Annotated in this window: 81 protein-coding genes, 1 rRNA gene, 1 pseudogene and 2 riboswitches; of the genes and pseudogenes, 44 read left to right on the forward strand and 39 right to left on the reverse strand. The window is 65.0% G+C overall.

Translation table 11 applies throughout. The features are described from left to right. The 4 genes from H582_RS0106745 to H582_RS0106760 all read right to left on the reverse strand — a co-directional run. Window positions 1–308, reverse strand: a 16S ribosomal RNA gene (locus tag H582_RS0106745); the annotation flags it as partial. A gap of 329 nt (window positions 309–637) precedes the next feature. After that, window positions 638–2,644, reverse strand: a complete 2,007-nt coding sequence (gene ligA, locus H582_RS0106750) for an NAD-dependent DNA ligase LigA (protein WP_043111040.1) — start codon at window positions 2,642–2,644, stop codon at window positions 638–640. A 248-nt stretch (window positions 2,645–2,892) separates the two neighbouring features. Continuing rightward, window positions 2,893–5,244, reverse strand: a complete 2,352-nt coding sequence (pcrA, locus tag H582_RS0106755) for a DNA helicase PcrA (RefSeq protein WP_028597930.1) — start codon at window positions 5,242–5,244, stop codon at window positions 2,893–2,895. A gap of 71 nt (window positions 5,245–5,315) precedes the next feature. Further along, on the reverse strand, window positions 5,316–6,020 hold the full coding sequence (locus tag H582_RS0106760; RefSeq protein ID WP_028597931.1) for a geranylgeranylglyceryl/heptaprenylglyceryl phosphate synthase: 705 nt from the start codon (window positions 6,018–6,020) through the stop codon (window positions 5,316–5,318). A 201-nt stretch (window positions 6,021–6,221) separates the two neighbouring features. On the opposite strand from H582_RS0106760, the gene H582_RS0106765 reads away from it, so the two are divergent. Continuing rightward, on the forward strand, window positions 6,222–6,869 hold the full coding sequence (locus H582_RS0106765; RefSeq protein ID WP_028597932.1) for a hypothetical protein: 648 nt from the start codon (window positions 6,222–6,224) through the stop codon (window positions 6,867–6,869). 94 nt (window positions 6,870–6,963) lie between these two features. Here H582_RS0106765 and H582_RS0106770 read toward each other — a convergent pair whose 3' ends face one another. The 3 genes from H582_RS0106770 to H582_RS0106780 all read right to left on the reverse strand — a co-directional run bounded on the left by H582_RS0106770 (window position 6,964) and on the right by H582_RS0106780 (window position 11,990). Continuing rightward, window positions 6,964–8,139 carry a stalk domain-containing protein gene (locus H582_RS0106770; protein ID WP_028597933.1) on the reverse strand — a complete coding sequence of 392 codons (1,176 nt, stop codon included), beginning with the start codon at window positions 8,137–8,139 and terminating at the stop codon, window positions 6,964–6,966. Window positions 8,140–8,211: 72 nt separating this feature from the next. After that, on the reverse strand, window positions 8,212–9,225 hold the full coding sequence (locus tag H582_RS0106775) for a nucleoside hydrolase (protein WP_228551244.1): 1,014 nt from the start codon (window positions 9,223–9,225) through the stop codon (window positions 8,212–8,214). 197 nt (window positions 9,226–9,422) lie between these two features. Beyond that, entirely contained in the window at window positions 9,423–11,990 is a 2,568-nt protein-coding gene (locus tag H582_RS0106780; RefSeq protein WP_052333033.1) for a U32 family peptidase, read from the reverse strand. A 249-nt stretch (window positions 11,991–12,239) separates the two neighbouring features. On the opposite strand from H582_RS0106780, the gene H582_RS0106785 reads away from it, so the two are divergent. The 3 genes from H582_RS0106785 to H582_RS0106795 all read left to right on the forward strand — a co-directional run bounded on the left by H582_RS0106785 (window position 12,240) and on the right by H582_RS0106795 (window position 15,130). Further along, window positions 12,240–12,929 carry a GntR family transcriptional regulator gene (locus H582_RS0106785; protein WP_028597936.1) on the forward strand — a complete coding sequence of 230 codons (690 nt, stop codon included), beginning with the start codon at window positions 12,240–12,242 and terminating at the stop codon, window positions 12,927–12,929. Between the two features lie 129 nt (window positions 12,930–13,058). After that, complete coding sequence (uxuA, locus tag H582_RS26350; RefSeq protein WP_084136761.1) at window positions 13,059–14,270, forward strand: mannonate dehydratase; 1,212 nt, start codon at window positions 13,059–13,061, stop codon at window positions 14,268–14,270. After that, the gene (locus H582_RS0106795; RefSeq protein ID WP_043111030.1) at window positions 14,267–15,130 is read left to right on the forward strand and encodes an SDR family oxidoreductase; all 864 of its coding nucleotides are present in this window, start codon (window positions 14,267–14,269) and stop codon (window positions 15,128–15,130) included. Before uxuA ends, H582_RS0106795 begins: the two co-directional genes overlap by 4 nt. Window positions 15,131–15,233: 103 nt before the next feature. On the opposite strand, the gene serS is transcribed toward H582_RS0106795, so the two are convergent. Then, the gene (gene serS / locus H582_RS0106800; RefSeq protein WP_028597938.1) at window positions 15,234–16,523 is read right to left on the reverse strand and encodes a serine--tRNA ligase; all 1,290 of its coding nucleotides are present in this window, start codon (window positions 16,521–16,523) and stop codon (window positions 15,234–15,236) included. Between the two features lie 556 nt (window positions 16,524–17,079). Here serS and H582_RS0106805 point away from each other — a divergent pair. Genes H582_RS0106805 through H582_RS33105 form a run of 3 tightly spaced genes read left to right on the forward strand, consistent with a single transcriptional unit; the run spans window position 17,080 to window position 18,410 of the window. Next, a complete protein-coding gene (locus H582_RS0106805; RefSeq protein ID WP_028597939.1) occupies window positions 17,080–17,745 on the forward strand; it encodes a hypothetical protein in 666 nt (221 codons plus the stop codon). A 15-nt stretch (window positions 17,746–17,760) separates the two neighbouring features. Then, complete coding sequence (locus H582_RS0106810; protein WP_028597940.1) at window positions 17,761–18,291, forward strand: accessory gene regulator B family protein; 531 nt, start codon at window positions 17,761–17,763, stop codon at window positions 18,289–18,291. Then, complete coding sequence (locus H582_RS33105) at window positions 18,288–18,410, forward strand: hypothetical protein (protein WP_255309788.1); 123 nt, start codon at window positions 18,288–18,290, stop codon at window positions 18,408–18,410. The genes H582_RS0106810 and H582_RS33105 overlap by 4 nt, the downstream gene beginning before the upstream one ends. A 42-nt stretch (window positions 18,411–18,452) precedes the next feature. Here H582_RS33105 and H582_RS26355 read toward each other — a convergent pair whose 3' ends face one another. Beyond that, entirely contained in the window at window positions 18,453–19,124 is a 672-nt protein-coding gene (locus tag H582_RS26355) for a PIG-L family deacetylase (protein ID WP_127464573.1), read from the reverse strand. Between the two features lie 147 nt (window positions 19,125–19,271). On the opposite strand from H582_RS26355, the gene H582_RS0106825 reads away from it, so the two are divergent. Beyond that, entirely contained in the window at window positions 19,272–20,240 is a 969-nt protein-coding gene (locus H582_RS0106825) for a sugar phosphate isomerase/epimerase family protein (protein WP_028597941.1), read from the forward strand. A 122-nt stretch (window positions 20,241–20,362) separates the two neighbouring features. Here the strand turns inward: H582_RS0106825 and H582_RS0106830 are convergent, their stop codons facing one another. Further along, complete coding sequence (locus H582_RS0106830) at window positions 20,363–20,578, reverse strand: hypothetical protein (RefSeq protein WP_028597942.1); 216 nt, start codon at window positions 20,576–20,578, stop codon at window positions 20,363–20,365. A 394-nt stretch (window positions 20,579–20,972) separates the two neighbouring features. Between H582_RS0106830 and H582_RS0106835 the strand changes: the two genes are divergently transcribed. Further along, window positions 20,973–22,592 carry a nitrite/sulfite reductase gene (locus H582_RS0106835; protein WP_028597943.1) on the forward strand — a complete coding sequence of 540 codons (1,620 nt, stop codon included), beginning with the start codon at window positions 20,973–20,975 and terminating at the stop codon, window positions 22,590–22,592. Between the two features lie 1,272 nt (window positions 22,593–23,864). Here H582_RS0106835 and uvrA read toward each other — a convergent pair. Further along, window positions 23,865–26,702, reverse strand: a pseudogene (gene uvrA / locus H582_RS26360) (excinuclease ABC subunit UvrA); the annotation flags it as partial. 103 nt (window positions 26,703–26,805) lie between these two features. Continuing rightward, complete coding sequence (gene uvrB / locus H582_RS0106845) at window positions 26,806–28,809, reverse strand: excinuclease ABC subunit UvrB (protein ID WP_028597944.1); 2,004 nt, start codon at window positions 28,807–28,809, stop codon at window positions 26,806–26,808. A gap of 323 nt (window positions 28,810–29,132) precedes the next feature. Here uvrB and H582_RS26365 point away from each other — a divergent pair, with 323 nt between their 5' ends. Together H582_RS26365 and H582_RS0106855 are read left to right on the forward strand one after the other, a co-directional pair. Next, the gene (locus H582_RS26365; protein ID WP_052333034.1) at window positions 29,133–29,954 is read left to right on the forward strand and encodes a flagellar motor protein; all 822 of its coding nucleotides are present in this window, start codon (window positions 29,133–29,135) and stop codon (window positions 29,952–29,954) included. Beyond that, window positions 29,938–30,735, forward strand: a complete 798-nt coding sequence (locus H582_RS0106855) for a flagellar motor protein MotB (protein ID WP_028597945.1) — start codon at window positions 29,938–29,940, stop codon at window positions 30,733–30,735. The genes H582_RS26365 and H582_RS0106855 overlap by 17 nt, the downstream gene beginning before the upstream one ends. 96 nt (window positions 30,736–30,831) lie before the next feature. Here the strand turns inward: H582_RS0106855 and H582_RS0106860 are convergent, their stop codons facing one another. The 4 genes from H582_RS0106860 to H582_RS0106875 all read right to left on the reverse strand — a co-directional run bounded on the left by H582_RS0106860 (window position 30,832) and on the right by H582_RS0106875 (window position 34,183). Beyond that, window positions 30,832–31,515: an ABC transporter permease gene (locus H582_RS0106860; RefSeq protein ID WP_028597946.1), complete on the reverse strand. Its 684-nt coding sequence runs from the start codon at window positions 31,513–31,515 to the stop codon at window positions 30,832–30,834. Further along, window positions 31,508–32,431: an ATP-binding cassette domain-containing protein gene (locus tag H582_RS0106865; protein ID WP_028597947.1), complete on the reverse strand. Its 924-nt coding sequence runs from the start codon at window positions 32,429–32,431 to the stop codon at window positions 31,508–31,510. The genes H582_RS0106860 and H582_RS0106865 overlap by 8 nt, the downstream gene beginning before the upstream one ends. A 103-nt stretch (window positions 32,432–32,534) precedes the next feature. Beyond that, the gene (locus H582_RS0106870; protein WP_043111032.1) at window positions 32,535–33,476 is read right to left on the reverse strand and encodes a sensor histidine kinase; all 942 of its coding nucleotides are present in this window, start codon (window positions 33,474–33,476) and stop codon (window positions 32,535–32,537) included. Next, window positions 33,473–34,183: a response regulator transcription factor gene (locus H582_RS0106875; protein WP_028597949.1), complete on the reverse strand. Its 711-nt coding sequence runs from the start codon at window positions 34,181–34,183 to the stop codon at window positions 33,473–33,475. The genes H582_RS0106870 and H582_RS0106875 overlap by 4 nt, the downstream gene beginning before the upstream one ends. Window positions 34,184–34,316: 133 nt before the next feature. Here H582_RS0106875 and H582_RS0106880 point away from each other — a divergent pair, with 133 nt between their 5' ends. Next, window positions 34,317–35,798, forward strand: a complete 1,482-nt coding sequence (locus H582_RS0106880; protein WP_028597950.1) for a carboxylesterase/lipase family protein — start codon at window positions 34,317–34,319, stop codon at window positions 35,796–35,798. A 129-nt stretch (window positions 35,799–35,927) separates the two neighbouring features. Here H582_RS0106880 and H582_RS0106885 read toward each other — a convergent pair whose 3' ends face one another. Next, window positions 35,928–37,181, reverse strand: coding sequence for an FAD-binding protein (locus H582_RS0106885; protein ID WP_028597951.1), 1,254 nt, complete (start codon window positions 37,179–37,181; stop codon window positions 35,928–35,930). Window positions 37,182–37,457: 276 nt separating this feature from the next. Here H582_RS0106885 and H582_RS0106890 point away from each other — a divergent pair, with 276 nt between their 5' ends. After that, window positions 37,458–39,689 (forward strand): AraC family transcriptional regulator, encoded by a 2,232-nt coding sequence (locus H582_RS0106890; RefSeq protein ID WP_164820172.1) that lies wholly within the window; start codon window positions 37,458–37,460, stop codon window positions 39,687–39,689. Between the two features lie 86 nt (window positions 39,690–39,775). On the opposite strand, the gene H582_RS0106895 is transcribed toward H582_RS0106890, so the two are convergent. The 5 genes from H582_RS0106895 to H582_RS0106910 form a co-directional block, all read right to left on the reverse strand. Beyond that, complete coding sequence (locus H582_RS0106895) at window positions 39,776–41,386, reverse strand: extracellular solute-binding protein (protein ID WP_373864128.1); 1,611 nt, start codon at window positions 41,384–41,386, stop codon at window positions 39,776–39,778. A 47-nt stretch (window positions 41,387–41,433) separates the two neighbouring features. Beyond that, the gene (locus H582_RS0106900) at window positions 41,434–42,327 is read right to left on the reverse strand and encodes a carbohydrate ABC transporter permease (protein ID WP_028597954.1); all 894 of its coding nucleotides are present in this window, start codon (window positions 42,325–42,327) and stop codon (window positions 41,434–41,436) included. A 15-nt stretch (window positions 42,328–42,342) separates the two neighbouring features. After that, window positions 42,343–43,266: an ABC transporter permease gene (locus H582_RS0106905; RefSeq protein WP_043111033.1), complete on the reverse strand. Its 924-nt coding sequence runs from the start codon at window positions 43,264–43,266 to the stop codon at window positions 42,343–42,345. Window positions 43,267–43,328: 62 nt separating this feature from the next. Next, window positions 43,329–43,532 carry a hypothetical protein gene (locus H582_RS31635; protein WP_127464550.1) on the reverse strand — a complete coding sequence of 68 codons (204 nt, stop codon included), beginning with the start codon at window positions 43,530–43,532 and terminating at the stop codon, window positions 43,329–43,331. Continuing rightward, complete coding sequence (locus tag H582_RS0106910; protein WP_028597956.1) at window positions 43,529–45,100, reverse strand: extracellular solute-binding protein; 1,572 nt, start codon at window positions 45,098–45,100, stop codon at window positions 43,529–43,531. The genes H582_RS31635 and H582_RS0106910 overlap by 4 nt, the downstream gene beginning before the upstream one ends. Window positions 45,101–45,674: 574 nt before the next feature. Between H582_RS0106910 and argS the strand changes: the two genes are divergently transcribed. From argS to H582_RS33110, 5 genes are all read left to right on the forward strand, one after another. Continuing rightward, window positions 45,675–47,459, forward strand: a complete 1,785-nt coding sequence (argS, locus tag H582_RS0106915; protein WP_228551242.1) for an arginine--tRNA ligase — start codon at window positions 45,675–45,677, stop codon at window positions 47,457–47,459. A gap of 98 nt (window positions 47,460–47,557) precedes the next feature. After that, complete coding sequence (locus H582_RS31640) at window positions 47,558–47,695, forward strand: hypothetical protein (RefSeq protein ID WP_153782726.1); 138 nt, start codon at window positions 47,558–47,560, stop codon at window positions 47,693–47,695. Beyond that, on the forward strand, window positions 47,692–48,147 hold the full coding sequence (locus H582_RS26370) for a type II toxin-antitoxin system death-on-curing family toxin (RefSeq protein WP_043111034.1): 456 nt from the start codon (window positions 47,692–47,694) through the stop codon (window positions 48,145–48,147). The genes H582_RS31640 and H582_RS26370 overlap by 4 nt, the downstream gene beginning before the upstream one ends. 8 nt (window positions 48,148–48,155) lie before the next feature. After that, window positions 48,156–48,353, forward strand: a riboswitch (cobalamin riboswitch). Window positions 48,354–48,627: 274 nt separating this feature from the next. Beyond that, window positions 48,628–50,721: an S-layer homology domain-containing protein gene (locus tag H582_RS29875; protein ID WP_127464551.1), complete on the forward strand. Its 2,094-nt coding sequence runs from the start codon at window positions 48,628–48,630 to the stop codon at window positions 50,719–50,721. 288 nt (window positions 50,722–51,009) lie between these two features. Continuing rightward, the gene (locus tag H582_RS33110; protein ID WP_052333037.1) at window positions 51,010–53,301 is read left to right on the forward strand and encodes an LTA synthase family protein; all 2,292 of its coding nucleotides are present in this window, start codon (window positions 51,010–51,012) and stop codon (window positions 53,299–53,301) included. 1,100 nt (window positions 53,302–54,401) lie between these two features. On the opposite strand, the gene H582_RS0106950 is transcribed toward H582_RS33110, so the two are convergent. The 5 genes from H582_RS0106950 to H582_RS26390 all read right to left on the reverse strand — a co-directional run bounded on the left by H582_RS0106950 (window position 54,402) and on the right by H582_RS26390 (window position 58,816). Then, a complete protein-coding gene (locus H582_RS0106950; RefSeq protein ID WP_028597958.1) occupies window positions 54,402–54,974 on the reverse strand; it encodes a hypothetical protein in 573 nt (190 codons plus the stop codon). A 173-nt stretch (window positions 54,975–55,147) separates the two neighbouring features. Then, window positions 55,148–56,053: an ABC transporter permease gene (locus H582_RS0106955; RefSeq protein ID WP_028597959.1), complete on the reverse strand. Its 906-nt coding sequence runs from the start codon at window positions 56,051–56,053 to the stop codon at window positions 55,148–55,150. After that, window positions 56,050–57,000, reverse strand: coding sequence for an ABC transporter ATP-binding protein (locus H582_RS0106960; RefSeq protein WP_028597960.1), 951 nt, complete (start codon window positions 56,998–57,000; stop codon window positions 56,050–56,052). The genes H582_RS0106955 and H582_RS0106960 overlap by 4 nt, the downstream gene beginning before the upstream one ends. Beyond that, window positions 56,997–58,214, reverse strand: a complete 1,218-nt coding sequence (locus tag H582_RS0106965; protein ID WP_028597961.1) for a hypothetical protein — start codon at window positions 58,212–58,214, stop codon at window positions 56,997–56,999. The genes H582_RS0106960 and H582_RS0106965 overlap by 4 nt, the downstream gene beginning before the upstream one ends. Before the next feature lie 29 nt (window positions 58,215–58,243). Then, a complete protein-coding gene (locus H582_RS26390) occupies window positions 58,244–58,816 on the reverse strand; it encodes a sigma-70 family RNA polymerase sigma factor (protein WP_052333038.1) in 573 nt (190 codons plus the stop codon). Between the two features lie 279 nt (window positions 58,817–59,095). Between H582_RS26390 and H582_RS26395 the strand changes: the two genes are divergently transcribed. Continuing rightward, the gene (locus H582_RS26395; RefSeq protein ID WP_043111036.1) at window positions 59,096–61,009 is read left to right on the forward strand and encodes an LTA synthase family protein; all 1,914 of its coding nucleotides are present in this window, start codon (window positions 59,096–59,098) and stop codon (window positions 61,007–61,009) included. Between the two features lie 156 nt (window positions 61,010–61,165). Then, window positions 61,166–62,041 carry a glycine-rich domain-containing protein gene (locus H582_RS0106980; RefSeq protein ID WP_028597962.1) on the forward strand — a complete coding sequence of 292 codons (876 nt, stop codon included), beginning with the start codon at window positions 61,166–61,168 and terminating at the stop codon, window positions 62,039–62,041. A 67-nt stretch (window positions 62,042–62,108) separates the two neighbouring features. Here the strand turns inward: H582_RS0106980 and H582_RS0106985 are convergent, their stop codons facing one another. Next, window positions 62,109–62,858 (reverse strand): GTP pyrophosphokinase, encoded by a 750-nt coding sequence (locus tag H582_RS0106985; RefSeq protein ID WP_028597963.1) that lies wholly within the window; start codon window positions 62,856–62,858, stop codon window positions 62,109–62,111. A gap of 148 nt (window positions 62,859–63,006) precedes the next feature. Here H582_RS0106985 and H582_RS0106990 point away from each other — a divergent pair, with 148 nt between their 5' ends. From H582_RS0106990 to H582_RS0107010, 5 genes are all read left to right on the forward strand, one after another. Continuing rightward, window positions 63,007–63,843: a PPK2 family polyphosphate kinase gene (locus H582_RS0106990; RefSeq protein WP_028597964.1), complete on the forward strand. Its 837-nt coding sequence runs from the start codon at window positions 63,007–63,009 to the stop codon at window positions 63,841–63,843. A gap of 147 nt (window positions 63,844–63,990) precedes the next feature. Further along, complete coding sequence (locus H582_RS0106995) at window positions 63,991–65,598, forward strand: methyl-accepting chemotaxis protein (protein ID WP_028597965.1); 1,608 nt, start codon at window positions 63,991–63,993, stop codon at window positions 65,596–65,598. Between the two features lie 78 nt (window positions 65,599–65,676). Continuing rightward, window positions 65,677–66,237 (forward strand): hypothetical protein, encoded by a 561-nt coding sequence (locus H582_RS0107000; RefSeq protein ID WP_127464512.1) that lies wholly within the window; start codon window positions 65,677–65,679, stop codon window positions 66,235–66,237. Window positions 66,238–66,373: 136 nt separating this feature from the next. Beyond that, a complete protein-coding gene (locus H582_RS0107005; RefSeq protein ID WP_028597967.1) occupies window positions 66,374–67,534 on the forward strand; it encodes a glycerate kinase family protein in 1,161 nt (386 codons plus the stop codon). Window positions 67,535–67,623: 89 nt separating this feature from the next. Beyond that, entirely contained in the window at window positions 67,624–68,145 is a 522-nt protein-coding gene (locus H582_RS0107010; protein WP_240478961.1) for a GNAT family N-acetyltransferase, read from the forward strand. 72 nt (window positions 68,146–68,217) lie between these two features. On the opposite strand, the gene H582_RS0107015 is transcribed toward H582_RS0107010, so the two are convergent. Further along, a complete protein-coding gene (locus H582_RS0107015) occupies window positions 68,218–69,228 on the reverse strand; it encodes an oxidoreductase (protein WP_043111037.1) in 1,011 nt (336 codons plus the stop codon). 111 nt (window positions 69,229–69,339) lie between these two features. On the opposite strand from H582_RS0107015, the gene H582_RS0107020 reads away from it, so the two are divergent. From H582_RS0107020 to H582_RS0107030, 3 genes are read left to right on the forward strand one after another with little or no spacing between them, the layout of a single operon-like run. Next, the gene (locus H582_RS0107020) at window positions 69,340–69,780 is read left to right on the forward strand and encodes a HEPN domain-containing protein (RefSeq protein WP_028597970.1); all 441 of its coding nucleotides are present in this window, start codon (window positions 69,340–69,342) and stop codon (window positions 69,778–69,780) included. After that, a complete protein-coding gene (locus tag H582_RS0107025) occupies window positions 69,777–71,132 on the forward strand; it encodes a KGGVGR-motif variant AAA ATPase (RefSeq protein WP_028597971.1) in 1,356 nt (451 codons plus the stop codon). The genes H582_RS0107020 and H582_RS0107025 overlap by 4 nt, the downstream gene beginning before the upstream one ends. After that, window positions 71,122–72,609 carry a P-loop ATPase, Sll1717 family gene (locus H582_RS0107030; RefSeq protein WP_028597972.1) on the forward strand — a complete coding sequence of 496 codons (1,488 nt, stop codon included), beginning with the start codon at window positions 71,122–71,124 and terminating at the stop codon, window positions 72,607–72,609. The genes H582_RS0107025 and H582_RS0107030 overlap by 11 nt, the downstream gene beginning before the upstream one ends. Before the next feature lie 47 nt (window positions 72,610–72,656). Here the strand turns inward: H582_RS0107030 and H582_RS0107035 are convergent, their stop codons facing one another. Continuing rightward, on the reverse strand, window positions 72,657–74,225 hold the full coding sequence (locus H582_RS0107035; RefSeq protein ID WP_028597973.1) for a histidine kinase N-terminal 7TM domain-containing diguanylate cyclase: 1,569 nt from the start codon (window positions 74,223–74,225) through the stop codon (window positions 72,657–72,659). A 238-nt stretch (window positions 74,226–74,463) separates the two neighbouring features. On the opposite strand from H582_RS0107035, the gene H582_RS0107040 reads away from it, so the two are divergent. Genes H582_RS0107040 through H582_RS0107050 form a run of 3 tightly spaced genes read left to right on the forward strand, consistent with a single transcriptional unit; the run spans window position 74,464 to window position 77,734 of the window. Further along, window positions 74,464–75,639: a Gfo/Idh/MocA family protein gene (locus tag H582_RS0107040; protein WP_028597974.1), complete on the forward strand. Its 1,176-nt coding sequence runs from the start codon at window positions 74,464–74,466 to the stop codon at window positions 75,637–75,639. A gap of 56 nt (window positions 75,640–75,695) precedes the next feature. Continuing rightward, window positions 75,696–76,868 (forward strand): Gfo/Idh/MocA family protein, encoded by a 1,173-nt coding sequence (locus H582_RS26400; protein WP_084136775.1) that lies wholly within the window; start codon window positions 75,696–75,698, stop codon window positions 76,866–76,868. Window positions 76,869–76,870: 2 nt separating this feature from the next. Continuing rightward, window positions 76,871–77,734: a sugar phosphate isomerase/epimerase family protein gene (locus H582_RS0107050; protein WP_028597975.1), complete on the forward strand. Its 864-nt coding sequence runs from the start codon at window positions 76,871–76,873 to the stop codon at window positions 77,732–77,734. 251 nt (window positions 77,735–77,985) lie between these two features. On the opposite strand, the gene H582_RS0107055 is transcribed toward H582_RS0107050, so the two are convergent. The 3 genes from H582_RS0107055 to H582_RS26410 all read right to left on the reverse strand — a co-directional run bounded on the left by H582_RS0107055 (window position 77,986) and on the right by H582_RS26410 (window position 81,685). Then, complete coding sequence (locus tag H582_RS0107055) at window positions 77,986–78,489, reverse strand: DinB family protein (protein ID WP_028597976.1); 504 nt, start codon at window positions 78,487–78,489, stop codon at window positions 77,986–77,988. Window positions 78,490–78,551: 62 nt separating this feature from the next. Further along, window positions 78,552–79,580, reverse strand: coding sequence for a helix-turn-helix transcriptional regulator (locus tag H582_RS26405; RefSeq protein ID WP_240478963.1), 1,029 nt, complete (start codon window positions 79,578–79,580; stop codon window positions 78,552–78,554). An 80-nt stretch (window positions 79,581–79,660) separates the two neighbouring features. Further along, entirely contained in the window at window positions 79,661–81,685 is a 2,025-nt protein-coding gene (locus H582_RS26410) for a peptidase G2 autoproteolytic cleavage domain-containing protein (RefSeq protein WP_052333039.1), read from the reverse strand. A gap of 168 nt (window positions 81,686–81,853) precedes the next feature. On the opposite strand from H582_RS26410, the gene H582_RS0107070 reads away from it, so the two are divergent. The 4 genes from H582_RS0107070 to H582_RS0107085 all read left to right on the forward strand — a co-directional run bounded on the left by H582_RS0107070 (window position 81,854) and on the right by H582_RS0107085 (window position 93,473). Then, entirely contained in the window at window positions 81,854–82,723 is an 870-nt protein-coding gene (locus H582_RS0107070; protein ID WP_028597978.1) for an AraC family transcriptional regulator, read from the forward strand. Window positions 82,724–83,065: 342 nt separating this feature from the next. Continuing rightward, on the forward strand, window positions 83,066–87,178 hold the full coding sequence (locus H582_RS33115) for a S8 family serine peptidase (RefSeq protein ID WP_028597979.1): 4,113 nt from the start codon (window positions 83,066–83,068) through the stop codon (window positions 87,176–87,178). A 246-nt stretch (window positions 87,179–87,424) separates the two neighbouring features. Beyond that, a complete protein-coding gene (locus tag H582_RS26415; RefSeq protein WP_052333040.1) occupies window positions 87,425–91,714 on the forward strand; it encodes a S8 family serine peptidase in 4,290 nt (1,429 codons plus the stop codon). 352 nt (window positions 91,715–92,066) lie between these two features. Beyond that, the gene (locus H582_RS0107085; RefSeq protein ID WP_084136781.1) at window positions 92,067–93,473 is read left to right on the forward strand and encodes an amino acid permease; all 1,407 of its coding nucleotides are present in this window, start codon (window positions 92,067–92,069) and stop codon (window positions 93,471–93,473) included. 538 nt (window positions 93,474–94,011) lie between these two features. Here the strand turns inward: H582_RS0107085 and queF are convergent. Continuing rightward, window positions 94,012–94,521: a preQ(1) synthase gene (gene queF / locus H582_RS0107090; RefSeq protein WP_043111038.1), complete on the reverse strand. Its 510-nt coding sequence runs from the start codon at window positions 94,519–94,521 to the stop codon at window positions 94,012–94,014. A 175-nt stretch (window positions 94,522–94,696) separates the two neighbouring features. Here queF and H582_RS0107095 point away from each other — a divergent pair, with 175 nt between their 5' ends. Continuing rightward, on the forward strand, window positions 94,697–96,187 hold the full coding sequence (locus H582_RS0107095; protein ID WP_028597982.1) for a hypothetical protein: 1,491 nt from the start codon (window positions 94,697–94,699) through the stop codon (window positions 96,185–96,187). 682 nt (window positions 96,188–96,869) lie between these two features. Here H582_RS0107095 and queE read toward each other — a convergent pair. From queE to H582_RS31645, 4 genes are all read right to left on the reverse strand, one after another. Beyond that, window positions 96,870–97,706, reverse strand: coding sequence for a 7-carboxy-7-deazaguanine synthase QueE (gene queE / locus H582_RS0107105; protein ID WP_028597984.1), 837 nt, complete (start codon window positions 97,704–97,706; stop codon window positions 96,870–96,872). After that, entirely contained in the window at window positions 97,699–98,358 is a 660-nt protein-coding gene (locus H582_RS29880; protein WP_028597985.1) for a 6-carboxytetrahydropterin synthase, read from the reverse strand. The genes queE and H582_RS29880 overlap by 8 nt, the downstream gene beginning before the upstream one ends. Beyond that, window positions 98,355–99,065: a 7-cyano-7-deazaguanine synthase QueC gene (gene queC / locus H582_RS0107115; RefSeq protein ID WP_052333041.1), complete on the reverse strand. Its 711-nt coding sequence runs from the start codon at window positions 99,063–99,065 to the stop codon at window positions 98,355–98,357. Before queC ends, H582_RS29880 begins: the two co-directional genes overlap by 4 nt. Before the next feature lie 168 nt (window positions 99,066–99,233). Continuing rightward, window positions 99,234–99,277: riboswitch (PreQ1 riboswitch) on the reverse strand. A 79-nt stretch (window positions 99,278–99,356) separates the two neighbouring features. Continuing rightward, window positions 99,357–99,512, reverse strand: a complete 156-nt coding sequence (locus H582_RS31645; RefSeq protein WP_156876690.1) for a hypothetical protein — start codon at window positions 99,510–99,512, stop codon at window positions 99,357–99,359. A gap of 198 nt (window positions 99,513–99,710) precedes the next feature. Here H582_RS31645 and H582_RS26430 point away from each other — a divergent pair, with 198 nt between their 5' ends. The 7 genes from H582_RS26430 (at window position 99,711) to H582_RS0107150 (ending at window position 112,248) form a co-directional block, all read left to right on the forward strand. Next, window positions 99,711–101,576, forward strand: coding sequence for a sensor histidine kinase (locus H582_RS26430; protein ID WP_052333042.1), 1,866 nt, complete (start codon window positions 99,711–99,713; stop codon window positions 101,574–101,576). A 121-nt stretch (window positions 101,577–101,697) separates the two neighbouring features. After that, complete coding sequence (locus H582_RS0107125) at window positions 101,698–103,290, forward strand: response regulator transcription factor (protein ID WP_028597987.1); 1,593 nt, start codon at window positions 101,698–101,700, stop codon at window positions 103,288–103,290. Window positions 103,291–103,451: 161 nt separating this feature from the next. Beyond that, window positions 103,452–104,921 (forward strand): ABC transporter substrate-binding protein, encoded by a 1,470-nt coding sequence (locus tag H582_RS0107130; protein WP_028597988.1) that lies wholly within the window; start codon window positions 103,452–103,454, stop codon window positions 104,919–104,921. 95 nt (window positions 104,922–105,016) lie between these two features. Beyond that, complete coding sequence (locus H582_RS0107135; protein WP_028597989.1) at window positions 105,017–105,955, forward strand: ABC transporter permease; 939 nt, start codon at window positions 105,017–105,019, stop codon at window positions 105,953–105,955. Between the two features lie 894 nt (window positions 105,956–106,849). Continuing rightward, window positions 106,850–107,782, forward strand: a complete 933-nt coding sequence (locus tag H582_RS0107140) for a carbohydrate ABC transporter permease (protein WP_043111039.1) — start codon at window positions 106,850–106,852, stop codon at window positions 107,780–107,782. A 169-nt stretch (window positions 107,783–107,951) separates the two neighbouring features. Further along, on the forward strand, window positions 107,952–109,280 hold the full coding sequence (locus tag H582_RS0107145) for a glycoside hydrolase family 125 protein (protein ID WP_028597991.1): 1,329 nt from the start codon (window positions 107,952–107,954) through the stop codon (window positions 109,278–109,280). Between the two features lie 226 nt (window positions 109,281–109,506). Next, entirely contained in the window at window positions 109,507–112,248 is a 2,742-nt protein-coding gene (locus H582_RS0107150) for an alpha-mannosidase (RefSeq protein ID WP_028597992.1), read from the forward strand. Window positions 112,249–112,447: 199 nt separating this feature from the next. On the opposite strand, the gene H582_RS0107155 is transcribed toward H582_RS0107150, so the two are convergent. Continuing rightward, the gene (locus H582_RS0107155; protein ID WP_028597993.1) at window positions 112,448–113,815 is read right to left on the reverse strand and encodes an MATE family efflux transporter; all 1,368 of its coding nucleotides are present in this window, start codon (window positions 113,813–113,815) and stop codon (window positions 112,448–112,450) included. Between the two features lie 267 nt (window positions 113,816–114,082). On the opposite strand from H582_RS0107155, the gene H582_RS0107160 reads away from it, so the two are divergent. Then, window positions 114,083–115,009 carry a helix-turn-helix domain-containing protein gene (locus tag H582_RS0107160; protein WP_307719997.1) on the forward strand — a complete coding sequence of 309 codons (927 nt, stop codon included), beginning with the start codon at window positions 114,083–114,085 and terminating at the stop codon, window positions 115,007–115,009. Window positions 115,010–115,343 lie beyond the last annotated feature (334 nt).

Genomic DNA, 115,343 nt, shown 5'->3' on the forward strand with positions numbered 1-115,343 from the left:
TCACCCTCTCAGGTCGGCTACGCATCGTCGCCTTGGTGAGCCGTTACCTCACCAACTAGCTAATGCGCCGCAGGCCCATCCCCGAGTAACAGATTGCTCCGTCTTTCCCGATCTCCCCAGGTGGGAAGACCGTATATCTGGTATTAGCATCCGTTTCCGGAGGTTATCCCAGTCTCGAGGGCAGGTTGCCTACGTGTTACTCACCCGTCCGCCGCTAACCTCACCCCGAAGGACAAAATCCGCTCGACTTGCATGTATTAGGCACGCCGCCAGCGTTCGTCCTGAGCCAGGATCAAACTCTCCATAAAGGTAGTTCGATGACTCATGGTTAAAACGTTGTCGAATGTATAGCTTGTTCATTTGTTCAGTTTTCAAAGAACTTGTCGGTCACAAGGTGATACTTTATCATGCGAAGCATCTCTTGTCAACAGCTTGTCTTTCTTTTCGATTCGTTTCGCTGTTTTTCAACCGCGCCGCCGAAGCGACAAGAAGTAATATACCACATACGCCAAAATGAATGCAAGGGTTTTTTCAAAAAAACTTTGGATGCTTGAAAAGGGCAGGACGAAAGCCGAAAAAGGCCGGCAGCTCCAGGCTGCCGGCCCTTCCTTTCCGACCCGATCCAACCAGCCGCCGCCTAGTCCTCGAATCCGAGCAGCCGCCGCAGCTCCTGCTCGTCCTCGATGATCTCGATGCCGAGATCCCGTGCCTTGGCGAGCTTGCTGCCCGCGCTTTCGCCGGCGATGACGAAGTCCGTCTTCTTGGAGACGCTGCCCGACAGCTTGGCGCCAAGCTGCTCCAGCCGCTTGCCGGCCTCGTCCCGCGTCATCGTGGACAGCGTGCCGGTCAAGACGACCGTCTTGCCGCTGAAGGGACTTGCGGCCGCCTCGGCCGCGAGAGCGGGACGGTCGGCCTCCGCCCGCACGCCCTTCTCCCGCATCCGCCGGATGCTCTCCTGGATGATCGGCTCCTGGAAAAACGCCGTGATGCTCTCGGCGACGATGCCGCCGACATCCGGCAGCTCTGTCAGCTCCTCGGCCGGAGCCGCCATGATCGCGTCCAGGCTGCCGTAATGGTCGGCGAGCATGCGCGTCGTCGCCTTGCCCGTATTCGGAATGCCGAGTCCGTTCAGGAACGAGGCGAGATCGCGCCCTTTGGACTTCTCGAGCGCGTCCAGCAGGTTGCGCGCCTTTTTGTCCCCGAAGCGCTCCAGCCCGATCAGATCGTCGTAGCCGAGGTCGTACAGGTCGGCCGGATCGCTCACGCGTCCGCTCTCGTAGAGCTGATCGGCCGTCATGACGCTGAACGTCTCGATGTCCATCGCGTCGCGCGAGGCGAAATGCGTGATGCGCGCGATGATCTGCGGCTTGCAGCCGAGCCGGTTGTCGCAGAACAGATGCGCTCCGCGCTGCACGAGCGGCGTGCCGCAGGCCGGGCAGCGGTCCGGATAGACGATCTCCTCGCCCTGCTCGTCTTCGTCGGCCTTGCCGAGAATCTCGGGAATGACGTCGTTGGAGCGGCGGATGAACACGCGCGTGCCGAGCGCGTGCTTCAGTCCCTTGCGCTCGATGTCGCCGGTATTGTTGAGCGTGCAGTTCTGCACCGTGACGCCGGCGAGCTCCACCGGCTCGACACGCGCGAGCGGCGTCACCTTGCCGGTGCGGCCGACGTTCCAGGAGACAGACTCCAGCACGGTCGTGCTCTCCTCCGCTTCGAACTTGAAGGCGACCGCCCAGCGCGGAAACTTGTCCGTATAGCCGATCGCCGCGCGCGTGCGCATGTCGGTGACCTTGACGACCGCGCCGTCGATCAGGTAATCGAACTCGGGCCGCTTGACGGCGATATGATGCAGCTCCGCGATCACGTCCTCGATGTCGCTGAAGTAGGCGAGGTACGGATTGACCTTGAAGCGGCTGTCGCGGAGAAAGGCGATCATCTCTTCATGGGTAGCGAATTCCAGCTCGTCGGCATAGCCGATATTATAGAAGAACGCGTCCAGCCGCCGCTCCGCGGTCACCTTGGGATTAAGGTTGCGCAGCGCTCCGGCCGCGCCGTTGCGGGCGTTTTTGAGCGGCTCGGGCGCCGTCCTGTTGTACGCCTCCAGCACGGACAGGAACATCATCCCCTCGCCCTGCACCTCGATCAGCCCGTCCCGGTACGGAATCGTCAGCGGAATCGAACGGATCGTCTTGACCTGCGCCAGGATGCTCTCGCCGACCGTGCCGTTGCCGCGCGTCGCCGCCTGCACCAGCTGTCCGCCTTCGTAGGTCAGGTTGAGCGTCAGGCCGTCGAACTTCAGCTCGACGACGTAGGCCGGATCCGGCAGCGGCTCCTCGTCGGGATGCTTGGCGTTGTAGTCGCCGATCGCCCGCAGCAGCCGCTGATTCCAGGCTCGGACGCCCTCTTCGTCCTTGGCTTTGTCGAGACTCCAGAGGCGCGCGCGGTGGCGATGCGGCTCGAAGCCCTTGAGCACGTCCCCGCCGACGCGCAGCGAGGGCGACTCCGGCAGCACGACGCCGCTCTCCTGCTCCAGCCGGAGCAGCTCGTCGTAGAGCCGGTCGTACTCCGCGTCGCTGATGATCGGCTTGTCGAGCGTATAGTAGTTGTAGTTATGTACGGCAAGCTCTCCGGCGAGCTCGCGCATGCGCTCGATGGCCGCAGGGTCTGCTCCTGCCTTGAGCTCCTCCTGCTGCTCCGTGCGGTTGTCCACTCGTCATCCCGTCCTTCGTCGAAAAAATAAATCATGATATCGGCTGTGAAGCAGGCTTCCTTACCAGTCTATACCAACGGCTGCGGATGCAACCGTGCCCGGGCGCTGAACCGTTCAGAACCCGGGCACGGATACGATGCCGTATGAATATGGACAGGCCTAGCTAGGGGATGAGTGCAGGATCAGCCGTCGACCTTCTCGACCGGCGCGAAGCTGGCGAGCAGCTTCTTGAGGCCGGTCGGCGCCGGAAAGGCGATCTGGATCTCCGTGTCGTTGCCGGTCCCCTTGACCGACACGATCGTTCCGACTCCCCATTTCTTGTGGGAGACCTTGTCGCCGGCGACGAAGCTGCGGGCTGCGTCGCCGATGCCCGCCGCAGGAGCGCCCGGCGTGCTGACCCGCACGCTGCTGCCGCCTGCGGCGGAGCCGGCCGCGGGGGACCCGGCCGGGCGTCCGTAGCGCGAAGCGCCGGAGCCGTAGGCCGGCGCGGAGGCGCCTGCGGAGCTGCCGCCGCGGTAGCCGAAGCCTCCGGCTCCGCCGGCAGCGCCGCCGTACCGCCCGCCGCCGCCGATCGTGCGGCCGGGCGAGGCGATCTCTTTGACTTCGTCCGGGATCTCCTTGAGGAAGCGGGACGGAGGGTTGCTGCTCGTGCGGCCGAACAGCGTGCGCATGCGGGCGCAGGTCAGGAACAGCCGCTGCTCGGCGCGCGTGATGCCGACGTAGGCGAGGCGCCTTTCCTCCTCGAGCTCCTCGTTGTCGGTGAAGGCTCGGCTATGCGGGAAGACGCCCTCCTCGCAGCCGATGATGAAGACGACCGGGAACTCCAGTCCCTTGGCGCTGTGCATCGTCATGAGGATGACCGCGTCCGCCGGAGCGTCGTCCTTGTCGACCGAATCGATGTCGGCGATGAGCGCGAGGTCGGTCAGGAACGAGACGAGCGACTTGTCGTCGTTGCGCTGCTCGAACTCCTGCGTGACGGACAGGAACTCCTCGATGTTCTCGATGCGGGCCTTGGACTCGAGCGTGTTCTCCCGGTGCAGCTCCATCGTGTACTCCGACAGCTCCAGCACCTTCTCGGTCAGCTCGGTGACGGACAGGTAGTCGCGCATCGCCTCGAGGCTGGAGATCATCGAGCGGAACGACTCCAGCAAGGAGCGGGTGCGCCCGTTGATCTCGACGCCGTTCAGGTCGCCGAGCACCTGGTAGATGGACGTCCCGCGCCGGCCCGCCTCCTCGGCGAGCTTGGCGACGGTCGTGTCGCCGATGCCGCGCTTGGGCACGTTGATGATGCGCTCCAGGCTGATGTCGTCGTCCGGGTTGGAGACGAGCCGCAGGTAGCCGAGCAGGTCCTTGATCTCCTTGCGGTCGTAGAACTTGATGCCGCCGACGATCTGGTACGGGATGTCCGACTTGATGAGGATCTCCTCGATGACGCGCGACTGGGCGTTCGTCCGGTACAGGATCGCGTGGTCGGAATAGTTGCGCCCGCCGTTCCGGCCCGAGCGGATCTCGCCCGTGACGAAGTAGCCCTCGTCATGCTCGGACTCGGCCTGGTACAGCGTGATGCTGTCGCCGGCGCCGCGCTCGGTCCAGAGCCGCTTGTCCTTGCGCCCGGTGTTCTGGCCGATGACCGCGTTCGCCGCGTTCAGGATGTTGGAGGTGGAGCGGTAGTTCTGCTCCAGCAGGATCGTGCGCGCCTCCGGGTAGTCCTCCTCAAAGTTGAGGATGTTGGTGATGTCCGCTCCGCGCCAGCGGTAGATCGACTGGTCGCTGTCGCCGACGACGCAGATGTTGTGATGCTTGTCGGCCAGCATGCGGCAAAGCATGTACTGGGCGCGGTTCGTATCCTGGTACTCGTCGACATGCAGGTAGCGGAACTTGTTTTGGTAGAAGTCGAGCACCTCGGGCACGTCCTGGAACAGCTGGATCGTGCTCATGATGAGGTCATCGAAGTCGAGCGAGTTGTTGCTGCGCAGCCGCTTCTGGTACATCTTGTAGACGTCGGAGACGACTTTGTTGAAGTAGTCGGCGCCGGCCTTCTGCTCGAAGCGCGCCGGATCGATCAGCTCGTTCTTGGCGCTGCTGATGACGGACTGCACCGCCTTGGGCTCGAACTTCTTGGTGTCGAGGTTGAGGTCCTTCATGCAGCCGCGGATGACCGACAGCTGGTCGCCGGAGTCGAGGATCGAGAAGTTGGAGGTGAAGCCGATCCGGTCGATGTCCTTGCGCAGGATGCGCACGCACATGGAGTGGAACGTCGACACCCAGATGTCGCTGCCGGAAGGTCCGACGAGCTTGGACACGCGGTCGCGCATCTCGCGGGCGGCCTTGTTGGTGAACGTGATCGCCAGGATGCTCCACGGCGCCACGCGCCGCTTCTCGATCAGCCAGGCGATGCGGTGCGTCAGGACGCGCGTCTTGCCCGAGCCGGCGCCGGCCATGATCAGGAGCGGCCCGTCGGTCGCCTGCACCGCCTCGCGCTGCGGCGGGTTGAGCTTGGCCACCGCCTCTTCGATGCCTATCGGATTCATCATCATAGGTAAGTTGATCTCCTTGTTCGCCTTGTGTTCGCTTCTTTCAGTCTAGGGCAACGAGGCCAGCCGTGTCAATCGGCTGGAACGGTTTCCCGCACCGCCGCCACCGTCGCCAAAGCGGCCTCCGGATCGGCGTACAGCACGTTGCCGACGACGACGGTCGACGCGATCCGCGCGGCCTCGGCCGCGCGCTCCGGCCCGTCGATGCCGCCGCCGTAGACGAGCCGGGCGCCGGACAGCGCCCGCTTGACCCGCCGCAGCAGCGCCATGTCGCCGAAGCGGCCGCTGTACTCCACATACAGCAGCGGCAGCCGCAGCAGCCGGTCGGCAAGCCGCGCATAGGCGGCCGCCTGCAGCTCCGTGAGCGAGGCGTCCGCCCCGCTCACCTTGGCCGCCTCGCAATCCGGGTTGAGGATGAGGTAGCCTTCCGCCCATGTTTTGTCCCAAGGAATGAGGCCGCCCCACTCCTCCAGCGCCTGCGCCTGGCGCCCGGTGATCCAGCTCCCGTCCGGCGTGTTGAGCACGACCGGGACGAGATAGGCGTCGAAGCCGGGCATCGCCAGCTCCGGACGCGTCACCTCCAGCGCCACCGGCATCGGAGCGGCGGCGAGCCGCTCGAGCAGCGCCGCGGTGTTGTCATAGGTGAGGCCGCTCGAGCCGCCGACCAGGATCGCGTCCGTGCCGGAAGCCAGCACGGCGTCCAGCTCCCGCTGCCCGAGCCCGCGGTCCGGATCGAGCTTGAACACATGCCGCCAGCCCTCCATCGCTTCCGTCATAACCGCCTTCTCTCCCGTCTGTCGCGAAGTCTGTTTTTCCAGTCTAGACAAGGGCCTCCGCGGTGTCAACGCAAGCCGGCGCGCGAGCCTGGAGCGGGCTGCATGCAAGGGCCGGAGCCTGTTTCAAAGCAGGCGCCTCGTTGGTAAGGGTGGATACGACAATCGACGAACCGGCCGCTCAGGCCGAAGGAGGAATCGAGCATGCATAAACCGAACGCAAGCGCTGTAGAGACGGAAGCCGGAGCGATCCTGGACGAGCAGCGGGCCAAGCAGGAGCTGAGCCGCGCGGAGGGACGGACCGGGCCGGCGGCGACGGACGGCAAGCCGCATAGCGGCCATGAGCCGCAAGGCGTCGTGGAAGCCGAAGGAACGGTGCATCCGCCGGCGGTCAAGGGCGGCGACGGCCCTGTCCACCAGGACCCTCCCGCCGATGAGGAAGAGGAGCCGGACAGACGACGCGTGCCGAGCGGGAAAGAGCTGACGCCGGACGGAACCCGACGCCCTTATTTCATCTCCATCACGTCCAAGACGATCGAGCATGACCGCTCCAACACGGACCAGCTGGAGATCCTCGCCACGCCGGAGGAGCTGGAGAAGCTGGAGATCCTGCTCGGCGAGATGGAGTCGACGGACGACGTCAGCTCGCTCGTGGCGGCGATTCCCTATAAGTCCAACGACCGCAGCCCGACGCAGAAGAGGTTCCAGAGCTCGGTCAACGACCTCTACAGGACGATCCATTCGCTCGGCACGCCCGAGACGCGGGCTTTCATCGAAGACACGAACCTGTTCCGCGAGCTCAACAACACCGACTTCGACCTGCCGGGCTACGACAAGGAGCCGAAGATTTGAGCGATGCCAGCCATGGAACGAGCAAAAAGCTTCCCATCCGTTCGCGAAGAACGGATGGGAAGCTTTTTTGGCGTTGGTGAAAGCAGCACCCCGCTTAGGAGTAGATCTGGCTGACCTTGCCGTTCGTGAACACGACGTATTGCAGCCAATTGCTCGTGTAGGAGCCGTATCTCCACGTCTCCACGGAGATGCTGCCGGCGTACGCGCTGCTCGTATGGGACGGGCTGCCCCAGCTCATCTTGACCTGCTCCTTGGTCATGCCGATGCTGATCTTCCCGCTGGCGATCTTGTCCCACACCGCGTTCGACCACTTGTACGTCTTGCGCGGATCGGCCGTCAGGAACTGGTCGCTGCTGGCCAGGTTGGAGCGGATCGCCTCGGCGCTCGTGAAGGCCGTATGGAGCAGCTCGCCGGTCGACGCCAGCTTGAACACGACCGTAAATCCGCCGTCGTCATCCGGCCTGATGTCGTAGATCGCCACTTTCTTGAACCGGTACTTGCTGTCGAAGTTGTTGACCCAGTAGCTTTTGCCGATCAGCTTGGTCAAGGTGCCGAGCTTCTCTTTCTTGACGATCTGCTCCGTCTGCGGCGTCGAGATCGCCAGGTCGGCCTTGCCCTGCCATACCGTCATGTACTGGTAGTCGGAGTTCCATTCGAGATTGGCCCCGATCGCCGAGCGCAGCAGGGAAGCCGGGAATACGGCCGCGTCGCCGTACGTCTGCACGGGCCCGGCCATCGCGGTCTTCGCGCCGTTCACGACCGCGGTCGCGCTGCCCTTCTGCAGCTGGATGGAATCGTTGCCGAGCTTGACCTGGAACGTCTTGGAGGCATCGAGGTAGGTCACCTGCGCCCCGAGCTCCGCGAAAAAGGCCTTGATCGGCAAGTACATGACGCCCTTGAGCTGAACGCCGCCGCCGATGTAGTAATCCGCCGAAATGGACACGCGCAGCGTCAGCTTCTCCTCGCCCCAGCTCGCCGTCACGTCCGTCTCGCCGACCGCCAGCGCCTTCATCGTGCCGTCCGGCAGCTTCTGCAGCAGATAAGGCTTCTCGATCACGACATCCGCCTCGGACAGCGGCACCTTGCGGATTTGGCCGTAGCCGTCCGGAGCCTGAACCTGCACCGGCGTCTTTTCGCCGACGACCAGCTCCTTCTTTTCGATCGTGAAGCGGAGCGCGCCGGCCGTTTCCTCTGCGCCAGCCTGTCCCGGCGCCGCAAGCGCCAGCAGGAAGGCGACGGCTGCGACAGCCAGCCATGTCCATCGTTTCATTTTCTTTATCCCCCTATGACTCTATCAAATAACATAGGAAGATAATACCACATGCGACGATCTGTAACCAGACTATTGAACGGGGTCGGAAGCCTTAAAGACGGAGAGCAGCTCCTCCACGACGGCAGGCGCGTCCACCTCGAGCGCGAACGAGACGGGATGGCCGACGCTTGGCTTGACCCGCCGGTCGGTGACGACCATGCCCGCGGTCAGCGGATCGCCGCAGGCGATCGAGGCGAGCAGCGTGCGGCTCGTCACCAGCTCGGGACGGACCGCCGCGATGACGGCGAGCGGATCATGCAGCGGGCAGCTGTCCTTGAAGTCGTTGACGCGGCCGTAGAAGTCGAAGTAGATGCCGAAGCAGTCGTGCAGGAAGCGGGCGACCGGAAGGCCCTCCTCGCCTCCCTGGCGCTCCAGCCGGTCGAGGTCGTCTCGCGTCAGCAGCGTCTGCAGCGTCACGTCGAGGCCGACGACGGTCAGCGGCAGGCCCGCCGCGAACAGCACCTGCGCCGCCTCGGGGTCGCCCCAGAAGTTCGCCTCGGCGGCCGGCGTGATGTTGCCCGGCACGAGCGCGGCTCCGCCCATGACGACGACGCTCCTCAGCTTGGAGGCGATGCCGGGATCCTTTTGCAGCGCGAGCGCGAGGTTGGTCATGCGGCCGGTCAGCACGAGCGTCAGCTCGCCCGGGCGCTCGTTCGCGATGCGCACATAATAGTCTGCCGCATGCTCCGCCTCCGCTTGCTGCGACGACGGCGGCAGCACGGCGCCGCCGATGCCGTTCTCGCCGTGCACGTCGCTCTTGGCGCCGGGGAATTCGCGCGCGAGCGCTTTGTCCGCGCCGGCGTAGACCGGCACGCGTCCTTCCGCGCCGGCGAGCTTCAGCAGCCGCAGCGTATTGTCCGTCGCCTGCTCCACGCCGATGTTGCCGAAGCAGGTGCCGATCGCCTCCAGCGAGATGAGCGGCGACTTGACCGCATAGAGGATGGCGAGCGCATCGTCGATGCCGGTATCGGCGTCGATGATCATCGGCAGCGGGCGGGGATGGGTGCGGTTGAAATTACTTTCGGAAAGGTTCATCGGGTTCATGGGCTCCAGCTCCTGTTTCGGCTTGTTGGTCGGACTTGTTGCGATTGTTTGTCTTGTTGCGCTTGTTGCGCTTGTTGCGCTTGTTGCGCTTGTTGCCTGCGGACTGCCGCAGGCGCAAAAAAAGCTCCCCGGCCTCCCATCGGGAACCGGGGAACGAAGCCGTCCCTCCGCTCAAGGCGGATGAGGGACGGCCGGAATCACTTCGCCAGCTGGCCGCGGGTCACGCCGAGCTGGTTGGTCGCCTTGAGGCTCCGCCACACCTGCGTGCCGCTGATGCGGCCGTCGAGGGCGTCGCGGTACAGCCGCAGCACCTCGCCGACCTTTTCGGCCGGCTCCTCGAGAAACTCGATGCGGTAGGAGCGCACCCCGAGCTCGAGGAAGTTCTTGACGTATTCGGCGCCGGACTGCTCGATGGCGTTGTACACCGTGTTGCGGCAGCCCTCGTCCACGCGTACCGGATGGCTCATGCCGATCCGATCCTGCAGGCTGATGTCATGCTCCTCGCACGGACGGCCGCAGTTGGTGAAGTCGGTGCCTTCGCTGATGAACGTGCAGTAGACGCAATGTTCGGTATGGAACATCGGCAGATGCTGGTGGAGGACGACCTCCAGCGCCTCCGGCTCCGCCGTGCGGCCGAGCAGGTCGACCATCTGCTGGATGTTGAGGTCATAGGACGGCGTCAAGACGTCGCAGCCGGCCTCGCGGAACAGCTCGACCGCCTTGTGGTTGGCGACGTTGAGCGAGAAGTCGCCGATCAGCTGCGGGAACGGCTCGCCCGGACGCTCCATCCGCGCCTTCAGGTAGTAATAAAGCGCGCCGGTGTTGCGCACGAGCACCGCGTCGGGCTTCAGCTTCAGGATGTTGGCGTGGTAGCCGTTCTCCCCCGGCATATGGATGCGCGGCGTCGCCAGCGCGATCGGCTTGCCCGCCGCGCGGGCCGTCTCGATCGCCGCCGGGAACTGCTTGATGAACTCGAAGTCGGCGTAGATCATCGCGACGTCGGTCTCGCAGGCGGCGCGCACCTGCTCGAGCGTGCGGCAGAGCGCCGTCAGGCGCGCCTCGCCGGGCGCGGCCGGAGCGGCGGCCGCCTGCTCCGGCGAGCGCGAGCCGGCCAGCGGATCGGCTTCGCGCTTGACGTAGACCGGCGGCTTGGGCCGCTCGCCGTCGAGCCGCTCGACCGCCTCGCGGCGCAGCCGGTTCAGCTCGCGCACCGGCACGATCAGCTCGCCCTCCAGCTCCACCTCCAGCAGGTCGAGCTGGAACAGCGTGCCGCCGAGGCGGCCGAGCTGATCCTCCAGCAGTTGGCGGTCCATCGGCCGCTTGAGCGCCTTCTCCAGCGGCAGCTCGCTGTCGACCTGCACGGTGTTGCCCTTTTGCACGTCCGTCCACCAGGTGCGCAGCGGCTCGCCCTCGCGGCCTTCGACGCGCAGCGCGAGCGGGAAGACGCGATACGGCTTGTCGGTCTCGAACGTCGCGCGCAGGCGGCGGTCCAGCGCCGGATCGCTCGTCTTCCAGATGCGGTCGCCGGCCTTCACGCGCTGCAGGTTGACGTCATTGCGCCCCGGCACGATGTCGATGACGACGCCTTCGGCGGCTTCGCCCTCGATCTTGACGCCCTGGCGGCGGATGTCGTAGACGCGGCCGCCCTCTTCCTTTTGCGTCGGGTCGCCGGCGTCGAACACGATGCCGTCTCCGCGCTTGAGCGGAGCCTCGATGCGGCAGACGACGCCGTCGCGCAGCACGCGCTCCACGCGACCGAGGTAGACGCCGCGGCTTTTGGGGAAGGAGCCGTCGACGAGCTTCTTGTTGTTGGTGCCGTCCAGAAAGCCGTGCGTGAAGCCGCGCGAGAAGCTCTGCTCCAGCTCGCGGATCTCCTCCCGCGTCGGGCCGCTGCGGTCGCCGTCGAAGTAGGCGTCGATCGCCTTGCGGTACTTGGAGACGACGTTGGCGACGTACTCCGGCGTCTTCAGGCGGCCTTCGATCTTGAAGGAGGTGACGCCCGCCTCGATCAGCTCCGGCACGAGGTCGATGGCCGCCAGGTCCTTGGGCGAGAGCAGATAGGCGATGTCGCCCATCGGCTTCTGCTCGCCGTCGACCATCAGGTCGTACGGCAGGCGGCAGGCCTGCGCGCACTCGCCGCGGTTGGCGGAGCGCCCGCCCCACATTTCCGAGGTGAGGCACTGGCCGGAGTAGCTGACGCACAGCGCGCCATGCACGAACACCTCCATCGGCAGCTTGGCCTGCTCGCCGATCTTGCGGATCTGCTTAAGGTTGTTCTCCCGACCGAGCACGACGCGCTCGAGGTCGAACGGCTTGGTGAACTCGACCGCCTCGGGCGAGGTGATCGTCATCTGCGTGGAGCCGTGGATCGGAAAGTCGGGCGAGATCTCGCGGATCAGCTTCACGAGGCCGAGATCCTGCACGATGACCGCGTCCACGCCCGCGTCGATGCAGGCGTCGATGAGCGCCTTGGCGTCCCGCAGCTCGTCCTCGAATACGAGGATGTTGAACGTCAGGAAGCCCTTGACGCCGTAGCGGTGCAGGAAGCCCATGATTTCCGGCAGCTCGTCCATGCGGAAGTTGTTGGCGCGCGCCCGCGCATTGAATTTCTCGACGCCGAAAAAGATCGCGTCCGCGCCGTTGGCGACGGCGGCCCGCATGCAGTCCCAATCGCCTGCCGGGGCGAGCAGCTCGATGTCTTGCCGTTGCACGCTCCGGAGGGCTGCTGCGGACGGCTCCGCTTGTGCTTGTATCGGTAAGGTCATGCCTATAATAAGCCTCCATATCTCGTACTTGCTTCTACTATAATAGCGCCTTGGTTCCAGCATGGCCGCCGGAAGCGGCCCGCATACTGCTAGTGTAGCAGAGTGGCCGCCGGTTGACCAAGCCTTCGCGGGGATTCGACCGCTGGCAACTTCAGGCCGGCCGCGGCGCTTCCCAACTGCCATACAAGTATGGTAGGATGAAGGCGAGATTGACCGCAGTTCGTACCGAATATAAGGAGGTGAGGTCCCATGTCCGGAGCGACGCCATCTGCCAGCCCCGCTTCCGCCCGAGAGGCGGCGTACCGCCGGCTGCGCGCGGAGATCCTGTCGCTGGAGCTGCCGCCGGGAACGGCCATCAGCGAAAAGGACGTCTCGCTGCGCTTCGGCGTCAGCCGCACGCCGGTGCGCGAATGCTTCGTCCGGCTCGCGCAGGAGGGGCTGCTGGACATCTATCCGCAGCGCGGCACGTACGTCAGCCGCATCGACGCCCATCTCGTCGAGGAAGCGCGCTTCCTGCGCGAGCAGCTGGAGGCGGCGGTCGTGCGGCTCGCGGCGGCGGACGGCCTCGATCCGGTCAGCCTGGCCGAGCTCGAGGCCAACCTGCTGCTGCAGCAGAGCTGCCTCGACGACGGGCAGGACGGCAGCCGCATGTTCCGGCTCGACGAGGAGTTCCATGCCCGGCTGTTCGCCGCCTGCGGCAAAAGCCATACCTGGTCCGTCATCGGCTCGGCCGGCGTGCATCTGAACCGCAGCCGCCGGCTGCGGCTGGCGGCCGACCCGGACTGGCGGCATCTGCTGGAGCAGCATCGCGCGATCCTGCAGGCGATCCGCGAGCGCGCGCCGGAACGCGCGGAGCGCGTCATGCGCGAGCATCTGCAGCTCGTGCGGCTCGACCGGGCGCGGCTCGCGGAGCTTTACCCGGACTATTTCCGGATGTAGCCAGCCGCGGCGGCCGGTCCGGAACGCCGGGCCGCTTCGCTTGACGCTTGGCGCTAGACGCTTGGCCGCAACAAGCAACCGGCAGGAGCCGATCCTGCCGACTTTCAGGGGAGAGGGGCGACGATAGCGGTGAAAATGGTATTCCGCTGGTTCAGAGCAGGCAACGATACGGTGTCGCTGGAGCAGATCCGGCAAATTCCCGGCGTCGAAGGCATCGTCTGGGCGCTGCACGACGTGCCGGCCGGAGAAGAGTGGCCGATGGAGAAGATTCTGGAGGTGAAGCGCGCCGCAGATGCGGCCGGGCTGCATATCAAGGTGGTCGAAAGCGTCAACATCCACGAGGACATCAAGCTCGGCCTGCCGTCGCGCGACCGCTGGATCGCGAACTACAAGCGCACGATCGAAAAGCTCGCGCAGGTCGGCGTCGAGGTCATCTGCTACAACTTCATGCCGGTGTTCGACTGGCTGCGCACCGACCTCGGCCGGCTCATGGACGACGGCTCGACGGCGCTGTTCTACGAGGCCGCGCGCGTGCGCGACATCGACCCCGCCGAGCTCGTGCGCGAGATCGAGTCCGACTCGACGCTGACGTTGCCCGGCTGGGAGCCGGAGCGATTGAAAGCGTTATCCTCGCTATTCGAAGCGTACCGAGGCGTGACGGAGGACGATCTGTTCGAGCATGCGAAATATTTTCTGGACGAGATCATCCCGGTCGCGGAGCAGCACGGCATCCGCATGGCGATCCACCCGGACGATCCGCCGTGGCCGATCTTCGGCTTGCCGCGCATCATCACGTCGCAGGACAATCTGCGCCGCTTCCTGGCGCTGCACGACAGCCCGGCGAACGGCGTGACGCTGTGCAGCGGCTCGCTCGGCGCGAATCCGGCGAACGACATCCCGGCGATGGTGCGCGAGTTCGCGGACCGCATCCCGTTCTGCCATATCCGCAACGTGCGGGTGTACGACAACGGCGACTTCATCGAGACGTCGCATCGGACGCAGGACGGCACGGTCGACATCGCCGGCATCGTGCAGGCGTATCATGACGTCGGCTTCACGGGCTACGCTCGTCCGGACCACGGGCGCCATCTGTGGGCGGAGCAGGTCCGTCCGGGCTACGGGCTGTACGACCGGGCGATGGGCATCATGTACCTGTGGGGGCTGTGGGACGCGCTGGAGCGCCAGCGGGGCCCGCTCGCCAGCGGCATGGCCGGAGCGGCGGGCCATGCCGAGCCGCCGCGGCTCCCGATGCGCCGCGAGCGTCCGGCCGCTGTCGCCGCGAGCGAGGCGGCGGCCGCCGGCGAGGCAGCCCCGGCCGGCCGAGAGGAGGCGCGCCCATGAGCGCAGGCAACCGCGAGCAGCTGCTGCGGCCGTCCCTGAGCGGCAAGGTCGCCGTCGTCACCGGCGGCTCCGGCGTGCTCTGCCGGGCGATGGCGCTGGAGCTCGGCCGCCAGGGCACGGCGGTCGCCGTGCTCGGGCGCACGCTGGAGCGCTGCGAGGACGTCGCCCGCGAGATCCGCGAGGCCGGCGGCCGCGCGGTCGCCGTCCGCTGCGACGTCACCGACCGCGCCAGCGTCGAGGCGGCGGCCGAGCAGGTCGAGCGCGAGCTCGGCCGGCCCGACATCCTCGTCAACGGCGCCGGCGGCAACCATCCGAGCGCGATTACCGGCGCGGAGACGTTCCAGCCCGGCGATCTGGAGCGGGACGGCTTCCAGAGCTTCTTTTCGCTGGATCCTGCGGGATTCCGCCATGTGCTCGACCTCAACTTCATGGGCTCGCTGCTGCCGACGCAGATATTCGCCCGCGGCATGCTGGAGAGAGGCGGCAGCATCCTCAACATCAGCTCCATGAGCGCCCCCTCCCCGATGACCAAGGTTCCCGCGTACAGCGCGGCCAAGGCGGCCATCGAGAACTTCACGAAGTGGCTGGCCGTGCATTTCGCCGAGACCGGCATCCGCGTCAACGCGATCGCGCCGGGCTTTTTCGAGACGGCGCAAAATGCCCGGCTGCTGCGCGCCGAGGACGGATCGCTCACCGAGCGGTCCCTCAAGATCATCTCGCATACGCCGATGCGCCGCTTCGGCAAGCCGGACGATCTGCTCGGGACGCTGCTCTGGCTGCTCGACGACGACGCCGCGGCGTTCGTCACCGGCATTACCGTGCCGGTGGACGGCGGCTTCTCCGCCTACTCCGGGGTGTAGCGCGCCATCGCCAAGAAGCCCGTTTCGGCATCGGCCGAAACGGGCTTTTTTGTCGCGACGCCTTTAGGCGCGGCAGGGAATGCGGATGTGGAGGCTCCATCCGCTAGCTCCGGGCTGGGGCCTCCAGCTTGGCGCGGCCGCCCAAATAAGGGCGCAGCGCCGCCGGGATGGCGATCGAGCCGTCCTCCTGCTGATGGTTCTCCAGAAGCGGGACGAGAATGCGGGGCGACGCGACCGCGGTGTTGTTGAGCGTGTAGGCATGCCTCAGGCTGCCGTCCGCCTCGCGGTAGCGGATGCCGGCGCGACGCGCTTGGTAGTCGAGCAGCAGCGACGACGAATGGGTCTCGCCGTAGGCTTTGCGCCCGGGCATCCACGTCTCGAGGTCGTATTGCTTGTACGTCTTGGCCGACATGTCTCCGGCGCAGACGGCCATGACGCGATGCGGCAGCTCCAGCGCCTCGAGCAGCGAGGCGGCGTGTCCGGTTATTTCCTGCAGCAGCGCCTCCGCTTCGCCGAGATCCGCCCGGCAAAGCACGACCTGCTCGACCTTGGCGAACTGATGGACGCGGTACAGCCCGCGCGTATCGCGTCCGGCCGAGCCGGCCTCGCTGCGGAAGCAGGCCGAGGCGGCGGCGAGCCGGATCGGCCGGTCCAGCTCCAGCACTTCCCCGGCGTAATAAGCGACGAGCGGCACCTCCGCCGTGCCGGCGAGCCTCAGGTCCTCCCCGGCGAGCGCATACACCTGATCCTCGCCGGCCGGGAAAAAGCCCGTCTGCTCGAACGCGCCGCCGCGCAGCATGACCGGCACCTCCAGCAGCTCGAAGCCGGCCGCGAGCAGCCGGTCGACGGCCAGCTGCTGCACCGCCCGATGCAGCAGGGCTCCCATGCCCGTCAAGTAGTAGCTTCTCGAGCCGGCCGTCTTCGCCCCGCGGGCAAAATCGGCCAGCCCGTGCCGCTCGGCCAGCTCGACGTGGTCCAGCGGCTCGAAGCCGAATTCCGGCGGAGCGCCCCGGCGCGCCAGCTCGATATTGTCCGCCTCCGAGGCGCCATGCGGCGTGTCGGGCGAGACGAGGTTCGGCGCCTCGAGCAGCAGCTTCCTCAGCGCCGCCTCCGCTGCGGCCAGCCGCGGCACCAGCGCGGCCAGCTCCGCTCCTTCCCGGCGCCCCGCCTCCTGCAGCGCCGCCGCCTCCTCTTTCCGGCCCTCCCGCATGCAGCGGGCCACGCCTTCCGACCGCATGTTCCGGGCGCGCCTGCGCTCCTCGACGTCGGCGACGAGCGCCCGCCGCCGCCGATCGGCGTCCAGCAGCTCCTCGACTTGGAACGCCATGCCTTTGCGGCGCGCCGCCTCGCGAACTTCCTCTTCATGCTCCCTGATCCAGGCCAGATCCAGCATCGTCCTTCGCTTCCTTTCCGCTTGCCGTAGTGGATGAAAACACAAAAAGCGCCCTGTCCGCTTGGGACGAGGAGCGCTTTACGACTCGCGGTGCCACCCAATTTGACGGAATGCGGCGCATTCCATCCCCTTTGGTTCCGCGGTAACGGGCGGTGCCGGCAAGCTTAGGAAAGCGGCCGCTTTCTTGACGAGTGCGCCTCCGGGTTGGATTCCCTTCATCGGCATGATGGCGAATGGAGTTTGAACCACTATAGCACAGGACGATACGGCCATCAACCCGATTCGCCCAGGCATGCTTCGCTTTACATTTTCACCGCGTTAAATCTATCCAGCTGCAATATTTTCGTAAGTTGCGTTTAATTTCAGCGATTGTCATTCAGAAATCATCGAATGCACCTTTGATCCATGTGGATCCAGAAATAGTAAAAGGCATTCTTTGTAAATTAATTCTAACCTTTTTGATAGTCAGCCCTTCCATCCCTTGTTATACTGGAGGCATTCTTGGCGCGGCTTCGGCCGACCTATCTTTCATCGGAAGCGCAGGTGCCTGACGTACATGTTGGATCATGTTCTTTATCTTCTATTCGGCTTCATGGATGTATTCGCCCTTCTGGTTGTTGCGGCCGCTCTCTTCCGCATTCCTGTCCTCAAGGCGGCTCCGACCCTCGTCCTTGTTGCCGTGCTTGCTTCGCTGCTCTCCTACCTGAATCGGATGGTCATGAACTGGTCCGCCTTCGATTTGCTGGCGCAGACCGCTCTCTCCGCGCTTTTTTTTGTTCTTGTCTTAAAATTCAGACTATTTTGGTCGATGATCATCGTATCTTCCGGCCTCATGGTCTTCCTGCCGCTGCAGTTCACCATCTATGTCCTGCTCACCCGATTCGATTTCTTGCCTGATGCCATCGCCAGCCATAATACGGGATTCGTCTTCGCCCTGCAGCTTCTTACGGATGCTTCCTGCCTGCTGATCGCCTGCGCTCTCCGTCTGGGCAAGCGAGGCTATCGATTCATGCCGCAGGCTCCGCATGACTTCCAGGAGAGGATCCTTTATTTCTCTCCCCGCTACGAAAAGCTGACTCTCGCGCTCGCCGCCAACCTGATCAACATCATGTTCACGCTTTATTTGACCTTGAACGGATGGATCTATTTTTCCTATGCCATTTCGCTGATCGTCCTGTTCACGATGCTGATCCTGTTCGACCAGACGGACAAAAAGAGATGAGCAAGGGGTGAGGCCATGCTGGAGAAATGGTCAATCGCGTTCGCCGACCGATTGATCCGGCACTCTCCGGAAAGCAAGATGCGCGCCGAAGTGCTCGCCTATGCGCTTGGCGTATACTTGAACCTAGCGGCAACGGTCCTCCTGGCGCTGGCGTTCGGCCTCTTGACCGGGGAGCTGGCCCAGACGCTGACGGCCATGCTTCTGTTCAATCTGACGCGTCTGTTTACCGGAGGCTTCCATTTCAAGTCGCTCGGGGCTTGCGCCCTCGCCTCGGCCGCCCTTTACGCCGCCATCCCTTGGTTCGAGCTGGCCGCGCCGACGGCTTCTGCGCTTACGGTTTGGGCGCTCGCGATCTTCCTCCTCCTTGCTCCGGCATCCGCCCCCGAGACGACGCGCTTGCCCCGCCGCCTTCGCCCATGGTTCAAAGCCGTTGCCGTCCTGCTCGCAGCTGCGAATCTTGCGCTCTCCTCCGAGCTTTTCGCCCTTGTCCTCGCCGCCCAGGCCCTGACCTTGCTCCCCGTTCGGAAAGGAGGTGAGGACCGATGAAGAAGCGGACCGCGGCCGCCTGGATGATCGCTTTTCTAAGCACGAGCGCAATGATTTTTTCGATCATGGAGAAACTCAATGTAGGCGCCCGGCCCCTGCCGCCGGAGCTGAGAAAATAGCCTTGCCTTCAGGCCTCGCTTCGAGCGAGGCCGTTTTTCTTTTCATGGCCACTCCCGCCCGTCCTCCCAAGCGAGATAAAAGCGTTCGAACCGCCATGCCTCCGGCGCTTCCGACAGATCGCCGAAGTAGGCCGAGATCGTGTCCCGCTGCGAGCGATGCGCCGCCAACGCGGCCGCCTTGGCCGGCCAGACGGCCTTCGTATCGAGCGCCAGCGCTTCCTTGCGGCCCTCCTGCGCCAGCGTCTCGGAGCCGATATAGACGAGCCGGTCCAGTCCCGGCACGCGCCGCTCCCGGACGAGCCGCGTCCCGATCCGCGAGATCGCCCGATGATCCGGATGGCCGTTGCCGCCATCCGGCGGAAAGGTAACCAGCGTCGACGGCCGCCGGACCGTCAGCCACTGCGCCGCACGCTCGACCGCTTCCCGCTCGTCCGCTTCGGCCAGCTTGCCGTCCGGATAGCCCAGATGTCCGACCTCGCGGATGCCGAGGATGGCCGCCGCATCCGCGAGCTCCTGCTCCCGAATCTCGCCGAGCCTCCGGCCGAGAGCTGCGGCCAGCTCGCTCCCCCTTTTGCCGGCATCGCCCCGAGTCGCCGTCAGCAGGACGGCCGGCTCTCCCCGCTCGGCCAGTCGGCGGCACAGCGCCGCTGCCAGGAACGCCTCGTCATCCGGATGCGCCAGCAGCAGCGCGACCGGCGTTTTCATTCCGTCCATCTCCAATCCCTCCGCTTTCTTTGTCCACTTTTTATGCGATTTTGCCGCAACCCGCTTCTGCGGATGAATGCAGCGCCGCGGGCATGATATAATGAACTCGTTTGAAACGATAGCGCTACCATCACCCGATCGGGAGGTTTTCCACTTATGAAGCTTGGCGTATTTTCGGTTCTGTTCGCTCAGAAATCGTTCGAGGAATCGCTCGACTACATCGCAGCCAAAGGGCTGGACGCATTGGAAATCGGCACCGGCAACTATCCCGGCAGCCCGCATCTGGATCTGGACGAGCTGCTCGCCGACGACGGCAAGCGCCGCGCCTTCAAGCAGGCGGTCGAATCGCGCGGCCTCATCATCTCCGCGCTGAGCTGCCACGGCAATCCGCTGCACCCGCAAAAAGCCATTTCGACGGAGCATGACACGATCATCCGCAAGACGATCGAGCTGGCGAACCGGCTCGAAGTGCCGGTCGTCAATACGTTCTCCGGCCTGCCCGGCGACCACGAGGACGCGAAGTATCCGAACTGGCCGGTCGCGCCTTGGCCGAACGACTTCCAGGACGTGCTGAAGTGGCAGTGGGAGCAGAAGGTCATCCCGTACTGGAGCGAGATCAACGGCATCTCCGAAGCGGCCGGCGTCAAGATCGGCCTCGAGCTGCACGGCGGCTTCTCCGTCCACACGCCGGCGACGATGCTCCGCCTGCGCGAAGCGACGGGCAAGGCGATCGGCGCCAACCTCGATCCGAGCCACATGTGGTGGCAAGGCATCGATCCGGTCCAGGCCATCCATATTCTTGGCCGCGAAGGCGCGATCCATCACTTCCACGCCAAGGACACGACGATCGACCCGATCAACGTCAACAAGCACGGCGTGACGGACATGCAGTCCTACACGCAGATGCTCGACCGCGCCTGGCAGTTCCGCTCCGTCGGCTTCGGCCACGACCTCAAGGTATGGGCGGACATCATCAGCGCGCTCCGTCTGGTCGGCTACGACTATGTCGTCAGCATCGAGCATGAGGACGGCCTGATGAGCGTCGAGGAAGGCTTCAGCAAAGCGGTCGCCAACCTGCAGCAAGTGCTCATCCGCGAGCCGCTCGGCGAGATGTGGTGGGTGTAAGGCCCAAGATGAAAAAAGCTTCCCCGGCTCCTGCGAGCGCGGGGAAGCTTTTTTTTGCGGAGTCGAGCTCGCGTCCGGACAGGACGCCCTGCCGCAGGAGCCGTTATGTACGGCTGTGGAGCCTAGATGCCCATCCAGATCTTGACCATGAAGAAGTCGACGATGAGGAATACGAGCAGGCAAGCGGCCGTCCAGCCGATGGCGAAGATGTTCTTCTTCTTCTGCGCGACGAGACGCACCAGGCCGAGGGCGATGAGGATGGTGAAGATGACCATGAAGATGTCGAAGGTGTTGAACGTGCTGCTTGTTGCTTCTAGCTCTTCTGCTGCAAGGAACATGGGGTGCTAACCTCCCGGATTAAAGTGCTGGTTGAGACCGCTTCCGACCGGACGCGGCGCGAGCCTTCCGAGGCTTGGCGATCCCTCCTCGAAGGGGGGCCCCCTCTATGGCTACATATAAGACTATGGTATCTTTTAGGCGGACAGGATGCAAGATGTTTTCGCTCTGTAACCGCTTTGCCACAATTTTGTCACCATATAGGTTGCGACAGAGTCGATGTTCCTATTCCTGGCGTTTATAAAAAAAGCCGATCGCCTGCATCAGCAATCGTTATAGCAGGCATCGCGCGCGTTGTTCCCATTTCTACGCCGGTATGGTACGATCGGATTAGCATAATCACACCTTTTTTATCGGAATTGATGCAGGCACCACTAGACCGGGAGGTTCAAGATCATGGCTTACGAAACGCCCTGGATGAGCGATCCGTCCAAGCTGAATAAAATGGAGCTGTGGAAGATCGAGAAGGACGGCCTCGACGTCATCCGCACGATCATAGAGAAGTATGCGCTGGAAGGGTACGACTCCATTCCCGAGGACGATATGAACCGCTTCAAATGGGCCGGCGTCTACGAGCAGAAGCCGCGCGACGGCTACTTCATGATGCGCATCCGCATCAACTCCGGCGTGCTGACGTCGACGCAGGCGCGCGCGCTCGCCTCGATCGGCCGCGACTACGGCCGCGGGCTGATCGACGTGACGACGCGCCAGGCGATCCAGTACCACTGGCTGCGCATCGAGCACATGCCGGACATCTTCAAGCGTCTCGAGGAGGTCGGCCTGTACAGCTACGAGTCCTGCGGCGACTGCCCGCGCACGATCGTCGGCAACCCGCTGCAGGGCATCGACAAGGACGAGCTGATGGATACGACGGCGCTCGTGGAGGAAGTGAACGATTTCTTCCTCATGAACCGCGACTTTTCCAACCTGCCCCGCAAATACAAGATGTCCATCTCTGCCAACATCTACAACAACGCGCACGCGGAGATCAACGACCTGGCCTTCACCCCGGCGGTCAAGGAAATCGACGGCGAGGAAGTCATCGGCTTCCACGCCTGGGTCGGCGGCGGTCTGAGCGCCAAGCCCTACTTGGCCAAGGAGCTCGACATCTTCGTCCGTCCGGAGGAAGCGCTCAAGGTCGCCGTCGGCGTCACGACGCTGTTCCGCGACCATGGCTACCGCGAGAAGCGCCATCACGCGCGCCTCAAGTTCCTCGTGGCGGACTGGGGACCGGAGAAGTTCCAGGAAGAGCTGCTCAAGCTGATCGGCGACATGCCGTCCAAGGGCATCAGCAAGACGGTCGGCTGGCAGGCCGCTTACTTCGACGGCGTGCACAAGCAGAAGGACGGCCGCAACTACATCGGCCTCAACGTGCCGGTCGGCCGCACGAACTCGGATGAGCTGGAGCAGCTGTGCGACATCGCCGAGCAATACGGCGAGGGCAAGATCCGCACGACGATGTCCCAGAACATCATCATCACGGGCGTCAAGGACGAGGATCTGGAAGCCGCGCTGGCCGCTCCGGTGTTCCAGCGGCTGACGCCGGATCCGAAGCCGTTCATGAGCCGTACGGTCAGCTGCACCGGCAACGAGTTCTGCAACCTCGCCATCGTCGAGACCAAGGAGCGCGCCCGCCGCGTCGCCGAGTACCTGGACGAGAACGTGCAGCTCGACGAGAAGATCCGCATCCACTTCATCGGCTGCCCGAACGGCTGCGGCCAGAAGCATATCGCGGACATCGGCCTGCAAGGCTCGCTTGTCAAGACGCCGGAAGGCATGGTCGACGCGTTCGACATCGCCGTCGGCGGCATCCTCGGCCCGGGCGCCGTGCTGAACAAGCCGCTCAAGGGCCGCGTCAAGGGCGACGACGTGCCGGCCGTGCTTGCGGAGCTGATCGAGTTCTACAAGCAAGGCCGCGAAAGCGGCGAGACGTTCCATGCCTACGTCCTGCGCGTCGGCGTGCCGGCGTTCCAGGAGAAGCTGACCGAGCTGCTGGCGGCGAAGGCGGCCGGCTGAACGAATTCGTGTTGGAAATTGAGCTCGGCCCTTTCGAGGGCCGGGCTTTTTTGTCGTGGCAGGGTTGCTGCACGGCGTTGGGCTGTGTGGCGGAGTGCTGCATGGCGGACTGCTGCGTGCGGATTGCTGCGTGGCGGTTGCCGAAGACGATCAGTTTCAGGGGGGCACGTCCGCGAAAGCCGCTCCGAGGATGGAGACTCCTTCCGATTCCGCTGAAGCCCAGATTCCTCTGATCTCCCTTCCCGAAACGGAAGGAATCTGGCCTTCAAGGGAACCGCTGCCGCTTCTCCAGGAGCCCTCCATCCCCTCCGCTCCCCGCCTCTCTCCGCTAGCCAATCGGTTTTCGGACATTCCAGAGCATCCTGAGCCAGATGGCGTTGCAGTTGGTCAAAAGCTAACGACGCGTCAGACGCTTACAAGGCCATTTGGGCTCTATCCGCCCAGCTAACGATTTTTCAGATTGTTAGCCGCAGAAATCGACCCGTTTTCGGAGATATTCCGCCCCATTCTGCCGGCTAAGCGTCTGATTCGTCGTTAGCTTCCAGAAAGACAGGATATTGAGTTTCTAAGCCCACCAGCCGTCGTTAGAGCTTTGAATCTAAAATTGCCCGCTCAATCTGCAAAAGTCGGCGTGGAACAGCCGGCGTCGCCAGCGACCCGCAGGCGCCAGCTCGCTGCTCGCCAAAATGAAAAGCCTGCGCATCCATCCACAGGATGCGCAGGCTTTTAAAGCTGAGGCAGACCCAAATGCTCAGAGCTCCGGGCTGAGCGGAACCGCTGCTTGACAGCCGCAGCCGCCGGGGCCTTGGGCTGGCCGGGAGCCGGCAGCCCGCGCGCGGCACCCTGGAAGCCAGGCTCAGCCTGACGCCTCCCGCCCCCGGGGCTTTGGCTGTCCGGAAGCCGGCAGCTCGCGCGCCGCCGGGACTGGGGCTGTCCGGAAGCCGGCAGCTCGCGCCGCGCCCTGGAAGCCAGGCTCAGGCTGACGCCTCCCGGCCGCCGGGACTGGGCCGGCCGGCGTCAGGCGCCGCCGGAGCCCTTGGGCTTGCGGCCGCGCTTCTTGGGCGCGGCGGCGTCCGCGGCGTAGGCGGCGCTGCTCTCCGCCGCCAAGGAAGCTCCGCCAGGCGCGGAAGCGTCGCCGGCGGGCTTGCGCGGACGGCCGCGCTTGGCGCCGGCAGCCGCAGAGGCTGCGGCCGGCGCCGCCTCCGCCGCCGGCTCGGCCGCTGCGCCGACCTCGGCCGCGACTTGGAGCGCCTCCGCGCGGGCGCGCGCTTCCTGCGTGCGGGCGCGGTCGCGCTCGAGCACCGGCCCGAGGTATTTGCCCGTGTACGAGCCCTCGACCTGCACGAGCTGCTCCGGCGTGCCGGTGCCGACGATCATGCCGCCGCCGCTGCCGCCCTCGGGACCGAGGTCGATCAGGTAGTCGGCCGTCTTGATGACGTCGAGGCTATGCTCGATGACGAGCACGGACTCGCCGGAGTCGACGAGCCGGTGCAGGACGAGCAGCAGCCGGTCGACGTCGTCCATATGCAGGCCGGTCGTCGGCTCGTCGAGGATGTAGAACGTGCGGCCGGTGCTGCGGCGGTACAGCTCGGAAGCCAGCTTGACGCGCTGCGCCTCGCCGCCGGACAGCGTCGTCGCCGGCTGGCCCATGTTCATGTAGCCGAGGCCGACGTCGAGCAGCGTCTGCAGCTTGCGGTGGATCTTCGGCAGGTTGCGGAAGAAGTCGGTCGCATCCTCGATCGTCATGTCGAGCACGTCCGAGATGCTCTTGCCCTTGTACTTGACCTCCAGCGTCTCGCGGTTGTACCGCTTGCCCTTGCAGATCTCGCACGGGACGTAGACGTCCGGCAGGAAGTGCATCTCGATCTTGATGATGCCGTCCCCGCGGCAGGCCTCGCAGCGGCCGCCCTTGATGTTGAAGCTGAAGCGGCCCTTCTTGTAGCCGCGCACCTTGGCCTCGGTGGTCGAGGCGAACACGTCGCGGATGTCGTCGAACACGCCGGTGTACGTCGCCGGGTTGGAGCGCGGCGTGCGGCCGATCGGCGATTGGTCGATGTCGATGACCTTGTCCACCTGCTCGAGGCCGCGGATCTCCTTGTGCTCGCCGGGACGAACCTTGGCCCGGTTGAGGTCGCGGGCCAGCGTCTTGTACAGGATCTCGTTGACGAGCGTCGACTTGCCGGAGCCCGAGACGCCGGTGACGGCGGTGAACACGCCGATCGGAATCTTGACGTTGACGCCCCTCAGGTTGTTCTCGCGCGCGCCGCGGATTTCCAGCCACTTGTCCCCGACCGGACGGCGCTGCTCCGGCACGGCGATGAACTTGCGCCCGCTCAGGTACTGGCCGGTGAGCGAGTTCTCGTCGGCCATGACCTCCTGCGGCGTCCCCTGCGCGATGATGTGTCCGCCGTGGATGCCGGCGCCCGGCCCGATGTCGATGATGTAGTCGGCGGCGAGCATCGTATCCTCGTCATGCTCGACGACGATGAGCGTGTTGCCGAGGTTACGCATATGCTCCAGCGTGCCGATCAGCCGGTCGTTGTCGCGCTGGTGCAGGCCGATGCTCGGCTCGTCCAGGATGTAGAGGACGCCCATCAGGCTGGAGCCGATCTGCGTGGCGAGCCGGATGCGCTGCGCCTCTCCGCCGGACAGCGTGCCGGCCGCGCGGGCCATCGTCAGGTAGTTCAAGCCGACGTTGACGAGGAAGCCGAGCCGGCTGTTGATCTCCTTGAGGATCAGGTTGGAGATCATGCGGTCCTTCTCGCTCAGGTCGAGTCCCTCGAAAAAGTCCTTGGCATCGCCGATCGACAGCGAGGTCGCGTAGGCGATGTTCCGGCCGCCGACGGTGACGGCGAGGCTTTCCTTCTTGAGGCGATGGCCTTTGCAGGTGCCGCAAGGCTTGGCGCTCATGTACTCCTCGATGTACTCCCGCATCGAGTCGGACGCCGTATCGCGGTAGCGGCGGGCGAGGTTGTTGACGACGCCCTCGAACGGCACGTACGCCTCCTTGCGGAAGCCGAAGTCGTTCTCGTACTGGAAGCGGACCTTCTCCCCGCCGGTGCCGTACAGCAGCTTTTTCATCTGCTCGTCCGTCAGCTCGCGGACGGGAACGTCCAGCGGGATGCCGTAGTGCTTGCAGACGGACGCCATGAACTGAGGGTAGTAGTTGGACGTGCTGCCCGCCCACGCCTCGAAGGCGCCGCCGGCGATCGTCTTGGAGCTGTCGTGGATGAGCAGGTCCGGGTCGACGATCATTTTGGCGCCGAGCCCGTCGCAGTCGGGGCAGGCGCCGAACGGGCTGTTGAACGAGAACATGCGCGGCGACAGCTCGTCGATGCTGAAGCCGCATACCGGGCAGGCCAGATTGGAGCTGAACAGCAGCTCCTCCTGGTCGATGACGTCGACGATGACCTGTCCCTCGGACAGCTTGAGCGCCGTCTCGAGCGAGTCGGCCAGCCGGACGCGCACGTCGTCCTTGACGACGATCCGGTCGACGACGACCTCGATGCTGTGCTTCTTGTTCTTCTCGAGCTCGATGCTCTCGCTCAGTTCGCGCAGCTCGCCGTCCACGCGCACGCGCACGAAGCCCTGCTTCTGGATGTCCTGCAGCAGCTTGCTGTGCTCGCCCTTGCGTCCGCTGACGATCGGCGCGAGGACCTGCAGCCGCGTCCGCTCCGGATACTCCAGGATGCGGTCGACCATCTGCTCGACGGTCTGCGACGTGATCTCGATGCCGTGCTCCGGGCAGTGCGGCTTGCCGATGCGGGCGAACAGCAGGCGCAGATAGTCGTAGATCTCCGTCACCGTGCCGACGGTCGAGCGCGGGTTGCGGCTCGTCGTCTTCTGGTCGATGGAGATGGCGGGACTCAGCCCCTCGATGGAGTCGACGTCGGGCTTCTCCATCTGGCCGAGGAATTGCCGGGCATAGGCCGACAGCGACTCGACGTAGCGGCGCTGGCCTTCGGCGTAGATCGTGTCGAAGGCGAGCGACGACTTGCCGGAGCCGCTCAGGCCGGTCAGCACAACGAACTTGTCGCGCGGGATGGTGACGTCGATGTTTTTCAGGTTGTGGGCTCGGGCGCCCTTGATCTCGATCCGATCGCTTGCCACAGTGGGGTTCCTCCCTATCGAAAATGGAAGGCCCGGAACGCCCGGGCCTTACCTGTATCTATGCCGGGCCAAAACGCCTGCTCCGAATGTCGGGCGGGCCGCCTCAGCCTTCCTCCGCCCGCAGCTCGAGCAGCGCGTCGCGCAGCTCCGCCGCCCGCTCGAACTGCAGGCTCTTGGCCGCTTCCTTCATCTCCGCCTCCAGGCGGCCTATGACTTGCTGGCGCTCCTTCTTGGTCAGCTTGCCGCCGGAGATGCCGTCGAGCACGCCTGACTTGGACTCCGCCGACTTGGTCGCCTCGATCACCTCATGGATCCGCTTGCGGATCGTCTGCGGCGTGATGCCGTGCTTCTCGTTGTACGCCTCCTGGATGGCGCGGCGGCGCTGCGTCTCGGAAATCGCCCGCTCCATGGAGTCGGTGATCTTGTCGCCGTACATGATGACCCGCCCCTCGGAGTTGCGCGCCGCGCGGCCGATCGTCTGGATGAGCGAGCGCTCCGAGCGCAGGAAGCCTTCCTTGTCGGCGTCGAGGATCGCGACGAGCGACACCTCGGGCAGGTCGAGCCCTTCGCGCAGCAGGTTGATGCCGACGAGCACATGGAACGTGCCGACGCGCAGGTCGCGCAGGATCGCCATCCGCTCCAGCGTCTTGATGTCGGAGTGCAGGTAGCGCACCTTGATGCCGACTTCCTTGAAATAGTCGGTCAGGTCCTCGGACATCTTCTTGGTCAGGGTCGTGACGAGCACGCGCTCGTCCTTGGCGATGCAGTCGCGGATCTCGCCGAGCAGGTCGTCGATCTGGCCCTTGGTCGGGCGCACCTCGATGATCGGATCGAGCAGGCCGGTCGGTCGGATGATCTGCTGCACCGGCTCATGCGGCGACGTCTCCAGCTCGTACGGCCCCGGCGTCGCCGAGACGTAGATCGTCTGCTTGTCCTTGGCCTCGAACTCCTCGAACTTGAGCGGCCGGTTGTCCATCGCCGACGGCAGCCGGAAGCCGTGCTCCACGAGCACCTCCTTGCGCGCGCGGTCGCCGTTGTACATGGCGCGCACCTGCGGCAGCGTCACATGGGACTCGTCGATGACGATCAGCATGTCGTCGGGGAAATAGTCCATGAGCGTATACGGCGTGGCGCCGCGCTCGCGGAACGTGAGCGGCCCGGAGTAGTTCTCGATGCCGGAGCAGAAGCCCATCTCCTGCATCATCTCGATGTCGTAGCGCGTCCGCTGCTCCAGCCGCTGCGCCTCCAGCAGCTTGCCGTTCTCCCGCAGCTCGGCGAGCCGCTCCTCCAGCTCCCGCTCGATGTTGACGAGCGCGATCTTCATCTTGTCCTCGTGGGTGACGAAGTGGGACGCCGGGAAGATCGCGACATGGTCGCGCTCGCCGACGATCTCGCCGGTCAGCACGTCGATCTCCGTGATGCGCTCGATCTCGTCGCCGAACAGCTCGACGCGGATCGCCCGCTCGTTGTTCGCCACGGGAAAGATCTCGACGATGTCGCCGCGCACGCGGAACGTGCCGCGCACGAAGTTGATATCGTTGCGCTGGTACTGGATGTCGACGAGCTTGTGCAGGATCTCGTCGCGGCCCTTCTCCATGCCCTTGCGCAGCGACAGCACGAGGCTGCCGTACTCCGACGGCGAGCCGAGGCCGTAGATGCACGACACGCTGGCGACGATGATGACGTCGCGGCGCTCGAACAGCGAGCTGGTCGCGGAGTGGCGCAGCTTGTCGATCTCGTCGTTGATGCTGGAATCCTTCTCGATGTAGGTGTCGGTCGACGGGAGGTAGGCTTCGGGCTGGTAGTAGTCGTAGTAGCTGACGAAGTAGGAGACGGCGTTGTCGGGGAAGAACTCCTGGAACTCGCTGCACAGCTGCGCCGCGAGCGTCTTGTTGTGGGCGATGACGAGCGTCGGCCGGTTCAGCTGCGCGATCGTGTTGGCGATCGTGTAGGTTTTGCCCGTGCCGGTCGCTCCGAGCAGGATCTGATGCTTGCGTCCCTCGCGGACGCCCTCGACGAGCCGGCTGATCGCGCCCGGCTGGTCGCCCTGCGGCGTGTAGTCGGACTTCAGCTGGAAAAGCTTGGGCTGCTGAGCCTTCTCGGCCATAGGCATGGCTCACCTCTTCCTCGATGAATGACGCGGAAGTCCTGGTCCCAAAGTCCCGGTTCCGCGAATGAAATCTATTATTATATGAGTAAATCCCTATTTATCTGTATGCCCAAAACGGCCGATAAATAAGAGGAATCGTCTCGAATCCGCAGGCGGGACCTCGATAAGAATGTCTGTTCCCGTCCCTCATTATACCGGGTAGAAAACCCGCTTGCAATAAGGCGAGACAGCTTTGCCAACAACTGGCGCCCGGCAGCTCTCCTGCACACGGGAGAGCGCATCCTTTTTTATACGACAATAGCGGGAGCGTGAACCATCGCATGGACTTGACGACTGTCATCGGCATCATCGCCGGCATCGCGGCCCTGCTCGGAGGGTATCTGTGGGAAGGAGGAGAAGCCCACGGCCTCGTGGAGAAGACGGCGATCCTGATCGTCTTCGGCGGCACGTTCGCGGCCGTCGCCGTCAGCTTTCCCGCCGCCCGGCTGCGCACGATTCCGGCGGCGCTGCGGCTCGCGTTCCGCAAGGACCGCAACACCGACCGGGAAATCATCGAGCGCCTCGTCGAAATGGCGACGATCGCGCGCCGCGGCGGCGTGCTGGCGCTGGAGACGCATGCCGGCAAGGAGGACGAGCGCTTCCTGCGCGACGGCGTGCTCATGGTCGTGGACGGCACCGATCCCGACCTGACGCGCGAGATTCTCGAGCTCGAGATCGCGGCGCAGGAGCGGAGCCACGAGCAGCAGGCCAAAATCTTCGAGAGCGCCGGCGGCTACGCGCCGACGATGGGCATCATCGGCACCGTCATGGGGCTGATCAACGTGCTCGGCGACCTGCATGATCCCGGCTCGCTCGGCTCCTCGATCGCGGTCGCCTTCTCGGCCACGCTGTACGGCGTCGCCTCGGCGAACGTGCTCTATCTGCCCCTCGCCTCCAAGATCAAGACGCGCAGCCAGGAGCGGATCCTGCGCATGGAGATGATGATGGAGGGCATTCTCGGCCTGCAGGCCGGCGACAACCCGCAGCTCATCCGCAAGAAGCTGCAGTCGTTCGTCGTCGTCGACGAGCCGCTGCGGCGGGCGGCGCGGCCGGCGCAGGGCAAGGCGGACGGAAAGGCGGAAGAAAATGCGGCGCAGGCGTAGCCGCAGGGGCGGCCAGGGCGCGGAGCCCGAAAACCACGAGCGCTGGCTCATCACCTATTCCGACCTGATCACGCTGCTGCTCATCTTTTTCGTCGTGCTGTACGCGATGAGCCAGCTGGACGTGAAGAAGTACGAGGTGCTGGCGCAGTCGCTGCAGCTCCAGTTCGCCAAGTCCGACTCCGTCATCGAAGGCGGCAAGGGGCTGACGGGCGAGCTGCTCGCTGGCGGAACGACTCCCGTGCCGTCCCATAGCGCCAAGCCGCGCGCCTCCGAGTCGCCCCAGCAGCAGCTGAAGCGGCTGCAGGAGGAAGAGCTGCAGAACCTGCTCAAGCTCATCCAGACGTACATCCGGGAGCATAAGCTGCAGGACAAGGTGACGGTCGCCGACACGCCCAAGGGCATCGCCATCCGGCTCAACGACCTGTTCCTGTTCGATCTCGGCAAGGCGAAGCTGAAGCCGGAGGCGACGCCGGTGCTGGACCGCCTGTCGACGCTGTTCCGCTCGCTCGGCAACACGGTCAGCGTCGAGGGCCATACGGACAACCTGCCGATCGGAGCCGGCGGGCAGTACGGCGACAACTGGGAGCTGTCGGCCGCCCGCTCGCTGTCGGTGCTGCACTATTTCATCGGTACGAGCAAGCTCGCCCCGGACAAGTTCGAGATCGCCGGCTACGCGGACACGCGGCCGGTCACCTCCAACGCCACCGAGGCGGGACGTTCCAAAAACCGCCGCGTCGAGATCACCGTGCTGCGCGCGAGCGCGGACGCGGGCGGCAGCTGAGTCCCTTTTCATCCAAACAAGCCCCGAGGGAGCGATCCGTTCGCTCCCTCGGGGCTTGTTTTTGTGCCGGCAGGCGGCGGATGGGACGGACCGCGCTCAGGCGTCGCCGAAGCGCTCGATCGCGGAGATCGCCGCGAACGCGCTCAGCAGGCCGAGCAGGCACAGCGCGGCTGTCGTCAGGACGGGATCGAGCGAGAGGCCGAGGAGCGGGGAAAGATTTTGGAACTGCGCCAGGAAGATGGCGATCAGCACGGCGGGAATCGTCGCCCTTTTCCAGACGCCGAACACGAACAGCGGGATGTGGCTGATGACGGCGACCGCGGCGGAATGAAGGACAGCCTTCGCCACATAGCCGGCCACGGCGCCCGTCGTGAGCTCCTCGCCGATGAAGCCGAAGCTTTCGTCGAGCAGGAGCGTCGAGACGCCGACCAGCACGAACGACAGCAGCGTGCCGGCGAAGACGAGCAGCGAGATGAGCAGCGCCTTGGCCAGGAACAGCCGGCGGCGGGGGATCGGATAGCCGTAGGACAGCGAGATCGTCCGGTTGCGGAACTCGTCGATGACGACCTGGTTGATGAGCGACGCTCCGAACAGCACGTACGAAAGATGCATCGAGACGATCAGCCCCGTAATCGTGGCGTAGTCCTGGCCGAAGTCCGCGTTGACCGAACGGGCGAACAGCATCGGCAGGAACAGCATCACCGCCACATAGACGGCGTACTCGCCGACGATGTTCAGCCGCTTCAGCTTTCTCCATTCGAGCTTCATCAAGTTAGCCAATGCGATCGCCCCCCGTGATCTGGTGATAGAAATAATCCTCCAGCGTGCCGACATGCTTCTGGATGCCCTCGATCTCGACGTCATGCAGCACGAGCATCCGCGAGATCTCGCTCTGGGAGCGGCTCAGGTCGTAGACGCGCAGCCTGCCTCCGCCCAGCAGCTTCAGGCTCGCGATGCCGAGCTCATGCTCCAGCAGATAGGCGGCCCGCTCGGCCTGCGGAGTCGCGATCTCGATATAATCGGTGCGCTGCTTGGCGATGTCCTCGAGGCTCATCTCCGTCGTCAGCCGTCCCTCCGAGACGACGCCGATCCGGTCCGCGACCTGCTCGATCTCGCTCAGGATGTGGCTGGACACGAGGAAGGTGATGCCGTAATCCTGGTTGAGCATCCGCACCAGATCGCGCATGTCCTTGATGCCGACCGGGTCCAAGCCGTTCGTCGGCTCGTCGAGGATGATCAGCTCCGGCTTCGTTATGACCGCGCGGGCGATGCCCAGGCGCTGCTTCATGCCGAGCGAGAACTCCTTCACCGGCCTCGCTCCGGCGTCCTTCAGCCGCACGAGCTCCAGCGCCTGCGCGATCGCCTGCTCGTCGTAGAATCCGAGATATTCGGCATGCAGCCGCAGGTTGTCGATCGCACCCATATGTTCGAAGAATACCGGATACTCGATGATGCTGCCGACGCGGCTCAGCGCCGACTTGGAGCTTGGCGTCAGCCGCTGGCCGAACAGCGAGATCTCGCCCGCGGTCGGAGCGATATGCCCCGCCAGCATCTTCATGATCGTCGTCTTGCCGGCGCCGTTCTGCCCGAGCAGGCCGTACACCTCGCCTTGGCGGATGCGCAGCTCCACGTCCGCGACCAGCTTCCTTCCCTTGACCGTCCGGCTCAAGCCCGTCGTATGGACGATGTCCTTCATCTTGCCCCGCCTCCTCGTCTGCTTCCTTGCTTCTGATCTCATCTTAGTCAGGAGAGATGTCTTATTCCTGTCTGGATCCTGACAAGTTTCTTACGTTTGCGGATCAGAAGCTCAGCTTCGGAAACGAGACGACGAACGAGGTCCGCTCATAGGGCACGCTGCGCAGCGAGATCGAGCCGCCCATCGCCTCGGCCAGCCGCTTCGTGATGCTGAGCCCGAGCCCGCTCCCCTGAAAGCGCGGGTTGCGGGAGTCGTCGAGCGTGTACAGCCGCTCGAACACGCGGTCGTGGTGGACTTCGGCGATGCCCCGTCCGCGGTCCCACACCTCGATCTCCACCGTCTCGCCGCGGTCGCGGAGCGTCAGGCCGAGCGCCTTTCCCTCGCCGCCGTAGCGGATCGCGTTGGAGATGAGGTTGCGGAGGATGCGCCCCAGCGCCTCCTCGTTGCCGAGCATATGGAGAGGCTCGTCCGGAATGTCGAGCTCCACCTCGAACCGGCCGGACTCGAGCAGCTCGTAGAACTCCAGCACGTTCCGCCGGCAGAGCTCGTTCAGCGCCAGCTTGGCCTTGGGCATCGCGTAATCGTCCGAGTCCATCTTGGCGAGGTCGAAAAAGCGGTTCATCAGGTCGATCAGGGACAGCACCTTCGCCTGCAGCGCCTCCACCGTCCGCTCCCGCTCGGCGGCGTCCAGCTCCTCCCCGCGCCGCAGCTTCTCCGTGTAGCCGAGCAGCACCGCCAGCGGCGTCTTCAGGTCATGCGACATGTTGGAGATCATCCTGCGGGAGCTTTCCTTGGAACGGGAAAACTCCGCCGCCGTCCGCTGACCGCGGTCCAGCAGGCGGTTGAGCTGCAGCAGCAGCCGGCGCAGCTCGGCGCGCTCGGTCCGCAGCAGCACCTTTTCGGCGCTGCCGCTCCGCAGGATCTTCTCCAGCCTGCGGCCAATCTCGTCCGCATCGCGGCGTTCCCGTCGGCGCGCGGCGTACAGATAGGCGCAGGCTGCGGCCAAGGCCGCGCAAGCGAAGGCGAGCGCGACCGCCGCCGTCATGGCCGCTCTCCCAGCTTGTAGCCGATGCCCCAGACCGTGCGGATGAAGACGGGGCTGGAAGGATCCTCTTCGATCTTCTCGCGGAGGCGCCGGACATGCACGTTGATGACGTTCTCGTTGCCGTAGTAGTCCTCTTCCCAGATGGACTGGTAGATCTGCTCCTTGGTGAACACGCGGCTCGGGTACGTCAGGAACAGCTTGAGCAACTGGAACTCCTTGGCCGTCAGCTGCGCCGACCGCTCCCCGATCCGGACCGAGTAGGTGTCCAGATCGAGCTCCAGCTCCCCGTGCCGAAGCGCCTTCGGCGCGGAGACGGGAGTGGCCGCCGGCGCGCCCGCGTAGCGGGTCGCCCGGCGGATGGCGGCCTGCACCCTCGCGGTCAGCTCGATCATGGAGAACGGCTTGCTCAAGTAATCGTCGGCGCCGAGGCCGAGGCAGAGCGCTTTGTCGAGATCGCTGTCCTTGGCAGAGAGGATGAGCACCGGCACGAGGCTCGTCTCCCGCAGCGCTCGCAGCACCTCCATGCCGCTCCGCTTCGGCAGCATCAGATCGAGCAGCACGAGGTCGAACTCGCGGCTCGCCAGCTGGGCGAGCGCCTCCTCCCCGTCCAGCGCGGCCTGCACCTCGCAGCCTTCCCGCTCCAGATGCTCCGCTACCAGCCCGCTGATCTCCTCGTCGTCCTCGACGAGCAGAATGCGCGTCGTCATGACTTCCTCTCCTTTCATTCGCGCTTGGCGATGACGGTCCCATCCGGCCAGGGCGGATTTCACCCCTGCCTTCCGCGCGTGGTATACTCCTTAACAAGTGAACGATTCGGCAAGCGAAAGGATGATACACCGAATGGACTCCCTGCACATCCGCTCCCGCAGCGGCACGCTTCAAGGCATCCGCGCGAACGGGACGCGCGCGTGGAAAGGCATCCCGTTCGCGCAGCCGCCAGTCGGCGATCGGCGCTTCCGCCGGCCGCTCCCGCCCCAGCCGTGGGCAGGCGTGCGCGACGCCTCGCAGCCGGGGCCGCTCGCCCCGCAGCCGATCGACCCGACCGGCGGCTCGTTCGGCATCCCGCGCACCGGCATCCCGCAGTCGGAGGACTGCCTCTATCTGAACGTCTGGGCGCCGGAGGAGCCGTCCGCCGAGCCGCTGCCCGTCATGGTGTGGATCCATGGCGGCTCGTTCGTCACCGGCGGCGGCGGGCTGCCGGTCTACGACGGCGCGAGCCTCGCCCGCCGCGGCGGACTGATCGTCGTCAGCATCAGCTACCGGCTCGGCGCGCTCGGCTTTCTCCACCTGGGGCCGCATGCGGACGAGTCCGATCCCGACGGCTACGTCAGCAACGCCGGCCTGCTCGACCAGATCGCCGCGCTGCAATGGGTGCAGGCCGACATCGGCGCCTTCGGCGGCGATCCGTCCCGCGTCACCGTGTTCGGCGAGTCCGCCGGCGCGATGAGCATCGCCGCGCTGCTGGCGATGCCTGCCGCCAAAGGGCTGTTCGCCCGCGCCATCCTGCAAAGCGGCGCTTCCCAGGCGCTGCCCGACAAGCAGGGCCGCGTGCTGGCCCAGGCCTACTTGGACATGCTCGGCGCGCAATCGCCGGAGCAGCTCGCCGGCCTGACGGCGGAAGAGCTGCAGCAGGCGGCCGACCGGCTCAAGCGCGCGGCGGGCGAGAGCGCGATCATGCTGTTCCAGCCGGTCGTCGACGGCCGGACACTGCCGGCTCCGCCGGTGGAGGCGGTCGCGGCCGGCTCGGCGGCCGGCGTCGACCTGATCGTCGGCATCAACCGGCATGAAGGCGCGCTGTTCGTGCGGCCGGGCATGAAGCTGCTCTCGGACGAGCAGAACGCGCGCGCCTACGTCGCCGTCACCGGCGCGCCGGAGGCGGCCGGCTGGGTGCTCGACTATCCGCGCACGACCGAAGGCCAGCAGCAGGCGATGACCGACCTGTTCTTCCTCCGCTCGGCGCTGCAGCTGGCGGAGGCTCAGCTACGCTACGGACGCGTCTGGTTTTACCGCTACGACTTCGTCTCGCCCGGCCATCCCGTGCTGCAGACGGCGTTCCATGCGGCGGAGGTCCCGTTCGTGCTCGGCAACCTGGAGCTGCTGCGCGAGCATGGCTGGACGATCGACGAGCGCATGGAGCGCGTGTCGGCGGCCGCCATGGACGCCTGGCTCGCATTCGCCCGCAGCGGCAGCCCCGCGACGGCGGAGCTGGACTGGCCGGCGTACGAGGCGGAGCGCCGCGCGGTCATGCTGCTCGACGCCGACAGCCGCGTCGCGCTCGATCCGGAGCCGGACAAGCGGGCGCGGCTGACGGGACGGAGCTAGGCAGAGCCCGATCCATAACATTCCGAAGGGACGCTCAAGCGTCCCTTTTTCCGTTTCTGGCGATCCGCACCAGCTCGCCGTCCATGCCTGCTCCCCCTCCAGGTCGTGATGGCAAACTCGCCCGCACCGTCAGTACACGTAACGCTCCAGCAGCTCATTGCGGAACTTGCGCTCCGGGTCCTGCCGCAGCAGCAGCCGCTGGAAATCGGGCAGCCGCTCGTACTGCTCCCGCACCTCCGCGGGCGGCAGCGCGAACAGCTTGGCCCAGTGCGGCCGCGCGCCGAACGGGCGCAGCGCCGACTCGAGCTCGGGCAGCAGCCGGGCGACCGCTTCGCCGAGCGGCTTCCAGGTGAAGTGGATGCCGACGGAATCGCGGCCGTGGCAAGGGCTCATCCACAGGCGGTCCGCCGCGATCGTGCGCACCTCCGAGATGAACAGCAGCGGCGCGATCCGCTCGCGCAGGCGGCCAAGCGCCTGCAGCGCCTCCAGCGCCCGCTCCCGGGGCACGAAATACTCCGTCTGCAGCTCCTCGCCCGCGCTTGGGGTGAAGTCCATGCGAAAATGCGGCAGCCGCTCATGCCAAGGACCGACGGCGCCGAGCTGGCCGCTGCACACCTCGCCCGAGTGGCCCGGCACCGGATGGCGCGGCCCGCCCGCCGGCGCCGCGCCGTGGAAAGGCTCGGCCGGATCGAGCGTCTCGGAATCGCCGACGCGGTGCTTGATCCACACCTGGTTGATCGCGGAGGAGGTCCAGTCGGTGAACAGGCTGACGCTGTACGCCGCGGAGAGGATCTCGTCGAAGGCCGCCTCCAGCCGCTCGGCCGGCAGGTCCTCGTACACGCGCTGGCTCATCTCGAACGCGGGCACGACGTCGAGCGTCAGGCGGGCGACGACGCCAAGTCCGCCGAGGCCGACGACCGCGCCCTCGAATGCGGCGTCCTCCCGCGTCAGCCGCTGCAGCGCGCCGTCGGCCGCGATCAGCTCCAGCCCGCGCACCGCCGTCGCCAGATTGCCGTGCCGCACTCCCGAGCCATGCGTCGCCGTGGCGACCGCGCCGGCCACGGAGATATGCGGCAGCGAGGCCAGATTATGCAGCGCGAAGCCTGCGGCATCGAGCTGGCGCGCCAGATCGCCGTAGCGGATGCCGCCCTCGACCGTCACCGTCCGGCGCTCGGCGTCAAGCGACACGAGCCGGTTCAGCTTTTCTATGGAGATCAGGCTGCCGGCCGTATCGGCGATGCCGTTGAACGAATGCCGGGAGCCGAGCGCCTTCACCCTCGGACTGCGGGCGACCATGTCCCGCGCCTCCTCCACGCTCTCCGGCACGAGCAGCTCCGCCGCTCCGTACGTATAGTTCCCTGCCCAGTTGCGCTCTTTCGCCATCTTCCATCCACGTCCTCTCGGTTGAGTCCTGCTGATCGGTACTACTTCGGCTCTCTTCGACGGAATCCCTACCGGCCCCCGAAAAGAGCGCCGCGCCTGCGGGCTCTGCCGGAGCCGATTTCGCAGAATTGTATAGAAACCCCTCGTTTGTACACACGCAAAATGTCGCGATCGTGCACAGATCAACGATCCGATCACTGTTGAAGTCATATCGCACAAGCTATAATGAAGGTCATTCCGGCATCGAGTCGCGGGAAACAGCAAGGGGGGTCCGCTATGCGATTGAATCGAATCCGACGGAGCGATCAGCTCTACGTCAAGCTGCTGATCGGCATCACGCTGTGCATCGTGGTCGCCATCTTCGTCAGCTCTTCCATTTATTACATCACATTTGCCCGAATTCTGCAGAACGACGCGTTCGAGTCCAACCTCGCGAACTTGCGCGATACGAGCAGGACCGTCGCCAAGACGACAGACAACGCGCAGACGCTCGCCTTTCAAATCTATCGCAACAGCGCCATCTCCAAGCTGCTGTACTACAGCAAGCCCAATCCTTTCGATACGCAAGCGGCGATGATCGATCTGAGCAACTACTTGACGACCATGCCCTTCATCCATTCGATCTACGTCTATAATCCGGCCTCCGGCCTCTACTACATCACGAGCCAGAACGGACAGAAAGGAATCGTGCCGGAGCATCTGCTCAAGGACAAGAGCATCGCTCAGATCCTGAAAAACTACGAGGACTACCAGCCGTTCGCCCCGGTGCCGCGGATCATCGCGGCCAGCGACCGCAGCATGGAGGAGACCAGCGTCTACTCCTATCTGTGCTACGACGCGATCGGAACGAGCCAGACGATCAACTCGGCCGTCATCGTCAACATATCCGCATCCTGGATCAATCAGGAGCTCGGCCAGCATCTGTCCGGCAACGACCAGACGCTCTATATCGACGATCACGGCAAGGTGCTGTCGGCTCGCGACCTGCGGCCTGTACCGCTCGGCGACTCGGATCGGACCTTGATCGGACAGCTGGTGGAAAAGGAGGAGCTCGGCTACCGCGTCACCCGCTTCGAAGGCGAAAAATCGCTCGTCACCTATACCGCGCCGGATGCGTTCAACTGGCAGTACGTCCGCGTCACGCCTTACAGCGAAATTACGAAGAAGCTGAGCGGCATCGGCTGGACGACGCTGCTCATCGCCTGCATCGTGCTTGCCGTCGGGATCTGCCTCGCCTGGCTCGTATCCAAGTTCCTCTACGTCCCGATCGACAAGATCAAAAACCGGATGAAGGATCTGGAGTCGGAGAAGCGCAACAGCAGCTATACGCTCCGGCAAAATACGATGCGCAAGCTCATCCAGATCCAGGAGTTCAACGCCGACCTGCAGGCGGAGAAGCTGAAGAAAATGGGCATCTCCTTCGATTTCACCAAGCCTTACCGTCTCGCCTATTTGCGGATCGACCGGTTCGATGAGCTGAAGGAGATGAACCCGAAGGATCTGCTGACGTACAAGTTCGCCATCATGAATATCGCGACGGAAATCTGCTCCAGGCAGTATATCGTGGACTCCATCGACTTGGACGAGGACAGCATGCTGATGCTGATCAATACGTTCGAGGACCAGCCCTTCGACTGGAGCGAGCATGAGCTCATGCTCAAGGACATCCAGAACGCCTGCATGGAGTATATCCGGATCGGGCTTACGATCGCCTTGACGCCGGTATCCAGCAACCCGCATGAGCTCCACGATCGGTTCAAGCTGGCCAAAGAGGCTTCCAACCAGCGCTTCTTTGCCGGAAGAGGCGCGATCATCGAGGCCGACCTGCTTCAATCGGAGGCGAAATACTGCTTCCCGATCGGCAAAGAGAAGCGGATGATCGAAGCGCTGGCGGGAGGCAAGACCGAGGAAGCGAAAGCGCTGTTCGACGCCATCATGCAGGAGACGGTGCCCTACTCGTTCCCGGTCGCGCACTCCGCGGCGACGCATCTGTCCGTCACGCTCGACAACATGCTCATGGAGATCGAGCGGAACGGCTCGCTTCCGCTCGGTCTCGGCGAGCTCGTCATTCCGCGCATCGAGCGCTACGAGACGCTGGAGGAGATGACGGAGGCGTTCCATCGGTTCTTCGACCAGCTGAAGACGAAGCTCGTGGAGAAGCGCAGCAGCAAGCAGGACGACCTCATCCGCAAAATCAACGACATCATCCAGAGCCGGTTCCATGAGCCGAACCTGAGCCTCAACTATGTGGCCGAGGAGCTGAAGATGTCGACCTACCATATCAGCCGCGTCTACCGCCAGCAGACGATGTCCACCATCGTCGATACGATCAATGCGGTCCGCATCGAAAAGGCCAAGGAACTTCTGCTGGCGACGGAGCTGTCGATCGCCGACATCTCGGAAAGGACGGGCTATACGAACAGCTCGTACTTCCACCGCATCTTCAAGAAAGGAATCGGCGTCACTCCGACGGAGTTCCGGAAATCGGGCCGCGGATCGGCGGAGTAACGACAAAGCGTCGGCAACGGATGGCAGGACCATCCGTTGCCGACGCTCTTTTTTTGATCAGGCTGGGGGAGCCGGGCGCTTCGCTCTTACTGAATGCCCTTCTCCGTCAGGTAAGCCAGCCATTGCTTCTTGTAGGAATCCTGGATCTTTTGCAGTCCGGCCTGGTTCGCCTTGCTCATGAAGGTTTTGAGGCCCTCTTCCACGTTCTCGACCTGGCCTGCGAGCAGCGGAAGCAGGTATTGCTTCATGACTTGCTCCATCGCCGCGCGCTCCGATTGATACTCCGTATAGTCCTCGGCGAATCCGGTATAGATATCCGGCTTCTGGATTTTGTCCAGCTCGTCGAAAATCTTCTTCACGCCGTCATAGCTAGGCTCGAACAGCATGTATTCCGGATTGCGCCAAGCCCATCCGTTCATGCCCTCGCGCGGGAAGCCGTTCGTGTTGGAGTCGCCGAGCATTTTGTAGTAGCCGTCTTGGACCGTATAGTTCACGCCTTCGACGCCGTATTGAGTCAGCAGGTTGTAGCGCTTGTCGGTGACCATCTTCTCGTAGAACGCCAGCGCGCGCTCCGGATTTTTGCTGCTCTCCGGAATGGCGAAGCCGTTATGGATCGGATGGACCGGAGTCGCGTAGCCGTTCGTCACGCCGTATGGCGTATAGCCGAGCTCCCAGTCCGGATGAAGCGATTTCATGGTTTCCATCGTCGCATTGAAGCGGGTCGGGTTGTCGCCCATGATGGCGGCCGTCGATCCGTTGGAGAGCTTGTCTTGGATCGTCTCGGTCTCGTTCAGCTCGTTTTTGGAGAAGTAGCCTTTCTCCGCCCAGCTCCGGAACCGCTTCAGATCCTCAAGATGCTCCGCCGAGCCCCAGTACGGCATGATTTCCGCAGGCTTGTCATACGTGGCGCGCATGCCGTTGAGCATCGGGCCGACGTTTCTTCTCTCGATGTCCAGATACATGAGAGCAAGGCTGTTGATGATGTCCGCGCCGAACGAGACCGGCTGGAGCTTCGGCTCGTTTTGCTTGATTCCTTCGAGATAAGCCTCGAACGTATCGATGTCGACCGGCGTCGGCAGATTGTATTTCTTGCGCAGATCCTCGCGCCATACGAAGCCGTTCGTGACGTACTCCTTGTATGTCGCCGGCACCGTGTAGATGCTGCCGTCGATCTTGACCGCTTCCCACATGTCCTGCGGGACGAACTTCTGCAAAGTCGGCGCGGCGACGGGCAGCAGCTCATCCAGCGGCTTGAACGCTTTTTTCTTGGCGTATTGCTGATACTGCGTCCAATCCGCCGTGAAGATCAGGTCGACGTTCTGTCCGGTCGAGAGCAGCAGCTTGTACTTCTGATCCCAGTCGGTCCAGGTCGTATAGTTGAACTTGACGGTAGCATTCAGGTCTTCAAGCGCCATCTTGTTGATCTGCTCTTCGATTTTCGGGAGATCCTTCGGAGCGTTGCCAAGCATGTAGAACTGCAGCTGGACCTTCTTGGACGTATCGATGCCGGCGGGCTCGGCTCCTGCATTCGAAGCCCCATCATTGGCGGCGCTGCCGCTGTTCGCCGCATTGGCGGCGCCGTTGTTCGCTGCATTGCTGCCGCCGTTGTTGTTGCCGCATGCCGTGAAGATCGACATCGACATGACGGTCGTGAGAAGAAGGCCAACCGCTTTTTTTCTTTTGCTTCCCATTTGAATCCTCCCTTTTCGTGTCACTCTTTTATGTCAGCTGGATCGCTCCAGGTCTAACCTTTGACGGCTCCGATCGTCAGCCCTTTGACGAAATAGCGCTGGATGAACGGATAGAGCAGCAGGATCGGACCGGTGACGATGATCGCCATCGCCATCTTCATCGATTCGGAAGGCACGCCCTCGGACAGCGTCACGCCGGCGCCCGCTCCGATGCTGTTCAGGAAGTTGGAGGTGTTGATGATGTTGTACAGGTAGAACTGCAGCTGATATTTAGCGGCGTCCGAGATGAAGAGCGCCGAGGAGAACCAGTCGTTCCAGTATTGCAGCGCGAGGAAAAGTCCGATCGTCGCCAGGCCCGGAACCGACAGCGGAAGCACGATCCGGTAGTAGATGACGAAGTCGTTGGCGCCGTCGATCTTCGAGGATTCGATCACCTCGTCCGGCACCGCGGAGGTGATGAAGCTTCTCATCAGGATGATGAGGAACGGCGTCATCAGGCCGGGCCAGATCAAGGCGTACAGCGAATTCGTGAACTGCAGGTAGTTCGTGATCAGCATGTAGTAAGGAACGAGTCCGCCGCCGAACAGAGTGGTGAAGTAGATGAAAAACGCGAACACGTTCCGGTACTTGAAATCCTTCCGCTGCAGGACGTATCCCGCCATCGTCATGAGCAGCAGGCCGATCAGCGTGCCGACTACGGTGACGAGCGTCGTGACGCCGTAAGCCCGCAGCACGTCGTCCGGAACCTCGAAGATGATTCGGTAGCCCTCCAGCGAGAATTCCTTCGGAATCAGATGATAGCCCTCGTTCAAAATGGACGCGTTGCTGGACAACGAAGCGGACAATATGAGCAGGAAGGGCAGCAGGCACAAGACGCATCCTACAAGGACGACGACATATGCGATCAGCCGAAACCATTTTGTCGAGCTTTCTTCTTTGATTTTCAAGCGGATCCCCTCCTTCTAGAACAGCGCGTAGTCTTTGTTGACTTTCCGAATGATCGCGTTGACGATCATGATGAGCGTGAAGCCGAACAGCGATTGGTAGACGCCGGCCGCGGTCGCCATGCCCATGTCGAACGTCACGCGCAGCGAGCGGTAGACGTACGTGTCGATGATGTCCGTCGTGCTGAACAGCAGGCCGTTGTTGCCGATCATCTGATAGAAGAGGTCGAACTGGCCCTTCATGATGCTGCCCAGGGCGAACAGCAGCAGGATGACGAACGTATTTTTCAGCATCGGCACCGTAATATGCCAGGCGCGCTGGAAGGCGTTGGCGCCGTCGATCTTGGCCGCCTCGTAGTAGTCCTCGCTGATGCCCGTGATCGACGCGAGGTAGATGACCATGCTGTAGCCGAAGTTTTTCCACAAGTAGAACATAATGATGAAGAAGATCCATAGCTTCGGCTTGCTGTACACGTCGACCGGGTCGGCGCCGAGCTGCTGCAGCACCGTGTTCAGCACGCCTTGCTCATAGTTGAACAGATTGAAGACGATGACGCTCAGGATGACGAAGGAGACGAAGTAAGGCAGGAACAGGATCGACTGCGAGATCTTCTTGAACCACTTTCCCTTGATGTCGTTCAGCAGGATCGCGACGAAGATCGAGAGCACGTTCCCGAGAAAGATGAAGACGATATTGTAGCCGATCGTGTTGAAGGTCAGCTCGACCAGCTTGCCTGATTTCCATAGGAACTCGAAGTTCTTGAGTCCGACGAAATCCATCTTGAACAGGCTCGTATTGAAATCGAACTGCACGAAGGCGTAGTAGATGCCGATCATCGGCAAGTAGTTGTTGACCAAGAAGTAAAGCAGCGTCGGCAGCAGCATGAGGAACAAAATTTTGTTCGTGTAGAGCTCATGCAGGATTCCTTTTTTCTTGAGCATGGTTTTGGACTCCCTCCTCATTTATTTTTTTATTTGGCTGGCAGGTCTCTCTCCTGGTCCAACTATAGGAGAAGGCAGGGTGAACGAGTAGTGAAAAGATCGTGCAATTCTGGAAAAACGAGCGGTTTGAAACGTGAACGATAGCGGCATTTATGAAGAATGGCTGCATCGCCCTCCCGATCCGGCCGGCGCTCCCGGCCAAACGACAGAAAAAAGCCTGCGATTCGCTCGAATCGCAGGCTTTGGGGATCGACGATCAGCCTCACTGCGGCTTCTCTCCTTGATTGGAGACGATGCCATTCGCAAGATAATCCTTCCATTGCTTCATATAGGATTGCTGGATTTTGGGGAGCCCGGCTTCGTTCGCTTTTTCCATGAAGATCGCCAGCCCCTCCTTGACGTCCTCGATCTGGCCCGCCAGCAGCGGGTACAGGTATTGCTTCACGACCTGCTCCAGCGCCGCGCGCTCAGCCTGATATTCGGTGTAGTCCTCCACGAACCTCGTATAGAGGTCCGGCTTCTGGATCTGGTCCAGCTCGTTGAAGATCCGCTGCACGCGTTCATAGCTGGGCTCGAACAGCATGTAGTCCGGGTTTCGCCAAGCCCAGCCGATCATGCCCTCGCGTTCGAATCCGCTTTTGTCCAGCGCGTGGTAGAAGCCGTCCTTCACCTCATAATGGACGCCTTCGATTCCGTATTGCGTCAGCCGGTTGTACCGCTCGTCCGTCACGAGCTTCTCGTAAAAAGCGAGCGCCTCTTCCGGATGCTCGCTCCCCGCCGCGATGGCGAATCCGTTGTGCATCGGATGGACGGGCGTCGCGTACCCGGTCGACCGGCCGAACGGCGTGTAGCCGAGATCCCAGTCCGGATGCTGCGCCTGCATCTGGCTCAGCATCGCGTTGTAGCGCGTCGGATTGTCGCTGAGCAGCGCCGCCGCCTCCCCGCTTGCGATCTGATCCTGCATGGATACCGGATCGTTCAGCACATTTTTGGAGAGATAGCCTTTTTCGGCCCAGCTCTTGTATTTCTTCAAGTCTTCGAGATGGCTGGGCGTTCCCCAGTACGCCCCGATTTCATTCGGCTTGTCATAAGAGGCGTACAAACCGTACGGCATCGGCCCGACCGCCTTCCGCTCGACCTCCAGGTAGGCGTGCTGGATGGAGGAATCGACGAGCGAGCCGAACGCGGCCGGCTGAATGCCGGGCTCATGCTGCCTGATCCCCTCGAGATAGGCCTCGAAGCTCGGCAGGTCGACCGGCGTCGGCAGCCCGTGCTTGCGCCGCAGATCCTCGCGCCAGATGAAGCCGCCCGTGACGTACTCCTTGTAGGTCGACGGCACCGTATAGATGCGGCCGTCGATCCGCACCGCGTCCCACATCTCTTTCGGCACGAAAGCCTGCAGCTTCGGTGCGGCCAGCGGCAGCAGCTCGTCGAGCGCCATGAAGGCTCCTTGATGAGCGTACTGCTGGTAGAAGGCCCAGTCCGAGGTGAAGATCAGATCGACCGCCCTGCCGGTCGAGAGCAGCAGCTTGTACTTCTGGTCCCACTCGGTCCAGGTCGTATAATGGAACTTGACCGCGACGTTCAAGTCCTCCAGCGCCATCTCGTTGATTCGTTCCTCGATTATCGGCAGGTCCTTCGGAGCGTTGCCGAGCATATAGAACTGAAGCACGACCGGGCCGGACCGGCCTTCCGTGCGGCTGGTCAAGATCGAGCTGCTTTTGCCGTCGGCATCGCCGGGGCGGGCGGAATCGTTGTTGCTGCTGCAAGCGGCGATAAGGAAGACGGCCATCGCGACCGCGACCGCGGCCGCGCTCATTCGACTGCGCCTCATCGGAATTCCCTCCTCTGCGGGTTCGGTTCGGTTCCCTGAGCCTGGAACCCCCTTCATTTTAGTCCTTCCTGGCGCTCCCGTCATCCGGCAGCCAAGCCAGGGTTCGTTGTCATTGTAGGTTCAGGAGCGGCGGCAGGCCAGTGAACGATTCGGGGATTCATGAACAAATGAGGGATGTTTCCTTTCGGGCCTCTTGTCTTGCCGGTGTTCATCCGCTATACTTGGGAAAATTCAAATCACGCATGCGATGAACGGGCAAGTACCCGGCCGCAGCCGCGAGCAGAGAGCCGGGAGGGTGGGAACCGGCAGCGGCAGGCCGGCGGAAACGGACCCGCGAGCTGGCGCCCGAAGTCCGCTCCGCGCGGATGCGTAGGCGCGCCCGGACTGGCCGATACCCTGACGAGCAGCCGCGCGCTGCAGCCGGCTTCCTTCCGCCCCGATGCGGATGCGGCCGCTGCGCGCCCGGCGACAAGAGTGGCACCGCGGACCGAGCCTCCGTCTCTTTTTGAGACGGGGGCTTTTTGCCGTTTCCGCCCCCGCTCGCCCGTTCCATCGCCAAAGGAGGAACCCTGCTATGACCATGCCAGCTGCAACCCTGCTCAAGCAAGCGGCGGCCGCCCTGCTCGCTCCGCTGACCGGGGTCGGCGAAGCCGAGCTCGCCGCCCGCCTGGAATGCCCGCCGGACGAGACGCTCGGCGACCTGTCTCTCCCCTGCTTCGCCTTGGCCAAGACGCTCCGCCGCGCGCCTGCGGCGATCGCCTCCGAGCTGGCCGCCCAGGTGAACGGCCAGGAGGAAGCGTGCGCAGCGGAGGCTGCCGGCGGCGAGGCCGATCCGGCTCCGCCGATCCGCTGGCGTGCCGAAGCGGCCGGAGGCTTCCTCAACCTGCGCGCCGCTGGCCGCGGCTGGATCGAGGCGCTGCTGCGCCAGGCCGAGTCGCCGGCGCTCGGCCGGCTGGAGGACGGCGCGGGCAAGCGCGTCGTCATCGACTATTCGTCGCCCAACATCGCCAAGCCGATGAGCGTCGGCCATCTGCGCTCGACCGTCATCGGCCGCGCGCTGGCCAACCTGCACCGCACGGCTGGCTGGGACGTGCAGACGGTCAACCATCTCGGCGACTGGGGCACGCAGTTCGGCAAGCTGATCGCCGCGACGAAGCGCTGGGGCTCGCGCGAGGCGATCGAGGCCGATCCGATCGGGGAGAGCCTGCGCCTGTATGTCCGCTTCCATGAGGAGGCCGAGCGCGATCCCGCGCTCGTGGACGAAGGCCGCGCCTGGTTCCTGCGGCTCGAGCAGGGCGACGCCGAGGCGCGGGAGCTGTGGGCGTTTTTCATCCGCGAGAGCCTCAAGGAATTCCAGCGCATCTACGGCCGCCTCGGCGTCGAGTTCGACCATCTGCTCGGAGAGAGCTTCTACAACGACAAGATGGAGGCGGCGGCGCAGCGGCTGCGGGAGGCCGGGCTGCTGGAGGAAAGCGACGGCGCGCTCGTCGTGCGCCTCGACGAGCAGGGGATGCCGCCCTGCCTCGTGTTCAAGTCGGACGGCTCGACGATCTACGGCACGCGCGATCTGGCGACGGCGCTGTACCGCCGCGAGGCGATGGGCGGCGACAAGCTGCTCTATGTCGTCGGCGCCGAGCAGACGCTGCATTTCCGCCAGGTGTTCGCCGTGCTGGAGAAGCTCGATCCGACCTGGGAGCAGGTGGAGAAGGTCCATGTGCCGTTCGGCCTGATGCGCATCGAAGGCCGCAAGATGTCCACTCGCCGCGGCAAGGTCGTCTTCCTGGACGAGGTGCTGGACGAGGCCGTCCGCCGGGCGCTCGCCGTCATCGAGGCCAAGACGCCGGACCTGCCGGACAAGGAGGCGGTCGCCGAGGCGGTCGGCATCGGCGCGATCGTGTTCGGGGATCTGCGCAGCCGCCGCATGCTGGAGATCGACTTCAGCCTCGAGGAGATGGTGAGCCTCGACGGCGAGACCGGCCCTTATGTGCAATACACCTACGCCCGCGCCTGCAGCCTGCTGCGCCGCGCGGCGGAGGCCGGCACGGGCAGCGGCGCCGAGCGCGGGGATGCTTCCGGGCTGGAGGCTCTCGGCTCGCCCGCCGCGCGCGCCTGCCTGCTCAAGCTCGACGCTTACGGCGAGGCGATCCGCGGCGCGCTGCGCGAGCATGAGCCGTCCGTCCTCGCCCGCTACCTGCTGGAGCTCGCCAAGGCGTTCAACCGCTTCTACAACAGCGGCCGCATCCTCGGCGCGGACGGCGGCGGGGAGACGGCCGCCAAGCTGCGGCTGACGGCCGCCTGCGCCGCCGTGCTGAGCCACGGACTCGGACTGCTCGGCTTATCGGCCCCGTCACGAATTTAACAAATAAGTCCAATTTAACCCTTGCTTCATCTGGATAGGGATGGTAAACTTGGATTCACGAACAAGTGTACCTATCTTCCGAAGAAAGGCTGATTCCGATGAGCGAGCCCAAGCATCCTCCGATCGCGAGCGTCACCCCTACCCCCGAGCACAAGGAGGATCCCGTCCTGCTGCTGGCCCGCCAGCTGCTGCTGCTGCACCGGCGCGCCTTCCGCCGCATCTCGGAGCGGTCATGACGGAGCAGCTCACCGTCCCGCAGCTGCTGGCGATCCACATGATGCACCAGGACCGCTTCGACGTCAGCCCGGGCTTCCGCAATCCGGGCTTCCTGCTCCAGCTCGTCGACCGTCCCCTGCTGGAAGGCTTCTCCGGAGGAGGCGACCGCTCCTCGCTCATCCGCCAGGCCGCGCTCTACTGGCATGGGCTGGCGCGCGCGAGGGCGTTCCGCGACGGCAACGCCGCGCTCGCCATCCATACGATGATGACGTTCCTGCTGCTCAACGGCCAGGAGCTGCGCCTTGACGAGGATGAGCTCGTCGAGGCGGCGCTGCTGTGCAGCGAGTGGCAGATGGAGCTCGAGGACTGCGAGGCGTGGATTTCCAGCCGCCTGGTCCGCCCTGCCCCGGGGGAGCCCGAGGCCCCGATTCCTTCTATGGACAAAGTATTCCCTCCGTCTTATGATAGATAGGATTCGATTTTGACTACGGTTGTACGGGTGCCTCGGTCGGCCTTCATCCGGCCAGGCTTAATAGGGAAGTCCGGTTCCAATCCGGCGCGGTCCCGCCACTGTACGAGCGCCGCAGCCCCGCATGACGCCACTGTCCGTTCGGACGGGAAGGCGCGGGGACGCGATGGCGCTCCAGCCAGGAGACCTGCCCGTACGACCTCGCAGAAGTCCTTTCGGGGGGTGGAGGACTTCTGCAGCGCTCCTTCTCGGGCGCCGCTTTTGGCTTCGCCTGCGTTCCGGCTGGGGTCCGACTCGATCGGCCTAGAGGCGTCTGGACCGCATGGCTTTGGCCGCTGGCGGTCTTTCCGTCCGCGGGAGCGTCGGGATTTCGTCTTTTCGCCGCCCTTTTGGGCGGCTTTTTTGTTTTCCGGGTCCGCTGTCGCTGCGCAGCCTCCCCGCCCCTGCCCTGCAGCCAATTTGATTTTAATAGGTAGAAAGAAGGTGTTGCTGGTGAAAGCCCTGTTCAACCGCGCCGTACTGGCCGCTCTGCTGGCCGTCGCCCTGATCGTGCCGGCCGTACCGGCCGGTACCGCCTCGGCGGCTGCGGACACGTCCGCCGTCCTCCGCCAAGCCGGAGACGCGCTGCTCTCGAGCGGCATCCGCTCCGACTGGGACGCCATCGCCGCCTCCCAGGCCGGCTACGAGCTGCCGGCGTCGTATCTGTCCAAGCTGTCCGACGCCGTGCGCAAGGACGCGCCTGCGTTCCGCAACGTCACCGACTTCGAGCGCACCGCGCTCGCCGTCACCGCCGCCGGCCAGGACGCGACCGCTTATGGCGGCATCGACCTGATCGAGCGCATCACAAGCAGCGACCGCATGCTCAGCCAAGGCATCAACGGCCCGATCTACGCGCTGCTCGCGCTCGATTACGGCGAGTACGAAGTGCCGGCAGGCGCCAAGTGGTCCCGCGACAAGCTCGTCGCCGAGCTGCTCAAGGCCCAAGCCGCCGACGGCAGCTACGCCTTCGCAGGCGAGAAGGCCGGCAGCCCCGACCTGACCGGCGCCGCACTGACCGCGCTCGCTCCGTACATCGGCCAGCCGGAGGTCAAGCAGGCCGGCGAGCGCGCCGTCGCCTGGATCAAGTCCCAGCAGGACAAGGATGGCGGCTTCACGAGCTACGGCGAGTCGAGCAGCGAGAGCGTCGCGCAGATCGTCATCGGCCTCGCCTCCATCGGCTACGATCCGGCCGGAGCCGACTTCACCCGCGACGGCGCGAGCCTGATCGACAAGCTGCTCACGTTCCGGGGCGCCGACGGTAGCTTCTCGCATGCGCTGCCGCTCGCTCCCAACGCCTACGGCGCCTACCAGTCCGTGCAGGCGCTCGTCGCCTATGAGAAGTTCAAGGCCGGCACCGGCCGCCTGTACAGCAAGCCGGCCGCTTCCGTCTCGGTCCGCGTGGAAGGCCCGAGCTCGACGATCGGCTCCGGCGTGACGCGCGCCGTCTACGCGCTCGACGCGCTGACTCAGGTCGGCGCGGCCAAGAAGCTGGACGTCGTCGTCAAGGAGATGTCGTTCGGCAAATACGTCGACGCCATCGGCGGCATCGCCGGCGGCACGTTCGGCGGCTACGACGGCTGGATGTACGCCGTCGAGCGCCGCGGCGCCTGGATCAATCCTTCCGTCGGCATGGGCGACTTCAAGCTCAGCGCCGGCGACCGCCTCGTCGTGTTCTATGGCGACGGCACCAAGCTGATCTCCCGCATCGCGGCTGAGCCGCGCCAGCCGCGCGACGACGAGCCGTTCGCCGTTCAGGTGAGCCAGCAGGAGTGGGACTACACGGCAAATGCGTTCACCGTCACCCCGGCGGCCGGCGTCGCCGTCTCGGCCGGCTCCGTCACCGTTACGACGGACGCTTACGGCAACGCCTCGTTGCCGGCGCTGGCGGCGGGCAGCTACGAGCTGACAGTCACCGGCTACAGCCCGTCCAAGGCGCCGAGCGTGCTCAAGCATGCCGTCCCGCTGACGGTCGGCTCCACCAAGATCAAGTTCGCCGACGAGAAGAAAATCGCCCCTTGGGCGCTGAAGTCGGTCAAAAACGGCTACGCCTCCGGCCTGCTCAGCGGCACCGGCACGGGCGAGGCTCCGACGTTCTCGCCGAAGGACAGACTCACCCGCGCCCAGTTCGCGGCGCTGGCCGTCCGTCTGCTCGGCCTCGATGCCGGCATGGACGCCGCAGCTCCTTCCTTCTCCGACGTGAAGGCCGGCAGCTGGTACGAAGGCGCCGTCCGCGCCGCCGCCGCGCAAGGCATCGTCTCCGGCACGGGCGACGGCAAATTTCAGCCGGACGCGCCGGTGACCCGCCAGGACATGGCGGTCATCCTCGCCCGCGTCCTCAAGCTGGACGCGACCGCAGCCGGCGACGGCTCGATCCGCGACCTCGCTGCGGCATCCGCCTACGCGAGAGGCTCCATCGCCGCCGTCCACGCCAGCGGGCTGATGGTCGGCGACTCCGCCGGCAGCTTCCAGCCCAAGGCGCAGGTCAGCCGCGAGATGGCCGCCGTCGCGATCGTCAACGCGTACGAGTCGCTGAGATAAACGCAAGGCCGGAGCGCGAGCCGAGCTGGACCTACGGCTCGCGTCCGGGCCGTTGCCGCCTCGGCTCGCGTCCGGGCGCGGCTCGCTTCGACCGCGGCCTGCGCTCTGTCGGCTTGCGTCCGGACCGTTGCCGCCTCGGCTTGCGCTCCATCGGCCGCGACGCTGATCCGCAGCTCCCTTCGTTTGTAAATGCCCTTGGCGGGCTTTACAATGAAGGGAGCTTTTTTTATTGATCGGCCCTGCAATCCGCTGTGCCCCGGCCGTTCCGGAAGGAGAATACCCGTACCCGTGTTCGAAGAGCAACCGAGCCGCGCCAAGCGCTTCTGGCTCAGTCCGTTCGTGCTGTTCACTGTCGCCCTCGTCTTCAAAATGTACCTTGCCGCCTACGTCATCTACGGCCTCGAGCATCCGTGGCTGACGCTGATGACGGGGCTTCCGACCGTCTGGGCCGCCTTTTTCCTGATCGAGCTGCTCGCCCGCAGGCGCAAGCTCATGGCTTATCTGATCGTGAACCTGCTGTTCACCGCGATTTATTTCGCCGTCATCATGTACTACAAGTACTTCGGCATCATCGTCACCTACCATGCGCTCAGCCAGGCCGGACAGGTCACGGAGGTGAAAGGAAGCGTCTTCCAGCTGCTGCATCCGTACTTCATGCTCATCTTCGTCGACATCGTGCTGTCATGGCTGCTGCTCGGCTTCAGCAAGCGGCTGCGCCGCGGCTGGCAGCGGGCGGCGAACCGCCGCTTCATCGGCTGGCGGCTCGCGCTGCCCGGCTTCGTGCTGGCGGCCGCGGCCTGCCTCGCGCTCATCTGGCCGCATCGCGGCATCGCCAACGAGCTGGTGCAGACCGAGCGCATGGGCATCGTCAACTATGAGCTGTTCCTGATCGCGACCGGCGGCAACGAGAGCTTCGTGCCCGTCTCGTCGGTGACGCAGGCGGAGATCGACCGGCTCAAGGGACTGCCGCAGCCGGCGGCGGAGCCGGCCTCGTTCGGAGCGGCCAAAGGCCGCAACATCATCGTCGTGCAGCTCGAGGCGCTCCAGAACTTCCTGATCGGCAAAAGCGTCGACGGCAAGGAGATCACGCCGAACCTGAACGCCCTCATCCGCGAGAGCGTCTACTTCCCGCGCTTTTATCAGCAGGCGGGCTCCGGCAATACGTCCGACGCCGAGTTTCTGACGAATACGTCGCTGTACGTGCCGCTGCGCGTGCCGGCGACGCAAGCGTACTCCGGCCGCTCGCTGCCCTCGCTGCCCAAACTGCTGGAGCGCGAAGGGTACGAGACGATGACGTTCCATACGAACGACGTCTCGTTCTGGAACCGCAGCGAGCTGTACCGGGCGCTCGGCTTCGACCGGTATTACGATACGGAGTTTTTCGGCGACGAGGACGTCGTCGCGTTCGGCGCCTCGGACGAGGTGCTTTACCGCAAGAGCGTGCAGGAGCTGGCCAAGGTGCGCGAGGAGACGGGCAAGCCGTTCTATTCGATGCTCATCTCGATGTCGTCGCATCATCCGTACAACATCCCGGAGCGCAAGGTGAAGCTCGACCTGCCGGAGCGGTACGACGACAGCTTCGTCGGCGACTACCTGCGGGCGCAGAACTACACCGACTACGCGCTCGGGCAGCTGATCCAGGAGCTGAAGGACGAAGGGCTGTGGGAAAACAGCCTGCTCGTCCTCTACGGCGACCATATGGGCCTGCCCATCTACTCGCTGACGGAAGAGGATCTGCGGCTGCTCGAGGAGCTCGACGGCCGGAAGTACGACTCGTCGCAGATGCTGAACATCCCGCTCATCGTCACCGCGCCGGGCGCGCTCGCGCCAGCGGTCGAGACGGGCATCGGCGGGCAGAGCGACATCATGCCGACGATCGCCAATCTGGCGGGGCTGTCGCTGGACGGCCAGCTGCATTTCGGGCAGGATCTGCTGAACGAGCGGGCCAACCTGCTGCCGGAGCGGTACTACCTGCCGTCGGGCTCGTTCATCAATGACCGGGAGATCTTCATCCCGGGCACCGGCTTTGGCGACGGCAGCCGCATCGAGCTGCCGTCGGCGGAGGCGGCTGCCGGTTGGCTGGCCGCTGGCGCGGATGGCGGCGCTGGAGCGGCAGCAAGCGGGGCCGAGGGCGGAGATGCGGCAGGCACTGCCGGGGCCGGCGACGCAGCAACGGCGGTGAATGCCGGCTCCGGCGAGCCGGGCGCCGGCACGGGCGTTGCCGCAGGCAGCGGGCAGGCCGGGCCTGGCGCGAGCGCGGCGCCGGGATCGGCGGCAGCGCCGGCGGGCGGCTCCGGCGCGGGGCAAAAGGCAGCGGCCGAAGCGCCTTCGCCTGCTGCGAGCGCAGCGCCGGGCGGCCCCGGCGAGCCTTCCGGCGCGGCCGGAGGCGAAGGCAGCCTCGGCGGCAGCGCCGACGACCGCAGCGACGGCGGACCGGCGACCGCCACGCAGGAGCAGTTCGACCGCGCGCTCAAGCTGCTCCGCATGTCGGACAGCTACGTGCGCTCGCTGCCGACGACGGAGGGCGATCCCGCTCCCGTCAACGGAGCGGCGACGGATTCTTCCGCGAATGCGGACTGACCGATCCAACCTCGAATCATGCAGCCTGCTTTCCAATAGGAGAGCAGGCTTCTTTGCGTGCCCCGGCTCGGCTGCGCCATGAGCTCAACCCGATTTTTTCGGTTTGCAGCTCGTTGTCCGCCTCCCACAGCGCCTGCAACCCGATTTTTTCGGCTTACAGCTCGTTCCCGGCCTCGCGCAGCACCTGCACCCCGATTTTTTCGGCTTACAGCTCGTTCTCGGCCTCGCGCAGCACCTGTAACCCGACTTTTTCGGCTTACAGCTCTTTCTCGGCCTCTCGCAGCCTCTGCAACCCGATTTTTTCGGCTTGCAGCTCGTTCTCGGCCTCCCACAGCGCCTGCAACCCGACTTTTTCGGCTTGCAGCTCTTTCTCGGCCTCTCGCAGAGCCTGCAACCCGATTTTTTCGGCTTACAGTTCGTTCCCAGCCTCTCGCAGCACCTGCAACCCGATTTTTTCGGCTTGCAGCTCGTTCTCGGCCTCCCGCCTCGCCAAGCAGAGTTACTCGGGTTTTCCGCGCAACTCCGGCGTTAGGGCACTGGCTCGAGCAGAGTTACTCGGATTTTCCGCGCAACTCCGGCATTGGGGCATCGGTTCGAGTCGAGTTACTCGGATTTTCCGCGCAACTCCGGCGTTGGGGCATTGGTTCGAGCGGAGATGCTCGGTTTTTCCGCGTAACTCCGGCGTTGGGTTATCGGTTAGAGCAGAGTTACTCGATTTTTCCGCGCAACTCCGGCGTTGGGGCATCGGTTCGAGCGGAGATGCTCGGGTTTTCCGCGCAACTCCGGCGTTAGGGCACTGGCTCGAGCAGAGTTACTCGATTTTTCCGCGTAACTCCGGCGTTGGGGCACCGGCTTGAGCAGAGTTACTCGGGTTCTCCGCGCAACTCCGGCGTTGGGGCATCGGTTCGAGTCGAGTTACTCGGGTTCTCCGCGCAACTCCGGCGTTGGGGCACCGGCTTGAGCAGAGCTGCTCGGTTTTTCCGCGTAACTTCAACTCCATCGGACCATCCTCCGCCGACTCCCCCGCTAGCCATCCCGCCGCAACACAAAAGGGCTGTGCGCTCGCGCCGATCCATCGGCGAGAGCGCACAGCCCTTTGTTCATCTGTAGCTATAGCTAAGCAGCGGCACGCCGGTAAAGGCGTCGACGACGACGTTGGCCTCGCTCAGCGAGCCGCCTCCGCCCGTGCCGCCGGGAGGGCCCTGGATGCCGCTCGGCGCCCGCACGCCGCGGAACGTCACGATGTAGACGGGCGTGCGGCTGAGCTGCCCCGCCTCGCGCAGATGCGGGTTGGCGGCCAGCGCCTCCGGAGAGAAGCTGCGGAAGTCGCGGCTCGTCATGAGCCGCAGCGCGCAGCCGACGGAGTCGGCGCTGTCGGCGAGCCATGGATACGACCGCTCGGCATTCCGCCTCGCGGCGGCCTCGCCGACCTGGCTCAAGCCCCGGGGCCCGGGCGGCAGCGCATCGCTGTCCGGACGCTCCAGCCGGATGCCGAGCCGCTGCAGCAGCTCCTCGTCGCCGCTCGCGACGACAGGCAGCGCATTCGGCTGGCCGGCGGCCGCATCGGCCACGTTGCCGGGCTCGCTCTCATTGAAATACCAGCCCGCCGCGCCAAGCAGCAGCCCCGCCGCCATGATGCACAAGCCGATCCATCTCGCCGCTCCCGTCCGCATGCGCCGCCGCCTCCTTTCTCCGCGTCATCTGGATGCCGTCTACGAATCGCCTGCCCATGTTCCTTTCCCTCTTAAACGAAGCCCGGTCCAGGAGGGTTGCAGGCCCTTCGTTGGAATCGACTGGGAACAAGGAATCATTTCGGTCCGGACAAGCTCCTTTCCCCTCTAGTACCCTACAGATCCTTGCGCTGAAACCGAAGGATGCCGATCGCGAACGCGACGGCCGCATAGACGGCCGCATAGCCGAGGAAAGCCGGCGTCGGCGCCGAGCCGACGCCCAGCATGAGGAACAGGTCGTCGACCCTCAGTCCGATCAGCTCCTGGACGCCGGACAGATTGAACAGCCGGTCCAGCATCATCCGCTGCAGGCCGTCGGCCGGCATCGCCAGCGACAGCAGGCCGGAGATCGTGCTCAGCGAGTCGCCGATGCCGTCCCCCGCCCGCCCCGGCTGGAGGGACGCGAACTGCGAGGCGACCTTTTCGATCATGCCGCCCAGCCAGCCGCCGCCGTACAGCATCGTCATGAGCACGCCGTTGCCGATGCCGGACAGGAACGTCGAGCCGAGCATCGAGACCGTCACGAGCAGCGGCACGACGGAGGCGAACAGCAGGTAGGCGAAAAACAGCGAGCCGACGTCCCGAGGCACCCCTGCATGAATGGCCGCGATGCCGAGGATGGCCGCGAACAGCGCGAGCGCGTACAGCATGCCGAAGCTGACATAGCCGAGCCAGCGGCCGGCATACCATTTCCAGCGCGGCAGCGGCCGCGGCATGAGCGCCTGCAGCACGCCGAGCTCGGCCTCGCCCGAGATGACGGACGAGCTGCTGAAGATCGCCAGGAACGCGACGACGAACGTGCCGAAGAAAAAGCCGAGGCTGAGGATCATCATGCCGCGGGTGAACCGCTCGATGACGTACATCGGGTCGTTCTCGCTCAGGCCGAACTGGCCGATCTCGCCGCCGATCGTCGACGCGATGAACCAGTAGGCGATCAGGAAGACCGCCGTCATTATGCCGGTCAGCAGGACGACGCGCTTGCGGATGAGCTCCTTCCAGGTCATGCTCCAGATGATGCTCATGCCTTCTCCCCCCTATGGCTCTTGCCGGACAGCTCGGTGACGAACCACTCCTCCAGCTTGGTGCGCACCCGCGCGCTCTCGTACAGCGTCGCGCCTTGGCCGATCAGCAGGCTGTGCAGCCAGCCCGCCTGCTCCTCGTCCGCCAGCTCCGCCTCCAGCACGGCCGAGCCGTCCGCGGCCGCCTCGGACTCGCGCACCGCGATCCCCGTCTCCGCGCGCAGCCAGTCGAGCAGCGGCGGCGCGTAGCCGCCGATCCGCAGCCGCCACAGCGGCCGCTGCAGCAGCACGTCCTCGACGCGTCCCTGCTGCAGGATGCGGCCGTTGTTCAGCAGCGCGACCCGATCGCACAGCGCCTCGACGTCCTCCATCAGATGCGAGTTGAGGAAAATCGTCTTGCCCTGGCCCTTGAGCTCATGCAGCAGCTGCCGCACCTCGCTGCGCCCGATCGGGTCCATCGCCGAGGACGGCTCGTCCAGGAACAGGATGCGCGGATCGGCGACAAGCGCGCAGGCGAGGCCGAGCCGCTGCTGCATGCCTTTGGAGTAGCCTTTGACCCGGTCGCGCGAGCGCAGGCCGATGCCGACCCGCTCCAGCAGCTCCGGCACGCGCCGATTCGCCTCCTCGCGGCCGAGTCCGGCCAGCTTGGCGTGCAGCCGCACGACCTCGTCTCCGGTGAGCCACTCCTGGTAGCGGTACAGCTCCGGCAAGTAGCCGATGAGCCGCCTCGCCTCGACCGTGCCCGCCTCCTGTCCAAACAGCGAAGCCCGACCTTCCGTAGGGAAGATCAGGCCGACGAGCATCTTGACGCAGGTGCTCTTGCCCGCGCCGTTCGGGCCGAGGAAGCCAAAGGCTTCCCCTTCCCGCACCGTAATCGTGACGTCGCTGCAGCCGCGCCCGTTCGGGTACCGCTTGGTCAGCGACTCGGTCTGGATCGCGAAGGCATTCACGCTCCGACCAGCTCCTCAAGCTGCTTGGCGAACCAGGCTTGCGCTTGCTCGCGCGTCATCGGTCCTTCCTCGACGTTCTGATACATCGAGGCGACCGTCATGACGCCGTTCTTGACGAAGGTCGCTTCCTTATTCAAGTTGTTGTCGCCGTAATTGCGCTCCGTAACGAGCACCGGCACGCCGCCGATCTGCAGCCGCTCCGCCTTGCTGTTCCCGTCGGTGAACACCGGCAGCGGAAGCTCGCCGTTCGTAAGCAGCCTCGAGCTGGACAGGCTCTGCTTGAGCTGCTCCGGCATGAGCGGGAATTGCAGCACCGCTTCGACCGCATCCTCGAGGTCTACCCCCGCCTCGACGTCGACGACCGGCGCCTTCATCTGCTGTACGTTCAGGTTCATGCCGTCCGCTTCGAACGAGTAGTTGACCGATGGTCCGATCGCGAGCGTCAGCTTCTTGCCGTCCACGCTGGCCGGGAACAGCTTCGTCGCGCCGAGCTGCTTCATGGTCGCGTTGATCTCCTCCACGTCCAGCTTGATGCTCAGGTTCTGGCTGGCGCTCAAATAAATCTTGTCCTGCTTGCCGGCCAGCGACTCCGGCAGCAGCGCGAAGCCCGCCGCCTGCTCCGCCTCCGCGCGGCTCATCTCGCCTCTGCTGCTTCCCGTCTCGACCTTGAACTCGCCGTAGCGATTGACCGCTTCTTCCGACACGCCTTCGCTGAAGACGCTGTTGAACAGCTGCTGCAGATCCGCCTCGTTCACCTCGGTCACCTGCTCCATGCGGAACTGTCCGAGCAGCGCGGCCAGCGCCTTGTTGCCCATCGGCGTCGCCACCGCGGTCACGACGACGGCCGCCGCCGCCGCTCCGGCCATCCAGCGGCGCGCGCGGCCGCTCATGCGGCGCGCTCGCGGCGCCGTTTTTTCCGTTCCTGCGTCCATTCTCGTTTCCTCCATCCGTTCGTTCATCTTTCGTTCCTCCTCGAGTCGAGCCAGGCTTGCCGCCTGCTCCTTCTGCTCGGCGCGCAGCGCCTCTTCCCGCGCTTCCGCCTGCCGCTCCAGCTCCGTCCAGGCCGGCGATATCGGCTCCTGCTCCATCGCCTGCATGAGCCGTTCCCAGGCCCGGTCCGTGCGGGCGGACGCTTCCGGCCGGTCCGCTTCGCCGCGGATGCTTTCAGCCCCGGCTGGATTCGGCCGGAACGTCCGGCGATCCTGCTCCTTCATGCGCTCGTCCTCCCTTGTCGTCTGTGTGGTTAGTGAAGCTCCAGCCGGCTTCGATAGCCGGCTTCCGGCGAAGCCTCCAGCCGCCTGCCGTCTGTCTCCGCCTGCTCCGCGCAGCGCCGCAGCTTGTCGGTCGCCCTCGCCAGCATCGTGCCGACAAGCGGCGGGCGCAAGCTCAGCTCGGCGGCGATCTCCGCGTAGCTGTACCCCGAGTAGCGGAGCAGCAGCGCCTTGCGGTCGCGCTCCGGCAGGCCGTCCAGCCACTGCCGGACCTCCTCCTGATCGAGCCGGCGCATCAGCTCGGCCTCTCCCGAGGGCGAGGCGCCGACGCTCGCGGCCAGCTCCCGCTCCTGCTTTTCCGTGAGCCGGCGGTCGCGCGCCGCTTTGTCCATATGGCCATAGGCGAGTCGGGTGGCGACCCGATGCAGCCAGGCGCCAGGGGCGTCCAGGTTGTCGGGCGGCTGACGGTACAGCTTCAGGAACGTCTCCTGAGCCAGGTCCTCCGCCAGCGCCTCGTCGCGCAGCAGCGCGGCCAGCTTGCGAAGCACGCCCGGGTAATAGTCGTAGAAAATCTGCTTGTATCGCTTGGATTCCGGAATCCCCATCTCGATTGTCCGCTCCTCCCTTCCTTGCTGCAGCTATGAGTAAGACGGACGAAAACCGCTCCTTGTATCCGCCTGGCGCAAAAAAAGCCCGAATCCGTGGAATTTCCTGATATTACCTGACCGTCACGGCCTCTGGCATGCTTTCCTGCTTTTTGACAAGGCGTCGGAGCCGCCTCATAATGTACACTAGCCTGTAGAGCTTTCGCCCGGATCAGCCCGATCCGCCGGCGCCAACGCCATTTCACGTCGTTCAGTCCTACCCGAAAGGAAGTTGTCCTCGTGCGGCAAAATGTAGCGACCCGGCTGCTGACAAGCCGGCCTTTTCTGTTTTTCTCCGTCATCCTGCTGCTGAAGAGCATGCTGACGTGGTTCGTCATCTTCGACGACGGCCCGTCCTGGGCGATCCTCATCACCGAGCTGCCGTTCGCCTGGCTCATCTTCGGCCTGATCGAGATGCTCGCGAGCAAGCGCAAGCTGCTCTACTACGTCATCGCGGACGCCGCGCTGACCGGCATTCTGTTCTCCGTCTTCATGTACCATAAATACTACGGCGTCATCGCCACCTGGCACGCGCTGCAGCAGGTCAACCAGGTGACCGCCGTCAGCAACAGCGTGTTCTCGCTCATGGATCCGTACTACACGCTGATCTTCCTCGACATCGTCGTCCTCGCCTGGATGCTGATCCGCGGCCGCAAGGAGCTGTTCCAGCCGGAACGCGCGCCCGGCGCCGCGCGCAGCCGCCGACGGATGGCGTTCGGCGCCGTCGTCGTCGCCTCCGTCGGGCTTTGCCTGTTCAATATTCTGCCCAATCGGGCAAGCATGAACGAGCATACGAAGGCCGAGGACATGGGCATCCTCAATTACGAGGCGTACGCCCTGCTCGACACCGGCAGCGAGGAAGAGCTGCTGGAGCCCGAGGAAGTGACGCAAGCCCGCATCGACGAGCTCAAGGGCTTGCAGCCCTCGTCTTCTCCGGCCTACTTCGGCGCCGCCAAGGGCAAAAACGTCGTCGTCGTGCAGCTGGAGTCGTTCCAGAACTTCCTGATCGGCCTGAAGCTCGACGGCCAGGAGGCGACGCCGAACCTGAACCGGCTGGCGCAGGAGAGCTTCTACTTCGACCGCTTCTATCAGATGGTCGGCCAAGGCAACACCTCCGACGCCGAGTTCGTCGTCAACACCTCGTTCTATATTCCGGAGAGCGGCGCCGCGACGATGGACTACGCCTACAAGGACGTGCCGAGCCTGCCCAAGCTGCTCAAGGCGCAGGGCTACGACAGCGCGACGTTCCATACGAACGTCGTCGACTTCTGGAACCGCCGCGAGCTGTACAAGGCGGTCGGCTTCGACCAGTTCTACGACAAGCCGTTTTTCGGCGAGCAAGACTCGGTCTACTTCGGCGCGGACGACGAGGTGCTGTACGCCAAGACACTCGACAAGCTGAAGGAGATGGACGCCAGCGGCAAGCCGTTCTACGCCCAGCTCATCTCCATGACGGCCCATCATCCGTTCACGCTGACGCCGGAAATGCCGGCCGGCCAGGAGCTCGTCCTGCCGGAGCGATACGAGGATACGCTCGTCGGCGACTACATCCGCTCGCAGCATTATGCCGACTACGCCTTCGGCCGGTTCATCGAGGGCCTCAAGCAGTCGGGGCTGTGGGAGGACACGCTGCTGGTCGTCTACGGCGACCACCAGGGCCTGCCGATCTTCTCGCTTGACCGCAAGGACAAGGAGCTGATGGCGGAAATCTTCGGGCATGAGTACGGCTACCCGGACATGATCAACATCCCGCTGATGATCGCCTCCCCCGGCGTGACCGAGCCGCGCCGCATCGAGACGCTGGGCGGGCAGGTCGACCTGCTGCCGACGATCGCGAATCTGGCCGGCGCTTCGCTGGACGGCCAGATCCACTTCGGGCAGGATCTGCTGAACGCGACCGCCAACCTGATCCCGCAGCGGTACTACCTGCCGTCAGGCTCCTTCCTCGGCTCCGGCTCGCTGTACATCCCCGGCGTCGGCTACGAGGACGGCACGCGCTACGCGCTCAAGGACGGCCAGCCCGCCGACGGCGCCAGCGAGGACGACTACGGCCGCGCGCTCGAGCTGCTGCGGCTGTCCGACAGCTATATGACCGCGCTGCCCGAGCATGGCGGAGCGGAATATCCCTCCGACTCCGACTCTGGAGGCGAATGAGAAAAAGGAACGGGCCCCGCGCGATCAAGCGCCGGCTCGTTCCTCTTTTGCGTGCTCTTTAAGATGGGAAGATTTCCTCTATCCTCTGGTGGAAAACCGCCGCGCCCGGGTAATAGCGGGTACAAGACCGACTAGATGGAGGGAGAGAGGCGGCGGATGATGAACCGGTTGAAGGAATGGCTCGGCGGCACGGGAGGCGCGCCGGACGAGGCGGATCAGCGGTATCGCCCGCTCGCGGCATCCGGACTGGAGCTGCGGGAAGGGCTGCCGGCCTACATGGCCGAGCTGGAGGCAAGGCTCGACGAGGCGATGCCCGAGGAATGGCTGAAGCAGGTGCGCGAGCGCATCCGCAGCAGCGATCCCGAGCTGAGCGAGATCAAGCATACGTGGATGGAGCGGGAGCTGAAACGGCATTTTTTCCTCCTCGCGCTGCTTCGGAAGCCTCCGCTGTACAGCGCTGACCTCGAACGAATGTGGAGGGAAATGGAGGCGTTCTCCCGCGACTACGAGCAGTTCTGCGAACGCTATGCCGGGTACTACATCCAGCCGCAGCAAGCGGCTCCGCCGTCGCCTCCCGGAGCGGCCGCCCGCCAGGCGCGCGGCGCGTACGAGCTGCTGTACGGCTGTCTGTTCCAGGTGCAGCCGGAATCCCAGCTGCTGATCGGGCCGTTCCATCGCCTCAAGCTGGACGCCGAGTCGTTGGAGGAGCTGCAGGCTTCCGCGTCGCCCTGCGCGGCGCTCGGACTGCTGGAAACCTCGCAGGACGAAAAAAAGGCCGCCATCGAGGCGCTGCGGCAGCGCCTGCGGGAGCGCTGCGCGCTCGCAAGGCGGTATCACGAGGCGGAGTCCGCCGAGGACCGCGACCGCTGCCGCGACGAAAGCGACCCTTCCTGGGTGCTGCTGGCGTACAGCCTCGAGACGGAGCAGTCGCCGTACGATCCGCTGTCGCGGGCCGTCCGGCCCGAGCCGACAGCGGAATTCGAGCCGGGCCGGACCGGCTCGTCCGTCCGGAGCGCGATCCAGCCGGGCTGAAAGGCTTGCGGGCAAAAGTCCCGCTTCGCCGCCAAGCCTGGCCCGCGGCGAAGGCGTAGGCGAAGCGCTAGCCTCCGAAGTCGCCTCCGAGCAGGCGCAGCAGCTGCGCAGGCCCGTCCGTCTGCTTCTGCCGCGGCTCCTCGAGCAGCGCGGGCAGGAAGTCCTCGGCCTCTTCCTCTTCCGCCTGCAGCGATTCCACCTCGCGGTGGAGGCGCTCCATCTTGAGGTCGAGCGCGGCGGCCGAGTCGGCCGCTTCCTTCAGCTCGCGCAGCAGATGGTCCGGGACGGCCTTGTTGTACTTGTAGTACAGCTTGTGCTCCAGGCTCGCCCAGAAGTCCATCGCGATCGTGCGGATCTGCACCTCGACGAGCACCTTCTCCTGGCGGTCCGACATGTACACCGGCACCTCGACGAGCACATGCAGGCTCTGGTAGCCGTTCGGCTTGGGCTCGGCGATATAGTCCTTGACCTGCACGATCTTGAGGTCCTGCTGCATGCGGAGCATGTCGCGGATGCGGTAGATGTCGGAAACGAACGAGCAGGTGATGCGCAGGCCGGCGATGTCCTGGATCGACTGCTTGATGGAGGACAGCGACAGCTCGCTGCCCTTGCGGTGCACCTTGTTGATGATGCTCTCGGGCGATTTCACGCGCGACTTCGTATGCTCGATCGGGTTATAGTCGTGGAGAAGCTGGAATTCCTCCTTGAGGATCTCGATCCTCGTCTCCATCTCGTCCAGGGCGAATTTATACATCATCATGAAGCGGGTGATCTCGTTCTTGAGCTTCTTGAGCTGCGCAAGCTGCGGAGAATTCATCGCATGGCTCCTTGTCCGGCCCGTCAGGCCGCTGTAATCTATACCTATCATCTCACAACCGACGGCTCGATTTCAAAAAACGGGCATTCTACACCATGACGAGGCCAGCCATCATCCCATCCCGGCTATCGAAGGAGGACCATTCGCGATGAACCTGAACCGCTACCGCATCGGCGCGGACGCCAAGCTGAAGCTGAAGGCGTTCGATCCCGCAGACACGAACGGCATCGAGGACAAGAAGCAGATCGAGGACGAGCAGCGCGAGCTGCTCGGACGGCTCGAGGAGCAGCAGGAGCGGCTTTTCGCCTCCCGCACCCACGGCGTGCTCATCGTTTTTCAGGGCATGGACTGCAGCGGCAAGGACGGCGTCATCAAAAAAGTATTCCGCGGCATCGACCCGGGAGGCTTCCGCGCCTACAGCTTCAAAAAGCCGACCGACGAGGAGGCGCAGCACGACTTCCTCTGGCGGACCCACCGCAGCGTGCCGGCGCGCGGCTGCATGACGGCCTTCAACCGCTCCTATTACGAGGAGGCGCTCATCACGCGCGTGCACGGCTCGATCGACGACAAGGAAGCCCGCCGCCGCCTGAAGGCGATCCGCCACTTCGAGGAGATGCTGGAGTCGCAGCAGATCCGCGTCCTCAAGTTCTTCCTCCACATCTCGCCCGAATTCCAGCTCGAAAAGATCCGCGACCGCATGGAGAATCCGGAGAAATGGTGGAAGTTCGATCCGAACGACCTCGAGGAGCGCAAGCATTGGAAAGAGTATCAAAGCGCCTACGAAGACGCGATCCGCCGCACCGCGACGGACGCCTCTCCCTGGCATGTCGTGCCGTCCGACAACCGCTGGTTCCGCAACTACGTCGTCCTCCGCACGCTCGTGGAGGAGCTGGAAAAGCTCGAGCTGTCCTACCCGCAGCCGCACGAGGAGGTCGCGAGCCGCATGGACGAGCTGAGAGACGGAATCGATCCCGGGCCGGCATGAGCGCCCGGCCGATCCGCCCCGCTGCCGATTTTTGATCCAGCCGCCCTCCGGCGGCGTTATCCAGATTAGATAGAGCCTGTCCGCCTGTCCAGGAGGCCCGCTCTTCCCCTATCCTCATCCTCATGTTCAAGGGAGAATCCGACATCCATGCTATCGTACCGCAACCGCTTCATGCTCCGTTCCGCCGCCGTAATGGCCTTGCTCGGCGCCGCCATCCACTTCGCGCACCGCTCGCTCGGCTGGTTCCCGTCCGGCATGGGCCACGCCATGCCCGGCCACGCCGCCGAGGGAGATCCGTTCTCGCTCAACGTCCTGCTCGTCCTTCCGTTCCTGCTGCTGCTCGCCGCCTTCTGGCTCGGACGCGAGCGGGGCGGCGCCCTCGAGCGGCTCGTTCCGCTGCTCGCGACGCTTTCGCTCACCTTTTCCAGCATCTCCATCATCGCCGGGTCGGGCGGCAGCGTCGAGTTCCACTTCTCGATCTTCATGGTGCTCGCCCTTGCCGCCTATTACGAAAGCATCCGCCTGATCGCCGTCATGACCGGCTTGTTCGCCGTCCAGCATCTGGGGGGCTATCTGCTTGCGCCGGAGCTCGTGTTCGGCATGAGCCGCTATCCGTTCTCGATGGTGCTCATCCATGCGCTGTTCCTGCTGCTGACGGCGTTGTTCACCTGCCTGCAGATCCGCAGCAAGGCCCGCGAGGTCGCCCGGCTGGAGACGGAGCGGCAGCAGAAGCAGGAGCAGCTCGAAGGGCTGCTGGGCCGCGTCCGCGCGCTGAGCGCGGATCTGGACGCCGCAGCCGGCTCCGTCGCCGAGCTGTCGCGCGAGAGCGCGGCCCAGAGCGCCGAGGTCGGCAGCGGGCTCGCGGAAGCCGTCCGCCTGCAGCAGCTGCAGCAGAGCGCTGTCGCGCAGGCGCAGTCCAGCTTGAACGACATCGCCGCCAAGGCTCGGCAGGCGGCCGAGGTTACCGGCGGCACGCAGGACAAGGCGCTTGCCGCCGATGCCGGCCTGGAGGAGCATCGCCTCGGCATGGAAAGCTTGCTGCGGCAGGTCGCCTCCGCAAGCGCGATCCTGCGCGAGACGGCCGCCTCCGCCTCCGCCATGGTGACCGCGTCCGAGACGGCCGAAGAAATGGTCGATGCGGTTCGCGAAATGGCCGAGCAGACGAGCCTGCTCGCGCTCAACGCCTCCATCGAGGCGGCACGCGCCGGAGATTCCGGGCGCGGCTTCGCCGTCGTCGCCGGCGAGGTGCGCAAGCTCGCCGCCCGCAGCAGCCGCACCGCAGAGCAGATGCGCGAGATCGTCAGCTCCATGCGGCAGGAGAACGAGCGCACCGCCGCTCGCGTCGAGGAAGGGCTGCACGCCTCCGAGGCCGCGTCCGGCCGGGCGGAGCAGTCGCTCGGACAGTTCCGCTCCTTGCAGCAGGAGCTGCTCGTCATGTCGGAGGGCATCCATGGACTGACCGCGACGATCCGCGAGATGGATGCCGGCTGCGAGGCCGCTTCCCGGCGCATGGCGGACATCGCCGCCGGAGCGGATCAGACCAGCCAGTCCGCGCAGCGGCTCTCGCAGCTGTCGGAGGCGCAGCGGACGGTCTCCGAGCAGACGGACGGCGAGGCCAGGCGCATCGCCGGCCTCGCCTCCGATCTGCTGGCCGGCTTCCAGGGCGGCGACGCGGCGGCCATCGCGGCGGAGGCCCGCCTGGCCCGCCCGGGCAGAGACGACGCCCCCGGCTCGGAGCTGCCTCGACCGGCCTGATCGGCGGATCGAGCCGGCGCCCTTCGTTCCTGGCGGTTCGATCGCTCTACTCCCTGTGATGAAAGGAGCGGCTCCTCTATGGCGACCTCTCTCCCCATGCCCACTCCCGACTACAGCCTGACTCCGGACCAGCTCGCCGAGCTGTCCGACCGCAGCCTGCTCATCCGCTTCCTCGAGCCGGTGCTCGCCCCTCTGCGCGGCGCGTCCGATATTCGCAAGAAAGAAGCGTTCGATGCGCTGCCGCAGAAGCTTCGACCGCTGTTCCTGCTGCGCGTGCTCGACGGGCACGCTGCCGGATCCGCCTGGGAATACTATGTCTGGACAGGCATGCTGCTCCAAACGCCTGATACATGGGCGGGGCTGCTTGCAGCTTTTCGGGAGCTCGGCTCGCTGGAGCTGCTCGAGACGCTCGCCGATACGGCCGCCGTCCATCGCAAGCGGCTTGAAGGTAAATCGCCGGCTCCGCCTCCGGCCGCATCCGATTTCGAGCGCGAGCCGGGGCTTCGCGCGGAGATGGAGGCGCTCCATGCGGCTTACGAGCCGGCAGTGGCCGAGGCTTACCGCGCCGCCGCCGAGCGGGTGCGGTCCGCTCTTCGTCAAGCAGCCTATCCTCCGGGTGCCGGGACAGGCTCCGAATAGGATCGGGCCCGCATGGGCGGATCAAGCCTCTGGAAGAGTACGCGGACGAGATCGGAGCCTTGCCGGCATCCGATGCCGTACGCCCATCTGTACGAATTCCTGCTCTGACCTGCCACACGAACCAAGAGGTGATCGCATGTCACGACCGACCTTTCTGCTCGCCCCCGATTCGTTCAAAGAAAGCATGACGGCCAAGGAAGCCTGCATCGCGATGGAGGCCGGCCTGCGCAAGGCGTTCCCCGACGCCCGCTTCATCCACGTCCCGATGGCCGACGGCGGAGAAGGCACCGTCCAGTCGCTCGTCGACGCGAGCGGCGGCCAGCTCGTCGCCGAGGAAGTGGCCGGCCCGCTCGGCGAGCGCGTCCTTGCCCGCTACGGCATCCTGGGAGACAGCGCCACCGCCGTCATCGAGACGGCGTCCGCCAGCGGCATCCAGCTCGTGCCCAAGGAGCAGCGCAACCCGCTCCTCGCCACCACCTACGGAACCGGCGAGCTCATCCGCGCCTGCCTGGACCGGGGCATTCGCAAAATCATCGTCGGCATCGGCGGCAGCGCGACGAACGACGGCGGGGCCGGCATGGCGGAGGCGCTCGGAGCCCGGTTCCTCGATGCGGACGGCGCCGAGCTGCCCCGAGGCGGCGGCAGCCTCGGGCGGCTGGCCCGGGTCGACGTGTCCGGGTTGGATCCGAGGCTGGCCGAGGCCGAGATGATCGTCGCCTGCGACGTCACGAATCCGCTTTGCGGCCCGACCGGAGCGTCGCATGTGTTCGGTCCGCAAAAAGGCGCGACGCCGGAAATGGCGCTGGCGCTGGACGCCGCCCTGTCCCGCTACGCGTCCGTCCTCGCGGAGCAGCTCGGCAAGCCGGTCCGCGATCTCCCCGGAGCCGGAGCGGCCGGCGGACTCGGAGCGGGATTGCTCGCGTTCACGCCGGCGACCTTGCAGCGGGGAATCGACATCGTCATCGACTGCGCCGGGCTGCGCGAGAAGCTGGCGGAGGCGGACTATTGCTTCACGGGCGAGGGCGGCATGGACTTCCAGACCCGGTTCGGCAAGACGCCGTTCGGCGTCGCGAAGGCGGCCAAGGAGGCGGGCAAGCCCGTCATCGCGCTGGCCGGATATGTCGGCGACGGCGCGGAGACGCTGTACGAAGAGGGCATCGACGCGATCTTCGGCATCGTGCCGGGAGCGTCCGAGCTGGAGCGGCTGCTCGCGGACGGGCCGAAAAACGTGGAGCGGACCTGCGAGAGCATCGGCAGGCTGCTCAAGCTCCAGCAGCCGCCGCGAGAAGCGCTGTAAGCCCGCCCTGCGCTCCCGGTAGCCGCCCTCCTGCCGGCCATGCTACGATAGGGAGAACACGACCATCCCGCCGAGAGGAAGCTGACCCCGTGAATGAACCCCTGCTGACCTACACCCTCGCCGATGCGCGTCCGGAGGACCTGCCGGCGATCGTGGACATCTACAATACGACGATCGCGGGCCGCATGGTGACCGCCGATCTGGAGCCGGTGACGCCCGCCCAGCGGCAGGCCTGGTACGACGAGCACTCGCCGGACTTTCGCCCGCTCTGGGTGCTGAAGGACGGCCAGGGCGCCGTCGTCGCCTGGCTGAGCTACCAGTCGTTCCACCCGCGCGCCGCCTACAACGGCACGGCCGAGATCAGCATCTACCTCTCCCCCGCCCTGCGCGGCCAAGGCCTCGGAGGCAGGCTGCTGCAGCGCGCGATCGACGCCTGCCCGGGCCTCGGCATCCACTCGCTCGTCGGCCTCGTGTTCGGCCACAACGAGCCGAGCCTGCGCCTGTTCGAGAAGCATGGCTTCGACGTCTGGGGCCGCCTGCCCCGCGTCGCGGTCCTCGACGGCGTCGAGCGCGATCTCGTGTATGTCGGGCGAAAGATCTCTACCGCTTGACTGCGCGACGCGCTTGAACAAAAGAGCTGCCCCTGCGGTCCATCTCATGGACCCGCAGAGGCAGCTCTTTTTTCAACGATCGGACAGGCGGGCATCCGCCCCTACGACAACGACCTTGCGTCCGGTCGAGGCGCCGCGCAGCAGCTCCTTGGCGGCGGCCGGCACCTCGGTCAGCTCGACCTCGGCGATCAGCTCCTCCAGCCGGCGAGGCTTCAGATCGCCGGCCATCCGCTTCCACAGCCGCTTGCGCAGCTCCCTCGGCGCCCATACGGAGTCGATGCCGTGCAGGCTCACGCCGCGCAGGATGAACGGGTATACGCTCGTCGGCAGCTCGCCGCCGCCGGTCAAGCCGCAGGCCGTGACGGCTCCGCCGTACTTCATGCGGCTGAGCAGGCTGGCCAGCATCGTGCCGCCGACGCAGTCGACCGCTCCCGCCCAGCGCTGCTTGTCGAGCGGCCGCGCCTCCTGCGGCTGCAGCTCCTCGCGAGGCAGGATCCGCGCCGCGCCGAGCTCCCGCAGCCGCTCATGCGCTTCCTCCTTGCCGGAGACCGCCTCCACCTCGTAGCCGAGCCGGGCCAGCATCGAGACGGCGAGCGTGCCGACGCCGCCGCTCGCGCCGGTGACGACGACCGGTCCCGACGACGGAGAGACGCCGCTGTCCTGCAGCCGCTGTACCGACATCGCCGCGGTCAGGCCGGCCGTGCCGAGCGCCATCGCCTCGCGCTCGGTCAGGCCTTTCGGCAGCGGAACCGCCCAATCGCCGGGAACCCGCGCGAACTCGGAGTAGCCTCCGTGCTGGCTGACGCCGAAGCCGTAGCCCGTCACGATCGCTTTGGTCCCCGGCTTGAGCCGCTTGTCCGAGCTCTTGACGATCTCGCCCGCCGCGTCGATGCCCGGGATATGCGGGTAGCGGCTGACGATGCGCCCGTCGGGCTCCATCGCCAACGCATCCTTGTAGTTGATGCTGGAATAAGCAACCTTCAGCAGCAGGTCGCCCTCCGGCAGGCGCGCCTCCTCCACGGTCTGGACGGACGCCTCCGCTTGATCCTCCCGACGGTCCGCCACGAGCGCTCTGAAATGCATGGGGATTCCTCCTATCGGTTATTTCGCTTTTAATAGAATGAGCTTGCTACAAAACGGCTCATCAGTGAAAATGAATCTAACAACCCTTTGGGCAGAGAAAGGAATCCTGCCGTGCTTAATGAACATTTTATCCAATCCGCCTTGCGAAATCTAATGGCTGCGAAACAGCTGAGAGTCGATCCGCTTCTGCTAGACGTCGGCGTTTATTTAGCGGGATATGCGGCAGAATGTAGTTATAAAGCCATTCTCGAATACTATATGAACGTCTCGACTGCCAAAGCCTTTCAGCATAATTTGAGCGAAATGAGCCTCAAAGGCTTGAAACGCTTGAAAATGCTCATGCCTCACACCGAATCAATGTCTTTGCCCTCCCTCGATTCAAATGCGGTTCTTTATCGGCATCATCCTGAACGTCGATATGCTGCGAATTATTTATGGGAGCAGGAAGAAGCGCGTGAAGCGATCGAATCGGCCTCGCTCTTGGTGGAATCGACTCTTTTTGAAATGATTCTCGATGGAAAAATAGAGCGAAAGGAGCTCGGTCTGTCATGATTACTTTTTCCGATGCCCTTCGAGAGTGCCAAAAGGCGGTCCTGGACACGAACTTGGATGAATACGCATCCGAAATCACGATCATCCGGGATGTCAAAGGCAAAGTCAGGCTGATGGCGGACGGCGTTGCTCCGTCCGATCTGGAAGCGTGTCAGGCAGCGGAGATCGAGCTGGCTCGCAGGCTTGGCGTGTACTGGGGAGATGATCTGTGGGTACGCTCTCCCCATGAGCGCGATCCGCATCGATCCCTTGCCGACATCGTCAAATCGGAAAGAAAGCCAGTTGAATGGGAGTCCGATCTGATCCTTTCCAATCCGTCCTCCTGCAGCCTCTTTATTTTAGAACGACATGCGGCAAAAAAAAGCTGGGTGGAGAAAAATGCGAATGAGCCATTATGGCCCTTCCAGCTCGTGCAGGAAGGCCGTCGCCCTGCTATCGTTTCGTTCTATTCCTTTAAGGGCGGTGTCGGGAGAACGACCGCGCTAGCGGCCGTAGCCGTCAATCTCGCCCGTCAAGGGCTGAGGGTCGGCATTGTCGATTTCGATCTGGAGGCGCCCGGGGCGGGGAGCCTTTTTTATCCTAGGGAAACGGTATCTTTCGGAGTCGTCGATTATCTGATTGAAAAACCGATTCAAGGAAAGCAATGGTCCATTCGCAATCACCTTCAGGTCGTCTCTGATCAGCAGATTCTGGGAGATCAGGGAGAAACGATTCAACTGGTGCCTGCCGGGGTGATCGACGATCTTTACATGGAGAAGCTTTCCTGCATTGATTTCCATTCTCTTACCACAAATGATGCAGGAAAAAGCATTCGGGACTTGATTCGCGAGCTTTCGACAAGCGAGTATCGATTGGATCTTATTCTTGTCGACGCCCGCGCCGGTTTCCATGACATCGGCGGAATGGCTTTGACACAGCTCTCCCACGCTGCCGTCCTGTTCGGAGTGCAATCGGAACAAACCTGGTCCGGCCTGCGCCATGTCATTCGCCGCGCCGCCAACCTTTACGGCGATGCCCCGCTGCCTGTCATCATGGTGCATGCCATGGGACCAGAAGTCGGACTCGCGACTCAAGCTCAAGAAACGGCGATGTTCCGCGAAAGAAGCTACGACGTGTTTTTGGAAAATTACTATGGAGAAGGCGAAGTGGAGCGGATCAACACGAACAATGAGGATGAAGCCTTCTACCCTATCGTCGTTCCATACGATTCCAAGCTTCGAGGAGAAGTATCTCTTTATGGCGAATCAACGAGAGATATTGTTGAACTGTTTACAAGAGACAGCGGCCCTTACGTCAAGCTAAGCCGCAAGCTGTTAAGAATATTGGGAAAGGAGTCAGGTCATGCTGAGTGAGCTTAAACAAGAGCTTTTGCACGATATGAGCAAGATAACCAACGGCGGCATCACCGAAGACGAGGCCGGGGACAGCGATGCCGCATTGAAAAACTTTCTATACAACCCGGCCCATAAACGCGTCCTTGAGCCTGGAATCATCCTCATTCTTGGCGGCCGCGGGGCGGGGAAATCCGCTTTGTTCGAGATGCTGTCCGGCAAAAGCGGCCGAGAAGCGTTCACCTCGACTGCCCTGAACTCGCATCAGCCGAGCCAGGAGACATGGATTTCGGGATACGGCAGGAGCAAGGAATCCCGAATCAGCCTTCCCGCACCGGAGACAATCGAACGGGTCATTTCCAGCGCCAACAACTATCGAATCCGCTCTTTTTGGGTGGGGCTGTGGGTCGGCCAGCTTCTTCAGCATGATTCAGCGGAGCATCTTCGGCCTTTCTTCAACTCTTTGCCGCCGAGCTTGATCGAAGCGCTCACAAAGTCGTTAGGGGTGATCCAACGCTGGCTGCCTGACGTCGAAGAGCATTTGGATTACATTAATCAAGCTTTCGACGAAATGGACCAGCACTTGGCGGAACATGGACAGTGGCTTTATATGACGTATGACGAACTCGATCGGCTGACGACTTCGCACGACAAGCTGGCTGGCCCCATTCGGGAGCTGCTTGCCTTCTGGCTCGATCGCTACCGCAGATGGGAGCGAATCCGCCCCAAAATCTTCTTGCGGTCGGACTTGTTCCAACAAGATTATTTAGGCTTTCCCGATGCTTCAAAGCTGAGGCCGCATCAGCTGCAGCTGGAATGGACCACCTCGTGGCTGTATCAGCTTTTGATCAAGCGGATGGCCAATGGAAGCGACCGAATGAAACAGTATCTTGACCAGATTCCGGGATTGATCGTTCGCAAAGACGATCAGTTCGGCTATATTCCAACGCCAGATGAAGCGCTGCATGAAAAATTCATGACCCATCTTGTCGGGGAATTCATGGGCGCGGACGCGAGAAAAGGAAACTCATACCGCTGGGTTCCGAACCATCTTCAAGATGCGGAGAAAAGAATCGCCCCTCGCTCCTTCCTGAAGCTATTCGCCGGGGCTGCCCTGCAAGAGCTGAAGCGATTTGATTCCAAGCTGCTGCTTCAGAACAGGCTTGTGCAGCCATCCGCGCTGCAAGGAGCGCTGATGGAAACTTCCGAAGACCGCATCGCCGAACTGGCGCAAGAAGAATACCGGTGGCTCAACCATCTCAAGCCGAATCTGTACGGCATTACCGTACCGGCTCAAAAAGCCATATTCATCGATGCGATCAAACGTACGGAATGGACCAAAGACCAGCCTTTGGTGACTCAGCCTTCCGAGCTGATCGAATACATGAAGTCGCTCGGAATATTGGAACAGCGGTCGGATGGACGCATCAACATGCCTGAAATCTACTTGTACGGATTCAGAATGAAACGCATGGGCGGAGTGAAGCGTCCGAAATGACCAAAAGCGCCTGGCCCTGTTGGGGCCAGGCGCTTTTGGCGTCCCGCTCAAGGCGAATCCTCGGCCCAGCGGACCTGGTTGCGGCCGCTCCGCTTCGCGCGGTACAGCGCCCGGTCCGCCGCGGCGAGCAGCCGCTGGAAGTCGGCCCGATCGGCGGAGCTCGCGGTCGAGCCGCCGATGCTGACGGTCACCCGCGCCGGCCGGCTCTCCTCCTCGGCCTCCAGGCCGGCTCCTTCCATTACCGCCCGGCGGATCCGCTCGGCCATCTCCTGCGCCTGATCCGCCCGGGCTCCCGGCAGCGCGACCGCGAACTCCTCGCCGCCGATCCGGCCGAACAGCGCGCGCCGCTCGACGACCTGCTGCACGGAACGGACGAAGCCCTTGAGCGCCATGTCGCCGACTTGATGCCCATGCTCGTCGTTGATCCGCTTGAAGTGGTCCAGATCGAGCACGATCAGGCTGAACCCCTCCCCGTCCTCGAGGCTGAGCGACAAATGGCGCTGCGCCCGCTCCATGAAGCCGACTTGATTGTAGATGCCGGTCAGCCCGTCGGTCGATGCGCGGCGGCGTAAGTCCTGCTCCAGCCGCTTCGTCTCGGTAATGTCCGCGATGACGGACAGGCTGCCGAAGTAGACGCCCCGTTCCGACTCAAGCGGCGTCACCGTGATGCTGAGCCATACCTGCTGCTCGCTGCTCCCATCCGGGAAGGAGAGCTCGATCTCCAGCTCGCTGCGGCGCTCATGCGCCTGCAGCCACGACTCCGCTCCCGGCAGCAGCAGCGACAGCGGCAGCGCCGTCCAGTTGCTCCCCTCCTGCGCTCCGGCCTTGACCAGCAGCCGATAGGCGGAAGGATTGTAGTCCATCAGCCGATGGTCGGCATCGAGCACGACGACGCCCTCTTTCATGCTCTCGATCAGCTTGTCGCGGGCGAACGGCACGATATGCAGCAGCTGATAGCGGTAAAGGCCGTAGAAGATCATGATGCAGGCGGGAAGAAGCGAGGACAGGATCGAGCCGGCCGGAGTGGCGGACAGCTCGGGGTAGATCAGATTCGCGCTGATGCCGAGCACCGGCAGCAGCGCGCCTACGGCCATCAGCCCAAGCTGCCTGCGGCGCCGGCCGGCAGCGTCCCAAGCCGCTCGGAGCAGCAGCGACGCCCCGACCAGCTGGACGAGCTGCGTGTAGCCGATGAACAGCGTGCCCAGCGTCGTGCGGTGCGCGACGGTCAGGCCCGATGCGCTCACATGGACCTCCTGCCGCATCAGATGATGGGCGGTGTCCGTGAAGAACAGGATGAGCGCCGTGAGCGAGACGACCGACAGGGCGATGATGAGGCCCGGACGGATCCAGCGCTCGAGCTCGGCATGGACCATCGAGAGGAACAGGCTGGCAATCGGGAACAGGAAGATCGAGATTTGCGTCGCATTCCGCCAGAACAGCTTGGCTTCGAATTCCGGCATGGAATACTGCATGAGCACGGTGAAGCTGAAAAAGGCCGACAGCACCGCCATCCATATATAAAAGATCGTCCCCGGCACCTGCCGGAAACGGAATAGAATCAGCGACAAGGCAATCGGCACGCAAGCCGCCACAAGGCAGGAAGCGGTCATCAGCATAAGCAGTCCTCCACCAGTACGATTGATCCCCGGCCTTTCTCGGCCGCCGGGAAGCGGACGGATTCCGGGATATCTATTTCTTCGGTAAATTAGGCAACGAGAGTTAATTCCGGCCGCGGATCGGCATGCGTCGATCAAGTGAACAAAGCGGCATCATGTTAGAATGACTCCTGCAAGCGGATTCATAGGCAACGCAATGCGGCATTTCGGCCGACCTTCAAGGAGGAGGAACAGAACCATGAATCAAGATCCGATCCGCATCGGGGTCATCGGACTCGGCAATATGGGCTCCGCGCATGCCGGCTATTTGGCGCGGGGCGAAGTAGAGGGAGCGGTGCTGACGGCAGTCGCCGATCCCGTCGCGGCGCGGCGCGACTGGGCCCAGGAGCAGCTCGGGAACGAGGTGCGGACATACGGCAGCACGCAGGAGCTGATCGCCTCGGGCGAAGTCGACGCCGTGCTGATCGCGACGCCTCATTACGCGCATCCGGAAGAGGCCAAGGCGGCATTCCGCGCCGGACTGCATGTTCTGGTCGAAAAGCCGGCCGGCGTCTACACGAAGCAGGTGCGGGAAATGAACGAGGCCGCAGCGGCGAGCGGGCGCGTCTTCTCCCTCATGTACAACCAGCGCATGAATCCGCTCTACCGCAAGATGCGGGAGCTGATCGCGGACGGCGAGCTCGGCGAGCTGCGCCGGATCAACTGGATCATCACCGACTGGTACCGGCCGCAGAGCTATTACGACAGCGGCGGCTGGCGGGCGACCTGGGCCGGAGAGGGCGGCGGCGTGCTGATGAACCAGTCGCCGCACAACCTCGACCTTTTCCAATGGATTACCGGGCTGATGCCGTCGCGCATCCGCGCCTTCTGCGGCTTCGGCAAGCATCGGGACATCGAGGTGGAGAACGACGTGACGGCCTACGCCGAGTATGCGAACGGCGCGACCGGCGTCTTCATCACCTCGACCTGCGACGCCCCCGGCACGAACCGGCTCGAGATCAGCGGGGAGCGGGGCAAGCTCGTCGCCGAGGACGGCAAGCTGACGTTCTGGAGGCTGCGCGTCCCCGAGCCGGAGTTCAACCGCGACTACAAGGGCGGCTTCGGCTCGCCGGAGACGTGGCGCATCGAGGTTCCGCTGCCCGGCGGAGATCCGCAGCATCACCGCGCCGTCACGCGGAACTGGGTGGACGGGATCCGTACCGGCGCTCCGCTCGCCGCTCCGGGCGAGGAGGGCATCCGCGGACTCGAGCTGTGCAACGCCATGCTGCTGTCGACGTGGACCGACGGCTGGGTGGAGCTGCCGCTCGACGAGGAGCGCTACCTCCAGGCGCTGCAGGAGCGGATCGACGCCTCCAGCAGCCGCAAGGATCCGGCCGCGGCCGGCGCCAGGCTCGACGTGCAGGGCACGCACTGAGCCCGGCCGGTCAGGGAAGCTAGACGCAGGACCGAGAAAAAGGAGGAAGAACACCGATGAGCAAGGACGGCATGAACTACGCGCCGGAGGGCAAGCCGCGGCCGGTCGTGGAGCAAGGGGAGTTCCGCTTCGCGGCGGCGCATCTCGATCACGGCCATATCTACGGCATGTGCAACGGCTTGACCGAGGCGGGCGGCACGCTCGCCGCGGTCTACGATCCGCAGCCGGAACGCGCGGCCGCGCTGGCCGCGCGCTATCCCGGCGCCGTGGTGGCCGGCTCGCTGGAGGAGATTCTCCAGGATCCGGACATCCGGCTCGTCGCGGCGGCCGCGGTGCCAAGCGAGCGAGGCCCGCTCGGCGTGCGCGTCATGGAGCACGGCAAGGACTATTTCACGGACAAAACGCCGTTCACGGAGCTGGCGCAGCTGGAGCTGGCGCGCCAGACGGCTGCCCGCACCGGGCGCAAATACGCCGTCTACTTCAGCGAGCGGCTGCATGTGGAGAGCGCCGTCTTCGCCGGCAAGCTCGTCGAGGACGGCGCGATCGGGCGCGTCGTGCAGGTGATCGGCACCGGACCTCATCGGCTGAACGCTCCTTCCCGGCCGCGCTGGTTTTTCGAGCGGGAGCGCTACGGCGGCATCCTGTGCGACATCGGCAGCCATCAGATCGAGCAGTTCCTGCACTACGCCGGCTGCCGCGACGCGCAGGTGCTGAGCAGCAAGGTCGGCAACTTCGCGAACCCGGACCATCCCGAGCTCGAAGACTTCGGCGATGCGACGCTGCTCGGCGACAACGGCGCGAGCCAGTACTTCCGCGTCGACTGGCTGACGCCGGACGGACTGTCGACCTGGGGCGACGGCCGGACGATCCTGCTCGGCACGAAGGGCTACATCGAGCTGCGGAAGTACGTCGACATCGCCCGCGGCTCCGGCGGCGACCAGCTCTACCTCGTCGACGGCCAGGGCGAGCACCGGATGGAGCTTGGCGGCAAGGTCGGCTTCCCTTATTTCGGCCAGCTGATCCTCGACGTGCTGAACCGCACGGAGAACGCCATGACCCAGGAGCATGCGTTCAAGGCGGCCGAGCTCTGCCTGCGCGCGCAAGCTCAGGCGATCCGGATCGACAGCGGAGCGGGCGTCCTGCAGGCGCAGGCCCAGGCGGCTTCCGCCTCGGCAGCCGCGCAGGAATCCCGATCCGACTCCCCGCAAGGAAAGGAGCTCCGTCCATGAGCATTCGCCTGTCCGTCTTTACCGTCGCCACCCCGGACCTGCAGCCGGAGGAGCTCGCCGCCTCGGCGGCCGCCGCCGGCCTGCAGGGCATCGAGTGGCGCTACGCCCGCACCTCCGACGAGGCGCGCCAGCAGGCTCCGTCGTATTGGGGCAACAACCTCGCCACCATCCCCGTGGACGCCTCGGAGGAGGAGCTGGCTCGCTACGAGCGGGCCGCCTCCGCCGCCGGACTGCGCAGCATCGGCATCGCTCCCTATCTGCGCTGCGGCGATCTCGACGCGGCCGAGCGCGTGCTGGCCGCCGCTCGTTCGCTCGGCGCGGACATGATCCGGCTCGGCCTGCACGGCTATGACCGCACGCGGCCGTTCGGCGAGCTGTACGAGGAGCAGCGCCGCTACTTGGCGGAGGCGGCCGTATTATGCCGCCGCTACGGCGTCAAGGGCGTCCTCGAGACCCACCACGGCACGATCGCGCCGAGCGCCTCGGCGGCCGCGCGCCTGCTGGAAGGACTTGATCCCGATGCCGTCGGCGTGCTGCTCGATCCCGGCAACATGGTCCACGAGGGCTTCGAGAACTACCGGATGGGCATGGAGCTGCTCGGGCCGCATCTGGCTCATGTGCACATGAAAAACGCCGCTTGGACCTCGACCGAGCGCGAGGACGGCAGCGTGCGGTGGACATGCGGCTGGGCGGGCATGCGCCGCGGCATCGTCGACTGGGCGCAGGTGACGGCGGATCTGGCCGCCGTAGGCTACGACGGCTGGATCGGCGTCGAGGACTTCAGCGGCGAGCACCGCTCGCCGGAGATGCTGCGGCAATTCGCCGCCTACATGCGCGAGCTGCTGCAGGAGAGCGCGGCCCGCTAGCCGAGCCAGACGGCTTTTGCGCGGGGAAAGGGGCGGCGCGGCTCTCGCGGCGCTCTGCGCCGTGCGAGATGCCGGGAGATGGACCGCTCTCGCTTAGGCGGGCGGCAAGAAAAACGGGACGAAGCCGTCATCGACGGCCTCGTCCCGTTTTTTTGGGGGGAAAAGGATTTCTTCGAACTCCCCGGCAACCGACGGCGGAGCTTCTCCGTGCCATATTTGCCACTGAGGAGAGCTATTCCTCGCCGGCCGAGCTACACCCGCGGCGGCTGCATGCCGAAGCCCGCCCAATCCTCCAGCACCGGTCCATACAGATCGACCGGGCGCAAGCCGGCCTGGCGCATGAGCACGGACAGCTGGCCGCGATGATGCACTTCATGCTGGATCAGAATTCTCAGCGTGAGCGAATTGGACCACGGCTCCCCGTACATGTCATGCCGCGTCGCAAGATCGCCGTCCCTCCACTGCTCCCGCACCGCATCGGCGATGCTGCTCGCCGAGCGCTCGTACGCCGCGGCGATGTCCGCCGACGACGCCGGCACCTCCTCTTCCCGCCCCGGCTCCGCGAGCCGCAGCCCCGTGCGCGTCAGCATCTCGTACGGGCTGAACGCGATATGCCAGGCCAGCCGCCCCAGATTCCGTCCCTCTTCCCAAACGGGCTGCGTCAGAGAAGCGTCCGTCAGGGCTTGCAGCATCCGCAGCGTCCCCTTCGACTCCAACGTCCATTCCTCTACGAATTCATCAACGGTCTTGAACATTTCATTTCATCCTCCCGGAGATCGATTCCGGCCGCGCCTCCCTGCGAAGCAAAGAGATGCCGCTAGCCTCTCCGAGCATAACCCGCTTCCGCTGACAGCTGCCTGTCAGCGGCGGCCTGCTCCCGCTCGCCGGCAACGCCGTACAGGCGCGCGACCGCCTCCGCCTCGGCCCGGACGGCCTCGGCCAGCTCCGGCGGCGACAGCACGCGAGCGCCCGTGCCGAAGCCGAGCAGCCATGCGACCAGCCAAGGCTCGTCGGGCTGCCGCGACTCCACGAGCAGCGCGCCGCCCGGCCGCTCCTCCATCCGGATCACGCTGTCGAGCGTGCCGAAGTAATCTTCGGCACGGGTCCGCGATTGCCGTTCGAAGAGCACCGCGATGTCCTTCACGCGATGCCCTCCCTCCATGCCCGAGCCGAACCAGGCGAGCGACTCCTCGTCGCCTGGATCCTCCCGGCGCACGAACGTCTCTGCGCCCGCCTCCAGCTCGCGCGCCCGCGACAGGCGGAACAGCCTCCAATCCTGCCGCGTCCGGCAGAAGCCGTGCATATACCAGACGTAGCCCTTGAGCACGAGCCGGTACGGCTCGCAGCTGCGCTCCGTCCGCTGTCCGCCGGCATCCGTATAGGCGAAGCGGACGACGCGCCGCTCGCGGATCGCTTGCCGGAGCGTGGCGACCTTATCCTTTTCCCGCGCGCCGCCTCCCCACGGGTTGAAGTCGATGACCATCTCCTCGGACGCGCCGCCGATCCGCTCCCGGTCCGCGGAGGACAGCATCGCCCCGACCTTGTCGAGCAGCCGGGAGATGTCCCGGTCCTCGAGCGTGGAGGAGATGCCTTTGAGGGCGACGACGAGCGCCTGCAGCTCCTCCATCGTCAGAAACTGCCTCTCCAGCCGGTATCCCTCCATGATCTCGTAGCCTCCGCCCTCTCCGGCGTACGAGACGATCGGAATGCCGGCCAGGCTGAGCGTCTCCATGTCGCGATAGACGGTGCGCAGCGACACTTCAAAGCGCTCGGCCAGCTCCTTGGCGCCGATCCGCTTCCGCCCCAGCATGAGCATCGTAATCGCAAGCAGGCGGTCCAGCTTCATCGCGCCCATCCTCCCTCGTTTTCGTCCAGACTGAGTTCCTGCGGCTATCGTACCCTGCCCGGCCTCCGCCATCAAGGGCGCTATTGCGAAATAGAAGGAGGAACGAACTGGATCCGGATCTGCGAAGGACCCGTGCGCTCCAGCACCCGGTACCCGCCGGAAGCGGCCGTCGCCGTGCCCCCCGCGGCAGGCCGGCACCAGCCATCCGGCTCGCAGGTGCCGTCGTCGCGCACGAGCAGCTTGCCCATCAGGCCGACGGCGACCCATTCCGGCCGCATCCGCCTGGATTCGTAAAGGCGCGACGGATCCCAATCCGGGTTCAGCTTCGGCACCGTCCGGGTCGAAGCCGGCTGCAGCAGCCGGCCGTTTTCGTCCAAGCGCTCCGGCACCAGCAAGTCCTCATACAGGACCCGGCCCCACTCGTCGCGTTGATAAGCCCCTTGCCAGCGCAGCTCGGCCGCATCGCCGACGATCGCCGGCGAGCCGCTCACGATGCCGAGCACATAGGTGTCCGCGGCTTCCGCCTTGCGGATCTTCATCCCTGCCAGCGTCACAAAGCACCCCGGCTCGAGCGCCGCCCCGTCCGCCGTCTCGTACATCTCCGCGTAATCGGCCCCGCCGGTATTGTAGGTGCCGTCGATATACATGTTGCCCGTGCTGCCTTGAAGCACGGCGGCCAAGCCCGGCGCCGCCTCATTGGCGCCGTTGGCGACATGCCAGGAGTACGGGTAAAGCGTCGAGCCGTACTGGCCCATGATATGGGAGTTGTAATGCCCCGCCAGCACCGTCGTCGACTCGCCTTCCGCATGGGAACCGGAAGAGGCGGCTGTCGTATTCAGTCCTTCGGCATGGCTGGCAAAGGCGGACGCCGCCGTATTGACGCCTTCCGTATGCGAGCCGAATTGGCTCGACACCGTGTTGCTCCCTTCTGCATGCGAGGCGTATCCCTGCGCGGTGTTGTTGAAGCCTTCCGCATGGGAGTATTCGCCCGAAGCCGTCGCGCTGCCTCCTTCCGCATGGGACACGCCGCCGGTGGCCTGGCTGTAGTAGCCTTCCGCATGCGAATACAGGCCGGATGCCGTCGTATAGCCGCCCTCGGCATGGGCGACGACTCCGGTAGCGAGCGATTGGAAGCCCTCCGCATGCGAATAGCTTCCTTGCGACTGCGTCTGGTACCCTTCCGCATGCGAGTAGTTGCCCGCTGCGATCGAGCCGCCGCCCTCCGCATGGGAGGTCAGTCCGGTCGCCTGCGAGCCGTTGCCTTCCGCATGGGAGAAGTCTCCTTCCGCCTGCGTCGCCGTCCCCTCCGCATGAGACGCCTCGCCGATCGCCGCCGTGCCGTCGCCCTCGGCGTGCGAGGCGACTCCGGCCGCGTTGGTCAGGATGCCTTCCGCATGAGCCGCCGTATTGCCCGCCGTCGTCTCGAAGCCTTCCGCATGGGATGCCGAGCCGCCCGCCGTCGTCGTCGAGCCCTCCGCGTGGGAGCTGTCCGCCGCCGCTTCGGTCATGTAGCCCTCGGCATGCGAGGTCGCTCCAAGCGCCCGCGTCGCCTCCCCCTCGGCATGGGAAGACGCTCCGACCGCCGTCGTCAGACTGCCCTCCGCGTGCGCCGCATCCGCTTCCGCGATCGAGCGGAAGCCTTCCGCATGGGACGCCGAGCCGGCCGCGACCGTCGTCGAGCCTTCGGCATGAGCGCTGTCCGCCGTCGCTTCCGTCAAATAGCCCTCCGCATGGGAGCCCGTGCCGAAAGCCGCCGTCAAATGGCCCTCGGCATGCGAGGCGATGCCTGGAGCCGACGTGCCCGAGCCTTCGGAGTGCGAGGCTCCTCCGGATGCGCTCGTCTGGCTGCCTTCCGCATGCGACGCGTCCGAGCTCGCCGTCGTACGGAAGCCCTCCGCGTGCGAGGCGGAGCCTTGGGCGACCGTGCCCGAGCCTTCCGCGTGCGAGCTGTCGCCGATCGCCTCCGCGAGGTAGCCTTCCGCATGGCTGCCGCTCCCTTGGGCGAGCGTCTCGATTCCTTCCGCATGGGAAGCGAATCCGAGGCTGTTCGTCGCCGAGCCTTCCGCCGTGGAGCAGGGACCGGCCGCATTTCTCTGACAATCCATGATCCTTCCTCCCGTTCTATGAATCTCGTATTGGTCAAGCTTGTTCACTTTATTCATCCAATCGGATTTCGTCCGGGCGGCGCGGCAACGACCCATTGGAAAGAGGCTGGTCACTCGCGATGGGGAATGCTATGCTGGCACTATCCGTCCCACGAGGAGGCGAACGACATGCTCCCGGCAATCAGCGACCGGCAAGGGATGATCGAATTCTCGTACCGCTCGACCTACCCGGTCTTGCCGGATTTCCATTCCCATACCCATTATGAAATCTACTATTTTCATGAAGGCGACTGCACCTACCTGATCGGCAACCGGATCTACCGGCTGGAGCCGGGCGACATGCTGCTCATGTACGGGATGACGCTGCATCGGCCGAAGGTTTCCGGTCCTGCGCCGTACGTGCGCAGCTTCATCCACTTCGATCCCGAGCCGCTGCGAGCCGCCGAGCCGCCGTCCGCCCATACCGGCCTGCCCGGCTCGGTGCCGCTGCTGCAGCCGTTCGAGGAGCTCCGCAATTACCGGCTGCAGCTGCGGGGCGAGCTGCGGGCCGAGGCCGAGGAGCTGCTGCTGCGCATGCATCGGCATCAAGGGGAGGAAGGCGCGGTCGCCGCGCGGCGGCTGCGTCTGGCGTTCGAAGACCTGCTCTGCTTCGTCTACGAGCGCTGTCGCGAGCCGCTGCGCCTCGGGGCGGGCGGGGGAGGGCGCGGCTCCCGCGACAAGGAGGCGATCGCCCAGGAGGCGATGGATTACGTCGAGCGGCATCTGAGCGAGGAGCTGGAGCTCGGCGGCATCGCCAGCGAGCTCCATGTGAGCCGCTCCTACTTGTCGCGCACATTCAAGGAAGTGACCGGCGTGGCGCTGTTCGACTATATTTACCGGCAGCGCATCAACCAGGCGCGCATCCGCTTCCTGCTGGAGCCGGACGCCTCCGTCACCGACGTCGGCTATGCGGTCGGCTTCAAGCATCCCGCCCACTTCAGCCGCTTGTTCAAGCGCCTGATGGGCGTGTCGCCCGACCGGTATCGGCGGGGGATGTGACGGCTGTCGATTCGCGTCAGATATGATCACATAGACCTATTCTAAAATCAAGACTAACAGCCCATTTCTTTTTTAAGAAACGGGCGTTTTTTCGCTTTTATTTGAAAACGAGCAAGAAAATAAATCATTGTAGTAAAGCATCACCGCAATTATCGGGTAAAGTTTCAGCGTATAGACGCATAAAACACATCTGTTTTTCCCCAATTTCTGCTAGACAAGCCCAATTTGTCAGAGTATTCTTAGATTACTTTGTTGAAAGATGACAGAATTATCGACCGTCAATGTTATTTAAGCTGTCATCTCAACAACGCCCTCATCCTTTTACAGAAAGAAGGTCCTTGCTTGCACAATTCGAAACGCAAAGCCATCTCCAAGGCGCTGTCGGCCACGCTGACCGCAGCGCTCGTGTTGACGCCGTTCGCGTCGACCGCAGCAGCGGCCGAGCCGGCCGTGACGCCGGGCATCCTCGCCGGCAGCCTGTCCAAAGGCCTGCAGCCGCTCATCTCTCCTCGCCTCGACACGACCTCCTCCGAACGGATCAAGGTCATCGTCCAGCTCGACGGAGCTTCCATCTCCGAAGGCAAATACGCCGCGAAAATGGGCGTCAAGTCCCTGAGCGCCGAAGCGACCGAGGCCAGCATCAGCGGGCAGCAGTCCCGCTTCATCTCCCAGGCGCAGAAGCTCGGCATCTCCCTGGACGTTTCGTACCAGTTCGACACCGTGCTGAACGGCATGGAAATCGAGCTCCCGGCCAATCAGATTCCGAAGCTCGCCTCCCTCTCCGGCGTCAAGTCGGTCTATGAGAACCGGACCTTCTACTCCATTCCGGATACGAGCCCGACTCCGCTCGGCGCGGACCCGGCCGACTGCAAGTGCGACATCAGCCCGCTGACCCAGATCGGCGCTCCCGATGCCTGGGCCAAAGGCATCACCGGCAAAGGCATCAAGGTCGGCGTCATCGACACCGGCGTCGACTACCTGCATCCGGACCTGAAGGACGCCTATGCAGGCGGCCACGATTCCTATTTCAACGATGACGACCCGTACGAGGAAATCCCGGACGCCAAGAGCGGCAACACTGGCACCTCGCACGGCACACATGTGTCCGGCACGATTGCTTCCCGCGAAGCGAACGAGACCGAGTACTCGCAAAAAGGCGTCGCGTACGAGTCGGAGCTGCATGTGTACAAGGTGCTCGGCTTCAACTATGAGACGGGCCGCTCCTCCGGCTCCTCCGCGCAGGTCATCGACGGCATCGAGCATGCGGTCGAGGACGGCATGGACGTCATCAACCTGTCGCTCGGCTCCGACGATGCCAAGGACGCGTTCACGCCGGATGCGATCGCGCTCAACAACGCCGTGCTCGCCGGCGTCGTCGCAGTCGTAGCCAACGGCAACAACGCCGAGGATTCGGAGCAGCACTTCTATTCGATGGGCTCCCCGGCGTCGAGCCAGCTGTCCATCTCCGTCGGCGCGGCGACGAGCCCGAGCGCTACATACGGCGCGGAAGTGACGGCATCCGTCTACCGCAAGGACAGCCTGGAGACGGTGACCGGCTCCGTGTATGATCTTGACCTGCCGATCGTCTCCTGGATGATCAAGCACAACGACTTCGCATCCGATATCGGCACCGGACCTCAGGAAGCGATCTACGTGAATCTGGGCGCCGAAAAAGATTATAAAGACAAGGATGTCAAGGACAAGATCGTCCTCGTCTCCCGCGGCTCGACGACGTTTGTGGACAAGTTCCTCCAGGCCCGCAAGCATGGAGCCAAGGCGGTCGTCATTTTCAACGGCAAAGATGACTTGAAAGGCAATGCGGACCTGAGCGAATCGATTCCGGACCGCGACGGCGAGATCGGCAACTTCTACGGCGACGGCTTCACCGTTCCGGTGCTCGATCTGGACGGCAAGACCGGCCGCGCTCTGGCACGCTTCGCGACCGCGAGCGGCAACTCCAACGTTTGGTTCGACTTCGCCAAGTACACGTCCGAGCAGGACCCCGGCGACCGCATGGCGGGCTTCAGCTCGCGCGGACCGAACGCCGACGGCATCCTCGGCATCAAGCCGGACGTCGTCGCTCCGGGCGTCGCGGTCATGTCCACCTGGCCGGCCTACGGCAAGGGCATCCCGGGCGCGTCCTATGACGAAGCGTACAGCCGCAGCAGCGGCACGAGCATGGCGACGCCACACGTAGCCGGCCTGGCGGCTCTGCTGCAGCAGGCTCATCCGGAGTGGACGCCGTTCGACATCCGCGCGGCGCTGGCCAACACCGCCGATCCGATCTCCGACGAGGACGGCATCCGCTATGACGTCTATTCCCAAGGCGCAGGCCGCGTCAACGTCGCCAAGGCGCTGGAAACTCCGGCCCTGCTGCAGACCGTCGAGCAGCTGACGCTGTACGACGTGAACATGAATCCGGTGCCGACGACCAACTACGGCGACAACGCCAGCTTCGGCGTCATGGCCGCCGGCAGCGCGGAGAAGTCCATCACGCTGCAGCTCAACAACGTGTCGGACAAAGCTCTTACCTACACGGCTTCCTACGAGCTGCACACGAGCGTGACGTCCGATCCGGCAAACCCGATCGCCACGCCGGATACGAGCAAGATCCAAGTCTCCTTCGGCGGACTGACCGGCCAGACCGTGACGGCCAACGCCTACAGCAAGCAGCCGTTCAGCCTGAGCGTCAAGCCGGCAGCCGATGCGGAGGCGGGCGTCTACGAAGGCTCGGTCGTGCTGAAATCGGCCGGCCATCCGGATCTGCACATTCCGTTCGTCGTCCATGTCGGCGACAAGACGCCGGACACGGGCTACGGCATCCAGGACGTAGCGCTTACCTCGCGCCAGCTGTCTCCGAACGGCGACGGCGTGAATGACAGCATCGAGCTGAGCTTCCGCCTGGCTGCGGAAGGCATGAACTATTACGAGGTCGCCATCTCCGACATCAATGACGATACGATCGGCTATCTCAACGTCACGGACGCCACCGGCTCTGCCAAGGCGTTGGAGAAGAAGACGTACAAGCATAGCTTCAACGGCATCTATTCGCTCGATGCGGATTATGAGGACGTAGACGGAGCGCTCAAGGACGGCTCCTACGCGTTCACGATCGTCGCGGCGAAAATTGCAAACGGCAAAGTCGCCGCGCAAACGCTCGGCTACATTCCGTTCACCGTCGTAAACAGCAACTACAGCACCGGTGGCGGCGGAGGCGGAGGCTTCACAGGCCCGATCGTCGCTCCGTCCCCGACTCCGGTGCCTGCGGCAGCCGGCGAGGCGCTGAAAGCCATCGCGGCCCAAGGGCTGGCGCAGACGACCGTGAAGAGCACGACCGTCTCGGAAAGCGCAGCGACCGTCACGACGGTCACCTACGCCGACCTGCAAGCGGCGATCGGCACCGGCAGCGTCAAGCTGGCGCTCGTCGTAAACGCGACGGCCGAATCCGGCAAAGCATCCACGCTTAGCCTGCCGGCCGATCAACTCCAGCTGCTTGGCACGGCTCCGGCCGGCAGCGCGCTTTACCTGAACACCGGCAAGGAATCGCTTGAGCTGCCTCTGTCCGTGCTCGCCTCCGTGCCGGCCGGCAGCGGACTGGAGCTGATCATCCGCTCCGCCGCGGACGAAGCGTCCAAGTTCTCCGGCGCGACCGTGCTCGGCACGCCAGTCGCCTTCGAGGCGAACGTCGTGAGCGCGAGCGGCTCCGTTCCGCTGAACGTTCCGTCCAAAACGTTCCTGAAGCGCAGCTTCACGCTGGACAAAGGCGTTTCCGCCGAAAAAGCGGGCGTGCTGTTCCTCGCGGGCGGCAAGCAAGCTCCGGCTCCAGCCGTATTCACGACGCAGGAGGACGGCACGACGACCGTCGTCGTCAGCCGCCCTGGCTTCTCCACCTACGCTGCGGCAAGCGGTGGCGCGGCCTTCACCGACATCGCCGGCTCGTGGGCTCAGTCCCGCATCCAGTCGCTGTCCGACAAGCTGCTGCTGAACGGCACCGCTGCCGGCGCCTTCACGCCGAAAGCGAGCGTGACCCGCGCCGAATTCGCAGCGATGCTGACGCGCGGCCTCGGCCTCACGACGACGTCCAAAGCTCCGTTCACCGACCTCGCCTCCGGCGCCTGGTATACGGATGCCGTCAGCGCGGCCTATGCGGCCGGCCTGATCAACGGCTACGCCGACGGCACGTTCCGTCCGAACGGCATCATCAGCCGCCAGGAGCTGGCCGTCATGCTGGCCAAAGCGGCCGACCTGGCCGGAGCCAAGTCGGATAGCGGCAAGTTCACGACCTACAGCGACGCCGGCAAGTTCGGCGCGTTCGCCAAGGACAGCATCGCTGCCGTCACGGCATCCGGACTGATGGAAGGCTCCGCAGGCGCCTTCGATCCGCTCGGCTCGACGACGCGCGAAGCGGCGGCGACCGTGCTGCACAAGCTGCTAAGCGGCGCCAAGCTGATCTAGCTTTCCCTCGCGGCCGGGAGGCGCTCCCCCGCTCTCCGGCCGCAGCTCCCGAAAGGCACCAGGATCCGACACTAGGTCCTGGTGCTTTTCTCTTTTATTCTCGTCTATGGTACTTCTTTCTCACTGATTCGACATTTATCTGATTATTCTGATCCTTAAGCGCCATTTCTTCCAAAGGAGGCAGGAGGCGCCCGTCATGCGGCGAATTCAAAGCAACCGCAAATCCATCCGGAAAGAAGGGAAATCATGGTCAAGAAAGGCTACAAAATCAACTTCATCGCGGCCGCGCTGGCGGCATCGCTGCTGCTGCCCGGCGGCACGTACGCTTCCCCAGCCGCAACCGGCGGCGAGCTGGCCGAATCCGGCTCCGCCACGGCCGCCTCGCAGGCGCTGCTTCAGAGCCGCCTGCAGCAAGGGCTGGCGCCGTCCGGCGCCGCTCTCGCCCCGTCGCTCGCGCGGGGGCTCGCCACAGCCGACACGACGCCGGCGCTCATCTCGCCGAGCCTCGACACAAAATCCTCGGCGCGCGTCAAAGTCATCCTGCAGCTCGAAGGAGCCGCGGTCGCGGAAGCCGAGTTCGCCGCCCGCCAAGGGCTCGCGCCGGCCGCTGCAGTGACGCCCTCGGAGGTCGACGCCGAGCAGGAGGCGCTGCTCGCGGCCGCCCGCCAGCGCGGCCTGTCGCTGCAGGTCACCTATCGCTACGACACCGTGCTGAACGGCATGGAGGTCGAGCTGCCGGCGAACCAGATTCCTCTGCTCGCCCTGCTCCCCGGCGTCAAGTCGATCCATGAGAACCTGACGTACTCCGCCATTCCGGCGGAGACCGTCTCGCCGACGGCCCTCTCCTCCGAGTGCAAATGCGACATCGACCCGCTGAAGCAGCTCGGCGTGCCGGAAGCTTGGGCCGCAGGGCTAACGGGCCGCGGGCTCAAGGTCGGCGTCATCGACACCGGCGTCGACTACCTGCATCCCGATCTGGCCGGCGCGTACAAGGGCGGACACGACTCGTACTTCAACACCGACGATCCCTATGAGGAAATCCCGAACGCCGCCACCGGCAACCCGGGCACCTCGCACGGGACGCATGTCTCGGGCACGATCGTCGGCCGCGCGGCAGCGGACTCGGACGTCGTGCAAAAAGGCGTCGCCTACGAGGCCGAGCTGCACGCCTACAAGGTGCTCGGCTACAACGCCGAGACGGGCCGCTCGTCCGGCTCCTCGGCGCAGGTCATCGACGGCATCGAGCGCGCGGTGAAGGACGGCATGGACGTCATCAACCTGTCGCTCGGCGCCGACGAAGTCAAGGACCCGTTCTCCCCGGACGCGATCGCGGTCAACAATGCCGTGCTCGCCGGCGTCATCGCCGTCGTGGCGAACGGCAACGCCGCGGACGAGGGACGCTACTACTACTCGATGGGCTCGCCGGCATCGAGCCAGCTGGCCATCTCCGTCGGCGCTGCGAGCAGCCCGAGCAGCCATTACGCGGCTACCGTCAGCGCGACCGTCTACAGCCGCACCGTCACCGACGTCGCTTACGGCGGCCTCGACTATGGCCTGAGCGCCATGGGCTGGCGCACCGGAGCGGAGGACTTCGCGTCGATCATCGGCACGGAGCCGGTCGAGGCGGTCTATGCCGGGCTCGGCGCGGAGAGCGACTACGAGGGACTCGACGCCGCCGGCAAGATTGTGCTCGTCTCGCGCGGCTCGCTCGCCTTCGTCGACAAGGCGGCCATCGCCAAGGAGCACGGCGCCAAGGCGCTGATCATCTTCAACGGGCTGAACGCCGGCGCGGCGGCCAACCTGAGCGAGTCGATCCCCGGACGCGACGGCTTCATCGGTCCGGTCGGCTTTTTCGGAGACAGCTTCCGCTATCTCCCGACGTTCGATATGGAAGGCGCCCCGGGCCGGGAGCTTGCCCGCATCGTGCTGGCGCATCCGGAGGCGGCGTTCACGCTGCAGTTCGGCGCCGACTACCCGCTCACGGTCGAGCCGGGCGACCGCATGGCGGGCTTCAGCTCGCGCGGGCCGGCCTCCGACGGCAAGCTCGGCATCAAGCCGGACGTCACCGCTCCGGGCGTGAACATCCTTTCGACCTGGCCGGCCTACGGCAAAGCAAATCCCGATGCCTCGTACGACGAGGCGTACAACCGCATCAGCGGCACGAGCATGGCTTCGCCGCATACGGCGGGCCTGGCGCTGCTGCTGCGCCAGCAGCATCCCGAGTGGACGCCGATGGACATCCGCGCCGCGCTCGCAAATACAGCGGATGCGATCTTTGACGAGACGGGCACGCTCTATGACGTCTACTCGCAGGGCGGAGGCCGCGCCAATATCGCCCAGGCGATCCGGACGCCGGCGGTGCTGCAGACGGTTGAGCCGCTCCAGCTGCTGGACGGCGATCTCCATCCGCTGGACGTGACGAACTTCGGCAGCAGCTACAGCTTCGGCGTCGTGCCGGCCGGAGCGGCTGCTCCGTCGGCTCCGCTGCGCGTCAAAAACACCTCCGGCTCCGCGGTGACCTACGCCGCCTCGGTCGAGCTGCACCCGTCCGTCACCTCCGACCCGGCGAATCCGATCGAGACGCCGGACGTGTCCAAGCTGACCGTCTCGCTGGACGGACTGTCCGGCGGCGGCGTGACCGCTCCAGCCGGAGGCACGGCAAGCTTTTCCCTGACCGCCTCCGTCGCGGACGATGCGGCCGAGGGCGCCTATGAAGGCTCCGTCGTGCTGACCGCTCCGGGACTGCCGACGCTGCGCCTCCCGTTCGCGCTGCATGTCGGCGACCGGCTGCCGGACAACGGCTTCGGCATCCAGGACCTGACGCTGTCCAGCCCGATCCTCTCGCCGGACGGCGACGGGGTGAACGATACGATCGACGCGAGCTTCACGCTCCATGCCGATGGCGTCAACCTCATCGATCTGGAAGTGTACGACGTGAACGACGATTACATCGGCATGCTGTTCCTCGCCGATGCGGGCATCGGAAGCTCCTTCCCTGCCGGCCGGTATACGGTGAGCGGCCTCGACGAGATGTATTATGACAGCTATGACGAGGACGGCCTGCCGATCTACAAGAAGCTGCCGGAAGGCACGTACACGCTCTACGTCGTCGCCACCGAGATCAACGCGAGCAGGCAGCTTGTGAACCAGTACTACACGACCAGGTCGATGGCCGTCGCCTACAACAAGACGGAGCTCGGCCTCGTCGCGAACGCCAAGGAGGCGTTCCAGGCCAACATCGTCAACACGACGGCCGTCGGCAAGCCGGTGCTGGAGCTGCCGGTCCGCCAAGGCGTCACGTACGCGGTGACGGGCAGCGACAAGCCGCAGCTGATCGCGGCGGACGGCGTGCTGGCCGCTCGTCCCAAGACGGACGACACCGTGACGCTGACCGTCACGATCGCCTCGGCCGCGGTGCCGACGATCCGCGACATCGTCCAGGTGCCGGTCGCGCTGAAGGGCGTGCCGGCCGAGCTCGGCGAGCGCGCCTTGAAAGGCGTGCTGCGCCCGTCCCAGACGAAGCTGCAGCTGAAGTCCTCCGTCTCCGCTGACGGTCTCGTCACCGTGACGGATGCCGACATTGCCGCCGCGCTCAAGGGCGCGAAAAAACCGCTCGCGCTCGTCGTCGGCGGCTCCTGGCTGGAGGACGGCGGAGCGGTCCGCCTGTCGCTGAGCGCCTCGCAGGCGGCGGCGCTCGCTAAAGCTCCGCTCGGCAGCTCGATCGCGCTGAACGCGGGCCGGGCCGCCGCCGAGCTGCCGCTGTACCTGCTCGCCTCGCTGCCCAAGGGCGCGGGCGCCGAGCTCGCCATCCGCGACGCAGCCGATCAGGCCGCGGCATTCGCGGCGGCTCGCCCGGGCACGACGCTGCTCGGGACGCCGGTGGCGTTCGAGCTCGGCTCGGTCGCCAGCGCGGGGGCGGCGCCGAAGCCGCTGCCGATTCCGGCCAGCGCGTTCGTGCGGCATGCGTTCGTGCTGGACGCCGGCAGCGACGCCTCCAAGGCCGGCGCGCTGTACCGGCACGGCAGCCAGGCGCTGCCGGCTCCGTCGACGTTCGCGGCCAACGCGGACGGGACGACGACCGTCGCCGTCTCGCATCCCGGCTATGCCGTCTACGCGGCCGCCAAGCGGACGGCCGCCTTCACCGACATCGGCGGCTCGCCGTACAAGGCAAGCATCCAGCGGCTGGCCGACAAGCTGCTGATCGACGGCACGTCAGAGACGAAGTTCTCGCCCAAGACGCGCCTGACGCTCGCCCAGTTCGACGACCTGATCAGCCGCGCATTCGGCTTGCCTCCTGTGGACGGCGACACGTTCGCCGGGTCCGTCTCGGCGAACGGCGCCGGAGCGGCGTTCTCGCCGCTGAACGCGGACTCCCGGGCGATCGCCTCCGGCTCCGGCCTGCTCGGCGGAACTGCATCCGCGGGCTCTAGCCTCGGCGGGCTGGCCGGCAAGTGGTACACGAGCGTGCCGATCATCAGCCGCGAGGCGGCCGCCGGCGTCATCGAGCAGCTGCTGCTCGCCGCGAAGCTGATTTGACCGCCGGCGCTCGGAGCACCTGCGCCTGCGCGGCAACGTCTTTTCACCTGGAATGAATAAAGGAAGCGCCCTGCCGGTCGGCAGGGCGCTTTTCCGCGTCTTGGAGGATACGCGCGCGCGGCGGATGAATCCAGGTCCGTTTCTTCCCCTCGTTTCCAGGCCGCCGCTTCCCGCCTGCAACATTTATCGTTAAGTTGGGAATATTTTCGCTTGAGCCATCGTTCTCCATCGCCTACTATAGATAAGTTGCCCTATTATAAGTAAAGAAACGGAGAGATAACCTGAAGTGGAGCAACCGCACCCGACCCCCTCTGCCAAACCCGGCCTCCGCCGAGGCCTTAAAACGCGGCATATGACGATGATCTCGCTCGGCGGCTCGATCGGCACCGGGCTGTTCCTCGCCAGCGGCGGCGCGATCCATAGCGCCGGACCCGGCGGAGCGCTGCTCGCCTACGGCCTCATCGGCCTCATGGTGTACTTCCTCATGACGAGCCTGGGCGAAATGGCGACGCATATGCCGGTGTCCGGCACGTTCAGCACCTATGCGAGCCGCTTCGTCGAGCCGAGCTTCGGCTTCGCCATCGGCTGGAACTACTGGTACAACTGGGCGATCACGCTCGCCGCCGAGCTGGCCGCAGCGACGCTCATCCTGAAATACTGGCTGCCCGGCAGCAGCTCGCTGCTCTGGTCCGCGCTGTTCCTCGCCCTGCTCGTCGGCCTGAACCTGCTGTCGGTGCGAGCCTACGGCGAGTCCGAGTTTTGGTTCGCGATGATCAAGATCGTCACCGTCATCGTCTTCATCGCCGTCGGCCTGCTCATGGTCGTCGGCATCTGGCGCGGCGACGGCATGGGCGACACCGGCATGGGCGGCACCGGCTTCGCCAACCTGACCGACAACCCTTTCCCGATGGGCATGCTGGCCGTGCTCGGCGTCTTCATGGCCGCCGGCTTCTCCTTCCAGGGCACGGAGCTCGTCGGCGTCGCCGCCGGCGAGAGCGAGGACCCGAAGCGCAGCGTGCCGCGCGCGATCCGCACGATCTTCTGGCGCATCCTGCTGTTCTACATGCTCGCGATCCTCGTCATCGGCCTGCTCATTCCCTACACGACGGAGGAGCTGGCGAGCAGCGACATCTCGCAGAGCCCGTTCACGATCGTCTTCGAAAAAGCCGGCCTCAGCATCGCGGCGTCCGTCATGAACGCCGTCATCCTGACCTCGGTGCTCTCGGCCGGCAACTCCGGCCTCTACGCCAGCACGCGCATGCTTTATACGCTCGCCAAAGAAGGCAAGGCTCCGCGCTGGCTCGCCGGCGTGAACGGACGCGGCGTGCCGGTGCCGGCGCTGCTCGTGACGGGCGCGTTCGGCCTGCTCGCCTTCCTCGCCTCGTTCTTCGGGGACGGCGTCGTCTACGTCTGGCTGCTGAACGCCTCCGGCATGACCGGCTTCATCGTCTGGATGGGCATCGCGATCAGCCACTACCGGTTCCGCCGCGCCTGGTCGGCTCAGGGCCGCTCGCTGGACGAGCTGACCTACCGCGCCAAGTGGTTCCCGCTCGGCCCGCTGCTGGCGATGGGGCTGTGCGCCGTCGTCATCGGCGGCCAGTTCGTCGGCGGCCTCTCGGACGGCCGGGTCGACTGGGCGTACATCGTCGCCTCCTACTTCGGCCTGCCGCTGTTCCTCGCCATCTGGCTCGGCCACAAGTGGAAGCATCGCACGAAGCTGCGCCCGCTGCAGGAGTGCCGGCTGGACCCGGAGGAGTAGCCGCTTTCGCCGGCGCTGCTTGCTAGCATGCGGCGTCGGCGGTCGAGGAGCGTGCGCCCGGACTGGCTCGCCACTGCTTTTCCCGTGCTGCCTCAACCGACAGACTCGCCTCAAGAGGCAAAAAGCGTCCAATCCACTTCGCAAGTGGATTGGACGCTTTTTCTATAGGCTTCTTCAGCGTTCTCGCGCTGTCCCGGTCGGATGCCAGTCCCGTTCCAAGGAAGGGTTCGCTCCGCTCAACAGCTCGATTCTTCTCGCCAGCGCTGCCGGGTTGCCTGCAACCCGACTTTTTCGGCTTGCAGCCCTCGAACCGCACTCACGTTCGCCTGCAACCCGATTTTTTCGGCTTGCAGCCCTCAAACTGCGCTCACGTTCGCCTGCAACCCGATTTTTTCGGCTTGCAGCCCTTAAACTGCGCTCACGTTCGCCTGCAACCCGCTTTTTTCGGCTTGCAGCCCTCAAACCGCGCTCACGATCGCCTGCAACCCGATTTTTTCGGCTTGCAGCCTCGCAGAATGCTCCAGCCCTCGCCCCTGCCTCAGCGGTTGTCGATCTTCTCCGGGTACAGGTCCAGGTTCATCATGCGGTGCTCCGCCATCTGCTCGTACTTCGTGCCCGGGCGGCCCCAGTTGCAGTACGGGTCGATGGAGATGCCGCCGCGCGGCGTGAACTTGCCCCACACCTCGATGAACTTCGGCTGCATGAGCGCGATCAGGTCGTTCATGATGATGTTCATGCAGTCCTCGTGGAAGTCCCCGTGGTTGCGGAAGCTGAACAGATACAGCTTGAGCGACTTGCTCTCGACCATCAGCTCGTCCGGGATGTAGGCGATGGTGATCGTCGCGAAGTCCGGCTGGCCCGTCATCGGGCACAGGCTCGTGAATTCCGGGCAGTTGAACTTGACGCGGTAATCGCGCCCCGGATGCTTGTTGACGAAGCTCTCCAGCACCTGCGGCGCGTACGTCACCGGATACTGCGTGCCCTGGTTGCCGAGCAGCGTGACGCCGCTCAGCTCCTCCTTGCTTCTTCCTTGCTCGATCTCGCTCATTCGTTCCTTCTCCTTTGTCGTTGAAAATAATCCTGCGCCACGCGCCGCGAGAAGGCCCATCTCGGGCCTTCCTTCCCGCCCGCCGCCACCCTCGGCACAGCCGTTCTGCCGCATTGTGGAAGCCGGGCCTTTGCCCCTATAATGAAGGGAACTATGTCCGCAAGGAGCGCGTCCCATGAAAATCCGATTCGTCGCCGCCGCGGCTCTTGCCGTCATCGTGCTGTGCGTCGTCGTCTTCACGATGCCGCCGGCCGAATCCTATCAGGACCCCGATACATTCTGGCATATCGAGGTCGGAGGCCAGGTGCTGGACACCGGCCAAGTCCCGCACACCGCCATCCATACGTTCTGGGGCGACGACAAGCTGCCCTACGTCCCGCATGAGATCGGCTTCCAGGTCGTCATCGCCTGGCTGTACCGCGCCTTCGGCTGGGCCGGCACCTACCTGCTGACCGCCTCCTGCCTGCTGCTGCTGGCGCTCGGCCTCTACCGCATGATGCTCGTCTCGCGGCGCGAGCTCGGCCTGGACTCGCGCGGCCGCGAGGCGATTTTGACGCTGCTGCTGCTGCCGGTGCTGTGGGGCATCTACGACATCTATTTCACGACGAGGCCGCAGATGATCTCGGCGTTCCTCATCGTCTGGTTCTTCGTGTTCCTGCGCGAGTTCCAGCTGCGGCCGGCCGCCCGCTACATGGTGCTGCTGCCGCTGCTTTCGCTGCTGATCGCGAACTTCCACTCCGGCGTCTGGCCCGTCATCGTCGTGTTCCTGGGGATGGCGCTGCTGGAGGCGCTCGTGACGCGCCGGCTGCTCCGCCGCCGCGTCGGCTGGCGCTGGCTCGTCGTCGCGCTATCCGTGCTCGGGGCTGGCTTCCTCAATCCCGGCGGAGCGAAGAGCATCCTGTTCATCCTCACCGTCACGCAGGACAACTTCAACCTGCTCATCAACGAGTGGAAGGCGATCCAGTTCAACAGCATGGGCAACCTGACCGCGACGCTCATGCTGCTGTCGTTCGTCGCGCTGCTGCCATTCAGCGTGAAAAAGCGGTTTTTCCGCTTCGAGTTCATGCTCGGCATCTTTTTCCTCGGCGTGTCGAACTACAAGTACCACCTGTTCCTGTGGCTGTTCGTCCTGTACTTCGCCGCCGTCGTCATCGAGGACGTGCCGGGACTGCGCCGCTTCCGCCTGCGCGTCGGGATCGCTCCGCTGGCCGCCGGGCTCGCCGTCGGGCTGGCGGTGAACGCCGTGTACAACTTCCAGCATGTGCCGTTGCCCAATTCGTTCAAGTACCCGGTCAAGGAGATGGACTACATCCTCTCCGACTTCGAGGGCCCGGGACGGCCGAAGGTCATGACGCTGTACGGCTCGTCCGGCTATGTCATGTTCCGCGGCGGCGACGTGCTCTCGGACGGGCGGCAGGATCCGTTCATCACGGACGCTACCAAGACCGTGTTCGGCTGGACCGCGTTCGAGCAGTCGATGCACGGCTTCCCCGTCTACGTGACCGATCTGGCCAAGGCCAACGATCCCGACTACATCATCGTCACCCGCAAGAACGGCTCCAGCGTGTTCTACCGCACCTGGGTCAAGGACTACGGCTCGCCCGTCAAGTCGGGCGACTTCGGCTACGTGTTCCGAGTGTCGGACAAAAAGGAGCCTTCCGCTTAGCGGGAGGCTTTTTGCCGCGCCGCGGGCGGCAGGGCGCCGCCCTACACACGTTTTTTCCGCGCGCAGGGGCCGGGTTCCCTCCGTTCAAGGCACTCTACTCCCTCAGCGCCCCGATTCGCCTCGTTCCCACGATTCAAGGCACTCTCGACTCCCTCAGCGCCCCGGTTCGCCTCGTCCTCTCGATTCAAGGCACTCTCGACTCCCTCGTTGCGCCGATTCGCCTCGTCCTCGCGATTCAAGGCACTCTCGACTCCCTCGACTCGCCGATTCGCCTCGTTCCCTCGATACAAGGCACTCTCGACTCCCTCGACTCGCCGATTCGCCTCGTCCCCTCGATTCAAGGAACTCTCGACTCCCTCGTCGCGCCGATTCGCCTCGTCCTCTCGATTCAAGGCACTCTCGACTCCCTCGGCGCGCCGATTCGCCTGGTTCCCGCGATTCAAGGCACTCTCGACTCCCTCGGCGTGCCGATTCGCCTCGTCCTCTCGATTCAAGGTACTCTCGACTCCCTCGTTGCGCCGGTTCGCCTGGTTCCCGCGATTCAAGGCACTCTCGACTCCCTCAGCGCACCGATTCGCCTCGTTCCCGCGATTCAAAGCACTCTCGACTCCCTCGGCGTGCCGATTCGCCTGGCGCTCTCCATTCAAGGCACTCTCGACTCCCTCGCCGTGCCGGAGCCGTCTCACACGCCGCGCTTGTTGCCCCACAGCCAGGCGTGGAGCTGAGGCAGCACGCGTACTTGCCGCCAGTCCGGGTCGGCCATGACGGCATCGACCAGACGCTCGTAGCGCGCCGCCAGATGCTCGCGCAGCGCGGCCGGGTCCGGCTCGTCGAGCCGGTCGTTGCCCGCCTGGAGGAACATCGACACCGCCGGAAAGCGGCGATGGACCTCCTTGGCGTAGGCAAGGTCGCTTCCTTGGCGGCTCGCTCCATCCGCCTGGACTGCCAGCCTTGCTCCGCCTGTCTCGCTCGCTGCGCTTGTCCCGGCTGCCGATCCCGCCTCGCTCGCCGGCTCCTCCATGACGACGACCTTCAGGCTCGGCGACCGGCCCGCCGCTGCGAGCCGCTCCACGATCTCGCCCAGCCGCGCCCAGTCAGTCGCCATGCCCGAGCTCGGCGGCTTCGGCGACAGCGTCAGCTCGTCGACGTCCAGGAACCAGTCCTGCCAATGGCTGCCCTGCGTCTCGAGCGCGATGATCGTGCCGCCGCTCCGCAGCAGCGCGATCAGCCCGCCGAGCTGCGGCAGCAGCGCCGGGTTGCCGCCCGAGAGCGTGACATGCCCCGGCCACTCGCCGCCGGACAGCGCCTTCAACTCCTCGAGCACGTCCTCCGGCTCCAGCCAGCGGATGTCGTCCTTGGCGCTGCCGTCCCAGGTGAACGCCGAGTCGCACCAGGAGCAGCTGTAGTCGCAGCCGGCGGTGCGGACGAAGCAGGTTTTGACGCCGATCACCATGCCCTCGCCCTGCACCGTCGGGCCGAACGTCTCCAGCACGGGGATGCGGGTGCGCCGCTCAGCCATGAGCGGCCTCCGGGCGATAGATCACATAGCTCGACGGCGTCTCCCGCAGGAACACCTGCAGGCAGCGCGCTCCGTTGCCGCGACGGTCGAGCTCCTCCTGCACGAGCTGCCAGACGGTGCGGGCGACGACCTCCGTCGTCGGGAACCGCTCCGGATCCAGCGCCGAATCGGCAATCGCCGCACTGCCCTGCCAAGCCGCGTCCGCCTTGCCGTGCCGGACCGCGCCAGACGCGGCTCCTTGCTCACCCGCCGCTTCCACAGCTGCAGCCCGCTCGGCCCAAGCGCCTCGCGCCGCGTCCGCCTTGCCGTGCCGCATCGCTTCCGCCGCCTTGCTGCCTTGCACCACCGCTTCCGCCGCCTCGCCTCCATTCGGCAGCCGCGCCGGACCGCCGAACAGCTCGTCCTCGTTGAGCAGCCGATGGTCGAACCGGTCCTGCACCAGCTTCTTGATCTCCGAGAAGTTCACGAGGAAGCCGCACTCGTCCAGCCGGTCGCCGCCGACGGTGACGTTGCAATAGTAGGTGTGCCCGTGCACGCGGCTGCAGCGGCCCGCCGCCTCGGCCGGAATGTAATGCGCCGCCGCGAAATGAAACTCCTTGTTCAGCTCGTAGCGGAACGGATGCGCGGGCGCCGGATAGATCGCATGCATCATCCTCGCGCCGCCTCCTTCGCTCCGCGCCGAGCCATGTACTTGTCCAGTCCCGCGCGCCGCAGCTTGCAGGCCGGGCATTCTCCGCAGCCGTCGGCCGGGATGCCGTTGTAGCAGGTGAGCGTACGCTCCCGTACGAACTCGAACGCGCCGAGCCGGTCGGCCAGCTCCCAGGTCTGCTCCTTGTCGAGCCACATGAGCGGCGTCTCGATGACGAACGTCTCGTCCATCGCCAGATTCAGCGAGACGTTCAGCGACTGGATGAACACGTTGCGGCAGTCGGGATACCCGCTGAAATCCGTCTCGCAGACGCCGGTGACGATCGTCTTGGCGCCGACGCCTTGCGCAAGCACCGCCGCGAACGACAGGAACAGCAGGTTGCGGCCCGGCACGAACGTATTCGGCAGCCCGCCCTCCTCCGCGGCGTCCGCCACGGCGACGTCGCTGCGCGTCAGCGAGCTCGGGGCGAGCTGCCCGAGCAGGCTCATGTCCAGCACATGGTGCCGGACGCCGAGCTCCGCGGCGATGGATGCCGCGCACTCCAGCTCCAGCGCATGGCGCTGCCCGTAGCGAAACGTCACCGCCTCCACTTCCTCATACCTTTGCAGCGCCCAAAACAGGCAGGTCGTGCTGTCCTGGCCTCCGCTGAACACGACGACCGCCTTGCCTTTCCGCTTATCGAGGGAGCCTCCCTCAAGCCTGTCCACCATCGTTATCCTTCTCCTCTCCTGACCGACCGAACCGGCAGAGAGAGCCAAGCGATTCTCCAATTCCTTCTTCCGCGCGCGGACAAAGAAAACGGCGGGCAGCCCGCCCCTTGCCTCGCAAGGAACGGCTGTCCGCCGAACGCAAAACACACGGATCCCCGACGGAATCGTGTGCTTGTAGTTTTTTATAGAGGGAGTTCGCGAACCTCTCCCGGCACTTCCGGCCCCATAAGGCCGCGCCGGACTTTACTCTTCGGTTGTCCCCACCAGCATAGCACAGCGCGCGGCCGCTGGCTACCGTCCGGCCTGCACCGGAGCGGGAGCGCCCCGACCCACGCTCCGCTGCCCGTCCGCTTCTCCTCCCGACCCGCCTTCGCTCCCCGTCCGCCGCTCCCTCACGCTTCGCTCCCCCACTCTCCGCTCCCTCTCCTCGTCCACTTCGCTTCTCATCCGTCCCTCCACGCCCGCCTCCATATCCGCCCCACGCCCCGACCCACGCTCCGCGTCCCTCCCGCTTCTCCCCGCCCGCAAAGCCCCTGCCGCGTACCGCCCTCGCACCCGCCCCGCTCCACGCCCGTCCTCCCGGTATGCTATAATGAGCGGCATTCGAGCATAGCGCGGAAGCCCGCGCGAAAGGAGGACCCGCCGATGAAGGCGATGAAGGCGCGCAGCTTCTACTGCACGTACGTCAAGAACAACCTGTTCTCGAAGCTGCTCGCGACGCTCTCGGCCATCTCGGTGCTGACGATCGTGACGCTGGCTTACCTGCTGTACGCCTTCATGGCGGAGTCCGTGCGCAGCGACATCCTCGCCAACCAGCGCCGCGCGATGGAAGCGGTGTCCGCCCGCCTGCAGGCGAGCAGCGACAGCGTGCAGCGCATCGTCGCGGACATTTACCAGGACCAGGCGCTCAGCCAAAACGTCACCTATCTGCTGTCCCATCCGTTCGCCGACTACTTCCGCTACCGCATCGACCGCTATGCGGACGAGCCGCGCGCCGGCTACGGCAACGCCATCACGTACTTCGAGCGCCGGCTCGCGGCCGACAGCTCGATCCGCCAGCTCATGCTGTACAGCTCCGTCGAGCAGTACCTGTATGCGTGGAAAGCCGGCGGAAGCCCGCAGCTGCGCGAGCTGAACTCCGCGCTGTCGTTCATCCCCGATGCGATGGCGCTCGAGCTGCCGGCGATCTCCGCGCCCAATCTGTGGGTCGCGCGCGAGCTCGGCCTCGACGCCGACCGGCTCTACGCGGTGCGGGCGGCCGTCAACAATCCCGGCACCTTGCAAAAAACCGGCCAGCTGCTCGTCCACTTCAGCTCGGACAGCCTCGTCTCCGCCCTCCGTCCCTATCTCGACGAGCTCAAGGGCTACGTGCTCGTGCTGACGCCGCAAGGCCAGGTGCTGTTCGACTCGTCCGGCCGCTATTACGGCTCCATCTACCCGTACGCCTCGCGCATCAGCACGCTCGACTCCGCGGCGGCGCTCGACCGGCCGTCGCAGGTGGCGGTGCTGAGCGACAGCCTGGCCGGCTACTCGGTCGTCGGCGTCGTGCCGGACGCGCAGCTGGAGGCGGCGTCCGCCGGCCTCCGGCGGACGGTGATGCTGCTGAGCGGGATCGGCATCCTGCTCGCCGTCGTGCTGCCGGGCATCGCCGTGGCGAGCGTGGCGCGCCGCACAGGCAGCCTCGTGCGCCTCATGCGGCGCGTCGAGTCCGGCGACTTCGCCGGCCGCATCCAGGACGAGCGCGGCGACGAGCTCGGGCAGATCGGCCAGGGCTTCAATCGCATGCTCGACCAGCTGAACCGCCAGATCGAGCAGGAGTACAAGGCCGAGCTGCGGCAGCGCAGCACCGAGCTGTCCGCGATCCAGGCGCGCATCAACCCTCATTTCCTGTCCAATACGCTCGAGGTCATCCGCATGCGGGCCGTGTCGCGCGGTGCGGACGACGTCGCGGAAATGATCTACAGCCTGTCCGTGCTGTTCCGCAGCATGGTCGGCAGCCGCAGCCTCGTGCCGCTGCGCGAGGAGCTGGAGCTCGGCCGGCGCTACCTGGAGCTGTTCCGCATCCGCTACAAGGACCGGTTCGCCTACTCCATCCGCATGGACGACAGCCTGGCCGGACGCCCCGTCGTGAAGCTCTCGCTGCAGCCCGTCATGGAAAACTACATCGTGCACGGCCTCGACACCGAGCGGGACGACAACCGCTTCGACATCTCCGCCGCGCGGGGAGAAGGCGCGCGCATCGTCGTCACGCTGCGCGACAACGGCCGCGGCATGGCGCCGGAGGCGCTGGAAGCGCTGCGCCAGCGGCTGCAGCGGCCTCCGCAAGGCCAGGACGAGGGCGGCAGCTTCGGCCTGCAGAGCATCCGCGACCGGCTGCGGCTCGTCTACGGCCCGAACGCCGCCGGACTCGACATCGACAGCGCGCCCGGGGCCGGCACGACGGTGACGCTCTGGTTCCCGGACGGCAGCGACAGCGGGTCCGGCGAGCCCGGGGGAGCCGAGGAACGCTAGGCCCTCCCTCTCCGGGACGTCGGCCGCCGCTTTTGCCGCTCCTCCCTTCGGAAGCCGGCCCCCGCCCTGGCCTTTCCGCCCCGCCTCGCGTTCCCAACTTGTTTCGAAGGAGGAATTTCCTATGTACCGAGTGCTGCTCGTCGACGACGAGCCGTTCATCGTCGAAGGCTTGCAGGACGCGCTCGACTGGTCGTCGTTCGAGCTCGAGGTGGCGGGCACGGCAGGCAGCGGACGCGCCGCGCTGGAGCTGCTGAGGAGCCGTCCCGTCGACCTGCTCGTGACGGACATCACGATGCCCGGCATGAGCGGGCTGGAGCTGATCCGCGAGGCGCGCCGGCTGCTGCCGGAGCTGAAGGTCATCATTCTGAGCGGCTACAACGAGTTCGACTACCTCAAGGAAGGCATGTCGCTCGGCATCGAGAACTACCTGCTCAAGCCGGTCAACTTCCAGGAGCTGCGCTCGACGCTCTCCGCCGCCGTCGCCAAGCTCAGCGCCGCGCCGCCCGGGACGGCCGCCCTCTCCCCCGAGGAAAAGGGCATCCTGCGCGACCGCATCCTGTTCCGCTGGATGCGCGGCGACATCGACCCGGTCGAGCTCGGCCAGCGCGCCGAGCTGCTCGGCCTGCGCCTCGGCCGGCCGTGGCTGTGCGCCGCGGCGGCCCGCCACTCGGCGAGCGGCGGCGCGCAGGCCCGCCGGCTCGTCGACGAGGCGCTCGGCGAGCGGGACGCGCCGCTGCGCTTCTCCGACCTCGACGGCGACGAGGTGCTGCTGTTCCTCGCGGACAGCGCCGTTGCAGCGCGGCGGCAGGCGCGCGAGGCGCTGGAGCGGCTCGCGGCGGCCGACGCGGCGCGTAGTCGCGGCGATGCGGACGCAGACTCCGCGGCGCCAGGCGAAGCGGCCATTTCCGCGCCGGTCCGCTTTTCGCTCGGCACCGCCGAGCGGATCGGCGAGCTCGAGCAGCGCAGCTACGCCTTCGCCAAAAAAGCGCAGGACTACCATCTGCTGCACAGCGGCAGCCCGATCCTCGACGCGGCCGAGCTGCCGCCGTCGCCGGGAGCGTCCGACCAGCCGCTCGAGATCGGCGGAGACGACTACTCGCGCTGGCTGCTCGCCCGCGATACGGAGGCTCTTTTCGCCCGCATCGACGCCGACTTCCTGGCGCTGCAGCAGCGCGAGGGCGCGACGCCCGAGCTGCTCCAGAGCGCGGCAATCGAGCTCGTCGTCGCCTTCCGGCTCGAGCTGCGCGACATGAAGGGCGGCGAGCAGTCGCAGGAGGTGCTGTTCCAGTTCAAGAAGACGCTCGACCGGATCAGCCGCGCCTCGGCGCTGGCCGAGCTGACCGATGCGGTCAAGGCCTCCGCGCATTTCACGATGGAGCTGCTGCAGCGGAGCGACCGCGTCCCGATCGTCAGCCAGGTCGTCCAGCATGTGGCGGAGCGCTATGCCGAGCCGCTGTCGCTCAAGACGCTCGGCGCCATCTACCATATCCATCCCGCGTACCTCGGCCAGCTGTTCGCCAAGGAGACCGGAGCCGGCTTCACCGACTACCTCAACCGCTACCGTATCGAGCGGGCCAAGGAGCGGCTCAAGGCGACGGACGACAAGGTCGCCGACATCTCGCAGGAGGTCGGCTATGTCGAGACCGGCTACTTCTACAAGCAGTTCAAAAAATACGTGGGCATCTCGCCCAACGAATATCGGGAGCTGCGCTGAACCGAATCGGCGCGGCTCTTTCTTTAGTTTGGACAGCGGATTCATAATTTGTCGCCTATTTGAAAATGCTTTCATCCAGTAAGGTTGATTCAGACAGGCGAGCCTGGACGCATGGGCTCGAGCACCATCATCATCATGCTTGCTTCGAGGGAGGAGTCATCATGAAAAAGAGATCCACACGCAAGGCGGGCGCGCTCGCGCTCGTGCTGACGGCCGCGCTGGCGGTCACCGCCTGCGGCAGCAACAACGCTTCCGGCGGCGAAGGCGACGCCGAGAAGCCGGTCAACCTGATCTGGTACACGATCGGCGCTCCGCAAAAGGACACCGACAAGGTGATGGCCGAGGTGAACAAGTACACCGCCGAAAAGATCGGCGCGACCGTCACGATGAAGCAGATCGACTTCGGCGACTACAACCAGAAGATGGGCGTCATGGCCGCCTCCGGCGAGCCGATGGACATTCTCTTCACCGCTTCCTGGGCGTTCGATTATGTGCAGAACGCGCGCAAGGGCGCGTTCATGGAGATTGACGACCTGCTGCAGACGCACGGCAAGGGCATCGTCGAGACGCTCGACCCGGCCTTCCTCGAAGGCTCCAAGGTCGACGGCCACAACTATGGCGTGCCGGCCAACAAAGAGCTGCCGGCGCAATCCGTCTGGCGCTTCAACAAGCAGCAGCTCGACCAGCTCGGCATGGACTACAAGCAGGCGACGACGCTGGAGAGCCTGGAGCCGTTCCTCAAGGCGGGCAAGGAAAAGCTGCCGGGCGTGCTCGGCCTGAAGATCGACACCAACTTCACGCCGACCGTGCCGTACGACTACCTCATCCAGAACCTGCCGATCGCCGTCGCGCTGAACGGCGACAGCAGCAAGATCGTCAACGTCCTCGAGACGCCGGAGATGAAGCAGGCCCTCGAGACGATGCACAAGTACTACAAAGCCGGCTACATCTCGCCGGAAGCGGCGACGATCACCTCGACCTCCGATCTGGACAAGACCGGCAAGTGGCTCATCGACCGCGCCGACACCCAGCCGCTCGCCGACAATACGTGGAGCGCGAGCCTCGGCTACCCGATCGTCTCCACGCCGGCCAGCGAGTCGATCGTCTACAACTGGTCGGTCATGGGCTCGCTGCAGGCGATCTCGGCCAACTCCGAGTATCCGGAGAAGGCGATGGAGTTCCTGAACCTGCTCAACACCGACGCCAAGCTGCGCAACCTGATCGACTCCGGCATCGAAGGCACGCACTACAAGCTGACCGGCGACAACCGCATGGAGAACCTGCCGGAGTCCAAAAACTACGACATGCCGACGTTCTCGCTCGGCAACGTCATGCTCACCTACCTCAACCCGGGCGACCCGGACGACAAGTGGGAGCAGTTCAAGCAGTTCAACGAGCAGGGCCGTCCTTCCCCGGCGCTCGGCTTCAACTTCGACACCTCCAAGGTATCGACCGAGCTGGCGAGCCTGCAGAACGTCAAGGCCGAAGTATGGGCGCCGCTCATGACCGGCACCGTCGATCCGGCCGCCTATCTGCCGCGCGCCATCGAAAAGATGAAGGCCGCCGGCCTCGACAAGATCATCGCCGAGGCGCAAGCCCAGTACGACGCCTGGAAGGCCACGCAAAAGTAAGCGAATGTTTCGGTCAGGCGGGCGAAGGCGACTTCGCCCCCTTTTTGTGCTGACGGCCGTACATCATCCAATCTCATCCAAGGGGGCATGCCATCATGAACGGACTGGCGGGCTTCTTCCGCAGCCTGAACCGCAACAAGGCGATCCTGCTCATGGTCCTGCCGGGCGCGCTGTGGTTCCTCATCTTCTCCTACATCCCGATGGCGGGCGCCGTCATCGCCTTCAAGGAATACCGCGTCAGCCGCCACGGCTTCATCGACAGCGTCATCAGCAGCGCGTGGGTCGGGCTCGACAACTTCAAGTTCCTGTTCAGCACGAACGACGCCTGGATCATCACGCGCAACACGCTGCTGTACAACGTCGTCTTCATCGTCATCGGCCTCGTCGCGGCGGTCGCCATGGCGATCGTGCTGTCGGAGATCGCGAGCAAGCGCATGTCCAAGCTGTACCAGACGGGCATGTTCATGCCGTACTTCCTGTCCTGGGTCATCGTCGGCTACTTCGCATTCAGCTTCCTCAGCCTCGACAAGGGGCTGCTCAACCAGGCGCTGCGCGGCATCGGCCTCGATCCGGTCAACTGGTACTCCGATCCGACGTATTGGCCGTTCATCCTCGTGTTCATCAGCCTGTGGAAGGCGATCGGCTACAACAGCGTCGTCTACCTCGCCTCGATCCTCGGCATCGACCGCTCGCTGTACGAGGCGGCGATGATCGACGGCGCGAACAAGTGGCAGCAGATCAAGAACATTACGATCCCGATGCTGACGCCGCTCATGACGATCCTGACGCTGCTCGCGATCGGCAAGATCTTCTACGCCGACTTCGGCCTGTTCTACCAGGTGCCTCGCGACTCCGGCGCGCTCTACTCGGTGACGAACGTCATCGACACCTATGTGTACCGCGGCCTCAAGACGACCGGCGAGTTCGGCATGGTGACGGCGGCGGGGCTGTACCAGTCGCTGGTCGGCTTCATCCTGGTCATTACGTCCAACTGGATCGTCGGCCGGGTGAACAAGGACAACACGCTGTTCTAAAGGCGAACCTATCCGCTGACGCTCAGGGAGCCCGCTGACGCAATTCGGCCGGCTCCGCCGGAGATTCCGCTGACGCGCAGGGAGTCCGCTACGCCGGACCTTTTCGCTGACGCTCAGGGAGCCCGCTGCGCCGGAGCATTCCGCTGACGTGCAGGGAGTCCGCTGCGCCGGACGAATCTCCCTCCGATTCCTCTGGAGCCCAGATTCCTCTGAATTCCCTCCCCGAAAGGGTGGGAATCCGGCCTCCAAGGGAACCGCTCCCGCTTCTCCAGGAGAATTCGCCGCCTCCGCTCCCCTGCTGCCGCAATCCAGCCCGCTCCGCCGGGCGGGCCTTCGACAGCCGATTATTCCGGCTGTTCCGGCGCTTGAGGCGCGAGGCCGCTCGCGCGGCGTCAAGCGCGGCTAGCGCCTGCCGCCTCCCAGATTGCGGGAGGCGCACCACCGCCCCCAAAACCAGGGGGCGGGACGGACGGGAGACCGGCGGACGATGGAGCGGAGGGAGACGGGCCTTTCGGAGAAGCGGCAGCGGTCCCCTTGGAAGGCGGATGCCCACCCCTTCGGGGGTCGGGCGATCCAGGCATCCGCGTTCCAGCGGGATCGGAGGAAGGCTTGTCTCACGCAGCGGCATTCCGGGAGCCAGTCGAGCAGTCCGTTTCTCGCAGCGGCATTCCGGCAGCCGGTCGAGCATTCCGTTTCTCGCAGCGGCGTTCCCGGAGCCGGTCGAGCATTCCGTTTCTCGCAGCGGCGTTCCGGCAGCCGGTCGAGCAGTCCGCTTCTCCCAGCGGCTTTCCGAGAGCCGATCGAGCAGTCTCCCAGCGGCATTCCCGAAGGCCAGGAGCATCCGCTACCGTCTCCCGTCCTTCCCGCCTTTTCCCCCAAGAAAGGAGCCCTACCATGTCCAAACCGTCTGCCACGCTGCCGCCCAAGGCGGCCCGCGACTTCCATAAGCTGAGTCCGGCGTGGAACGCGGCGTTCCACGCCGTCGCCGGCCTGTTCGCGCTGCTGTGCGTGTTCCCGTTCGTCTTCATCATCATCATCTCGTTCACGAACGAGCAGGCGCTGGCCGCGGACGGCTACCGGCTGATTCCCGCCGAGTGGAGCCTCGAAGCGTACCGCTACGTGCTCCAGAACGGCGACGCCCTGCTCCGCTCCTACGGCGTCACGATCTTCGTGACCGTCGTCGGCACGGCGCTCGGCCTGCTCGTCGTCACGCTGTACGCCTACGGCATCTCGCGCAAGAGCTTTCAGTACCGCAAGTTCTTCAACTTCTTCGCCTTCTTCACGATGCTGTTCAACGGCGGCCTCGTGCCGACGTACATCGTCGTGACGCAGATGCTCGGCCTGAAGGACAACGTCTGGGCGCTCATCCTTCCGCTCATGGTGAACGCGTTCTACGTGCTCATCATGCGCACGTTCTTCATGACGATGGTGCCCGACGCCATCATCGAGTCCGGCAAGATCGACGGCGCCTCCGAGCTGCAGATCTTCTACAAGCTCGTCCTGCCGCTCGCGCTGCCGGGCCTGGCCACGATCGCGCTGTTCAGCACGCTCGGCTACTGGAACGACTGGTTCAACGCCCTGCTCTACATCGAAAATCCGAATCTCGTGCCGCTCCAGTCCATGCTGATGCGCATCGAGACGAACATGCAGTTCCTGCTGTCGCAGGCGTCGAGCAACGCCTCGCTCGCCCAAGGCCTGCAGAACATGCCGCAGGATACGGCCCGCATGGCGATGGTCGTGCTGGCCACCGGCCCGATCGTGCTCGCCTACCCGTTCTTCCAGCGCTACTTCGTGCAGGGGTTGACGATCGGCGCGGTAAAAGAGTAGGTTATCGCTAACTCAACCGGGGTTCGCCGCCTAACATGCCTAACGAACCGCTGAAGGAAGGGAAGGAGGCTGCCTCCCTCCCTTCCTCCGCAGCTCCCGACGCCTCGGGCGCGGGCGCAGGCAGCCGCGCGGGCGAACCCCCACTATAGCTCAAGGAGATGGACCGATCATGGAGCAATTCCGACTTCCCGCCATTCCGATGCCGGAGCTGAAGCTGCCGGCGGCCGTGCGCCAGGCGCTGGACGACGCCGAGGCCAAGCTCGCGGGCCGGCCGAAGCTGCAGCGGCTTTTCCGCAACTGCTTCCCCAACACGCTGGAGACGACGACCAAGCTGATGCCCGACGGCACGACGTTCGTCATCACCGGCGACATCCCGGCCATGTGGCTGCGCGATTCCGTCGAGCAGGTCATCCACTACGTGCCGCTCGCCAAGGACGACGCCGGCCTGCAGCGCATCCTCGAAGGGCTGATCCGCCGCCACATGGCGATGATCCTCATCGACCCTTACGCCAACGCGTTCAACGAATCGGCCAACGACTGGCACTGGAACACGACCGACGAGACCGATATGGGGCCGTGGGTGTGGGAGCGCAAGTTCGAGCTCGACTCGATCTGCTTCTCGTTCCGCCTCGCCTACGCCTACTGGCAGGAGACGAAGCATACCGCCATCTTCGACACGGACTTCAAGCGCGCGATGCGCGCGGCGATCGACCTGTGGAAAAGGGAGCAGCGGCACTTCGAGCAGTCGCCGTACCGCTTCGTGCGCGACAACGGCATCCCGGAGGACTCCCTCCGGAACAAAGGGCTCGGCATGCCGGTCAACTACACCGGCATGATCTGGTCCGGCTTCCGCCCGAGCGACGACGCCTGCGACTTCCACTACAACATTCCGGCCAATATGTTCGCCGTCGTGACGATGCGCCAGATGCAGGAGATCGCCGAGTGGGTGTTCCGCGACATGGCGCTCGTCAAGGAGCTCGCCGACCTCGCCGCCGAGGTGGAGCACGGCATCCGGCTGTATGGCATCTTCCGCCACCCGCAGTTCGGCCCGATCTACGCCTACGAGACGGACGGCTACGGCAACCATTGCCTGATGGACGACGCCGGCACGCCGGGCCTCATGTCGATCCCGTACTTCGGCTATGCGGCCGCAGACGATCCGATCTACCTGAACACGCGCCGCTTCGCGCTGAGCTCGGAGAATCCGTACTACTTCGAAGGCAAGCAGGCCAAAGGCATCGGCAGCCCGCACACGCCGGACGGCTACATCTGGCATATGGCGCTCTCGATGCAAGGCTTGACCGCGATCTCCGACGAAGAGAAGCTCGCGATGATCGACCTGCTCGAGGCGACCGACGCCGACACCGGCTACATGCACGAGGGCTTCCATTCCGACGACCCGTCCGTATTCACGCGCAAATGGTTCGCCTGGTCGAACAGCCTGTTCGCCCAGCTCGTCTGGCGGGCGATGCAGGACGGCCTGATCGGCCGCGGCTGACCGTCGCCAACAGCGTCAAGCCGCAAGCGGCCGCGGCTATGGCCGGCGGCTGCGCTTTTTTCGCGCGCTGCCGCCCTCGGCCCGCCCTGGCGCCGATCCATCCGCACGGCCGCCTCGCGCCCGGACCTGTCGTCCGATCGCAGGGCGGCCGTCGCCATCTTCGATAGATCTTCCGCATGCCGGACAGGTATGCTGGAACCATCCTGCACCGAAAGGACCGATCGCCATGACCAAGCGCACCGCGCACATCCTCTCTCATACCCATTGGGACCGCGAATGGTACCTCCCGTACGAGAAGCACCACGTCCGCCTCGTTCAGCTGATGGACTCGCTGCTGGACACGCTGGAGACCGATCCCGGCTACCGCAGCTTCTTCCTCGACGGCCAGACGATCATCCTCGACGACTACCTCGAGGTCCGGCCGGAGAACCGCTCCCGCCTCGAAAAGCTCATCCGCGAGGGCCGCATCGGCATCGGGCCGTGGTACATCCTGCAGGACGCCTTCCTGACGAGCGGGGAGGCCAACGTCCGCAACCTGCAGATCGGCCATGAGGAAGCGGGCCGCTGGGGTCCCGTATCCAAGATCGGCTACTTCCCGGATACGTTCGGCCTGTTCGGCCAGACGCCGCAGCTGATGCGGCAGGCGGGCATCGACAACGCGCTGTTCGGCCGCGGCGTCAAGCCGACCGGCTTCAACAACGAGGTCGGCGAGTCGAGCGCCTATGAGAGCTCCTTCTCCGAGCTCGTCTGGGAAGGACCGAACGGCTCGCGCGTGCTCGGCATCCTGTTCGCCAACTGGTACTCCAACGGCAACGAGGTGCCGACCGACGAGGAGCAGGCCCGCGCCTACTGGGAGCGCAAGCTGGCGGACGCCGGGCGCTACGCCTCGACGCCGCATCTGCTGTTCATGAACGGCTGCGACCATCAGCCGATCCAGACCGACCTGGCCGAGGCAATCCGCGTCGCCGGCGCCGTGGAGCCGGACGTGGAATTCGTCCATTCCAACTTCCCGGACTATCTCGACGCCGTACGCGCGGCAGCGGACGGGTCCGCGCTGTCGGTCGTGCGCGGCGAGCTGCGCAGCCAGCTCACCGACGGCTGGGGCACGCTCGTCAACACTGCCTCCTCGCGCGTCTACCTGAAGCAGCTGAACGCCGCCGGGCAGTCCGTGCTGGAGCGCTCGGCCGAGCCGCTCGCCGCCTACGCCCGCCTCGTCGGCAAGGACTACCCCCAGCATCTGCTTGCCTACGCCTGGAAGCTGCTGCTTCAAAACCATCCGCATGACAGCATCTGCGGCTGCAGCGTCGACGAGGTGCACCGCGAGATGGTCACCCGCTTCGACAAGAGCCGCCATGTCGCCGAGACGATCGCGGCCGATTCGGCGGCGTTCGTCGCCGAGGCGGTGGACACGTCGGTCTTCGGCAGCTATGGCGCGGATGCGCTGCCGTTCGTCGTCTTCAACCCTTCGGGCTGGAAGCGCAGCGGCACCGTATCGGTCGAGCTGGACGCGGCGCGGATCTACTTCCGCGACGGCGTCGGCTTCGGCGAGATGAACCGCCGCATGAAGGAGCTCGACCTGAGCGGACGCGCGCTCGTCGACGCGGATGGCCGGACGCTGGCCTGCAAGGTCGAGGACCTCGGCCTCCAGTTCGGCTACGACCTGCCGGACGACGCGTTCCGCCAGCCGTACCAGTGCCGCCGCGTGCGCCTGACGTTCCAGGCGGACGCCGTGCCGGCGCTCGGCCACGCCGCCTACGCCTGGGTCCGCTCGGACGCGCGGCCGGAGAAGGCCCCCGACATCGCGGCCGATGCCCGCACGCTCGACAACGGCGTGCTCCGCGTCGAGGTGGCGGAGGACGGCTCGTTCGCGCTGACCGATCGGCGCACGGGACAGACGTTCCCCGGCCTCGGAATCTACGAGGACAGCGGCGACATCGGCAACGAGTACATGTTCATGGCGCCGAAGGGCGTGGAGCCGCTGACGACGCGCGGCGTGCCGGCGTCGGTGTCGGTCGTGGAGAACGGCCCCGGCCGCGCCTCGCTCGAGATCGTGCACGAATGGGCCGTGCCGGCGTCGGCCGACGAGACGCTCGACCGCGAGCAGCGCGAGATCGTGTACTATCCGCAGCGCCAGGCCGGACGCTCGGCCGAGCTCGTCCCGCTGCGCCTGCGCACGGTGCTGTCGCTGGAGCAGGGCAGCGGCCGGCTCGACATCGTCAGCTCGTTCGACAATCAGGCCCGCGACCATCGCGTCCGGCTGCTGTTCCCGACCGGCCTGCAGGCCGATACGCACACCGCCGACTCGATCTTCGAAGCGGCCGTGCGTTCGACCGAGCCCGCTCCGGAATGGGAGAATCCGAGCAACGCCCAGCACCAGCAGGCTTTCGCCGATGTGAGCGGCCAAGCCGCGAACGGCTCGGCCGCCGGCCTGACGGTCGCCAACGTCGGCCTATGCGAGTACGAGGTGCTGCGGGACGGCCGCAATACGATCGCCGTCACGCTGCTGCGCTCGACCGGCGAGCTCGGCGACTGGGGCTACTTCCCGACGCCGGAGGCCCAGTGCATCGGGCCGCATGAAGCACGCCTGGCGCTCGTGCCGCATGGCGGCGACGGCGCGGCGAGCGGCGCGTTCGCCGAAGCGTACCAGCTGCAGACGCCTTGGACCGCGGTGCAGACCGGCGTCCATGTCGGCAAGCTCGCGGCCGTCGGCTCGCCGCTGGCGTGGGAGGGCGAGTCGATCGCCTTCTCCGCCTTCAAGGCCAGCCCCGTCACCGGCGACCTCGTCGTGCGCCTGTACAACCTGAAGCGCGAGCCCGCCTCGCTGCGGCTGCTGGCCCCGGCCGGCGCTTCGAGCGCCTACAAATCCGGCGTGCTCGAGCAGGAGACGGCGGATGCGCTCGAGCTGCGGGACGGCCGCCTCGAGCTCGCCGTCGGGCCGGCCGAGATCGTGACGATCGGCCTGCGCTGAGGCGGCGGCGCGGCTGGCTCGGCACGCACGCGCTTGCACAAGGGAACTTGTTCCCTTGCTTCGCTTTCGCAGCCGCTCTGCCAGTCCGAAGCGGCGCTCTCCAGCCCGCAGCTAAAATAACGCTCGCAGAAAAAAGACGGTGCTTATCCTTTAGGGGATAGGCACCGTCTTTGCGGTTGCGAGGCTCAGGCCGGCGGCCTCACGCCTCCGCGGCTGCTGCGCCCTGCGCCGGCAGCTCGGGCGATCCGGCGCGGGAAGCCCACTTGAAGCTGCGCCAGCGCAGCCAGCAGACGAAGCCGCGCAAGTATTCGTCAGCGATCATGCAGATGTAGATGGCGGTCAGACCATAGCCGAGATGGATGCTGAAGAAATAGGACACGAGCACCGCCACGCCCCACATGCTGATCGTCGAGACATACATCGTGAAGCGCGTGTCGCCGACGGCGTTCAGCGAATCGGCGATCGTCATGTTGAGCATCTTGCCCGGCTGCAGCAGCAGGTTCAGGCCGAGCAGGCCGGCGCAGATCGCCAGGATATCCGGGTCGGAGGTGAACAGGCCGAGCGCCTGGCTGCCGAACAGGAAGATGATGAACGAGTTGGCGATGACGACGAGCTGGCCGATCCACAGTCCTTTGTACGCGTCCTTGTACGCCTCCCGGGTGTTGCCCGCGCCGAACAGATGCGCCACGCGGATCTGCGTCGCCAGCGCGATCGAGAAGCCGATCAGGAAGCAGAACGACTCCAGCGTGTTCATATAGGTGCGCGCCGCCAGCTGGGCCGCGCCGAGCGTGCCGATGAACGTGAAGATGACGAGCTGCGAGAGCACCCAGTTGCCGGAGTAGACGCCGAGCGGCCAGCCGATGCGCAGGATCTCCCGGAACAGGCTGCGGCTCCACAGCTTGATGTCGCCCCACCAGATGCGGCGCTCGAACGCGAACAGGAACATGTAGACGAGCAGCGCCGAAGCGAGCAGGCGGCTGACGACGGTGCTGATCGCGACGCCCGCCAGGCCCCACTCGGGCAGGCCGAACGCGCCGTAGATGAAGCCGTAGTTGAGGAAGATATGCACGACGTTCATGCCGATCGCCGTATACATCGGTCCGCGCGTATTGCCGGTGTTGCGGATCGCCGCGCTGAGCGTGCTCATGATCGCCGCCAGGATCATGCTGCCGCCGACGATCGAGATGTAGGTGCGCGCCAGCGGCAGCAGCTCCTCGGGCATCTGCAGCAGGCTCGCGATCGGGCCCGGCAGCGCGATGAGCAGCACGCTGATCGCCGCCCCGATGAGCACCGTCGTCTTGAGCGCGATGATGCTGATCGAGCGGGCGTCCTCCTCTTTGCGCGCGCCGAGCTTCTGCGCGATGAGGATGCCGGCGCCGCTGGCGATGACCGTGAACAGCACCGTCAGCGCGTTGAACAGCTGATGCGAGAAGCCGACGACCGCGACCGCGTCGTCGGAGATCTCGCTGACCATGAACGTATCCGCCGCTCCGAGCAGGAACTGCAGGAACAGCTCAATGAAGATGGGCCAGGAAAGCGCCCATAGCGAGTAGTTGCGGTTTTTCATGAATGAAACCTCCATCCTGGATTGCTGGCATACAAGAAGCGTAGCTCCGACATGAAAGCCCTTTCGTCGACCTTGCCGCCTAACAACCTAATATTCCTAGGAATGGAGCGGGATTGAGCCTTGTGCCGAGCTTGTTGGTCCATCCGTATTATAAGTGCTATACTGGCTTCGAGGTATCACGGATGCAACCTGAACTTTCAAAAAAGAAACTTGATGCGAAGGCTGAAAACGGACCGCTTGCGGGCCCGTTCCGCCGGAGAGGAGCCGATGATGAAGCTGCTGCAATTCGCCTTGCCCCCGCTGCCCTACTACATCGCGAGCGGGCATGAGGACCACCCTCCCGGCATGGTCCATGTCGACCGCTGCAACATCGGGCTGTTCGACCTGCTCGCCGTCGAGGAAGGCGAGCTGCTCGTCACCGAGGGCGATCGGAGCTACGAGGTCGGTCCCGGACAGGCGCTCATCCTGCGGCCCGACGCGCATCATTACGGCACGGCGCCGACGCGGATGCGCACACGCTGCTACTGGCTGCACTTCAAGCATGACGGCTACTGGACCGCCACCGACGAGCGGCTGCCGCTCTACCGCGATCCGCGGGGAGAATGGATCGGCCGCGACGTCTTCGCCGGGGAGGAGCCCGACAACGCCCATGATGCCGAGTGGAAAATGAACGCGCCGCTGTTCTCCGTGCAGATGCCGCAGTACGCCGACCTGGTCGAGCCCGCGCGCATGTTCGAGCTGCTCGGGCAGCTCACGGCGATGACGAGCAGCGGCCAGGTCGGCGGCGCGCTCTGGCGCCAGCAGATCCTGTTCCAGGAGCTGCTGCAGCAGCTGTCGGCCGGTCTCGACGCGCGCTCGACGTCGCCTTCGGCGGCGTGCGCCGCGCAGGCCGCGGCCTATTTGCGCCAGCATTACCGCGAGGACATCAGCGCCCGCGCGATGAGCGAGAGCCTGAACTTCCACTCCGTCTACATCGCCCGCTGCATGCAAAAGGAATTCGGCTGCTCGCCGAAGGAATACCTGCTGCGCTACCGCATCGACCAATCCAAGCTGCTGCTGCTGCGCACCGACTATCCCGTCTCGCGCATCGCCGGCGACGTCGGGTTCAACCAGGCGGCGTACTTTGCCTCCTGCTTCGCCAAGTACGAGGGGCTGTCGCCGCGCAGCTACCGGCAGCGCTTCTCGCATGCGTGAAGCCCGGAGGGCGGCTGGCGCGCGGAACGAGATCTGGCCGCCCCATCGAGCGGAGGGCGGAACCGGCTGGCTCCGCTCCACCGAGCGGAGGGCGAAAACCGGCTGGCTCCGCTCCACCGAGCGGAGGGCGAAATCCGGCTGGCTCCGTTCCACCGAGCGGAGGGCGAAATCCGGCTGGCTCCGCTCCACCGAGCGGAGGGGAAACCGGCACCCGCTTCGCGGAGCGGGAACTCGTTCCGATCTCCCTGGAGCCCAGATTCCTTTGATCGTATTCTTCCGAAGAGGAAGGAATCCGGCCTCCAAGGGAACCGCTGCCGCTTCTCCACGAGCCCCC

It is taken from the genome of Paenibacillus pasadenensis DSM 19293, from assembly GCF_000422485.1.
In the GTDB taxonomy this organism is placed as follows: Bacteria; Bacillota; Bacilli; order Paenibacillales; family Paenibacillaceae; genus Paenibacillus_O; species Paenibacillus_O pasadenensis.

Coding starts and splice junctions, on each gene's coding strand:
- H582_RS0106770 (WP_028597933.1), bottom strand. CDS start 8,139: ATGAAACGATGGACATGGCTGGCTGTCGCAGCCGTCGCCTTCCTGCTG.
- H582_RS0106780 (WP_052333033.1), bottom strand. CDS start 11,990: ATGACCTTACCGATACAAGCACAAGCGGAGCCGTCCGCAGCAGCCCTC.
- pcrA (WP_028597930.1), bottom strand. CDS start 5,244: ATGATGAATCCGATAGGCATCGAAGAGGCGGTGGCCAAGCTCAACCCG.
- queF (WP_043111038.1), bottom strand. CDS start 94,521: ATGAGCGAGATCGAGCAAGGAAGAAGCAAGGAGGAGCTGAGCGGCGTC.
- H582_RS26410 (WP_052333039.1), bottom strand. CDS start 81,685: ATGGATTGTCAGAGAAATGCGGCCGGTCCCTGCTCCACGGCGGAAGGC.
- H582_RS0106995 (WP_028597965.1), top strand. CDS start 63,991: ATGCTATCGTACCGCAACCGCTTCATGCTCCGTTCCGCCGCCGTAATG.
- H582_RS0107000 (WP_127464512.1), top strand. CDS start 65,677: ATGGCGACCTCTCTCCCCATGCCCACTCCCGACTACAGCCTGACTCCG.
- H582_RS0107005 (WP_028597967.1), top strand. CDS start 66,374: ATGTCACGACCGACCTTTCTGCTCGCCCCCGATTCGTTCAAAGAAAGC.
- H582_RS0107055 (WP_028597976.1), bottom strand. CDS start 78,489: ATGTTCAAGACCGTTGATGAATTCGTAGAGGAATGGACGTTGGAGTCG.
- H582_RS0107035 (WP_028597973.1), bottom strand. CDS start 74,225: ATGCTGATGACCGCTTCCTGCCTTGTGGCGGCTTGCGTGCCGATTGCC.
- H582_RS26400 (WP_084136775.1), top strand. CDS start 75,696: ATGAGCAAGGACGGCATGAACTACGCGCCGGAGGGCAAGCCGCGGCCG.
- H582_RS0106990 (WP_028597964.1), top strand. CDS start 63,007: ATGAACCTGAACCGCTACCGCATCGGCGCGGACGCCAAGCTGAAGCTG.
- H582_RS29880 (WP_028597985.1), bottom strand. CDS start 98,358: ATGATGCATGCGATCTATCCGGCGCCCGCGCATCCGTTCCGCTACGAG.
- H582_RS0107085 (WP_084136781.1), top strand. CDS start 92,067: ATGACGATGATCTCGCTCGGCGGCTCGATCGGCACCGGGCTGTTCCTC.
- H582_RS0107030 (WP_028597972.1), top strand. CDS start 71,122: ATGCTGAGTGAGCTTAAACAAGAGCTTTTGCACGATATGAGCAAGATA.
- H582_RS0106810 (WP_028597940.1), top strand. CDS start 17,761: ATGCTGGAGAAATGGTCAATCGCGTTCGCCGACCGATTGATCCGGCAC.
- H582_RS26370 (WP_043111034.1), top strand. CDS start 47,692: ATGACGGAGCAGCTCACCGTCCCGCAGCTGCTGGCGATCCACATGATG.
- queE (WP_028597984.1), bottom strand. CDS start 97,706: ATGGCTGAGCGGCGCACCCGCATCCCCGTGCTGGAGACGTTCGGCCCG.
- H582_RS0107015 (WP_043111037.1), bottom strand. CDS start 69,228: ATGCATTTCAGAGCGCTCGTGGCGGACCGTCGGGAGGATCAAGCGGAG.
- H582_RS26405 (WP_240478963.1), bottom strand. CDS start 79,580: ATGAAGCTGGACCGCCTGCTTGCGATTACGATGCTCATGCTGGGGCGG.
- H582_RS0106965 (WP_028597961.1), bottom strand. CDS start 58,214: ATGAAGGAGCAGGATCGCCGGACGTTCCGGCCGAATCCAGCCGGGGCT.
- H582_RS0107140 (WP_043111039.1), top strand. CDS start 106,850: ATGTCCAAACCGTCTGCCACGCTGCCGCCCAAGGCGGCCCGCGACTTC.
- H582_RS0106980 (WP_028597962.1), top strand. CDS start 61,166: ATGATGAACCGGTTGAAGGAATGGCTCGGCGGCACGGGAGGCGCGCCG.
- H582_RS0106855 (WP_028597945.1), top strand. CDS start 29,938: ATGCGGCGCAGGCGTAGCCGCAGGGGCGGCCAGGGCGCGGAGCCCGAA.
- H582_RS0107095 (WP_028597982.1), top strand. CDS start 94,697: ATGAAAATCCGATTCGTCGCCGCCGCGGCTCTTGCCGTCATCGTGCTG.
- H582_RS0107150 (WP_028597992.1), top strand. CDS start 109,507: ATGACCAAGCGCACCGCGCACATCCTCTCTCATACCCATTGGGACCGC.
- H582_RS0107160 (WP_307719997.1), top strand. CDS start 114,083: ATGATGAAGCTGCTGCAATTCGCCTTGCCCCCGCTGCCCTACTACATC.
- H582_RS0107025 (WP_028597971.1), top strand. CDS start 69,777: ATGATTACTTTTTCCGATGCCCTTCGAGAGTGCCAAAAGGCGGTCCTG.
- H582_RS0107130 (WP_028597988.1), top strand. CDS start 103,452: ATGAAAAAGAGATCCACACGCAAGGCGGGCGCGCTCGCGCTCGTGCTG.
- H582_RS0106795 (WP_043111030.1), top strand. CDS start 14,267: ATGAGCGCAGGCAACCGCGAGCAGCTGCTGCGGCCGTCCCTGAGCGGC.
- H582_RS26415 (WP_052333040.1), top strand. CDS start 87,425: ATGGTCAAGAAAGGCTACAAAATCAACTTCATCGCGGCCGCGCTGGCG.
- H582_RS0107125 (WP_028597987.1), top strand. CDS start 101,698: ATGTACCGAGTGCTGCTCGTCGACGACGAGCCGTTCATCGTCGAAGGC.
- H582_RS0106825 (WP_028597941.1), top strand. CDS start 19,272: ATGAAGCTTGGCGTATTTTCGGTTCTGTTCGCTCAGAAATCGTTCGAG.
- H582_RS0106865 (WP_028597947.1), bottom strand. CDS start 32,431: ATGAAGGACATCGTCCATACGACGGGCTTGAGCCGGACGGTCAAGGGA.
- H582_RS0106880 (WP_028597950.1), top strand. CDS start 34,317: ATGGACTCCCTGCACATCCGCTCCCGCAGCGGCACGCTTCAAGGCATC.
- H582_RS33105 (WP_255309788.1), top strand. CDS start 18,288: ATGAAGAAGCGGACCGCGGCCGCCTGGATGATCGCTTTTCTAAGCACG.
- uvrB (WP_028597944.1), bottom strand. CDS start 28,809: ATGGCCGAGAAGGCTCAGCAGCCCAAGCTTTTCCAGCTGAAGTCCGAC.
- H582_RS0106905 (WP_043111033.1), bottom strand. CDS start 43,266: ATGCTCAAGAAAAAAGGAATCCTGCATGAGCTCTACACGAACAAAATT.
- H582_RS31640 (WP_153782726.1), top strand. CDS start 47,558: ATGAGCGAGCCCAAGCATCCTCCGATCGCGAGCGTCACCCCTACCCCC.
- H582_RS0106775 (WP_228551244.1), bottom strand. CDS start 9,225: ATGAACCCGATGAACCTTTCCGAAAGTAATTTCAACCGCACCCATCCC.
- H582_RS0107070 (WP_028597978.1), top strand. CDS start 81,854: ATGCTCCCGGCAATCAGCGACCGGCAAGGGATGATCGAATTCTCGTAC.
- queC (WP_052333041.1), bottom strand. CDS start 99,065: ATGGTGGACAGGCTTGAGGGAGGCTCCCTCGATAAGCGGAAAGGCAAG.
- H582_RS0106950 (WP_028597958.1), bottom strand. CDS start 54,974: ATGCGGACGGGAGCGGCGAGATGGATCGGCTTGTGCATCATGGCGGCG.
- H582_RS0107145 (WP_028597991.1), top strand. CDS start 107,952: ATGGAGCAATTCCGACTTCCCGCCATTCCGATGCCGGAGCTGAAGCTG.
- H582_RS0106765 (WP_028597932.1), top strand. CDS start 6,222: ATGCATAAACCGAACGCAAGCGCTGTAGAGACGGAAGCCGGAGCGATC.
- H582_RS0106985 (WP_028597963.1), bottom strand. CDS start 62,858: ATGAATTCTCCGCAGCTTGCGCAGCTCAAGAAGCTCAAGAACGAGATC.
- H582_RS0107040 (WP_028597974.1), top strand. CDS start 74,464: ATGAATCAAGATCCGATCCGCATCGGGGTCATCGGACTCGGCAATATG.
- H582_RS0106955 (WP_028597959.1), bottom strand. CDS start 56,053: ATGAGCATCATCTGGAGCATGACCTGGAAGGAGCTCATCCGCAAGCGC.
- H582_RS0107135 (WP_028597989.1), top strand. CDS start 105,017: ATGAACGGACTGGCGGGCTTCTTCCGCAGCCTGAACCGCAACAAGGCG.
- H582_RS0106760 (WP_028597931.1), bottom strand. CDS start 6,020: ATGACGGAAGCGATGGAGGGCTGGCGGCATGTGTTCAAGCTCGATCCG.
- H582_RS0106910 (WP_028597956.1), bottom strand. CDS start 45,100: ATGAGGCGCAGTCGAATGAGCGCGGCCGCGGTCGCGGTCGCGATGGCC.
- H582_RS26355 (WP_127464573.1), bottom strand. CDS start 19,124: ATGGACGGAATGAAAACGCCGGTCGCGCTGCTGCTGGCGCATCCGGAT.
- serS (WP_028597938.1), bottom strand. CDS start 16,523: ATGCTGGATCTGGCCTGGATCAGGGAGCATGAAGAGGAAGTTCGCGAG.
- H582_RS0107155 (WP_028597993.1), bottom strand. CDS start 113,815: ATGAAAAACCGCAACTACTCGCTATGGGCGCTTTCCTGGCCCATCTTC.
- H582_RS0106885 (WP_028597951.1), bottom strand. CDS start 37,181: ATGGCGAAAGAGCGCAACTGGGCAGGGAACTATACGTACGGAGCGGCG.
- H582_RS26430 (WP_052333042.1), top strand. CDS start 99,711: ATGAAGGCGATGAAGGCGCGCAGCTTCTACTGCACGTACGTCAAGAAC.
- H582_RS0106870 (WP_043111032.1), bottom strand. CDS start 33,476: ATGACGGCGGCGGTCGCGCTCGCCTTCGCTTGCGCGGCCTTGGCCGCA.
- H582_RS26390 (WP_052333038.1), bottom strand. CDS start 58,816: ATGGGGATTCCGGAATCCAAGCGATACAAGCAGATTTTCTACGACTAT.
- ligA (WP_043111040.1), bottom strand. CDS start 2,644: ATGCGCGAGCTCGCCGGAGAGCTTGCCGTACATAACTACAACTACTAT.
- H582_RS0106830 (WP_028597942.1), bottom strand. CDS start 20,578: ATGTTCCTTGCAGCAGAAGAGCTAGAAGCAACAAGCAGCACGTTCAAC.
- H582_RS0106835 (WP_028597943.1), top strand. CDS start 20,973: ATGGCTTACGAAACGCCCTGGATGAGCGATCCGTCCAAGCTGAATAAA.
- H582_RS0106875 (WP_028597949.1), bottom strand. CDS start 34,183: ATGACGACGCGCATTCTGCTCGTCGAGGACGACGAGGAGATCAGCGGG.
- H582_RS31645 (WP_156876690.1), bottom strand. CDS start 99,512: ATGAGAAGCGAAGTGGACGAGGAGAGGGAGCGGAGAGTGGGGGAGCGA.
- argS (WP_228551242.1), top strand. CDS start 45,675: ATGACCATGCCAGCTGCAACCCTGCTCAAGCAAGCGGCGGCCGCCCTG.
- H582_RS0106785 (WP_028597936.1), top strand. CDS start 12,240: ATGTCCGGAGCGACGCCATCTGCCAGCCCCGCTTCCGCCCGAGAGGCG.
- H582_RS26365 (WP_052333034.1), top strand. CDS start 29,133: ATGGACTTGACGACTGTCATCGGCATCATCGCCGGCATCGCGGCCCTG.
- H582_RS0106805 (WP_028597939.1), top strand. CDS start 17,080: ATGTTGGATCATGTTCTTTATCTTCTATTCGGCTTCATGGATGTATTC.
- H582_RS0106890 (WP_164820172.1), top strand. CDS start 37,458: ATGCGATTGAATCGAATCCGACGGAGCGATCAGCTCTACGTCAAGCTG.